The sequence below is a fragment of the Arthrobacter subterraneus genome (assembly GCF_900099735.1).
Classification (GTDB): Bacteria; Actinomycetota; Actinomycetes; order Actinomycetales; family Micrococcaceae; genus Arthrobacter_D; species Arthrobacter_D subterraneus.
On record NZ_FNDT01000008.1, the window covers coordinates 1 to 115,343 of the forward strand.

General features: G+C 63.5%; 91 protein-coding genes, 1 tRNA gene, 2 pseudogenes and 1 riboswitch (1 of these 95 running past the window's edge). Of the genes and pseudogenes, 37 read left to right on the forward strand and 57 right to left on the reverse strand.

What is annotated here, in order from left to right; translation table 11 throughout:
• From BLS52_RS10210 to deoC, 4 genes and pseudogenes are all read right to left on the reverse strand, one after another.
• Nucleotides 1–692: pseudogene (locus BLS52_RS10210) on the reverse strand (leucine zipper domain-containing protein); the annotation flags it as partial.
• Between the two features lie 214 nt (nucleotides 693–906).
• On the reverse strand, nucleotides 907–1,788 hold the full coding sequence (locus BLS52_RS10215) for an aldehyde dehydrogenase family protein (protein ID WP_090586517.1): 882 nt from the start codon (nucleotides 1,786–1,788) through the stop codon (nucleotides 907–909).
• Nucleotides 1,785–3,260 carry an aldehyde dehydrogenase family protein gene (locus tag BLS52_RS10220; protein ID WP_090586520.1) on the reverse strand — a complete coding sequence of 492 codons (1,476 nt, stop codon included), beginning with the start codon at nucleotides 3,258–3,260 and terminating at the stop codon, nucleotides 1,785–1,787. The genes BLS52_RS10215 and BLS52_RS10220 overlap by 4 nt, the downstream gene beginning before the upstream one ends.
• A 10-nt stretch (nucleotides 3,261–3,270) precedes the next feature.
• On the reverse strand, nucleotides 3,271–4,287 hold the full coding sequence (gene deoC, locus BLS52_RS10225; protein ID WP_090586692.1) for a deoxyribose-phosphate aldolase: 1,017 nt from the start codon (nucleotides 4,285–4,287) through the stop codon (nucleotides 3,271–3,273).
• A gap of 335 nt (nucleotides 4,288–4,622) precedes the next feature.
• A riboswitch (cyclic di-GMP riboswitch) is annotated at nucleotides 4,623–4,697 on the forward strand.
• 101 nt (nucleotides 4,698–4,798) lie between these two features.
• Here deoC and BLS52_RS18515 point away from each other — a divergent pair.
• From BLS52_RS18515 to BLS52_RS10240, 4 genes are all read left to right on the forward strand, one after another.
• The gene (locus BLS52_RS18515; RefSeq protein ID WP_175460146.1) at nucleotides 4,799–6,331 is read left to right on the forward strand and encodes an FG-GAP-like repeat-containing protein; all 1,533 of its coding nucleotides are present in this window, start codon (nucleotides 4,799–4,801) and stop codon (nucleotides 6,329–6,331) included.
• Nucleotides 6,332–6,586: 255 nt separating this feature from the next.
• Nucleotides 6,587–7,822, forward strand: a complete 1,236-nt coding sequence (locus tag BLS52_RS10235; RefSeq protein ID WP_090586523.1) for a glycosyltransferase family 2 protein — start codon at nucleotides 6,587–6,589, stop codon at nucleotides 7,820–7,822.
• A gap of 4 nt (nucleotides 7,823–7,826) precedes the next feature.
• The gene (locus BLS52_RS18520) at nucleotides 7,827–8,003 is read left to right on the forward strand and encodes a hypothetical protein (RefSeq protein WP_175460147.1); all 177 of its coding nucleotides are present in this window, start codon (nucleotides 7,827–7,829) and stop codon (nucleotides 8,001–8,003) included.
• A 208-nt stretch (nucleotides 8,004–8,211) separates the two neighbouring features.
• Nucleotides 8,212–8,583 (forward strand): Hpt domain-containing protein, encoded by a 372-nt coding sequence (locus BLS52_RS10240; RefSeq protein WP_090586525.1) that lies wholly within the window; start codon nucleotides 8,212–8,214, stop codon nucleotides 8,581–8,583.
• Here the strand turns inward: BLS52_RS10240 and mfd are convergent.
• The gene (gene mfd / locus BLS52_RS10245; RefSeq protein WP_090586528.1) at nucleotides 8,580–12,194 is read right to left on the reverse strand and encodes a transcription-repair coupling factor; all 3,615 of its coding nucleotides are present in this window, start codon (nucleotides 12,192–12,194) and stop codon (nucleotides 8,580–8,582) included. The genes BLS52_RS10240 and mfd overlap by 4 nt on opposite strands.
• A gap of 294 nt (nucleotides 12,195–12,488) precedes the next feature.
• Here mfd and BLS52_RS10250 point away from each other — a divergent pair, with 294 nt between their 5' ends.
• From BLS52_RS10250 to nhaA, 3 genes are all read left to right on the forward strand, one after another.
• Nucleotides 12,489–12,986, forward strand: a complete 498-nt coding sequence (locus BLS52_RS10250; protein WP_090586529.1) for a DUF2505 domain-containing protein — start codon at nucleotides 12,489–12,491, stop codon at nucleotides 12,984–12,986.
• A complete protein-coding gene (locus BLS52_RS10255) occupies nucleotides 12,986–13,207 on the forward strand; it encodes an SCO4848 family membrane protein (protein ID WP_090586532.1) in 222 nt (73 codons plus the stop codon). Before BLS52_RS10250 ends, BLS52_RS10255 begins: the two co-directional genes overlap by 1 nt.
• A 218-nt stretch (nucleotides 13,208–13,425) precedes the next feature.
• A complete protein-coding gene (gene nhaA, locus BLS52_RS10260) occupies nucleotides 13,426–14,769 on the forward strand; it encodes a Na+/H+ antiporter NhaA (protein ID WP_245702810.1) in 1,344 nt (447 codons plus the stop codon).
• A 164-nt stretch (nucleotides 14,770–14,933) separates the two neighbouring features.
• On the opposite strand, the gene sufU is transcribed toward nhaA, so the two are convergent.
• The 10 genes from sufU to BLS52_RS10310 all read right to left on the reverse strand — a co-directional run bounded on the left by sufU (nucleotide 14,934) and on the right by BLS52_RS10310 (nucleotide 26,293).
• Nucleotides 14,934–15,407: a Fe-S cluster assembly sulfur transfer protein SufU gene (gene sufU / locus BLS52_RS10265; RefSeq protein ID WP_090586535.1), complete on the reverse strand. Its 474-nt coding sequence runs from the start codon at nucleotides 15,405–15,407 to the stop codon at nucleotides 14,934–14,936.
• Complete coding sequence (locus BLS52_RS10270) at nucleotides 15,404–16,705, reverse strand: cysteine desulfurase (protein WP_090586538.1); 1,302 nt, start codon at nucleotides 16,703–16,705, stop codon at nucleotides 15,404–15,406. The genes sufU and BLS52_RS10270 overlap by 4 nt, the downstream gene beginning before the upstream one ends.
• Before the next feature lie 125 nt (nucleotides 16,706–16,830).
• Nucleotides 16,831–17,706 (reverse strand): F510_1955 family glycosylhydrolase, encoded by an 876-nt coding sequence (locus tag BLS52_RS10275; RefSeq protein ID WP_245702797.1) that lies wholly within the window; start codon nucleotides 17,704–17,706, stop codon nucleotides 16,831–16,833.
• A gap of 84 nt (nucleotides 17,707–17,790) precedes the next feature.
• Entirely contained in the window at nucleotides 17,791–18,240 is a 450-nt protein-coding gene (locus BLS52_RS10280) for a DUF305 domain-containing protein (protein WP_245702798.1), read from the reverse strand.
• 10 nt (nucleotides 18,241–18,250) lie between these two features.
• The gene (locus tag BLS52_RS10285) at nucleotides 18,251–18,661 is read right to left on the reverse strand and encodes a four-helix bundle copper-binding protein (RefSeq protein ID WP_026545084.1); all 411 of its coding nucleotides are present in this window, start codon (nucleotides 18,659–18,661) and stop codon (nucleotides 18,251–18,253) included.
• Nucleotides 18,662–18,728: 67 nt separating this feature from the next.
• Nucleotides 18,729–19,142 (reverse strand): hypothetical protein, encoded by a 414-nt coding sequence (locus tag BLS52_RS10290; RefSeq protein WP_090586541.1) that lies wholly within the window; start codon nucleotides 19,140–19,142, stop codon nucleotides 18,729–18,731.
• Between the two features lie 245 nt (nucleotides 19,143–19,387).
• A complete protein-coding gene (locus BLS52_RS10295; protein ID WP_090586543.1) occupies nucleotides 19,388–22,084 on the reverse strand; it encodes a helix-turn-helix transcriptional regulator in 2,697 nt (898 codons plus the stop codon).
• A gap of 8 nt (nucleotides 22,085–22,092) precedes the next feature.
• Complete coding sequence (locus BLS52_RS10300; RefSeq protein ID WP_090586545.1) at nucleotides 22,093–24,720, reverse strand: helix-turn-helix transcriptional regulator; 2,628 nt, start codon at nucleotides 24,718–24,720, stop codon at nucleotides 22,093–22,095.
• A 339-nt stretch (nucleotides 24,721–25,059) separates the two neighbouring features.
• Nucleotides 25,060–25,647, reverse strand: a complete 588-nt coding sequence (gene pth, locus BLS52_RS10305) for an aminoacyl-tRNA hydrolase (RefSeq protein WP_245702799.1) — start codon at nucleotides 25,645–25,647, stop codon at nucleotides 25,060–25,062.
• Nucleotides 25,648–25,657: 10 nt separating this feature from the next.
• Nucleotides 25,658–26,293 (reverse strand): 50S ribosomal protein L25/general stress protein Ctc, encoded by a 636-nt coding sequence (locus BLS52_RS10310; RefSeq protein ID WP_090586550.1) that lies wholly within the window; start codon nucleotides 26,291–26,293, stop codon nucleotides 25,658–25,660.
• A gap of 400 nt (nucleotides 26,294–26,693) precedes the next feature.
• Between BLS52_RS10310 and BLS52_RS10315 the strand changes: the two genes are divergently transcribed.
• From BLS52_RS10315 to BLS52_RS10330, 4 genes are all read left to right on the forward strand, one after another.
• On the forward strand, nucleotides 26,694–27,203 hold the full coding sequence (locus BLS52_RS10315) for a hypothetical protein (RefSeq protein ID WP_139186252.1): 510 nt from the start codon (nucleotides 26,694–26,696) through the stop codon (nucleotides 27,201–27,203).
• 42 nt (nucleotides 27,204–27,245) lie between these two features.
• Nucleotides 27,246–28,703 carry a hypothetical protein gene (locus BLS52_RS10320; protein ID WP_090586554.1) on the forward strand — a complete coding sequence of 486 codons (1,458 nt, stop codon included), beginning with the start codon at nucleotides 27,246–27,248 and terminating at the stop codon, nucleotides 28,701–28,703.
• A 310-nt stretch (nucleotides 28,704–29,013) separates the two neighbouring features.
• Nucleotides 29,014–29,589, forward strand: a complete 576-nt coding sequence (locus BLS52_RS10325) for an arsenate reductase/protein-tyrosine-phosphatase family protein (protein WP_090586557.1) — start codon at nucleotides 29,014–29,016, stop codon at nucleotides 29,587–29,589.
• Entirely contained in the window at nucleotides 29,586–30,041 is a 456-nt protein-coding gene (locus BLS52_RS10330; RefSeq protein ID WP_090586558.1) for a VanZ family protein, read from the forward strand. The genes BLS52_RS10325 and BLS52_RS10330 overlap by 4 nt, the downstream gene beginning before the upstream one ends.
• Nucleotides 30,042–30,096: 55 nt before the next feature.
• Here BLS52_RS10330 and BLS52_RS10335 read toward each other — a convergent pair whose 3' ends face one another.
• From BLS52_RS10335 to BLS52_RS10380, 10 genes are all read right to left on the reverse strand, one after another.
• Entirely contained in the window at nucleotides 30,097–31,593 is a 1,497-nt protein-coding gene (locus tag BLS52_RS10335) for a bifunctional UDP-2,4-diacetamido-2,4,6-trideoxy-beta-L-altropyranose hydrolase/GNAT family N-acetyltransferase (protein ID WP_175460148.1), read from the reverse strand.
• A complete protein-coding gene (locus BLS52_RS10340) occupies nucleotides 31,583–32,329 on the reverse strand; it encodes a cytidylyltransferase domain-containing protein (protein WP_090586562.1) in 747 nt (248 codons plus the stop codon). Before BLS52_RS10340 ends, BLS52_RS10335 begins: the two co-directional genes overlap by 11 nt.
• Entirely contained in the window at nucleotides 32,326–33,453 is a 1,128-nt protein-coding gene (locus BLS52_RS10345) for a DegT/DnrJ/EryC1/StrS family aminotransferase (RefSeq protein ID WP_090586564.1), read from the reverse strand. Before BLS52_RS10345 ends, BLS52_RS10340 begins: the two co-directional genes overlap by 4 nt.
• Nucleotides 33,454–34,440, reverse strand: a complete 987-nt coding sequence (gene pseB / locus BLS52_RS10350; RefSeq protein ID WP_090586567.1) for a UDP-N-acetylglucosamine 4,6-dehydratase (inverting) — start codon at nucleotides 34,438–34,440, stop codon at nucleotides 33,454–33,456.
• Nucleotides 34,441–34,652: 212 nt separating this feature from the next.
• Complete coding sequence (gene pseI / locus BLS52_RS10355) at nucleotides 34,653–35,702, reverse strand: pseudaminic acid synthase (RefSeq protein ID WP_090586570.1); 1,050 nt, start codon at nucleotides 35,700–35,702, stop codon at nucleotides 34,653–34,655.
• An 80-nt stretch (nucleotides 35,703–35,782) separates the two neighbouring features.
• The gene (locus BLS52_RS10360; RefSeq protein ID WP_217636744.1) at nucleotides 35,783–37,030 is read right to left on the reverse strand and encodes a hypothetical protein; all 1,248 of its coding nucleotides are present in this window, start codon (nucleotides 37,028–37,030) and stop codon (nucleotides 35,783–35,785) included.
• 25 nt (nucleotides 37,031–37,055) lie between these two features.
• The gene (locus tag BLS52_RS10365) at nucleotides 37,056–38,258 is read right to left on the reverse strand and encodes a glycosyltransferase WbsX family protein (protein WP_090586574.1); all 1,203 of its coding nucleotides are present in this window, start codon (nucleotides 38,256–38,258) and stop codon (nucleotides 37,056–37,058) included.
• The gene (locus tag BLS52_RS19125) at nucleotides 38,258–39,112 is read right to left on the reverse strand and encodes a glycosyltransferase family 2 protein (protein WP_175460149.1); all 855 of its coding nucleotides are present in this window, start codon (nucleotides 39,110–39,112) and stop codon (nucleotides 38,258–38,260) included. Before BLS52_RS19125 ends, BLS52_RS10365 begins: the two co-directional genes overlap by 1 nt.
• Before the next feature lie 171 nt (nucleotides 39,113–39,283).
• Nucleotides 39,284–40,072: a glycosyltransferase gene (locus BLS52_RS19130; RefSeq protein ID WP_090586579.1), complete on the reverse strand. Its 789-nt coding sequence runs from the start codon at nucleotides 40,070–40,072 to the stop codon at nucleotides 39,284–39,286.
• Nucleotides 40,065–41,486, reverse strand: a complete 1,422-nt coding sequence (locus BLS52_RS10380) for a lipopolysaccharide biosynthesis protein (protein ID WP_090586581.1) — start codon at nucleotides 41,484–41,486, stop codon at nucleotides 40,065–40,067. The genes BLS52_RS19130 and BLS52_RS10380 overlap by 8 nt, the downstream gene beginning before the upstream one ends.
• Before the next feature lie 385 nt (nucleotides 41,487–41,871).
• On the opposite strand from BLS52_RS10380, the gene BLS52_RS10385 reads away from it, so the two are divergent.
• The 4 genes from BLS52_RS10385 to BLS52_RS10400 all read left to right on the forward strand — a co-directional run bounded on the left by BLS52_RS10385 (nucleotide 41,872) and on the right by BLS52_RS10400 (nucleotide 47,645).
• Nucleotides 41,872–43,335, forward strand: a complete 1,464-nt coding sequence (locus tag BLS52_RS10385; RefSeq protein WP_090586583.1) for a tyrosine-protein kinase domain-containing protein — start codon at nucleotides 41,872–41,874, stop codon at nucleotides 43,333–43,335.
• 18 nt (nucleotides 43,336–43,353) lie between these two features.
• The gene (locus tag BLS52_RS10390) at nucleotides 43,354–44,844 is read left to right on the forward strand and encodes a sugar transferase (protein ID WP_090586585.1); all 1,491 of its coding nucleotides are present in this window, start codon (nucleotides 43,354–43,356) and stop codon (nucleotides 44,842–44,844) included.
• 37 nt (nucleotides 44,845–44,881) lie between these two features.
• Nucleotides 44,882–46,780: a DUF4012 domain-containing protein gene (locus tag BLS52_RS18820; RefSeq protein ID WP_245702801.1), complete on the forward strand. Its 1,899-nt coding sequence runs from the start codon at nucleotides 44,882–44,884 to the stop codon at nucleotides 46,778–46,780.
• A 250-nt stretch (nucleotides 46,781–47,030) separates the two neighbouring features.
• Nucleotides 47,031–47,645, forward strand: coding sequence for an LPXTG cell wall anchor domain-containing protein (locus tag BLS52_RS10400; RefSeq protein WP_090586588.1), 615 nt, complete (start codon nucleotides 47,031–47,033; stop codon nucleotides 47,643–47,645).
• 139 nt (nucleotides 47,646–47,784) lie between these two features.
• Here the strand turns inward: BLS52_RS10400 and BLS52_RS10405 are convergent, their stop codons facing one another.
• The 4 genes from BLS52_RS10405 to rfbA all read right to left on the reverse strand — a co-directional run bounded on the left by BLS52_RS10405 (nucleotide 47,785) and on the right by rfbA (nucleotide 51,320).
• Complete coding sequence (locus BLS52_RS10405; protein ID WP_090586589.1) at nucleotides 47,785–48,765, reverse strand: ribose-phosphate diphosphokinase; 981 nt, start codon at nucleotides 48,763–48,765, stop codon at nucleotides 47,785–47,787.
• The gene (glmU, locus tag BLS52_RS10410; protein WP_245702811.1) at nucleotides 48,762–50,171 is read right to left on the reverse strand and encodes a bifunctional UDP-N-acetylglucosamine diphosphorylase/glucosamine-1-phosphate N-acetyltransferase GlmU; all 1,410 of its coding nucleotides are present in this window, start codon (nucleotides 50,169–50,171) and stop codon (nucleotides 48,762–48,764) included. Before glmU ends, BLS52_RS10405 begins: the two co-directional genes overlap by 4 nt.
• A gap of 126 nt (nucleotides 50,172–50,297) precedes the next feature.
• Nucleotides 50,298–50,369: transfer RNA gene (locus tag BLS52_RS10415), tRNA-Gln, on the reverse strand.
• Between the two features lie 87 nt (nucleotides 50,370–50,456).
• Nucleotides 50,457–51,320 (reverse strand): glucose-1-phosphate thymidylyltransferase RfbA, encoded by an 864-nt coding sequence (gene rfbA / locus BLS52_RS10420; protein ID WP_090586594.1) that lies wholly within the window; start codon nucleotides 51,318–51,320, stop codon nucleotides 50,457–50,459.
• A 69-nt stretch (nucleotides 51,321–51,389) separates the two neighbouring features.
• Between rfbA and rfbB the strand changes: the two genes are divergently transcribed.
• Both rfbB and BLS52_RS10430 read left to right on the forward strand, forming a co-directional pair.
• Nucleotides 51,390–52,388, forward strand: coding sequence for a dTDP-glucose 4,6-dehydratase (gene rfbB, locus BLS52_RS10425; RefSeq protein ID WP_090586596.1), 999 nt, complete (start codon nucleotides 51,390–51,392; stop codon nucleotides 52,386–52,388).
• 12 nt (nucleotides 52,389–52,400) lie between these two features.
• Nucleotides 52,401–53,810, forward strand: a complete 1,410-nt coding sequence (locus BLS52_RS10430) for a sugar nucleotide-binding protein (RefSeq protein WP_245702802.1) — start codon at nucleotides 52,401–52,403, stop codon at nucleotides 53,808–53,810.
• Nucleotides 53,811–53,869: 59 nt separating this feature from the next.
• Here BLS52_RS10430 and BLS52_RS10435 read toward each other — a convergent pair whose 3' ends face one another.
• Nucleotides 53,870–54,382, reverse strand: coding sequence for an Hpt domain-containing protein (locus BLS52_RS10435; RefSeq protein ID WP_090586600.1), 513 nt, complete (start codon nucleotides 54,380–54,382; stop codon nucleotides 53,870–53,872).
• Between the two features lie 611 nt (nucleotides 54,383–54,993).
• Here BLS52_RS10435 and BLS52_RS10440 point away from each other — a divergent pair.
• Together BLS52_RS10440 and BLS52_RS10445 are read left to right on the forward strand one after the other, a co-directional pair.
• Nucleotides 54,994–56,388 (forward strand): hemolysin family protein, encoded by a 1,395-nt coding sequence (locus BLS52_RS10440; RefSeq protein ID WP_090586601.1) that lies wholly within the window; start codon nucleotides 54,994–54,996, stop codon nucleotides 56,386–56,388.
• Entirely contained in the window at nucleotides 56,381–57,406 is a 1,026-nt protein-coding gene (locus BLS52_RS10445) for a CNNM domain-containing protein (RefSeq protein ID WP_090586603.1), read from the forward strand. Before BLS52_RS10440 ends, BLS52_RS10445 begins: the two co-directional genes overlap by 8 nt.
• 116 nt (nucleotides 57,407–57,522) lie before the next feature.
• Here the strand turns inward: BLS52_RS10445 and BLS52_RS10450 are convergent, their stop codons facing one another.
• The 7 genes from BLS52_RS10450 to BLS52_RS10475 form a co-directional block, all read right to left on the reverse strand.
• Nucleotides 57,523–58,872, reverse strand: a complete 1,350-nt coding sequence (locus BLS52_RS10450) for a type II toxin-antitoxin system HipA family toxin (RefSeq protein ID WP_090586605.1) — start codon at nucleotides 58,870–58,872, stop codon at nucleotides 57,523–57,525.
• Nucleotides 58,869–59,150 carry a helix-turn-helix domain-containing protein gene (locus BLS52_RS10455; protein WP_026545022.1) on the reverse strand — a complete coding sequence of 94 codons (282 nt, stop codon included), beginning with the start codon at nucleotides 59,148–59,150 and terminating at the stop codon, nucleotides 58,869–58,871. Before BLS52_RS10455 ends, BLS52_RS10450 begins: the two co-directional genes overlap by 4 nt.
• Nucleotides 59,151–59,271: 121 nt before the next feature.
• On the reverse strand, nucleotides 59,272–61,095 hold the full coding sequence (locus BLS52_RS10460) for an ABC-F family ATP-binding cassette domain-containing protein (protein ID WP_090586608.1): 1,824 nt from the start codon (nucleotides 61,093–61,095) through the stop codon (nucleotides 59,272–59,274).
• Nucleotides 61,096–61,139: 44 nt separating this feature from the next.
• Nucleotides 61,140–62,090, reverse strand: a complete 951-nt coding sequence (locus BLS52_RS10465; protein ID WP_245702803.1) for a 4-(cytidine 5'-diphospho)-2-C-methyl-D-erythritol kinase — start codon at nucleotides 62,088–62,090, stop codon at nucleotides 61,140–61,142.
• A gap of 75 nt (nucleotides 62,091–62,165) precedes the next feature.
• Nucleotides 62,166–62,288, reverse strand: a complete 123-nt coding sequence (locus BLS52_RS18985) for a hypothetical protein (protein WP_281241706.1) — start codon at nucleotides 62,286–62,288, stop codon at nucleotides 62,166–62,168.
• Nucleotides 62,289–62,457: 169 nt separating this feature from the next.
• Nucleotides 62,458–63,153 (reverse strand): hypothetical protein, encoded by a 696-nt coding sequence (locus BLS52_RS10470; protein WP_139186255.1) that lies wholly within the window; start codon nucleotides 63,151–63,153, stop codon nucleotides 62,458–62,460.
• 125 nt (nucleotides 63,154–63,278) lie between these two features.
• Nucleotides 63,279–63,731 (reverse strand): hypothetical protein, encoded by a 453-nt coding sequence (locus tag BLS52_RS10475; RefSeq protein ID WP_090586611.1) that lies wholly within the window; start codon nucleotides 63,729–63,731, stop codon nucleotides 63,279–63,281.
• A 296-nt stretch (nucleotides 63,732–64,027) separates the two neighbouring features.
• On the opposite strand from BLS52_RS10475, the gene BLS52_RS10480 reads away from it, so the two are divergent.
• Complete coding sequence (locus tag BLS52_RS10480) at nucleotides 64,028–64,960, forward strand: SRPBCC family protein (RefSeq protein ID WP_090586614.1); 933 nt, start codon at nucleotides 64,028–64,030, stop codon at nucleotides 64,958–64,960.
• Between the two features lie 189 nt (nucleotides 64,961–65,149).
• Here BLS52_RS10480 and rsmA read toward each other — a convergent pair whose 3' ends face one another.
• The 3 genes from rsmA to BLS52_RS10495 form a co-directional block, all read right to left on the reverse strand.
• On the reverse strand, nucleotides 65,150–66,028 hold the full coding sequence (gene rsmA, locus BLS52_RS10485) for a 16S rRNA (adenine(1518)-N(6)/adenine(1519)-N(6))-dimethyltransferase RsmA (protein ID WP_090586615.1): 879 nt from the start codon (nucleotides 66,026–66,028) through the stop codon (nucleotides 65,150–65,152).
• Between the two features lie 228 nt (nucleotides 66,029–66,256).
• Complete coding sequence (locus tag BLS52_RS18990; RefSeq protein ID WP_026545027.1) at nucleotides 66,257–67,477, reverse strand: resuscitation-promoting factor; 1,221 nt, start codon at nucleotides 67,475–67,477, stop codon at nucleotides 66,257–66,259.
• A 317-nt stretch (nucleotides 67,478–67,794) separates the two neighbouring features.
• Nucleotides 67,795–69,408 carry a peptide chain release factor 3 gene (locus BLS52_RS10495; RefSeq protein WP_090586617.1) on the reverse strand — a complete coding sequence of 538 codons (1,614 nt, stop codon included), beginning with the start codon at nucleotides 69,406–69,408 and terminating at the stop codon, nucleotides 67,795–67,797.
• 226 nt (nucleotides 69,409–69,634) lie between these two features.
• Between BLS52_RS10495 and BLS52_RS10500 the strand changes: the two genes are divergently transcribed.
• The gene (locus tag BLS52_RS10500) at nucleotides 69,635–71,146 is read left to right on the forward strand and encodes a SulP family inorganic anion transporter (RefSeq protein WP_175460150.1); all 1,512 of its coding nucleotides are present in this window, start codon (nucleotides 69,635–69,637) and stop codon (nucleotides 71,144–71,146) included.
• Between the two features lie 23 nt (nucleotides 71,147–71,169).
• Here BLS52_RS10500 and BLS52_RS10505 read toward each other — a convergent pair whose 3' ends face one another.
• The gene (locus BLS52_RS10505) at nucleotides 71,170–72,105 is read right to left on the reverse strand and encodes a TatD family hydrolase (RefSeq protein WP_090586619.1); all 936 of its coding nucleotides are present in this window, start codon (nucleotides 72,103–72,105) and stop codon (nucleotides 71,170–71,172) included.
• A 175-nt stretch (nucleotides 72,106–72,280) separates the two neighbouring features.
• On the opposite strand from BLS52_RS10505, the gene BLS52_RS10510 reads away from it, so the two are divergent.
• Genes BLS52_RS10510 through BLS52_RS10520 form a run of 3 tightly spaced genes read left to right on the forward strand, consistent with a single transcriptional unit; the run spans nucleotide 72,281 to nucleotide 77,404 of the window.
• Nucleotides 72,281–73,324 carry an AAA family ATPase gene (locus tag BLS52_RS10510; protein ID WP_090586621.1) on the forward strand — a complete coding sequence of 348 codons (1,044 nt, stop codon included), beginning with the start codon at nucleotides 72,281–72,283 and terminating at the stop codon, nucleotides 73,322–73,324.
• A 4-nt stretch (nucleotides 73,325–73,328) separates the two neighbouring features.
• Entirely contained in the window at nucleotides 73,329–75,038 is a 1,710-nt protein-coding gene (locus BLS52_RS10515; RefSeq protein ID WP_217636745.1) for a DUF58 domain-containing protein, read from the forward strand.
• Nucleotides 75,035–77,404, forward strand: a complete 2,370-nt coding sequence (locus BLS52_RS10520) for a transglutaminase TgpA family protein (RefSeq protein WP_090586622.1) — start codon at nucleotides 75,035–75,037, stop codon at nucleotides 77,402–77,404. The genes BLS52_RS10515 and BLS52_RS10520 overlap by 4 nt, the downstream gene beginning before the upstream one ends.
• A 167-nt stretch (nucleotides 77,405–77,571) precedes the next feature.
• Here BLS52_RS10520 and BLS52_RS10525 read toward each other — a convergent pair whose 3' ends face one another.
• Both BLS52_RS10525 and rsmI read right to left on the reverse strand, forming a co-directional pair.
• The gene (locus BLS52_RS10525; RefSeq protein WP_090586625.1) at nucleotides 77,572–79,053 is read right to left on the reverse strand and encodes an NAD-dependent succinate-semialdehyde dehydrogenase; all 1,482 of its coding nucleotides are present in this window, start codon (nucleotides 79,051–79,053) and stop codon (nucleotides 77,572–77,574) included.
• Between the two features lie 120 nt (nucleotides 79,054–79,173).
• On the reverse strand, nucleotides 79,174–79,998 hold the full coding sequence (gene rsmI / locus BLS52_RS10530) for a 16S rRNA (cytidine(1402)-2'-O)-methyltransferase (protein WP_281241708.1): 825 nt from the start codon (nucleotides 79,996–79,998) through the stop codon (nucleotides 79,174–79,176).
• A 280-nt stretch (nucleotides 79,999–80,278) separates the two neighbouring features.
• On the opposite strand from rsmI, the gene BLS52_RS10535 reads away from it, so the two are divergent.
• Both BLS52_RS10535 and BLS52_RS10540 read left to right on the forward strand, forming a co-directional pair.
• Nucleotides 80,279–81,904, forward strand: coding sequence for a dolichyl-phosphate-mannose--protein mannosyltransferase (locus tag BLS52_RS10535; protein ID WP_425425035.1), 1,626 nt, complete (start codon nucleotides 80,279–80,281; stop codon nucleotides 81,902–81,904).
• 125 nt (nucleotides 81,905–82,029) lie between these two features.
• Complete coding sequence (locus BLS52_RS10540) at nucleotides 82,030–83,820, forward strand: AMP-dependent synthetase/ligase (RefSeq protein WP_090586631.1); 1,791 nt, start codon at nucleotides 82,030–82,032, stop codon at nucleotides 83,818–83,820.
• Between the two features lie 230 nt (nucleotides 83,821–84,050).
• Here the strand turns inward: BLS52_RS10540 and BLS52_RS10545 are convergent, their stop codons facing one another.
• Entirely contained in the window at nucleotides 84,051–85,613 is a 1,563-nt protein-coding gene (locus BLS52_RS10545; protein WP_245702804.1) for a lipoprotein intramolecular transacylase Lit, read from the reverse strand.
• A gap of 347 nt (nucleotides 85,614–85,960) precedes the next feature.
• Here BLS52_RS10545 and BLS52_RS10555 point away from each other — a divergent pair, with 347 nt between their 5' ends.
• Nucleotides 85,961–87,091, forward strand: a complete 1,131-nt coding sequence (locus BLS52_RS10555; protein WP_090586636.1) for a DUF222 domain-containing protein — start codon at nucleotides 85,961–85,963, stop codon at nucleotides 87,089–87,091.
• A gap of 9 nt (nucleotides 87,092–87,100) precedes the next feature.
• Here the strand turns inward: BLS52_RS10555 and BLS52_RS10560 are convergent.
• A protein-coding gene (locus tag BLS52_RS10560; protein ID WP_090586637.1) for an IS3 family transposase occupies nucleotides 87,101–88,284 on the reverse strand; the annotation gives its coding sequence in 2 pieces (ribosomal slippage) (nucleotides 87,101–88,020 and nucleotides 88,020–88,284; 1,185 coding nt in all).
• Between the two features lie 457 nt (nucleotides 88,285–88,741).
• Here BLS52_RS10560 and BLS52_RS18835 point away from each other — a divergent pair.
• Nucleotides 88,742–88,984, forward strand: coding sequence for an HNH endonuclease signature motif containing protein (locus tag BLS52_RS18835; RefSeq protein WP_084033420.1), 243 nt, complete (start codon nucleotides 88,742–88,744; stop codon nucleotides 88,982–88,984).
• Nucleotides 88,985–89,136: 152 nt separating this feature from the next.
• Here BLS52_RS18835 and BLS52_RS10570 read toward each other — a convergent pair whose 3' ends face one another.
• Nucleotides 89,137–90,129: a stage II sporulation protein M gene (locus tag BLS52_RS10570; RefSeq protein WP_026544234.1), complete on the reverse strand. Its 993-nt coding sequence runs from the start codon at nucleotides 90,127–90,129 to the stop codon at nucleotides 89,137–89,139.
• 73 nt (nucleotides 90,130–90,202) lie between these two features.
• Here BLS52_RS10570 and BLS52_RS10575 point away from each other — a divergent pair, with 73 nt between their 5' ends.
• On the forward strand, nucleotides 90,203–91,006 hold the full coding sequence (locus tag BLS52_RS10575; protein ID WP_026544235.1) for an RDD family protein: 804 nt from the start codon (nucleotides 90,203–90,205) through the stop codon (nucleotides 91,004–91,006).
• 208 nt (nucleotides 91,007–91,214) lie between these two features.
• Here the strand turns inward: BLS52_RS10575 and BLS52_RS10580 are convergent, their stop codons facing one another.
• From BLS52_RS10580 to BLS52_RS10600, 5 genes are all read right to left on the reverse strand, one after another.
• The gene (locus BLS52_RS10580) at nucleotides 91,215–92,324 is read right to left on the reverse strand and encodes a hypothetical protein (protein WP_090586640.1); all 1,110 of its coding nucleotides are present in this window, start codon (nucleotides 92,322–92,324) and stop codon (nucleotides 91,215–91,217) included.
• A gap of 106 nt (nucleotides 92,325–92,430) precedes the next feature.
• Entirely contained in the window at nucleotides 92,431–94,161 is a 1,731-nt protein-coding gene (locus tag BLS52_RS10585) for an FAD-dependent oxidoreductase (protein WP_090586641.1), read from the reverse strand.
• 24 nt (nucleotides 94,162–94,185) lie between these two features.
• Nucleotides 94,186–94,449: a UBP-type zinc finger domain-containing protein gene (locus tag BLS52_RS10590; RefSeq protein WP_090586644.1), complete on the reverse strand. Its 264-nt coding sequence runs from the start codon at nucleotides 94,447–94,449 to the stop codon at nucleotides 94,186–94,188.
• Nucleotides 94,450–94,539: 90 nt separating this feature from the next.
• A complete protein-coding gene (locus BLS52_RS10595) occupies nucleotides 94,540–95,112 on the reverse strand; it encodes an HdeD family acid-resistance protein (RefSeq protein ID WP_090586645.1) in 573 nt (190 codons plus the stop codon).
• Nucleotides 95,113–95,292: 180 nt separating this feature from the next.
• Nucleotides 95,293–96,915 carry a PucR family transcriptional regulator gene (locus tag BLS52_RS10600; protein ID WP_090586648.1) on the reverse strand — a complete coding sequence of 541 codons (1,623 nt, stop codon included), beginning with the start codon at nucleotides 96,913–96,915 and terminating at the stop codon, nucleotides 95,293–95,295.
• A gap of 315 nt (nucleotides 96,916–97,230) precedes the next feature.
• Between BLS52_RS10600 and dnaK the strand changes: the two are divergent.
• The 6 genes and pseudogenes from dnaK to trxA all read left to right on the forward strand — a co-directional run bounded on the left by dnaK (nucleotide 97,231) and on the right by trxA (nucleotide 103,984).
• A pseudogene (dnaK, locus tag BLS52_RS10605) lies at nucleotides 97,231–99,130 on the forward strand (molecular chaperone DnaK).
• Between the two features lie 8 nt (nucleotides 99,131–99,138).
• Nucleotides 99,139–99,681: a nucleotide exchange factor GrpE gene (locus tag BLS52_RS10610; protein ID WP_090586650.1), complete on the forward strand. Its 543-nt coding sequence runs from the start codon at nucleotides 99,139–99,141 to the stop codon at nucleotides 99,679–99,681.
• Nucleotides 99,674–100,615 (forward strand): DnaJ C-terminal domain-containing protein, encoded by a 942-nt coding sequence (locus BLS52_RS10615; protein ID WP_090586652.1) that lies wholly within the window; start codon nucleotides 99,674–99,676, stop codon nucleotides 100,613–100,615. Before BLS52_RS10610 ends, BLS52_RS10615 begins: the two co-directional genes overlap by 8 nt.
• The gene (locus BLS52_RS10620) at nucleotides 100,612–100,926 is read left to right on the forward strand and encodes a chaperone modulator CbpM (RefSeq protein WP_090586653.1); all 315 of its coding nucleotides are present in this window, start codon (nucleotides 100,612–100,614) and stop codon (nucleotides 100,924–100,926) included. Before BLS52_RS10615 ends, BLS52_RS10620 begins: the two co-directional genes overlap by 4 nt.
• Nucleotides 100,923–103,559, forward strand: coding sequence for an ATP-dependent chaperone ClpB (gene clpB / locus BLS52_RS10625; protein ID WP_090586656.1), 2,637 nt, complete (start codon nucleotides 100,923–100,925; stop codon nucleotides 103,557–103,559). The genes BLS52_RS10620 and clpB overlap by 4 nt, the downstream gene beginning before the upstream one ends.
• Nucleotides 103,556–103,984, forward strand: a complete 429-nt coding sequence (gene trxA, locus BLS52_RS10630; RefSeq protein WP_090586658.1) for a thioredoxin — start codon at nucleotides 103,556–103,558, stop codon at nucleotides 103,982–103,984. The genes clpB and trxA overlap by 4 nt, the downstream gene beginning before the upstream one ends.
• A gap of 86 nt (nucleotides 103,985–104,070) precedes the next feature.
• On the opposite strand, the gene BLS52_RS10635 is transcribed toward trxA, so the two are convergent.
• From BLS52_RS10635 to BLS52_RS10650, 3 genes are all read right to left on the reverse strand, one after another.
• On the reverse strand, nucleotides 104,071–105,354 hold the full coding sequence (locus BLS52_RS10635; protein WP_090586662.1) for a L,D-transpeptidase: 1,284 nt from the start codon (nucleotides 105,352–105,354) through the stop codon (nucleotides 104,071–104,073).
• Between the two features lie 113 nt (nucleotides 105,355–105,467).
• Nucleotides 105,468–106,946 carry an adenosylhomocysteinase gene (gene ahcY, locus BLS52_RS10640; protein WP_090586664.1) on the reverse strand — a complete coding sequence of 493 codons (1,479 nt, stop codon included), beginning with the start codon at nucleotides 106,944–106,946 and terminating at the stop codon, nucleotides 105,468–105,470.
• Between the two features lie 447 nt (nucleotides 106,947–107,393).
• Complete coding sequence (locus tag BLS52_RS10650) at nucleotides 107,394–107,774, reverse strand: DUF3499 domain-containing protein (RefSeq protein ID WP_084033395.1); 381 nt, start codon at nucleotides 107,772–107,774, stop codon at nucleotides 107,394–107,396.
• A gap of 261 nt (nucleotides 107,775–108,035) precedes the next feature.
• Between BLS52_RS10650 and BLS52_RS10655 the strand changes: the two genes are divergently transcribed.
• Entirely contained in the window at nucleotides 108,036–108,524 is a 489-nt protein-coding gene (locus tag BLS52_RS10655) for a metallopeptidase family protein (protein ID WP_084033397.1), read from the forward strand.
• Nucleotides 108,525–108,628: 104 nt separating this feature from the next.
• Here BLS52_RS10655 and BLS52_RS10660 read toward each other — a convergent pair whose 3' ends face one another.
• From BLS52_RS10660 to BLS52_RS18995, 3 genes are read right to left on the reverse strand one after another with little or no spacing between them, the layout of a single operon-like run.
• The gene (locus BLS52_RS10660) at nucleotides 108,629–110,281 is read right to left on the reverse strand and encodes a DUF5719 family protein (protein WP_090586666.1); all 1,653 of its coding nucleotides are present in this window, start codon (nucleotides 110,279–110,281) and stop codon (nucleotides 108,629–108,631) included.
• 1 nt (nucleotide 110,282) lies between these two features.
• Nucleotides 110,283–113,972, reverse strand: a complete 3,690-nt coding sequence (locus BLS52_RS10665) for a glycosyltransferase family 2 protein (protein ID WP_425425037.1) — start codon at nucleotides 113,970–113,972, stop codon at nucleotides 110,283–110,285.
• Nucleotides 113,969–114,517 carry a WhiB family transcriptional regulator gene (locus BLS52_RS18995; protein WP_051470464.1) on the reverse strand — a complete coding sequence of 183 codons (549 nt, stop codon included), beginning with the start codon at nucleotides 114,515–114,517 and terminating at the stop codon, nucleotides 113,969–113,971. The genes BLS52_RS10665 and BLS52_RS18995 overlap by 4 nt, the downstream gene beginning before the upstream one ends.
• Before the next feature lie 265 nt (nucleotides 114,518–114,782).
• Here BLS52_RS18995 and BLS52_RS10675 point away from each other — a divergent pair, with 265 nt between their 5' ends.
• Nucleotides 114,783–115,343 carry the 5' portion of a TIGR03089 family protein gene (locus tag BLS52_RS10675; protein ID WP_026544241.1) on the forward strand. The gene runs 165 nt beyond the window's last position, so only the first 561 of its 726 coding nucleotides appear in the window; its start codon is at nucleotides 114,783–114,785; the stop codon falls past the right edge of the window.

Below are 115,343 nucleotides of genomic sequence, written 5' to 3' on the forward strand. Positions count from 1 at the left end.
TTGCCGTTATCGGTCAGGACTCGCTGGACGGTGATCCCGCGAGACTCGAACCAGGTGTTGGCGCGGTTCCAGAACGCGGCCACGGTTTCCTTCTTCTCATCGGTGAGGATCTCGGAGTAGGCAAAGCGTGAGTAATCGTCGACGGCGTTGTGAATGAAGTGATACCCGGGGCGGCGGTTGCGCTGCGTGCCAACCTTGTTGCGGCGCCCGGCGGCCCTGCCGAGGGCTTTGTGCCCTCCGCCGTCGGGGATCCTCCCGAGCTATTTGATATCCACGTGCACGTCCTCCCCGGGCGCGGTATGTTCGTAGCGGCGGATGACCCGTCCGGTGGCACGGTCCAGCCAGGACAGTCTCGCCAGACCGTACCGGGCCAGGACCCGGTGCACGGTTGAGGGGTGGATCCCGAGGTGATAGTCGATCCTGGCCGGTCCCCAGCGCCGGTTGACCCGGATCGCGATGATCCCCCGCTCCGTCCGCGCCGCCGTCCCGCGCGGACAGCGGTGCGGACGGCTGGAGGCATCGTTCATGCCGGCGGGCCCGAGTAGACGGTACCGGGAGGACCAGCGTGCAGCGGTCGTGGCAGAGACCTGGAAACGCTCCGCAGCCCGGCGCAGCGGCCAACCATCATCGACAACACACTGGGCCAGTAACAACCTCCCGCGAGGTGTCAGTAGGGCGTTAGGGTGGGACATTGAAGACCTCCTGGTTAGTGGATGCTCTAGACAAGCCCCACTTCACCCGGAGGTCTTCTTCATGTCACCAAACCACGCCGACCGTCACTAACCTCTGTGGTCAATACATCTAGCTCACCACGAATGCCCACCGGGTTGCAGATCTCGGTGGGCTCACGCGTGAACTGCCCAGTGAGTACGTCGGCTCAGTGGGCAGTCCCGCGGAGATGAGGACCTACAGCAGACCCTTCGTGTGCCAGACCGTCTTGGTCTCGGTGAAGAACGTGATGCGTTCCAGGGAGGGGGCGCCGGCGTCGGGCCCTGGTTCCGGCGGGAGCACCCGCTTCAGGGTGTCCGCGGCGGCGATCTGCAGGTCCACCCACTCCAGCTCCCCCGCACCGAGGAGGTCCAGGGCGTTGACGTCGGCGTGAGCGGCAAGCCACGGCGCGATCTCCGCCGGCGATCCGCTCAGCACATTTACGACGCCGGCCGGCACGTCGCTGGTCGCGAACACCTCACCGAGGCTCAACGCCGCCAGCGGCGCTTTCTCGGACGGAATCACGACGACGGTGTTCCCGCTCACGAGGACCGGCGCCACCGCGCGGACAAAGCCGAGCAGCGAACCCGGCACGCCAGCGCTCTGCGGCGCGATCACAGCGACCACACCGGTGGGCTCGGGCACGGACAGGTTGAAGAACGGACCCGACACGGCGTTGCCGTTCCCGGCGACCTGCACGTACTTGTCCGCCCAGCCGGCGTACCAGACCCACAGGTCGATCGCCTCGTCCACCTGGGCCTGCGCCGCGGACGCCGAGACGCCCTCGAACGCGGCGATTTCCTCGGCGAACTGCGCGCGGCGGCCGTCCAGGATCTCCGCGATCCGGTACAGCACCTGCCCGCGGTTGTACCCGGTGGTCCCGGACCAGCCGCTGACGGCGGCGCGGGCAGCCACGACGGCGTCGCGGGCGTCCTTCCGGGAGGCCTTCGCGGCGTTGACTGAACTCACCGAAAAGCTCCCCTTTGTGGTTGCCACCTCGTACACACGCCCGGATTCGCTCCGGATGAACTTGCCGCCGACATACAGCTTGTAGGTCTTCGGAACAGCGAGCCGGCTCATCGTGCATCTCCCTTGAAAGCAGACGACCCCGCAAAAGCAGACGGCGCCAGGTACGCGTGCAGGCCCTGCTTGCCGCCCTCGCGGCCGTAGCCGGATTCCTTGTACCCGCCGAACGGCGAGGCCGGATCGAATTTGTTGAACGTGTTGGCCCAGACGACGCCGGCGCGCAGCTTGTCCGCGACAGCCAGGATGCGGCTGCCCTTGTCCGTCCAGATCCCTGCGGACAGGCCGTACGGGGTGTTGTTGGCCTTGGCGATCGCCTCGGCCGGGGTGCGGAACGTCAGCACGGACAGCACCGGCCCGAAAATCTCGTCCCTCGCGATCCGGGAACTGGTGGACACGTTGGTGAAGATGGTCGGCGGGAACCAGAACCCCTCCGACGGCAGGTTGCACGCAGGACTCCACCGCTCGGCGCCCTCCTGCTCACCGATGTCGGACAGCTCACGCATCCGGCCCAGCTGGGACGCGGAGTTGATCGCACCGACGTCGGTGTTCTTATCCAGCGGGTCACCCACGCGCAGGGTGGACAGGCGCGCCTTCAGCCGCTCCACGACGTCGTCATGGATCGATTCCTGCACCAGCAGACGGGAACCCGCGCAGCAGACCTGGCCCTGGTTGAAGAAGATGCCGTTGACGATCCCCTCGACGGCCTGGTCAATCGGCGCGTCGTCAAACACGATGTTCGCGCCCTTCCCGCCGAGTTCGAGGGTGAGCTTCTTGGAGGTGCCCGCGGTGGAGCGCGCAATCTGCCGGCCCACCGCCGTCGAGCCGGTGAACGCCACCTTGTTCACATCCGGGTGGTTCACCAGCGCTGAGCCGGTGGCGCCGGCACCGGTAACGATATTGACGACGCCGGCAGGCAGGTCCGCCTGCTGCAGAATCTCCGCGAAGAGCAGCGCGGTCAGCGGCGTAGTCTCGGCGGGCTTCAGCACCACGGTGTTGCCGGCGGCCAGCGCCGGCGCGATCTTCCACGCCAGCATCAGCAGCGGGAAGTTCCACGGGATCACCTGCGCGGCGACGCCGAGCGAACGGGGGTTCGGTCCGAGGCCGGCGTACTCCAGCTTGTCCGCCCAGCCTGCGTAGTAGAAGAACCAGGCGGCGACCAGCGGAATGTCGACGTCGCGGCTTTCCTTGATCGGCTTGCCGTTGTCGAGGCTCTCGGCGACGGCCAGTTCACGGGCACGCTCCTGCACCAGGCGGGCGATGCGGAAGAGGTACTTGCCCCGGTCCGCACCGGACATACGCGACCACGTCTTGTCGTAGGCACGGCGCGCGGCGACGACGGCGGCGTCGACGTCCTGCTCGCTGGCACAGGACACGGTGGCGATGTGCTTCTCTGTGGCCGGCGAGATGGTGGTGAAGGACTCCCCGTTTCCGGGCACGAACTCGCCGTTGATGAAGAGGCCGTACTCGTCTCGGAGGTTGAGGATCGCTGCCGACTCGGGCGCGGGGGCGTAATCGAGGAATGTCATGGCAGGTCCTTCAGTCGATCGTGACGTAGGCCGGGCCGGAGTAGCGGCCGCTGGTGAGCTTCTGGCGCTGCAGGAGAACGTCGTTGAGAAGGCTTGAGGCGCCGAAGCGGAACAGGTCCGGCTGCAGCCATTCCTCCCCCACAGTTTCAGCGACCGTGACCAGGTACTTGATGGCGTCCTTGGAAGCACGGATGCCGCCCGCGGGCTTGACGCCGATCTTCTCGCCGGTAAGGCGGTGCCAGTCGCGGACGACCTCGAGCATCGAAAGCGTCACCGGCAGCGTGGCAGCAGGTGTCACTTTGCCCGTGGAGGTCTTGATGAAGTCACCGCCGGCGAGAATGCCCAACCAGGAGGCGCGGCGCACGTTGTCATACGTGTTCAGCTCCCCGGTTTCGAGGATGACCTTAAGGTGCGCGTAGGTGCCGTCCGGGCGTTTGCACGCTTCCTTGACAGCGACAATCTCGTCAAACACCTGGCCGTATCTGCCCGAGAGAAACGCGCCGCGGTCAATGACCATGTCGATTTCGTCAGCCCCGGCGGCAACGGCATCCGAGGTGTCGGACAGCTTCACCGATCGGGACGCACGCCCGCTCGGGAACGCGGTGGCAACAGCGGCGACGTTGATGCGGCCGGTGGCGCCGTCGTCGTGCGCGGAACCCAGCGCTTCCACAGCGTGCGGCACCATGTCGCCGTACACACAGACCGCGGCGACGCGCGGCGTGGACATGTCATCGGGATCCGGCACCAGCGCCTTGGCCACCAGGGACTTCACCTTGCCGGGCGTGTCAGCGCCCTCAAGCGTGGTGAGGTCGGTGAGCCGGATGATGGTGTCCAGCGCCCAGGCCTTGGAGGTGGTCTTGATCGAGCGGGTTCCCAGGGCTGCGGCGCGGGCTTCCAGGCCCACGGCGTCGACGCCCGGAATGCCCTCGAGATAGCGGCGCAGGCTGCGCTCGGTGAGATCTCCACCGATCACCTCCAGGGCCCTCGACGCCGGTGCAACGGTGGTTCCGGCGCGCGTGGTTTCCATGGTCACATGTTCTCCATACTTCTACTCGCTGCCATGCACGGAACGGTTCCCGCCGCACCCTTTGTCGGTGATTAGCCAGGGTATCGATAGCGCCGGGACAGGTGGTCGACCCGCATGGACGCTACGACTTTACCACCGGGTAACTGCGGTCCCAGCGGCTCAACCGGTGCCGAATCCCGACGGTGCTTCCTGCAACCGGTTAGTTCCCGCCTTGGAAGAAGCTGTGCAAGTTTTGCGTGATCCCTGCGTTTTATTGGCTCCATCCCCTGAGAGTCGTCTTCGATAATCAAAAAGCCGCTGATCCTCATCAGCGGCAAAGCGAATGGGCAACAGCTCATCGATAAAGGCAAACCCGGTGCGAACCGGGGTCGCAAAGCCACGGGACCCTCGAGGTCAGCCGGGCTACCGAACAGTAGAGGTCCCATACATGCTTGACGTACTCCGTCCCTTCAGGCGAGTCCCATCCCAGCCTGCACGGCTCCCGCATCGGATACTCAAGCCCCTGACTCTGTTGACGGTCTCCAGCTTGCTCATGCTGCCGGCCATCACCCCGGTGCAGGCAACGGAAACCGCCCCTATGGTTACTGATCCCGGCCCCGCAGGGAGCTTTTCCTGGGAAGGGTACAACTGGCAGAAACGGTTCTGGGGTGGCGCGCCCCAGTTCAACGGCTCGTACAGCGCAACCAATGTGAGTGATCCCGACGCCAACGGACACGTCACCCTGACCCTCACGAACCCGACCGGGACAGCCCCGGTGGGGGCGGAATTCCAGTCCACCCGTGAAGGGTTTGGATACGGCACCTACAGCACGACAGTCGAGAAGAATCTGGCCCTGCAGCAGAAGGAAGTGGTCTGGGGCTGCCTGTTCACCTATGACCCTGCCGCTACTCCGGGTTACAACGAGATCGACCTCTGTGAGGCATCAGCCTGGGGCGGCGGGGCTGCCTACGGCGAGTCCTGGCCTGTCACCCAGGGCCACGGCTACTGGTTCGACGCAACCAAACCCCCGGGCCAGGGCAACAACACCATCACTTTCGGGATCACCAACGACTCCGTCCTGACACACCGGATGGTCTGGGAACCACGGAAGATCACCTTCGAGACCTTCGCCGGCGAGGGATACTCCGGACGGTTGCTCAAACGAACGGTACTGGAAGGATCAACAGTGCCGGTTCCCGCAAAAGAAGCCATCCACTTCAATCTCTGGGTAACAGGAGGCGGAGGAGGCAAACCTACCGCCGTCAAACCCGAAAAGGTCGTGATCCGCGACTTCTCATTCACACCGGCATCCAGCACTGCGCCCCTGAGAACAGACAATAACGCGGATGTCCTGGCCCGGGACACGTCCGGCGCCTTCTGGCGCTATTCAGGCGATGGAACCGGCGGCTGGCTTGGTCGAACCCAGATTGGCACCGGCTGGCAGGGTTACACGAGCATCCTCACTCCCGGTGACTTCGACGGCAGCGGCCATCCGGATGTCCTGGCCCGCGATTCGTCCGGCGCCCTCTGGCTCTACCCGGGCAACGACACCAAAGAACTGGACTCCCGCGTGCAGGTTGGCTCCGGCTGGAACGGTTTCACAGACCTGACTGCGCCCGGCGACTTCAACGGTGACGGCAACGTCGATGTGATGGCACGCGACAAGTCCGGCGCCCTCTGGCTCTACCCGGGCAACGGCAACGGCCGCTGGAAACCACGGGTGAAAATCGGATCGGGATGGCAGGGCTTCAGCGCCATCTTCGGGCCCGGCGACTTCAACGGCGACAGCAACGTCGACGTAATGGCACGCGACAAGTACGGTGCCCTCTGGCTCTACCCCGGCAACGGCAACGGCCGTTGGAAACCACGGGTGAAAATCGGGTCCGGATGGCAGGGCTTTGACATCATCTTCGGGCCCGGCGACTTCAACGGCGACAGCAACGTCGACGTAATGGCACGCGACAAGTCCGGCGCCCTCTGGCTCTACCCCGGGAACGGCACCGGCCGCTGGCTCTCACCGGTCAACGTCGGCACCGGCTGGCACATCATGAACAGCATTTCCTGACGCGTAACCCAAAGCGGCCGGCCGCTACCCATAGTGGCCGGCCGCCGGGCAGGCGGCAAAACGCTCCAGCGAGTAGTGTCGCCTGGCTGCCGAGTAACTACTCGCGTACCTCCCCGGTCGGCTCTGAGTAGAATCACGCGGACTTCTCGACCATTTCTCCTCACCCCTGCGAAAAGACGAGTATGCGATACTCGTGCTTTGTAATCAAATGCTGACTTACGCTCCTAAACATCACTTGGACTTTAGGGGCAACAAATGTATTCATTACATTCGGGTTTAAGTTTAATTTCGGGGTGTTCCGAATCTCTGGTTTCAGTCGGGACAGCTGACGTTATCTCGTCGAAACTTGCCCAACCACGGCGACAAGCAAAACACGTGGGTTCCCTGGCCGTCGAAGTTCCCAAGGCGGCGAGAATCATTGCTTTGATTCCGGCACACAATGAGGAAGAAATGATCCTCGGGTCGGTCCAGGGTCTTCTGAAGCAATCCCGTTGCCCCACGCAGGTTGTCGTCATAGCGGACAACTGCACCGACCGGACAGTGGCCGTCCTGCAAGAGGCAGCATTGAAAAGCGTCTCGGTGTTCGAGACCACGGGGAACCAGGATAAGAAGGCCGGCGCGCTCAACCAATATCTCTCGCTTCTACTTCCGACCCTGGCGGACGACGACGTCGTACTCGTTCAGGACGCCGACTCGATTCTCGCCAGCGATTTTGTAGCGAACGCTTTTCGGCATCTCGATAAGGACCGTCGGCTGGGGGCCGTCGGTGGCACCTTCAGGGCGGTACAGCCCGGGCCGCAGGCAAGCATCCGCGAGCGATTCCTCGTTCACCTGCAGGATAACGAGTACGCCCGGTATGCCCGGGATGTGCGGCGCAGGCGAGGCAAGTGCCTGGTGGTCACGGGCACGGCATCCATGTTCAGAGCCAGCACCCTGCGGCGGATCGAGCACGCCCGTACTACCGGGCAGCTCCCGGCCGGCGACGGCTCAGGCGGCATCTACGACACCACCGTCCTGACCGAGGATAACGAACTGAGCTTCGCGATCCTCACGGTGGGAATGAAGATCCTTGCCCCGGCGGATTGCCTGCTGGTCACTGACGCGATGACATCGTGGAAGGACTTGTGGGCGCAACGGCTCCGGTGGAAGCGCGGCGCAATCGAGAATTGCTTCCAATACGGACTCAACCGCGTTACTGCGGGTTACTGGGGAAGGCAATTACTAAGCGTCACCGGAATATCCATCACCATTTTGTACGTTGGTTCATTGGCGTGGAGTTTCATGGTGCTTGGTGGAGTGAACATCCATGGGTTTTGGCTGGCGCTGACCGGAGTGTTCCTTCTGGAGCGCTTCGTGACGCTGAAAGACAAGCACCTGGGACAGCGATTCATAGCAGTCACCATGTATGAATTGCCGTATGACTTTTTCCTTCAAATAGTTCAGGCACGGGCATATATCGATGTCCTGTGCAAAACCGAGAGAAAGTGGTAAAACAATGTATAACGATCCTACTTCAGCAGCAGCTGCCGGACTTGGTTCCGGTGCACTTGCCTACACGGGGGCAGGCGACATCTTCTGGTTCGGGCTTGCCGGGTTCGCCCTCATGGCGGCGGGGATGGCGGTCGCACGCATAATGCCTCGACGGGAAGCAGAGGCCGGCAGCTCCGAATAACAAAACCCGCGCCGCCAGCGGCGCAGGCAACGCTCACAGGGAGCGAGTCCTACGGGACCCACGAACTGGGGACCGGTATCGGGAGGGTCCAAGTGATGATTGCCCACCCTCCAGCAACGATGCCGGTCCCCTTTCCATCCCCATCGCGGACAGTTGCAGTGTCCGCCCCTCAGATCCGGTGTGCTGCATACCTGACGGAGAAGTTGCCATGGCGACGAAAAAACGCATCCCGCTCGTGGACCACCATGTCCTGCATGATCTTGAAGACGATCTTCAGGATCCCATGTCAGCGCGGGACTTCGCCCGGGACTTCGTCAGGGCGTGGGATGACAAATACCACCGCCTTGAGACCGCCGTCTGCGTGCACGATCAACCGGCGGCTCTGGACGCGGTACTCAGCGTCAAGATAACCGCTGTCATGGTGGGCGCGCCGCGCCTGGCGAAGTCCGCCATAGAGCTGGAACGCAGAATCCGAAAAGGCGACATGCGCTCCTCGGAAGAAGCCCTTGAGAACATCCATACCTGCGGTGACGAGACCATGCAGGAACTGATGACCACCTACCTCAACCGCGAAACTTAGGCCGCAAACACAGCGTCGATCACGTTCTGCGCCCACTCGAGGATCGCCGCGTCAGCCAGGTCCCGGCCACCCACCGACGACGTCTTCGGCTTCGGGATCAGCGCCGCGTTCATTGCCGGCTTCACCGACGCACCCGGGTACATCCGCTTCAGCCGCATTTCCTTGGACTCGGGCAGGTTTGCCGGCGCGAACTTGATGAAGTTGCCCTGCAGCGCGACGTCGGTCAGCCCCACGGCACGCGCCTGCACCCGGAACCGCGCGACGGCGACAAGGTTCACAACCGGCGCCGGCAGGTCACCGTAACGGTCCTTGAGTTCATCAACCACTTCGTCGATCGCGGCGTCGGTCACACAGGAGGCAAGCTTCCGGTACGCCTCCAGGCGCAGCCGCTCCCCCGGCACGTAGTCATGCGGCAGGTGCGCATTGACGGGCAGCTCGATCTTCATCTCGGCTGACTTCTCCTCGGCCTCCCCGCGGTAGTTCGCCACTGCCTCGCCGACCAGCCGGATATACAGGTCAAAGCCCACGCCAGCGATGTGCCCGGACTGCTCCCCGCCCAGCAGGTTGCCGGCACCGCGGATCTCGAGGTCTTTGAGGGCCAACTGCATGCCGGCGCCGAGCTCGTTGTGCGACGCCACCGCCTTCAGCCGCTCCAGCGCCACCTCGCCCAACGGCTTCTCCGATGGGTACAGGAAGTATGCGTACGCCCGCTCACGGCCGCGGCCCACCCGACCGCGCAGCTGGTGCAGCTGCGAGAGCCCATAGTTGTCCGCCCGATCCACGATCAGCGTGTTGGCGTTGGAGATGTCCAGGCCGGTCTCGATGATCGTGGTGCACACCAGGACATCGAACTTCTTCTCCCAGAAGTCCACGATGATCTGCTCCAGCTTGGATTCGCTCATCTGGCCGTGCGCGACGGCGACGCGTGCCTCCGGAATCAGCTGCTGCAGGTGCGAAGCCGTGCGGTCGATCGAGGACACCCGGTTGTGCACGAAGAACACCTGGCCCTCGCGCATCAATTCACGCCGGATCGCCGCGGATGTCTGCTTGTCCGTGTACGGGCCGACGTAGGTCAACACCGGGTGCCGTTCCTCCGGCGGCGTTGCCAGGGTGGACGTCTCGCGGATCCCGGTCAGCGACATCTCCAGCGTCCGCGGGATCGGGGTGGCACTCATCGCCAGCACATCCACGTTGGTCCGCATCTTCTTCAGCGCTTCCTTGTGCTCGACACCGAAGCGCTGCTCCTCATCCACGATCACCAGACCAAGATCCTTGAACTGCACCTCGTTGGAGAGCAGCCGGTGCGTGCCGATCACCACATCGACCGACCCGTTCTTCAGACCCTCCACCGTCTCCTTGGACTCCTTGGTGGTCTGGAACCGGGAGAGCGCACGGATACGCACCGGGAAGCCGGAGAACCGCTCGGAAAAAGTCTCGAAGTGCTGCTGCACCAGCAGGGTGGTGGGCACCAGCACGGCCACCTGCTTCCCGTCCTGCACAGCTTTGAACGCCGCCCGCACGGCGATCTCGGTCTTGCCGTAACCAACATCGCCGGAGACCAGCCGGTCCATCGGGATTTCCCGCTCCATGTCGGCTTTGACCTCGTTGATGGTGGTCAGCTGATCCGGAGTCTCGATATACGGGAAAGCTTCCTCAAGCTCGCGCTGCCACGGCGTGTCCGGCGCAAACGCATGCCCGCGCGAGGCCATCCGCGCCGAGTACAGCCGGATCAGCTCCCCGGCAATCTCCTTGACGGCCTTGCGGGCCTGGGTCTTGGTCCGCGCCCAGTCGGAGCCGCCCATCTTCGACAGCGCGGGCGTATCACCGCCGACGTAGCGGGTCACCTGGTCCAGCTGGTCGGTCGGCACAAACAGTCGGTCCCCGGGGGCGCCGCGCTTGGACGGCGCGTACTCGAGCACCAGGTACTCACGGATGGTCTTGGTGGGCCCCGCGCCGGTGGACCGCTGGATCAGCTCCACAAAACGGGCCACACCATGCTGCTCATGCACCACGAAGTCGCCCTCGCGCAGCTGCAGCGGATCAACGGCGTTGCGCCGCTTGGACGGCATCTTCCGCATGTCGCGGGTCCCCGAGGCAGAAGTGCGCCCCAGCAGGTCCGCCTCCGTCAGCAGCCCGAGCTTGAGCCCGTCGAGCACAAACCCGCGGCCTGCGGACGCGGTGGTGATCTCGATGATTCCCGGCTGCGGCGGTCCGTCGAGGGATTCCACGCGCGACGCCGGAATGTCAGCATCGTGAAACAGCTCAGCCAGGCGCTGGGCAGGCCCCGGGCCTTCGGTTGCGACGACCACGCGCCACTGGTCGCGCACGCGGCCGCCGATGAACTCCATCATCTCCGCGACGTCACCCTGGTAGCCGCGCGGTTCACGCGCCGCGACGGTGAAACTGTCGACGTCGGTGAGCAGGTCATCGGACCCGAAGGACGTGATCGACCACCAGGCCACATCGTTCGCCAGCGCGGAGGAGCGCGTATCCGTCAGCGACCGGAAGCTCGCCGCCTCCAGGTCGGCACCCAACTGGCCGCTCAGATCAACGGGCGCTGCCCCGCCGTCGGACGCTGTGGCCCACGCGGCCTGGAGGAACTCCTCGTTGGTCGCTTCCAGGTCATGCGCGCGTGTGCGCACCTTTTCAGGCTCGACGACGACGGCAATCGACCCGGCGGGCAGCTCGCCGACAAACGGCACCATGGCGTCGACCAGCACCGGCGCCAGCGACTCCATGCCCTCAACGGCAATGCCGCCGGCGATCTTCTCGAGCATTCCGGCTGCGGCGGGCAGCTGCGGCCGGAGGTGGGCGGCCCGGGACATGACCGACGGCGTGATCAGCAGCTCCCGGCACGGCGGCGCATAGAGCTCGGTGGGCGCGCCGCGGTCCCCGTCGACGGGCAGCGAGCGCTGGTCGGCGACGGCGAACCAGCGCATCTGGTCCACCTCGTCGCCGAAGAACTCGATGCGCAGCGGGTGGTCCTCAGTGGGCGGGAAGACGTCGATGATGCCGCCGCGCACCGAGAACTCGCCGCGGTGGGACACCATGTCCACGCGGGAGTAGGCGGCGTCGGCGAGCGCGCGGACCACGTCGTCGAACCCGCGTTCCTCGCCCACCTTCAGGGCCACGGGCTCCAGCTGTCCGAGGCCGGCGACCAGCGGCTGCACCACGGCACGCACCGGCGCGGTGATCACGCGGATCGGATCGGCACCCGGGTGGGCCAGCCGCCGCAGCACCGACAGCCGCCGGCCGACGGTGTCGGAACGCGGCGAGAGCCGCTCGTGCGGCAGCGTCTCCCAGCTGGGAAACTCTTCAATGGACGACGCCGGCAGGTAGCTTCGCAGGGCAGCCGCCAGGTCCTCAGCCTCCCGCCCGGTGGCGGTGACGGCCACGACAACCGGAGTGCCGCCGTCGTCGTCGTGTGCCTCGGCGAGGCCGTCCACCATTTCCGCGAGTAGCGCGGCGCGAAGCCCGGTGGGGGCGCCGATCTGCAGGTCGGTGCTGCGTCCGGAACCGGAGCGGGACGCGTTGGCGCGTACCCGGGCGAAGGAGGGGTCCTCCTGCAGGGCGGCGCGGAGACCGTTGAGGGTGGGTCCGGTGGGGGCCATGGCGATCCTTCAGGGTCGTGGGCAGCACAAGAAGACAACACGAAAGCCCGAAATTCTCAAAGAATCCCGGGAGTCGGCGTTAACACTACCGCGCAGCATGGCAAGGACCGGATAAACAGGAGGATCCGCCCCCGCCGGGCGCGAGCCGGGGCCGCTGCCACACCCCGTTGAGTTGGCAGGACACGCCGCTTTGCCGCTCCCATAAGGGGTGTGTCCTGACAACTCAACGCAAGGTCGAAGCCAGCACTCACATAGGATGTACGGGACTCAAGACCAACAACCCCCGGAGGATTCGTGGCACTCAGCGCCTCAACCACCCTGCCCTACGACGTTGCAACGGTGACCGATGTCTTCACCGATGAAGCGTTCCTCAAGCACACCAGCGAGCACGTCGGCGGGGAACTGAAGTCCCTGACGGTCGACGGCGATACCTCCGCCGCCTTCACCCTCACCGCGGTGCGTACCCTCCCCACCACCCGCCTGCCGGATTTCGCCCGCAAGTTCGTCGGCGACAGCCTGACCGTCACCCAGGTCGAGAACTGGAGCGCGCCGCTGGCGGACGGCTCCCGTGAGGCGAAGGTGTCCATGAGCGTTGCGGGCGCGCCGGTGAATGTCGACGCCGTCCAGCGGCTCATCGCCGAAGGCACCTCCACCCGGGTGGATGTCGAGGGCAACGTGACCTCCTCCATCCCGTTCATGGGCGCGAAGATCGCCGCCGCTGCGGAGCCGTACATCGGCAAGGCCCTCAATATTCAGGCGGCCGAGGCGAAGAACTGGCTGGAGAGCCGCTGATGGAGCTTCCCCTTCCCCTGTCCATTGTCCTGATTGTCTCGGGCCTGTGGTCCCTGATTGTGTGGCCGCCGTTCCTGCGGCGGGTCTTCAAGGACCCGCGGTCGCGGGACCTGCACGGCGCTGCCACCCGTTTCCTCAAGGTCCACTTCATGCTGGTGAGCACCTCGATGATCCTGGGAGCCGCCACCCTGGTGATCGGATTCCGCACTCTCGCTGCCTGACTAAACACGCGGCCGCCTCAGCAGCACCCTGGCTGCCTGAGTACTCGCCGCCTAAGCAGCACCCTCGCCGTCTGAGTAAGCGCTGCCTGACTAAGCGCTGCCTGAGTAACATGCGTCACTCCGACCAGACTCCCCTGCTAGGGTTTTAGCAATTGGTGCGCCGGGAAGTCTGGTCGGCAGTAATTTTTCGTGCCCCGAAGGAGTAGCCCGTGTCAGAATTGCAGCCGAACCAGCCCAAACGCGCGTTCAGCCGTTCCAGTTGGCTGGAGTATCAGCGGCTCAGCGAGATCCTCCGCAAGGAGACGGTCGGCGGCATCCTGCTGATCATCTCGGCCGCCTTGGCTCTGATCTGGGCCAATTCGCCATTCGCCGACAGCTACTTCGCGCTCCGCGACTTCGAGTTCGGCTACGAGCCGTGGCACCTCAAGCTTTCCGTGGGCCGCTGGGCGGCGGACGGTCTACTGGCGATCTTCTTCTTCCTGGTCGGACTGGAGCTCAAACGGGAATTCGTTGCCGGTGACCTGCGTAGCCCCTCCCGGGCAATCGTTCCGGTAGCCGCGGCCGCGGGCGGCGTCATCGTCCCGGCGCTGATCTACGTCCTGGTCAACCTGAACTCCCCCGAGACCCTGCGGGGCTGGGCCATCCCCACCGCCACGGACATCGCGTTTGCGGTGGCGGTCCTCGCGGTCATCAGCTCCCATCTGCCCAGTGCGCTCCGGATCTTCCTGCTGACGCTGGCCGTGGTGGATGACCTCATTGCCATCGCAATCATCGCCTTCTTCTATACGGAAGAGGTGGAGTTCACCTTCCTGCTCCTGACCCTGGTGCCGCTGGCTCTCTTCGCTTTCCTCGCGCAGAAGAACCCCAAGTTCTTCGGCAAGAAGACCCCGGCCGCCTGGTTCATCCTCCTGCCGATCGGGTTCATCGCCTGGGCTTTGATGCACGCATCGGGCGTCCACGCCACAGTGGCCGGCGTGCTGCTCGGCTTCATGGTTCCGGTACTACGCATCGGCAAGGGCGGAAAGTCTGTCATGCCGAAGCCGAACAAGCCGGGGCTGGCGGAAACCTTCGAGCACCGGTTCCGTCCGCTGTCGGCCGGCGTTGCTGTCCCCGTCTTCGCGTTTTTCTCGGCCGGTGTGGCCATCGGCGGGGTGGAAGGATTTGTCTCAGCCTTCAGCGACCCGGTGACCCTCGGCATTGTGCTCGGCCTGGTGCTGGGCAAGCCCATCGGCATCCTGCTGACCACGTGGGTTGTCACCAAGACCACCAAGGCCACTATGGATCCGGACCTGCGCTGGGTGGACCTGCTCGGCGTCGGGCTTCTGGCCGGCGTGGGCTTCACCGTGTCGCTGCTGGTCAATGACCTGAGCTTCACCCAGGGTTCCCCGGAAAATGACCATGCGAAGGTCGCCATCCTGGCCGCGTCCCTAACGGCCGCGATGCTGGCCACCGTAATTCTGCGCTCCCGCAACAAGCATTACCGACGGGTCGAGGAAGCCGAGAAGGTGGACGCCAACCAGGACGGCATCCCGGACCTCTTCGAGGACGGGAACCGCCGCTAACCGCGCCGAACGTCCCACTGAAACGCAGGTTTCAGTGGGAAACGGCCGTCCCTTCCCACCGAACAAGCCGATTCAGTGGGATCGACGGGACATGCACGCGTCAACCGAGTGGGATCGACGGGACATGCGCGCGTCAACCGAGTGGGATCGACGGGACATGCAGCTCAGGAGTTCGCCGCGAGGACCGCTTCTTCAAGGGCTACCCAGGCGAGCATGGCGCACTTCACGCGTGCCGGGAAGCGGGACACCCCGGCAAACGCGGCCGCATCGCCGAGGATTTCCTCGTCAGGGACAATCGTCCCGCGTGAGCGCATGAGTTCGCGGAACCGGTCCAGCTGCTCCATCATCTCGTCCCGGGTGCCCCCGCTGACGAGTTCGGTGAGGACGGACGCCGATGCCATGGAGATGGCGCAGCCCGCGCCCTGCCAGACCACCCGTTCAATCCGGGATTCGGCGAGCCACACCCGCAGGGTGATCTCATCCCCGCAGATGGGATTGAGCTGGTGTGATTCCCCTGTGGCGGAAGAGGCCGCCACGGAAGAAGCGTCCGACGACGGCTCCAACGGCCCCTGCCCCACCCGCCGTTTGGCATGGTCGAGGATGATGTCCTGGTACAGGCTCTCGAGGTCGCTGCTCATGCCGACGCTCCGAAGAACGAGCGGACATCGGCCACGGCCGCGAGGAACGCGTCCACCTCGTCCGTGGTGTTGTACAAGTAGGTGCTGGCCCGGGTTGAGGCCGTCAGCCCGAGCCGCCGGTGCAGCGGCTGCGCGCAGTGGTGGCCCACCCGCACGGCAATCCCGCGGGAGTCGAGGAACTGGCCCACGTCATGGGAGTGAACGCCGTCCACGTCGAACGCGGCCAGCCCGATCCGCGGCTGCCCGGCACGCGGACCAAGCACCCGGACCCCGTCAATCTGCTCGAGGCCCACAACCAGCCGCTCCCCCAGCAGCCGCTCCCATTCCTCGATCCGGTCCATGCCGGTCTCCACGAGGTAGTTCACGGCCGAGCCCAGGGCCACCGCCTGCGAGATCCGCTGGGTGCCGGCCTCGAAACGGGCCGGCGGCGGCAGGTACTCGGCGCGCTCCATGGTGACGGTGGTGATCATCGACCCGCCGGTGAGGAACGGTGGCATGGCGTGCAGGTGCTTCGACTTCCCGTACAGCGCCCCGATCCCGGTGGGGCCCAGCATCTTGTGCCCGGAGAACGCCATGAAGTCCACGTCGAGTGCGGCAACATCGACAGGCAGGTGCGGCACCGACTGGCAGGCGTCCAGGACGGTGAGCGCGCCGACACCGCGTGCCAGGGACACCAGCTCCTCCACCGGGTTGATGGTGCCGAGCACGTTGGACGCATGCGTGAACGCGAGCAACCGGGTGCTGCCGTCAATCACGGAGGCGGCCTCCTCCAGGCGGAGGGCGCCGTCGTCGTCCACTGGAATAAACCGCAGGGAGGCGCCGGTGCGCGCAGCGAGTTCCTGCCAGGGGATCAGGTTGGCGTGGTGTTCCATTTCGGTGACCACAATGGAATCGCCCGGGCCCAGCGCATACGGGCGGGCGTCGGCGCCGCCCAACCCCAAAGAGGCGTTCGACAGGCTGTAGGCCACCAGGTTGAGGGCCTCCGTGGCGTTGGAGGTGAAGACGATCTCCTCCGGCGAGGCGCCGATGAAGGAGGCGACGGTGGTGCGCGCGGCCTCGTAGGCGTCGGTCGCCTCAACCGCGAGGGTGTGCGCGCCGCGGTGCACGGCGGCGTTGCGCTGCTCGTAGTACTCCTGCTCGGCCTCGAGCACGCTCACCGGGTTCTGGGAGGTGGCTCCGGAGTCGAGGTAGATCAGCGGCCGGCCGTTCATCTCGGAGGAGAGCAGCGGGAAGTCGTTGCGGATGCGGCTCACTTCGTCGTTCGAGAGCGGGTGTGATGGTGCAGACAGGATGGGCATGAAACTCCCTCGACAGCGAATGTGCGCTATTCAGTCTACTGCCGCCGTGCGGCGCTGAACCGTCAGGAGTCGCAGCAGGAACAGGCAAGGCGGATCAGCCCCGGGAAGCCCGGTGCTGCGAGTACTCACTGGTGGCTTGACCTGATGTTCGTGAACGTGCGGCCGTTGTCATTGGACACCTGCACGCTGTCCGCGGTTGCCACCCAGATCCGGAGCGTGGAGTCGTCGAGCACCTGGGCGTCGATGGCCGCGGCTTCGCCGGGCACGGTTCCCTGCTCGGTCCAGGTGAGGCCGGCGTCCTCGCTGGTGAAGATCCGCCCGTCCGGCGTGATCCCTGCGGCTTGGCCCTCGGACAGGGCGGTGAGCATCAGCAGTGGGGCGTCCGGCACGGCGGACCAGGTGGCGCCGTCGTCGGTGGAGCGCTGCAGGCCGTCCTCGGTCGTGGCGAGGACCGTGTTGTCCCGGGACGCGCCGGCCAGATGGTAGGGCTGGAAGTCCGCCGTCGCGGGCTCCCACTCCGTGCCGTCGGCGCTCACGAGCAGTTCGCCCTCAAACCCGACCACTGCCGATGCGCTCGCGGCGAGCGCATGGAAGTCCGATTCGCCCTGCCGTGACAGGGGCTCCCACGTCTTGCCCCCGTCGGTGGAGCGGATCAGCCCCACCGGGTCCGGCAGGTCAGAGCCCGGACCCGGATGTCCGGAAGCGTAGAAGTCGCCGTTGGCCGCCTGCGTGAACCCCATCAGGTCGATCGTCGGCCCAATCTGAACGACCGGCGACGCCGACACATCAAACAGTCCGTCATGGGTGGCCAGGAGCACCCGGTTGGTGCCCGGGTCCACACTCATGCCGTGGATGTGGCCGGCGGGGTAGCTGTGCCCGTCGGCGGAGTGTTCGCTCGGCGCCTCCTGCGGCACGGCCGCGGAACAGGAAGCAAGAAAAAGCACGACGACGGCGGCGCCGGCTGATCGCGTTACCCGCCAGGGGCGGGACAGTGGAAGCACGGAGAACCCTTCAGTGTCGGATGCGTCGGAAGCGGTGAACGCCAGGGACCGCGGTTCAGCACCGCGGCCCCTGACATTTTCTCACTACTCGGATTCGTACCGCTCAAGGATGGATTTCATCTGGGCTATTTCCTTCTGCTGGGTGTCCACGATCTCTGTGCACAGCTCCTCGATTTCCGGGTCGGTGATGTCCGACTCCTGACAAACCAGGATGGCCCGGGAGTGGTGCGGAATCATCGACTTCAGAAACTGCTCGTTCCCGACGAACGTCTCGGTCCGTCCCAGCGCGAAGACGCCAACAAACAGCAACGCGAAGCCGGCCAGCATGGCGATGTTCGCTTTCCTGTTCTGGAACATCGCCCACATTCCGATGACCATGACCACAGCCATTCCGGACACCATGAGCAACGCCATCCAGAAGTTGCTCAGGTTGTAATAGAAGTGGTCGACGGTGCGGACCATTGACATCGACAGCGTCCACATCACCGCGAGGCTGACCAGGAGGATGATGCCGAATTTTACGTACATCCGCATGGCGCCTCCTCTAGTTCAGTGTCGCGAGCAGTTCCTCGCAGGCCTTCTCGCAGCGGCGGCAGGCCTCGGCGCAGACCTTGCAGTGCTCGTGCATTTCGGCATGGCCTCCGCACTCGTCGCCGCAGGCCTTGCAGGCAGTGCGGCACGCTTCGAGGACCGCACGCGTGAGGTTGGCGTCATACCCCGTGTGGCGGGAGAGGACGTTGCCGGTGGTGGCGCAGATGTCCGCGCAGTCCAGGTTGGTCCGGATGCACTTGGTCAGCTCAGCGACCATATCCTCGCTGAGGCAGGCGTCGGCGCAGGCCGTACAGGTCTGCGCGCACTCAAAGCACGCCTCGATGCATTCGGCGAGCTTCGCACGGTCCACTCCGCCGAGATCCTTGGGGTAGGTGTCAAGCATGGCTGCTACATGGTGGGTCATTTCATTCTCCTCATCCAGTGTCGGTTGATACGTGGCGGGCGCGCGGAAAAAGCGCGCAGGAGAGAATTTATGTCCGGCAGATGGACAGGGCCGTCAGCGACGGCGTGAGATGGTCGCGTTTTTCCAGTGCGGGCGTGAACGCCCCGGGAGGCGGCTCACCGTCGTCGGGCGCTGTCAGCAACGCTTCCACCGCCGGGAGGAAGGCAGCCGGTTCAGCGGGCAGTGCCCGCTGTTGGACGACGACGGCGTTCGGCGAATCGGACTGCTGGTAGCAGCATGCCTTCGCCGACGGCGATCCAGCAGGGACGGGCATGTCCATGGCAACCCGAGCATCGTTGGCCGTCGGTGCGCCGTGGTGCTCCATCTGGAGGCAGAGCGCTGCGGCGGCAGAGGTGGTGAAGGCGACCAGGAGCGAGAAGCAGAGCACCGCACGCAGGATGGTGCAGACAACGGGCGCTGCGCCGGCCTGCGCCTTCCTCACGAGTAATTCACCCCCACACGTTCCGGTTACGTACTTCCACCATAACGAACCGTAAGTAAGCTGACTAGTTCACTGGGTGGCGGACCCGAGGGGTGGCGGACCCGAGGGGTGACGGAGCCGACGACGGCTGGGGACGAGCCTTAGTCTGGGGAAGGCTTCGACGTCGCCGGCTCCACTGATAACTCTAGGAAAGCTACCTACCCATTACCTGAGTAGTAGGTACCCGACTTTAGGGTAAAAAGTACTCACCCGGTACTCGCTGAATCGGCCCCCGGAAGCTCCTCGCGCCGGGTGATTCCGAGCTTGGCGAAGATCCGGTAGAGGTGCCCCTCGACGGTGCGGACCGAGACGCCCTGCGCGTCCGCAATCTCCCGGTTGGAGTAGCCCTTGCCGGCGAGTTTGGCGATGTCCCGCTCGCGCTGCGTGAGCTTGGCGGTGGAACGCACCGCCTCGAACTGCGGGCTTTGCAGACCTTCGAGCTGCCCGATGATGGTGTTGAGCTTCTGCTGCACCGTCCGCGACTTGTGCTCCTCGCCACGCTGGGAGAGGTACCGCACGGCCTTGCCCAGACACTCGGCGGCGATGAGCAAATACCCGCAGGACTGGGCAAGCTCGGCGGCGTCCATCAGCGCGGCGGGGTCCTTCCGGACCGCGGCGTCGGCCATCGCCGTCAGCACAGCCCCTTCCGGTCCCTCGAACGTCCGTGCCAGCCGCGCCAGCGGTTCGAAGCAGCGCTCGTCTCCCAGCCGCCCGGCAAGTTCAAGCGCGACGACGGCAAGCACAGTCATGCTGTCTGCCTCCGCCTTCCTGGCCAGCACATGCAATTCCTCGATGCTCCGGGCGGCGCCCTGGAACAGGGCGTTGGCAGCGACAACGTGCACCTTGCCGAGGAGCCGTGCCTGCATGGTCCCCAGGCTGGCACACCCTTCGAATTCGGTGGCGTACCCTCGGGCACGGGTGGTGTCCCCCACCATGGTGCAGGAGAACGCCGCAAGGCCCAGCGCCATGGGCATCAGCTGGTTGGAGTCGGACTCCCGCAGGCCCTCGACCCCGAGGATCAACGAGGTGCGCGCGCTGGACATGAGGCCTTTCCGCAGCGCGATGAGCCCCTCGGACAGTTCGGTGATGCCGGTGAAGGAGGTGGGCCCGCTCGGCTTCGAGCGGACCAGTGTGTCGAGGAGCTCCTCGATCTCATCCCACAGGCCGGCATGCGCCAGGGAGGTGAAGTGGCGGGTGAGCACAAACTCCGTGTGCCCTACGAACTGGTTCCCGTGGGTCGCGATGATCTGCAGCGCCTCGCCGCTGGCGCGGGTCCCTTCGAGCGCCCGGCCGGTGGATCCAAGTGCCTCTCCGAGCAGGCTGAGGCCGGCAAGCCGGACCTCGTCCGTGCAGTACCGGTCGGCGAGGACGTCGCGCAGGATGCCCTCCGCCTCACGGAACCTGCCCTCGTAGTTGAGGGCAAAGCCCTCCATGATCCGGTACCCGTTGCGGGACACGGCCAGGCCCAGTTTGATCTGCGGATCGTCGGGGGAATCCGCTGCCGCGGCGATGCGCTCGGCGATGTGTTCCCAGCGGACGACGTCGGCCCTGATCTGATTGGGGGCATCCTCGCCGCGGACCCGCAGCGCGATGGACAGCAGTGACGCTTCCTTGGCCAGGGTGAAGCCGGTGCACTGGTCCAGCACTTCATCGACAATCTCGCGGGCGTAGGCAAAGTGCCCCCGCGTCATCTGGGCACGCGCAATCTCCACGAGGGCATTGCCGCGCAGCTCCGGGGTGTGGACGGCGCGTGAGGCACGCAGCGCAAAGTCGGCGTCGTGCAGCCGGTTGGCCACCACCGCCGCCCGCAGCAGCGTCTTGTCATCCGGCGGGAGCCCGCAGTCAAGCCCCCAGGCCACAAAGCGGAGGAAGCCGTCAGCGGTGCTCGATTCCTGGTCGAAGACGTCCAGGACCTTCCGTCGGATGGTGAGGCTGCGCCCGGCGGGGACATCCTGCCGGATCACTTCCCCGTACAGCGGATGGCTGAGGGTGACCAGGCGCTCCCGGCCATCGGCGATCGAGATCAGCCCGTCCTCATGCAGCTCCGAGACACCCAGCCGGTCGGTGCAGTGCACCAGTGCGTCGAAGGGCATGGGTTCCGCGAGCGCCAGGGTCTCCAGCACCGACATCTGCGCCGGCGTCCTGCGGCGGAAGCGGGCCTTGATGAGGTCGATGAGGCTGACATCGAGCGGCGGCGCCGGACCCACCAAACGCCAGACCTTGTTCCGCACGCCGAGGTAGCCGGATCGTTTCGCCTGCCGCAGGAGGGCCAGCAGGAACATGGGATTGCCGCCGGACATCTTCGCCAGGGTGGCGCTGACGCTTGCCAGGACGTCGCCCCCCAGTTCCCGCCGGCAGAGCTCGTGCACCTCCAGGTCGGTCAGTGGCCGGACGTCGTACCGGCGCAGCAGTCCGTCCTGCTGCATGGCGCTGAATTCCGAGGTCGGGCCGGGTTTGTCGCGTGCCAACGCCAGGAGCCGGGCGCGCCTGCCGGCCACCAGCTGCGACAGCAGCACACTGGTGCTGTCGTCGAGTTCGTGGGAATCATCCACCAGGAACAGCGGCATCTTCTTGCTGCCGTTCGAACTGGAATCGAGGTGGGACATGAGGCTGCGGTACACCGCAATGGAGGAGCCGACGTCGTTGATTGACAGTGAGTGCAGATAGGGCGAGAGCGCTCCAAAAGGGACCTTACGCAGTGAGGGGCTGGCGGAGACGGGCAACAGGGAAACAGTGCCGTCCAGGTGCTTCGCCACCGTCCGGGCGAGCGCGGTTTTCCCGACGCCCGCCTCGCCGATGAGGATGGCGCCCAGATACTGGGAGCCGCTGAGCGCAGAAACGACCTCCTCGACAAGGTCATCACGCCCAACCAGATCCTGCCCGCTGTCGATGTGTTCCCCCATGGTCCGCCTTACTCCAGGAGGAGAGCCAGCTGGCTACGCGAAGACACCCCGAGTTTCGAGTAGAGCCGATAGATATGACCTTCGATGGTCCGTACTGAAACGCACATGACCTGAGCTATATCACGGTTGGTGTGGCCTTGGGCAGCCAGGACCGCGATGCTACGCTCCCGGTCGGTGAGGGATTCCAGTGCGCCGCGCCGCCCTGTGACCCCGGGCGCTCCGACTCCGCGCAGCACCCTGTCCGCTTCCGTGACGGCCACCTCTTCGCCGCTTTCCTGGGCCAGGTGGGCTGCGAGCCGGGCAGCGTCGGCGGCCAGCCGGTGGTTCCCGAGTTCCAGAGCCTTTTGGGATGCGAGCAGCAGTTGGTGCGTGTCCTTGGAGGCGATGCCCTTCCCGTACAGGGCGCAGACCTCGGCGAACGGCCCCTGCGAGGCGAGGGCGGAGGAGAACAGCCGGTCCGCCGCGGACTCCAGCCCCAACTGCACCGCCTGGCACAGGAACAGCAGTTCGTGGCCGATGTTCCCCAGTGCGTGGTCTTCGTCCGCGAGCTCCAGCATCCGCTCGGCCACCTCCACCGGAGCCTTGGTGGCAAGCATGGCGAGCGTGGCGAAGTATTCGGTGGCCCTGGTGTTGTGCCAGGACATGCGGTTGTGGCGGTGGTCGGTCCGTCCCAGGTGCTCCTGGGCTGCCCGGGCTTCGCCCACCAGGGCGTAGGCGTAGGCGGTGGTTGCCTCGGCGATGGGGAGGGTCTGCTGCCGGTCGCGCACCCGGATCTGGCTGAGCGCGGGGAGCAGCTTGTCCAGCGCCTCCGTTCCACGTCCCGCGTAGGCCAGCAGGCACCCTTCTGCGAATTCCGACGCCGAGCCGTCATAGGCGCTTTCCTTGCCGTGGTTGGCAGGTGAGGCAGCCATCTCGATGCACTCGTTCCACCGGCCGGACAGGACCATCAGTTTGAAAATCCGGGCCATGGCGGCCTCCTGCAGGAGCGTGTCTCCGCCGCTGTCCACCAGACGTGACAGCATCGAGGAAGCAAGCCGGACGCCGTCGTCCTGCCGTCCTGTCATGGCGAGCGCCTCCGCCACCCAGCCCAGCAGCCCGTGGTTCTGCAGCTCGCTTGACCGGTCCAGCAGGAAGTCGCTGTACTCCTCCAACAGCTCGGCGTAGCGGCCGTTGTGAACGGCGAGTTCCGCGGCCAGCATGTCAGTCTGGTTCACGAGGGCTTCAATGTCCGGGGCGCCGGTTTCCACGCTCAGCCTGCGGCGGATCTCCGCAAGGAGCGGCTCGGCTTCGGCGTGCCGGGAGGGGTTCCTCATCAGCAACCGGCACTGGAGGAGGCCTACCTCGACCCAGTCGTGGAGTTGCGGTGCAGCGTGGGTTTTCAGGAACTGGTCAAGGACCATCAGGCCCCCGGAGGTGTCGCCGTCCACTCCCAGGGCGTGGGCCTCCTCGATGACCGCCTGCGGTATGGCGGAGTAGTTGGGGATGGCGTGGATGAAACGCAGCGCCGACTCACCCTCGCGCAACCGGTTGGCAAGCCGGGCGGCATCGATCAGGGTCTCGGCGTCGAGCTCTGCGCCGATCTCCAGGCACCAGGCGGCGTAGGACATCCGCGTGATCGCCGGCATGCTGGCGCCCCTGGTCTCGGTGGCGATGGCCCGCATCAGCTCCCGGCCGCGCCCCAGCGGCACCTGTGACCGGACCACTTCGCTCACCAGTCCGTTGGCCACCCGGACGTTGGGACTGTCGCCGTGCTCCACGTCAATGGCTTTCCGCTCCTGCAGCGAGTCCAGGGCCGACGACGGCACAAACCGGAGCAGCAGGTCCAGCGGTGCAACACCCACCACTGAAATGAGCTCCAGCGCCTCACGTTCCTCGGCGGGCATGCGGCGCAGGCGGACCATGATCCAGTCGGTCATGGAGCGCCGTGTCTTGGGCACCGAGAGGGGCTTGGCCACCCACACGCCGTCGCGTTCCAGCATCTCGCCGGAGTCCACCTGCTCGCGGGTCAGCGCCTGCAGGAAGAGCGGGTTGCCGCCGGTGGTGTGCCACATGCTCGCGGCAGCCGCCCGGGACACCGGTGCGTCGAGGGCTGCGGAGAGCAGCCTGGTGGTGGCGGCGAGGTTCAGCGGTTCAAGGTCGATCCGGCGCAGCACACCGTCCTTCCAGAGGTCGCAGAATTCCTCCGGCGACGCGTCGATGGACTGGCAGATGGCGATGAGCTTCACCGCGCCCACCCGGACGAGGTGAGCGAGGGCCATCGCCGAGGAGGAGTCGAGTTCCTCGAGGTTGTCGGCGAGGATCAGGGTTTGCCGGCCGTCCTCGCGCCGGGCATAGAGTTCCTGCAGTCCGCGCAGCAGCATCAGGGGGTTGCCCACAATCGCGTCGTCGAGATCGCTGAGCACAAAGCTGAGGGCCCCGTAGGGCATCTTTGATGCAATTGCCGAGCCGCGGACGTAGACAAGCTCAAAGGAATCATCCACCTCGCGGGCAATCCGCTGGGCCAGCGCGGTCTTTCCCACCCCCGACTGTCCGGTGATGATCACGCCGCGCCACGCGCTGTCCAGCAGTGCGTTGCGTGCCTCTGCCAGCTCCGGGTCCCGGCCTACCAGGGGCCACTCACCGTGGACGTTCAGCATCGCTGCACCCCGGCTCTTCGAAACTTCCCATCCGGTGGCCGTACGTCATCGCCCTGCGGTGCTGACAGTGGCCTGTCAGCACCGAGCGTCAAAAAATCATCCATCGAGTCCGCCCCAACACGTCATGCGCTAGGCCAATAGACTACGCCCGGACGGGCCGGGTTGCACCCATTGTTTCCTTGATTAATCAATGAAATGGAGGAATCGGAGGCGGGCACAAAAAAGGGACCGACGTTGGGATGGGGGTGGCCCAGTCTCAGAGGCCGCCCAACGTCGGCCCCCGCTTTTGGGGCCATCAGGCCATGCAGTCCTGTAAGGAACTGCGTGAACAGTTTACCGCTACTTACCCGCAGAATGAAACTTCTGCTGGGCGGTCAGCAAACCGTCCAGGACAACGCTTTCGACGGCGTCGGCCGCCTCCTCCAACAGGATGGGGAGGTCTTTCTTCTCGGTGGAGCTGAAGTCCTTCAGCACGTAGTCGGCGGCTTCCTGCCGGCCAGGCGGGCGTCCGACGCCCACGCGCACCCGCAGGTACTCCTTGGTGCCGAGCGCCTTGCTGATGTCGCGGAGGCCGTTGTGGCCGCCCTCTCCCCCGCCGATCTTCACCTTGATGGTGTTGAAGGGTATGTCGATCTCGTCATGCACCGCCACCACGTGGTCCGGCTCGATCCCGTAGAACTTCGCCAGCTGGGACACGGGCCCGCCGGTGAGGTTCATGTAGGTGAGCGGCTTGGTGAGGATGAGCTTCGGCCCGCCGATTCCCAGCCTGCCGTCAAGTACGACGGCGCGTGCCTTGGAGGTGCCGAACCTGCCACCCAGCCGCGCACCGAGCACGTCGAGGACCATCTGGCCCACATTGTGCCGGTTGCCGGCATAGCCGGGCCCGGGATTCCCGAGCCCGGCTATCAGCCAGGTGTTGTCTGACACCGGTGGAGTCTTAGGACTCTTGAACCACATCGCCGGTAGCTTCTTCAGCGGTGGCTTCGCCGCCGTCGGAGTCAACGCCGGTCTCGGTGGCGGTCTCGCCCAGGTCCTCGACAACCGGCGAGGAAACGTTGATGATCAGCGTCTCGGCTTCGGTCAGGAGGGTGACGCCCTTGGGGAGGCGGATGTCCGAGGCGTAGACGTGGTCGCCCACGCCGTGGCCGTCAAGGTTGACGGTGAGGGACTCGGGCAGGTGGGTTGCCTCGGCCTCAACCGACACGGTGGTCTGCTCCAGGTTGGTGACGACGCCCGGCTTGGGCTCGCCCTCAACGTGGATGTTGACCTCGACGGTGACCTTCTCGCCGCGGCGGACGGTCAGCAGGTCGATGTGCTCGACGATCTGCTTGAGGGGGTTGCGCTGGACGTCCTTGGCGAGGGCGAGGTGGTTTTCGCCGTCGACGTCGACGCTGAGGAGGGCGTTGGCGTGGCGGACTGCCAGCGTGGTTGCCTTGGCGGGCAGCAGCACGTGGATGGGATCGGCGCCGTGGCCGTAGATGACGGCGGGGATCTTGTTGGCGCGGCGTGCCTGGCGGGCAGCGCCCTTACCGAAATCGGTGCGCAGTTCTGCGGCGATCTTCTGCTCGGACATGATGTCTCCTGAGTGTTTGTGGTCTTCTGGGCGTACCGTGCGATGAAGTGACGAAAGCCCAGGACCATCCCGGCGCAAACATGTGCGCGTTGTCAGGAAAGCCGCCAGCCACCGTCGATCACGGAGCAAGTTCTGGAGTTCACCAGACTGCTCCCTCGCCTAGGCATCGAGGATCCATGTTACAGCATGGGCGGTGGGCTGGCGTGTGCGCGACATCCCGGAACTTTGAGCACATTTCGAAATTGAGCACTGTCCAGTGGCGTTACTCGATTGACGAGGCGAAGAAAAAGCGATCGAGAACGCGAATATGGCGGCATCAAATCCCTAGGCGTCACGACGAACGTGGCCAGCGTATTTGCCAATCTGCTGAGTTCCACCTTTGGCAGTGAACTGAAATAGCATGGCAGTCCCGCAAATGATGCTGTCGCTGCCCTCACTTCGAGGTTCGCCCTACCCGCTACTTTCCAGACTTGCCGCATGCAAGGACTGGACGTTGCTGCGGCATGGCGGCCATGAGCCGTCCACGGTGGGCGTCCGGTATACACCGAACGGCATTGCACTCGGGGCCGCGTACGCGGTCCTGAGGGACGTTCTCGACGTGCGCGTCCTGATGCTCACCGTCCCGCGGGATGGGCGCCTGGCGATGCAGTATTTCAAGCACGACAACAGGGCAACCGTGACCGGCATGGGGCTGGCTGGCGACACATGGCACTCTGTGTCGGTGGGGATGCTCGGGGCAGCTCCCAGCTACGGTGAACGATGTCAAACGGATCACCCATACGTTGAGCGCGGGGCTCAGTCGAAGTTCGGGAAAGCCACAGCCATCGGGCTCCGCGCCACACTGAACGGCGCGAAGTTCGGGAATTTCGTCACCCGCCGCAACCTGCTACTCCTGCCGACGCTGGTGTAACCGGCGCGGGGTTGTTGCGGAGTCACCGTGTATCTTTTATGGGTGGGGGATGACAAGAAACTGAGCCAGCCGGGAGCGCAGCCGCTGATCTTCCTGCTCTACACGGCAGGTGTCACCGCTCTAGCCATCCCGGCCATGGCATCCGTGGCAGACACGGCTCTCTGGGACGATGACGTGATTGCCATGGGCAACGCGCTGATCATCATCCCCTCCCTCATGCTGATCCACTCTGTCAGCGGACGCCTCCACAGCCTCACATGGTCAATCTACTGGGTGTGGTCCCTGCTGTTTTTGGGTCTCGCCCCGGCATACCAATTAGGGGCGGGGAGATTCCCATGGGGTGCCCGCCCGTCCGACGACGAGGTCGGCACCGCGCAGCAGATCATCCTCGCAATGCATGTCGTCGTTGTCGTCGCCTACGCCATCCGCGTATGGTCCCGGCGTCAGCCGACCGACGGCGACAAAGCCGATGCGACAGACAGAGGGTTACGGGAGAGCACCCGTTTACGCAAGCTGATGCTCTTCCTGATTTTCGCTCACGTCGCCGTGGCGGTGATGTTCACGGTGCTGATGGGAACCGCAATGTTCTCGGGCCGGTTCGCATTTCAGGCGCAGCTCGGCGCTCGCGGTGGCATCCCAGGGTTCGGAACCATGTACTTTTTCTCAAACGCCGGCGCCATGGCAATCCCAGCGATGGCGATCGTGCTGAAGAAGAAGGGACTGGATCTCCCAGGAGCTGCGATCTTCCTGTCTATCGTGATGTCGTTCGTGGTGACAAACCCGCTGATCGGATCACGGTTCCTCACCGGCAGCTTCCTCGTAGCGGTCGTCGCTGCGGCATTCTCGGCCAACGTTCGACGCTTCATCCCCGGTGGGCTGGTCCTCGCGTTCGTGACGATCTTCCCCACCTTGGATATCCTGCGCGGTGACGGGACAGGTGCGGCACGTGTCGAGCTGTCCGGCCCGGCGAAGAGCCTGCTGACGTTCGACTTCGATGCCTTCGAAATGCTCACCCGGCAAGTCATGATGGACGGCGATATCGGCGCAGGGCTGCCCGGCCGGGTAGAACTCCTGATAGCACCGTTCTTCCGGTGGATTCCGGTGCTGAGCCAGATGGTGCAAGGCGATGCGTCCGGACCTGTTGTGGCGAGGTCCACGGGAATGAGTTATACGAATGTGTCCATGCCGCTGTGGGGGGAAGCGAACCTGATCGGGTCGTGGGTGGGATTGGTGATCGCGTTTACCGCTCTGGGGATACTGCTGGGAAGCACACACTCACTCATACATAGCCGCTCAATATTCGGTGCACTGATCGAATTCCCTGTTGCCGCCCTCCTCTTCATCATCCTTCGAGGGTCGCTCTACGAAGTCCTCGGCTACCTGCTACTCGTCGTCGGCATGGCATGGTTCCTTGCACGGGCGGAGCGACTAGACAGAGCGGAACCGGTCGAAGTGGAGCCCAAGTACCACATAGTCGCTCCGCGCACACGACGGAACTGACAACACCTGAACAGACGAAAGTCGCCTCAACCGGGGCGGTTTTTTCGTGCCCAGGCACCAGAAGATGAAACCGGTTACGCTAGCTCGCTAAACAACTAGGCAGGTATACCTGATCCGCGCCTGTTCAGCAGCAGACGCCGATCATTGGCCCGCACGGCCACCAGGTCTTGGAAGACATAATGGCCACACAGACGTAGGAGAGCGTGCGCATAAGCCACCGCCAGCTGGCGCAAGCCAGCCCGCGGGACCGGTACGCTTCAGGTAGACCCGTCCTTCGCGCCGCCCAGCGTAGTCTCCAGGAATAGAGGCCATGACCACCGATACGCCGTTCCGCATCCTTGCCGTGTGTACGGGCAACATCTGCCGCTCCCCCATGGTTGAGCGGCTGCTCCGGAGTTCCTTCGACGCGCTGGCACCGGGTGAGTTTGAGGTTTCAAGTGCCGGCACGGGCGCCCTGGTGGGCCGCGAGATCGATCCGCAGGTGGCCGGCTTCGTACGCGTCTTCAACGGCGACACCAACAATTTCGCCGCCCGACAGGTCGAGGAGCGCATCCTCGACGGCAAAGACGTTGTCCTGACCCTCACCCGCGACCACCGCGGTCAAATCATCGAACTGATGCCGTCCTTGCTGCGGAGGACCTTCACGCTGCGCGAGTTCGCGCGGCTCATCACACCGCTCGACGGCGACCCATCCCTCAGCGGACCTATGCGCTGGCGTGCCATCCTCCCGAAGGTGGTGCGCGCCCGTACCGTCCATCCGGCCGATCCCTCCGGTGACGACGTGGTGGATCCCTTCCGCCGCGACGATTCCGTCTATCAGCAGATGGTCCGCGAGCTGGTGCCGGCCGTGGATGCGCTGGTGGACTGGGAACGTAAGCACCGGTGACGGCCGGGCCTTCAGGAACAGTACGACGACGGCGCTTCCTCGCCGCGCTGCTGGCCGGTTACCTGTTGGTGCTGTCGCTGATTGCGTTCTGGCCGTCGCCCGTCGATGAGGGTGCGTCGGGTTTCATCGCCCGCTTTCTGGGGTTCCTTCACCGGAACGGCGTGCCGGGCTGGTTCGACTACAACCTGATCGAGTCGGGCGCTAATGTACTGCTCTTCATCCCGTTCGGCGTTCTCGTCGCCGCGTACCTGCCGTTGCGGCATGCATGGTTGGCGTTGCCGGCAGGTGTGGTTGCGTCCCTCTGCATTGAGCTCGGTCAGGAGCAGTTCCGGCCCGAGCGCTTCGCGACTCCACGGGACGTCTTGGCCAACGCGCTGGGTGCGGCGGTCGGCACCGTGGCTGTATATGCATGGGCGCACCGGCACAGCGAGGAAGACACAGAACGCCGTTGAATCCTGTTCTTCCCAGAACTGAACTGTCGTGTAACGGAGACTTCGTATATCTGAGTTACAAAAACTTGCCTGAGGTACGCCAACCGGGATTAGCCTGAAAATCCACGAGCATCTCGTAACCAGCCCTCTGGAAAACGTTTTGTGACGCGACGTTCACCGCACGGAAGTCAGCCCGGAGGGTAATCCCTTCCCCTACTTCTTTGAGCAGCCACTGTTCACTTGCGTGGAGCACGGGAACCGCTAAACCCTGCCCACGCCTCTCCGGCGCTAGTGTGATTGAAACTTCCCACTCACGGAAAGCGATTTCGTCGAAGCGAATGGTCCCAGCGAGTCCCTCGGGATCCTCGACGAGCAGAAGGTGGCGCGAAGAGTCGGCAAGGCTCCTCTCCAGCCAGTCAACATGAGCGTCCCAGCCAATCTCGCCACTGGTTCTGGACATCTCGACAGCCAATGGATCGGTTCTCCAGGCGTACAGGTGGCTGGCATCGCCAGCACGCGCCGAACGTACCTGCACAGCATCCACCTTCTTCGCATGGACGAGTCGTCGCCATTCGCCGACGATCCTGTCTGCGCCACCTCCGTCGACGAGCGTTTGCCCTGCTTTCATTGATTCCGCTCGTTGCACACGCGACGATGCAAAACTCCTGAGCGCAGGTACAGCGCGGTTGAGGACCTCCTCGTGGCGCGCTCCTTCTGATATGTCGCCAAGAGGGAGTCCGATGCCCCGTTCTGAAGAGAATCGGAAGTACTCGGCTTGATTGTCGATGATCTGCAGCGTAGCCATAGGGACACCAAGGTATGCAAGTTCCCAAAGCGCGGTACCCGACGCACATATCACTAAGTCCATCTGAGCGAAAGTACGCGCGATATCCGGCGCACGGTCCAACGAGAACCACCGGACATGATTGAACCGCAGAATTAGCTCTGGCGGTATTGTGACGCCGAGGAGGTAACACTCAGACTCCACGCCGGTCTTCGCCCACAATTCAGCCAGTTCGTGGGTCAGATCAGCAGAATCAGTTCCTCCCAGGGCGACCATCACGCGCCGAACCCTCGGAGCAACTTCGCCGCGCCCGCGGTGTTTGAGCACCTCCTGCCTGAGGGGAAGGTACTCAACTCCCCGGAGGTGGGAGCGTGAACCCGCCGGCTCACGATATTTGCGTTCAGACCCGGGCGAGACGTCTATGACGATGTCCGCGCTGCGTCGCCCGAATGTCCCGTCCTCTATGGAGGAAAGGAGGACCCCCGTTTTATTGAGGGATTCCCTGAGGTTGTTCATCTCCGAATAGCTATCGATGTGCACCACATCTGCCCCCCACTGCGCGGCGAACTGACTCAACTCGGGCACGGTGAGAGGAATGCTGTTGATCTCACTTACTCCGGCAGCGGAGAGAATCCGAGCCGCGATCGCAGTATTGATATCGCCGACCACGGCAGTCTCACCTCCAGCGGCGTTAACTGCCTCTATGAGTGCAGAGACGCGGGCAACGTGACCTACTCCCTCGGTCTTGCTTGAATCACACCTGAATAGGACCCTCATCCTAGCCTTCATCGAGTTGCTTCTGGCGGACAAGCGCATTCAGTTGGCTGATATGCGGCTGGGTGAGTAGCACATTCGCCACCTGCTCCCAGGCTGGAGGTACGTTTCCCAGGAATCGAACCAGTTCGGCTATCGCCTGGGCGTCTTCGACCGTATCGAGAGTAACCCGAAAATGGGACAGATCCGGCTCCGTCGATAGCCCCAACCTGCGGTAGGAGCTACCCTCCGCGTAGAGCGCAGACGTGACATGCGTGCGGTGGTATCCCTTAGCTGTTTCTCCGATCGAACGGAGGGCCGCGGTAGAAGCCAGTTCCACGTCGAGTCCTCTCGGGAAGCTTCTGGAGAGAGTCGTCGAGACGTACTCCAAAGAAGAATTGGATCGCCACAACTGCGCTACCTGGGATATCAGGACCGGATCAAGGAGGGGACAGTCGGAGGTGAGCCGGACCACGGCATCCGCCTTCGTGGCTTCGGCCGCTCCTATGAAGCGCTCGAGGACATCGTCCTCGCTCCCCCTATAGACTCCGACTCCTGAGCGTTCAGCTATTTCCGCAACCTCGTCATCAGCGGCGGCAACCGTTGTCGCTACGAGGACTTCATCGACGCCGTACGCTGATTTTGCTGCTCGTATGCACCATTCGAGAACGCTTCGATCAGCGAGTTGGTGAAGAACCTTCCTGGGAAACCTCGTAGAGCCGGTTCGGGCTTGGATGACAGCGACGACATGTAGCTGATCACCGGTGGTCATTCGCCTACGACCTCAAGCACGGTTTCAATCACCCTGTCCACTTCGGGATCCGTCAGTCCGGGGAAGAGCGGCAGGGAGATCTCCTCCGAGTAGTACCGTTCGGCGTTGGGGCACATGCCCCTTTGATAGCCCAAGTCCTCGAACACGGGATGCCAGTAAGCCGGAATATAGTTCACCTGCACTCCGATTCCCCGTTCGCGCATTCGCTCGAAGATAGTCCGGCGCCGCGCCGCGGGAACACGTAGTGGATAAAGATGCCAAGCTGGATCAGCTCCCGCACTGACTACGGGTACCCGGAGATTTTCCTTTCCCCGAAACGCGTCACTGTAGCGAGAATGAATAGATGTGCGACGTTCCTTGAACGACTGGAGCCTTAGCAACTGGCTCAGACCGAGGGCACAGAGTACGTCCGGCAGTCTGTAGTTCAAGCCGAATGCGTGAACTTCCTGGTGCCATGGTCCTTCATCCGGATAACGCAGGAGGTCCCTCTCACGCACCAAGCCCTGCCCTTTGAAACGGCGAGCGGCAAGCGCGATTACGTCATCAGAAGTAATCACAGCACCGCCTTCTGCGGAAGTCATGTTCTTCGTAGGGAAAAAGGAGAAGGTTGTCACATCCGCCAGCTCCCCAACAGTGTGACCATCGAGCTGAGAACCGATCGAGTGAGCGGCGTCCTCCAGGAGAAGGGCTCCGTGACGGTGCGCCAGCGTCTTAAAAGCCTGCGCATCGATCGGCAGTCCTGCATAATCGACGGCAGCTATGGCCCTGGTTCGGGAATTCATCAGAGCGCCTGCCGCGTTGAGATCTAGCAATCCAGTGTCATAATCAACGTCCGCGAAAAGAATCTTTGCGCCGTTGATTGCGGCAGCTGCAGCCGTTGCAACGAACGTCAGTGGAGTGGTGACGACTTCAGTGCCTGCGCCTGCTCCGATAGCTTGGTACGCCACATGCAAGGCAGCAGTACCGGAGGTAACTGTTACCGCATGCTTGGCATTTGCCGCCTGAGCGAGGGCTGCCTCGAACTCGTCGACAAGCGGACCGGTAGTGAGCCAATCGCTACGCAGCGCATTTTCTACGGCATCGACATCTTCGTCACTGATTGATTGACGCCCGTACGGCAGCACCTAGAGGCCCTCCGCCTTGATCATTTCCCGGATTTCCTCAACAGAAAGGAACGTCTCATTGTTCCCCGAGTGGTAGCTCCAGCCGTCGGCGACGGTGGCAGTACTTGTATGCCTTTCATAGCCCCAACCCGAGATACTCGGTTCAACTATGAATCGGTCACCTGCGTCCACAGTCCGCCTTGAGTCATCCGCTGCAATCATCTCCTCGTGCAGCTTCTCTCCTGGACGCACTCCTATCTCATGTGTTGCTGCACCGGGTGCAACAGCTTCAGCCAATTCAGGAATACGTATTGAAGGAATTTTCGGCACATAAAGTTCGCCACCTTGCATCCGATCGAAGGACGAAAGGACGAAGTGAACAGCCTGCTCCAAGGTGATCCAAAATCTGGTCATCCGCTTATCGGTGATCCCCAGGGACTGACCTTCATCTGCCATCTTTTTCCAGATGGGAAGAATAGAACCTCGCGACCCCATGACATTTCCGTACCGCACGACCGAGAATCTTGTCGGATAAGCAGCGGCGTAATGATTACCCGAGATGAAAAGCCGATCCGCGCACAGCTTCGTAGCACCGTATAAATTGACTGGCGACGAAGCTTTGTCCGTCGACAGAGCGACTACCTTCTTGACGCCGGCATCGATAGCCGCGTCAATCACGTTCTGCGATCCAAGAACGTTGGTCCTAACGAACTCGTACGGATTATATTCCGCAGTATCGACCTGCTTCAGAGCAGCAGCATGGATCACATAGTCCACCCCGTGAAAGGCTCGATCCAAACGCTGCTTGTCTCGGATATCACCGATGAACCACCGCAACCGCGGGTCGTTTGAGAACCGGTTTCGTACTTCTAGCTGCTTGAGTTCGTCCCGGCTGAAGACGACTAGCCGTCGTACTTCGTATTCATCCAGAAGGACCTTGATCAAGGCCTTGCCGAGGGAACCGGTCCCACCCGTGATAAGAACCGACGAACCGGTTAATAGACTCATTATTGAAGTTCCCCTTTATATCTGCGGCACGGCGTTTGCATCCCAAATGAGAGTATCAGCCGTGCTGATCCGGCTGCAGTGCCGCCCGCAAAGCTGCCGGAAATTACGTTTTGTACCGCGCCGTGCAAGCGATGTAGCGCCGTGTGTCTCTGCCAAGAGGAACCTGACCGACGCGTCACTGACTCCTTGCATAAGAGCGCGCCGGCCTCTTCTTAGAGGACTTCCCAGGTCAAAGGAGTGCCAGCCTTCAAGGGCTGGGGGAAGGTACGCCCGATCACCTGGGCTAAGTGCTTTGGCTCCAGTCCTCCCGCGGGCCTGATCGACCTCACGTTCTTGCTCGATATCTGGTCGCCCTCATTGACGTCTTCGACAACATAGAGGGATCGCTTCAAACGACGGCTCTCCGTTTCCCCACTCGTAAGAGTGGGCGTCGGAGACCCTAGTGCCTGCCATGCGGCATTCGTCTCAGTGACCAACGCGCGCAGTTCCGCTGGTTCCAGTGAGAACTCAGAGTCGACGCCGCCATCTTGGCGGTTCAAGGTCACGTGCTTTTCGATCACCGTTGCGCCGAGGGCGACGGCGGCGACAGAAACGCCAATGCCCATGGTGTGATCAGACAGGCCGACTTGCACGCCTAGAGCGTCCCTCAATACCGGGATGGTTCGGAGATTGGCTTCGCTGGGCGACGCTGGATACGACGACGTACATGCTAGGACAACTATTTGATCGTTACCCACCGCTCGAATGACACTGATCGCTTCCGCTATCTCCACGAAGCTGGAAGCTCCATTCGACAAAATGATGGGTTTACCAGTCGCTGCGACGCGCTCCAGCAATGCTTTGTCGCCGATTTCCAGAGACGCGATTTTGTACAGCGGCGCATCCAGCTCTTCGAGGAGATCTACGGCCGCCTCATCGAAGGGGCTGGAGAAGGGGATAAGGCCTCTAGAACGCGCGCGTCGAAAAATCTCCTGATGCCAGCCCCATGGCGTCTGAGCCTGCTCGTACAAGTCATATAGCGACCGCTCTCCCCACAACGCGTGATTCGCGGAAATTTTGAATCGCTCTCCATCGTTTTGGATAGTCATGGAGTCTGGAGTATAGGTTTGAAGCTTTATCGCTGTCGCCCCCGAGTCAGCCGCAGCGTCGACAATCTGCAGTGCTCGATCGAGGCTCCCGTTATGATTACCGGACATCTCAGCAATGACAAAAGGAGGAGATTTTTGTTCGATCAGGATTGTGTCAACAGGAATAGCCTTCATACAATTTCTCTCCGTGATTGCGTATGGGGCGTGGGCCCCTCCAGGATTTTTATTACTTTTTGCAGGTTGCGACAGAGGAATCAGCCGATATGAGCTCCACGACGGTCCATGAGCGCGGAAATGGCGTCTGCCAGACGAGCCTTTGCGTCTTGGCCGGTGTAGGTGACAATCGTCGAGCGTAGAATCTTCAGTTTGCGAAGACGGCCGAAGAGAACCTCCATCTGTCCCCCGGCAATCAGCTCCTCGGCTAGCGGTTCAGATGCCCGGCGAATCTCTTCCACGTCACAGGCGAGTGCCCGGTCTTCATCCGCAATCACGAACACTGGTACCCCGAGAAAAATCGCGTCAACTGCCGCGGACGAGGACACCACCACGACCACGTCTCGGTCTGTAAGGTCCTCCTTCAACGACAGGCCAAGAGGAGACGCAGAGGACGAGGCGTTCTGGACACCAGCCCATCCTGGACCCATAGCCTTTACTCCCCAGCTGGGGTGCACGCGCAGGCGAATCACCCAACCCCGCTCAAGCCCTCTCTCTATGAGGGCATTCAATCTCTGCTCTTCGAGTCCGGTCAAAGCTTCGCCCGAGTGGCAAATTACCAGTCTATCCACGCGGCCACTCCAACGATCTTCGAACTCAACATCGCTGCGTCCAATCTCATGAACTGGAACTTCCGGAGCAAGACGCTTCAGCCAGTTCCTTTGACACTCCCCCCAGACCAACACGGAATCGGCCAATATCGGCATGTACGTTGTAGCAACCGGTGAACCATGCACAAGAGTGACTATCGGAATTCCGGCTCGCTTGGCCCAGTAGACGATGGGCCGGCCATAGCCAGCGCGGTCAAAATCGACGATCACCAGCTTCACCTTCGCTGGGACTAGCATTGCTTCTCGGGCCGCCATGTATCGAAGCGTCTGGGCAAAAAAAAGGTACTCGGCCCAGAATCTGTTCCCATCCCCGGGGGGCATTGAACCTAGTGCTCTTCGCACCACGATTGAGCGCCAGATTCCGCTAATCGATGAAGCGCCCGCAATGGATCTGAGCCCAAGTCCTGGGAAGTGATCTTGGGACTCTACAGTCGGGTCTTTCACGGAATGGTCTGCGAGTATCTGCAGAGGAAATCGCTTGAGCGCGGAAGATACGCTTGCACACAGCCGGGCGCCGTGGGCGACCGGATTCGAAACTACGAACCACACCGCACCGTCTCGGGTATCTGGTCGTCTTTTCGGCGTGACAATACCGATCGCGATCAGTAAAAATCCCAGGAGCGCCCGGACACGGCTCGGCACCAGAATCTTATGATCACCGGTAGACAGGGAATCCAAGATTTCCTCTGCCAAGGCGGCGCGGCTATACGCGTTCATTGCGATAGGACTGCAACCGGTTGCGGACTTTCCGCCCAGTGCCTATGAGGGTTGCCGCCGCAATTGTGAGCATGGACCGGATCCAACCAACAGACAATCCGAGACGAGCCGGCTGTGCCTCTTGCAGAGCGCCCGTCGGGACTTCCGCCTTTGATGCCAGCAAGTACTGGTTGCCAAAACTCGCGTCAGGTTCCAGGTAGGCACCCTCGGCCCACTCGTTCCAGGCGTTGACGAAGACCACGCCTTGGCTTGTCCGCTTTGCTTCTTCAGCGCGAGCCCACGCCAGCCATCTCTGGTACGCGGCTGGCGATGACCCAAAGAAAATAGTCGAGTTCTGACGACGGCGGGCGGAGTTATCCCAACCAGGAATTACCCCTCGGTATCGCGTGAAATCAGGATTCCTGCGGCGCTGAAAGCGACGCGAGAGCCTTGAATAGGACAGTATTCGACCTCTGAATGACGGGTCCATACCCGCCAGGGGAGCCAGGTGTGCCGCTCCGAAGGTTCCGCTGCCCACCGGCGGGAATTCACTAACTGCATCGAATCCGTAGACACGTGGATCTATGTCTGGCGTCGTTTCGGCAGCTACGAGCCGTAGGGGACCAACGCCGTGCTCGGCTGCGAGATTCCGCCAAACGCGTGCGTAGTCCCGAGCGTCTGGAAGATGATCCACCCGATGTACAAGCAAGAGGGCGGCACCATCAACCCGGAGGTATCTTCGATCCCTTAGCAGGGGAAGGAAGTCTTTGAAGATGGACTCTGCAGTTGAATCCCCGTAGTCCTGTGCGATCAGAACCTCATGGTCTTTTCCGTCCCATCTTCGGGACCAGTTTTCATTGGCCCAAGAAATACAAAAAGGATGCTCCGGACCATTTTTCAAATACGCATCTAAGGGGCGTTCCAGTAGTCTCTTGCCCGCAAACCAGTAAAAGTAGAAACAGAACGCATCAATATCGTGAAGCCGCGCCATCTCAGCCTGCTTATGGATAGGCGATTCATGGACTAGGTCGTAGTATCCTAAATCAGTAGGCATACGGGGTTGATCATGCTGATCGAAAAGCTTTTCCGCCTTTCTCACATTGGTCCACTCCGTGAACCCTTGCCCCCACCACTCATTATTTTCGGGAATCTCGTGAAATTGAGGAAGGTAAAAGGCGACAGTTAAAACGTCATTCTTAAGGGCTTCCATCAGCTATCTAATCCCTTCGGATTTCCTTCAACACGTGGATTAGCTTGAACAGGCCTTCCCACAAGGTCGCCGGCGCGCCGAAGGCTAGGGGTCAGGCCTCCAATCCTCGGGCTTAGCAGCATTGGATATAGCCTGTAGAACTTCCAAGCAGAAATGGCTTCATGAACTATTGGCCTCCATTTCAGTGACTTGGTATCACGCTTCCATTCGTGCACCCATTGTTGATCCACCGAAAGAATCACCTTGAAATCTTGTTCCCATGCCGAAAGACAAAGCGACGAATCTTCGTGATACAGGAAGAACCTCTCATCCCAACCGCCGAGGGTTCGGAACGCTGCAGTTTCACCCGCAATAACCGCACCAGTCAGCCATACCGCGTATGAAGTCGTCTGCATTGAAGGGACATACCGGCGAAGATCCGCCCCAGGGAGATTAATGCCACGGTGTGCAAACTTGTCGACCAGATAGGGCAACCCTCGTGCGTTTGGCTGGAGAGAGTTATCTCTATTTACCAACTGTGGCGCTACAAGTGCATTATCCCTCGAACATAGGTGAGCGAGCGCAGGAAGGTCTGCGGGACGAATTACAACGTCAGGATTAACAAAGGCCGTGTGTCTGCTGCGGACCTCCCTAAGACCTCTATTGTTTGCCTTCGAGAACCCGACATTGGCGTCGAGCGAAATTACCTCAGCACCCAGATCCTCAGCGATTTGGCCGCTTCCGTCTCGGGAACCATTGTCGACGACCACCCAGCGGATGCCGGCGAGGTCGACTCCGCTCCAACAGCGCTCCAACGTCGCACGGCTGTTGTATGTGACGGTGATTACCGTCCAACCCTCTTCAGGATGTGTCAAATCTTTGCTCCCCCACGATTCGTTGCTGCCGCGCCCAGAAGCAATCCGAATCCCCTCAGCGCAGGAACGGTCCTTCTGAGCATCTCTGCGCCAACTATACGAAGGAGGTTCAAGGAAAACCTATCTCGGGCGAACGCCTCGACGATTTGACGGCTGCTCTCTGAGACCATTTCACTCCGCACAAGGGACCGGGCCATATTCACTCTCCAAGCCCATCGATGCTGTGAGAGGTAGACGAGCGCCCCCCCCAGTGTTCGAAGCTCCCGCCTTGCTGCGGAGGCGCGAAAACCTCTTGATGAGAGAGTCCTTCCCTTCTTCCCCGATCACGTTCGAACCGTGCTGGTGATAGTCCTGAAGCACATCATCGATGAACGTCAGACGGTCGGCTGACCTCGCGCACACTCCTAACCAATGGTCATGGAATGCTTGGTCGGTAGGAGCGGGAAACGGAAGTGCCGCTCGCACTAGTCGCGGTGAAAGCAACGAAAAACTACCCGTAACTCGGTTGTTGATGAACATTGCCGCCAACGACGCATTGGATCTACTCGTTGTGCCCAATGCCGCCCGGCTGGCACCATCGATCGAGACGACCCTGGCCTGAGAACAGACGAGGTCATAATCTCTCAGGCCAGGCACCATTCGTTCGAGTTTCTCTGGATACCAATGGTCATCCTGATCAGCCAGTGCTATCCATTGGTATTCAGACCCAACTTCCGCCAGCAATCGCTCAAAGTTTCGATAGTGTCCTACTCGCTCTTGATACTGGCGTACGGTGAACCGGACATCTTCGCCGATAAAGTCCTGCAGACGGGACCTGAGATCCTCATCGAGACCGTCTATGCCGATGATTGCAAGCCAGTTATTCACGGTCTGCCGTTGAATTGATCGCAATTGCTCAACCAATAGGTCCCAAGAAGGCCTATAGACAGCAATACATATCACGCCCGACGCTTCAACCATGTCTCTCCAGTTCCGTATTCCTTAGTATCGCGCGGTTATAGAAGCCAGCGGACAATGCGATGACTCCGATGGAAATCCAAAGTGTCCAGGAATCGACTGTAAAAAGCAGCGCCGATACGAGGAACGCCCCTGAGAAAAGACTGTTGGGAATCAGCGGTGAGAGCGATGGTGCCCCCAAGCCGGTTGCTCGTCGGAGAATCGATGCGGAGAGTATCTGCAAACAGTTATATAGCGGTAGGACAAGAGCGATGCATTCCAGGGGCAGCATCAAACTCGTCGTTAGCCAGACGACCGTCCCAGTGGCAAACAGAGCGGCGAGTGGTGTAGTAAGAGCAAGCATTGTGGTGTTACCTGTTAAGAAGACAAGGTGTATATTCGCCAAGTAATATACGGCAAGTATCCCTCCAGACGCGCCTATCACGGCGATTCGATGCACCACGTCATCACCTGCGAGCGCGCCAGCGATGAGAGGAGCAAGTACCCCGACTGACGCTGAAAATATTGCGGCCAAAAAAACGATCGCCCCGGACACTACCCATGACGTGCGAGAAAGTAGACCTATCCTCTCTGAAGGTTCTGCCTTATAGATCAGAGGAGCCCACGCGTTGTTGAGAGCACCAAGTATCACCACTATTCCATTTGCGAGCAGCAAACCGATCTGGAGTTGCCCCGCCGGGACTGGACCGCGCATAACGGCAACGATCAGAACCAAGGAAGTCACCATTGCAGATGGTGCTATCTGATGGGGAAGGGTCGGAAGACCGAACTTGATCGCTGCGATCTGGTCGCTTAGACACCAGACAACCGATCCCTTCCGCAGGCACTCGAGAATTGCGACTGCAGCGACAAGCGTCTGCACCACTGCTAACGCGAACACATAGGTGACGGGACTGGATGAAACTAGGAGCACCGCTGAAAGACCGGTAAGGGGTCCGCCCAACGAGGCGACAACGCTGAACATCACGAACTTCTTTACTGCTTGGTCAGCTCTGAGCAACGCCAGACAACCGGTCAATGAGGCAAAAGCGGCGGAACTTATGCACGCCCCGACAAAAAGGGCCGGGGTGTAAGTGGGGATGACCTCGTAACCAGAAAGAACAACTATGAGAGCCGCGACGGCTGCAAGGAAGAAGGAGAAAACGCTGTTTGTAATCACCAGTGCGGCAGCGCCAGGACGCCCGGAGTTACTTATCAGCGCATGCCTAGTTATAGCCGCCGACATGCCGAACCCCAGAAGTACTCCGCCCACTTGATAGAGAGTGATCGTCATAGCTATTAGCCCATAATTTTCCGGACTGAACACTCTCGTTACCAGCGGCGTGATAAACAAGGTGGAGAGAACGGGGGCTGCGCTGGCCAAGGCATAGACTGAACCGCTGCCGATTAACGCAGAACGTTCAGAAGAGGATGCCATGTTTCTTTCATTAGGAGTCACTGGCTGCCCCTTGCGTTGACGGAACCGAAGACACAGCTTTATGTCGCTAGGTTAGCGTAGTAGCCGCGGGGGCAGCTCTAAAAGTCTGCTGTCTCGTTTTCAAATACAGCCCTCAGAAAGTATGGACCCCTTCCCCGCCTTACGAGAGGTCGGCTGTCCCACATCGGATACCATGAGTTGATGCGACCGACGCGCCGCAATTCACTAGGGGGGGTAGTGGCATGCTGTCAACAGATACAGCTTCTTATCCTTGGCTCCGTGAGCGGTTATTTGGGCTTGCTGCCCCTGAACTGAATCCGCCCCTGCTCTGGCGACATGGCCGCAGTAGAAGGCACTGTCAATGTATTAGGAAGGGCCTCAACCGTTGAAGCTAACTGATTGCCTCCGCGCCCTCCGCCGCAGTTGGCTGCTCATTCTGGCTTGTGCCCTCGTGGGACTGCTCCTGGCTGCTGCCGTCTCGCTTTTGCGAACACCAGCCTATACATCTCAGACCACGCTTTTTGCGGCGACGCAAAACACGGGAACAGTTGCCGAACTGCAGATCGGCAACTCGTTCACACAGGCGCGTGTCCAGTCATACGCAGAAACAGCGAGCACTCCTCTAGTCCTTCAACCGGTCATAGATAGCTTGGGTTTGGAGCTCAGCGCGTCGGAGCTTGCCGGCAGAATCAAGGCCTCTGCGGACTTAGACACGGTCCTATTAAGTATTACCGCTGAAGACGCATCTCCCGTTCAGGCGGCAGCTATCGCGCAGTCAGTGGCAAACAGCCTGATTGAGGCCATAAATACTCTCGAAACAACCACCGAGGGCGAGGACTCGCCCGTAAAGCTGACTGTAGTGACTCCTGCAGTTGCCCCTTCACAGCCGTCGTCGCCAAAGACACAACTGAACCTCGTCCTGGGACTGCTTAGCGGTTTGATAGCGGGCGGTGTGTTAGCCGTTCTGCGGGCCACCTTGGATGTCCGGGTACGAGGCGAGTCGGACGTAAGGAAAGCAAGCGCCGCGCCGATCCTTGGAGCAATTAGTTTCGATAACGATGCAACCAAAAAGCCGCTCTTGACCCAAACCTCTGCACAGAGCCCTCGCGCCGAGTCATTCCGGCAAATTCGAACAAATTTACAGTTCGCCCACGTGAGCCACGCATCAAAGGCTGTCCTTGTCACCTCTTCTTTGCCAGGAGAGGGTAAGAGCACGACCGCTACAAATCTCGCCATCGCAATGGCACAGGCCGGCCAGTCGGTTGTCCTGGTCGACGCCGACCTGAGACGACCCCGCGTCGATGAGTACCTTGGCCTTGAACGCAACGCCGGATTAACGACCGCGTTGATCGGGAGGGCAGATGTGAAAGACCTTTTGCAACCCTGGGGAGAAGATGAGTTGTATGTGCTGACATCTGGCCAGATTCCCCCGAATCCGAGCGAACTGCTCGGCTCCGAAGCAATGAAACAACTCATCACTCAGCTAGAACAAACTTTTGACGCGATCATAATTGATGCTCCTCCGCTCCTTCCTGTAACGGATGCGGCTGTGCTTGCCCAACAGGTAGGTGGGGTGGTGCTCGTGATCGGCTCTTCGAAAGTGAAAATCCCGGACCTGCAGAAGTCGCTAAGCTCGCTCGAGCTGGTTGAGGCAGATCTACTCGGTGTAGTGCTTAATTTGCTTCCCACTAAGGGTCCAGATGCTTACGCGTACAATTCCTACTCCTATGACGCTGCACCGCTTAGAACGGCAGGTGGAGCGAGCCACATGAGGAGCGTCAGGCCCCGATCTGAGCAGCATGAGTTCGATGAACAGGTCCTTCGTCCGCGAGCCGATCAGCGGAGATGAAAAACAACCCCATTTTCCATGATTCTGAAGTCGGATAAAGTGTCGAGGCAAAGCCCTGTTTCCGGCGAGGACAAGAATCCATGGGCGGCTAAATTCACCCGTCGCATCGCCGTCGCGGACGCGCTTGTGGTTCTGTGGGCGACTACTGGGGCCTTCATCCTTAGATTTGGTGCTCCTGAGGACGAGGTCTGGACCAGCACCGCTACCCAACCATACTTGCTGATCTCAATCGGATTATCGCTTCTTTGGTGGTTCATGCTCTCCCTTTTCGGGAGCAGAGACTCTTGGATTCTGGGCCATGGGACAGAAGAGTATAAAAGAATAATCAGCGCATCATTCTGGTTATTTGGCCTCGTTGCGATCCTGTCGTACTCGCTTCAATTTGATACCGCCCGCGGATACGTTGGGCTGGCTCTGCCCGCAGGTACGCTCGGATTGTTACTGGCAAGGTTCCTGTTGCGGAAGCTTCTGCACATAGAACGGCAGCGTGGGGCGAGCAGCCTTCGCGTACTCATTGTCGGCGAAACCCACAGCGCCGAGCATCTCGCGCGGTCTTTAATCCGCCAACCCCTCGCCGGATACCTCCCCGTCGCAACGTATTTGCCGGGGACCACTCCAGGCACAACCGTAGCCGATGATTTGGGACTGCCAACGATCGGACGCGGCATTACTGTGAGCGCCATCGTCAAGGCGATCGAAGAGTTGCAGCCAGACGCAGTCGCAATGTCCAGCGGAGTGGAGTTGAGTCCCAGCACAATCCGCGCGCTGGGCTGGGCGCTCGCCGATCTGAACGTTCGTATGATCATGGCGCCCGCCCTCACCGATATTGCTGGCCCCCGGATTCACACCCAACCAGTCGCGGGCTTGCCCCTGATCCATGTCTCGACACCTAACCTTGAAAGGGGCCAGCGGTTCATTAAACGGTTGTTCGACCTCGTAGGTGCGAGTCTTTTGGTGGTTGCTCTTACACCAGTCTTCCTCACAGTGGCTCTTTTGGTGCGGAGTGGCGATCACGGACCGGTGTTCTATCGCCAGGAACGTGTCGGAATAGGAGGCCGTCATTTTCAGATGCTCAAGTTCCGTTCCATGGTTGTCGGTGCTGATCAACAGCTCGAGCAAATGAGAGGAACCGAAGAAAATGACGGCAACCAGGTACTTTTCAAGCTACGGCAAGATCCTCGTGTGACCAGGGTAGGCGGCTTCCTCCGACGTTACAGCCTTGATGAGCTGCCTCAGCTACTGAATGTGCTAGGCGGCTCTATGAGTCTCGTTGGGCCACGTCCGCCGCTCGCCACGGAAGTTGAAAGATATGACGAACATGTACACCGGAGGCTGCTAGTCAGGCCGGGCATGACGGGTTTATGGCAGGTAAGTGGGCGGTCCTTGCTTTCCTGGGAGGACACAGTGCGATTAGACCTCTATTACGTTGAGAATTGGTCCTTGTTCGGTGATTTGGCAATCCTGCTCCGAACGTTCAAGGCAGTTTTCAGTCGACATGGCGCCTTCTAATGGCTGCCCTCCTATCCTCCTTCAGAAGGCTGTACCAATGACGCAATCCGCCAGCGAAACCACCGTCGAGCCCTCGGACGCACAGCGCATGGCACACAGGAAGCGCACGAAGCTCGGGGCCAGGGTGAAACGAAGAATCGCCGGACGCATCATCGTCGCGGCCGCCGTTCTCCTATTAGTTGCGTGTGGCTACGCTGCGTGGCTGATGTTCAGAGCCGACCAGATCAAGACGAGCCTCGAGTCGGCTCTGGTGCTTCTTCCGACCATTCAGGAGCAGCTCATGTCTGGTGAAGGAGAAGCCGCCCGCCAAACACTGACTGAGTTACAAAAGCACACTTCCGTTGCCCGTGTCGCAGCCACTGACCCCGTTTGGAGAGGCGCATCGTTGGTGCCAGTCGCCGGAGGAAACTTCTCTGCGGTAACAGAGGTCGCTGTGTCCGCTGACGACATAGTAAACCTCGCCATCGGGCCGCTCGTCGGCGGCGCAAGTTCCGTCGACTGGAGTGGGCTTATGCCCACCGAGGGGAAAATCGATTTGGCAGCTCTCCAGCAATCCTCCGCCAGCCTTTCCTCTGCCAGGAATACGGTTCAGCTCTCCTATGACCGGCTTTCGGCCGTTGACACATCAGAGCTGCTGCCCGAAGTGTCGCAGCCATTGGAGCAAGTCACCGCTGCTCTAGATACTGCAAGTGATGCATTGGACGGAGCGTCTGCAGCCGCGGAGGTGCTCCCGCCGATGCTCGGTGCGGAAGGGCCAAGAAACCACCTGCTACTGATTCAGAACAGTGCCGAAGTGCGTGCAACAGGTGGCATACCCGGCGCCTTGGCGGTTATACACACCGATGATGGAGAAATCGAACTAACAGCGCAGGGCAGCGCCTCCGAATTGGGACGATTTGATCCAACAGTCGTCGTTGACCCCGCCCAGATCGAGATCTACAGCACCCGCATGGGAAGGTTTATGCAGAGCGTCAACCTTACGCCGGACTTCCCGACCGCGGCTCAAACCGCTGCGAAAATGTGGGAGCAGCACCACAAGGGCCCCGCTATTGACGGGGTCCTTGCTCTGGATCCACTCGCGCTGGCGAATATCCTCAAGGCCACCGGGCCGGTCGAACTGAGGTTTCAGGAACCGGAGGTAGGCGATCTTGTTGCTTCCTCTGGTCTCCCCACTTCTCTCACAGCAGAGAATGTGGTCCCCACCTTGCTTTCCGACGTTTACGCGGCAATCGAAGAACCGAGCTTGCAGGACGCCTACTTCGCTGCCGTTGCAGCCCAGGTGTTCGAGGCGCTCACTTCTGGCGACGGGGAAAGTGCCGGGCTGGTCCAGTCTCTGATTAAGAGCGCTGATGAAGGACGCCTTTACGCATGGTCGGCACACTCGAATGAGCAGGCAATCATCGCCTCAACGGGTATGGCCGGCAAGGTCACCGGGGCTGAGGCAGGGGGCGCTACATTCGGTGCGTACTTCAACGACGGCACCGGCGCGAAGATGGACTTCTACGTGCGACGAACCGTTCAACTGAAACGAAGCTGCACCGAGGACGGTTATCTTCAGTACACCCTGATGATCACCCTTACTAATACGGCGCCACTCGATGCAGCGGAATTACTTCCTGATTACGTCACCGGTGGTGGTGATTTTGGGGTTCCTCCCGGCACGGTTCAAACGAATGTTGTCGGATATGGACCGGACCAATCGCAGCTACAGACGGCCCGCGTCAACGGTGAACCGGCCCCTATCGGCTCGTACCGCCACGGAGACCGTCCCGTAGCGGTAGTCACGACGAGGTTGCCCCCGGCTCAATCAGCAACGGTGGAAGTGGACTTCAGCAATGTCGTGCAAACCTCGGACCCTGTATTGGACGTGACGCCCACGATCCAGCCGATTGACGATGTAGTTCTCCCGCTTCAAGGAGGCGCGGCCTGCAGCTAGAACGGCTCAAACATTAACTTTCAGTTACATGACGAATCCCATGACAACTTCATTCCTATTAGATGACGTTATGGGGTAACGTCAGGTGCGGAAACCCTGCGGAAGACCTGCGCATTCGGTGAGCGAACTGTCGCTGACTGTCGGTAGAGTCTTGTTTAAGGGTAGTCGGGGCTGGGGGTACATACGTCTTCAGGGTCGAGCACCAATGGCAAATTGTCGCAAACACCTTTATGTTTATCGGGGAGTCTCAATGGAAAAAATTATCGCCGCCGTTGCTATCGCAGGCGCTCTCACCTTCGTCGGAGCGGGAGCAGCCCAGGCTGAGCGTTACCCAAGTGCGCCAGTTCAGGGCACTGTATCTGATGGAACCGTCGCTCCGGGTGAAACGGTTGTCTTCAGCAGCAATGAAGGCCTCTTCATTCCGGGTGAAATCATCGACATCACCGTCGACTTCGTTGCTGGCGAGCCTGCTGCTTCCGGCACCGCTGGTGGAGCTGGCCGTGCCGGCGCAGCGCTCGGTGGTCCGATCCTTCCCATGGCAATCGTCCTCACCGACACGGTGACCGCGGATGCTGAGGGTAACTTCTCCTGGTCGTTTACACCCCAGGAAGAAGGCACCTACACTCTTACGGCCACCGGCCGTGAATCCGGTGCAACCGTAACCGCAACTGTCGCAGTCGATGCGCCCGAGGCACCCGTTGGCGGGGGCACCACCGGCTCCACAAGTGGAACCACAGGCGGCGGCCTCGCTAACACTGGTATCGATTCGGCGATGCTCCTCTGGGGCGCAGCCGGCATCGGCGCACTCGGCCTGGGTGCAGGAAGCATCTTCGTTGCACGTCGCCGCGCGGGCGCCGAAGCGTAACTGACAAAGCATCAAAGAAGAACCCGGTGAGAGCCTCGCTCTAGCCGGGTTCTTCTTTGCGCTCTCATAACTAACTCTCGAGGCACGAAATGGGCCAGTCAGCTTAGTGCTGACCGGCCCATACTCATCACTCTTAGGTTTACGTATTGCCGTCGAACAGGCTGGTCACCGAGCCGTCGTCGAACACCTCGCGGATCGCACGTGCGATCAACGGTGCAATCGACAGGACGGTCAGTTGCGGGAAACGCTTCTCCGGGCCGATCGGCAGTGTGTTGGTGACGACCACCTCGCGTGCTCCGGACTCTGCCAGGCGGCGTGCTGCGGGGTCGGAGAACACCGCGTGGGTCGCCGCAATGATGACGTCCTTGGCACCGGCGTTCTTCAGCACTGCAACAGCGCCAGAGATGGTGCCACCAGTGTCAATCATGTCGTCGATGAGCACGCAGGTGCGGCCCTCGATCTGGCCGACCACAGTCTTTGACACTGCCTGGTTCGGCACGGTCAGGTCGCGGCTCTTGTGCACGAATGCGAGCGGCGCTCCCCCGAGCCGCTCCGCCCACTGCTCAGCTACGCGCACCCGGCCGGTGTCCGGAGAAACGACCGTGACGCTGTCCGCGTCGACACGGGTGCGGATGTAGTCAGCCAGCAGCGGGATAGCCATCAGGTGATCGACAGGGCCGTCGAAGAAACCCTGAATCTGTGCAGTATGCAGATCAACCGACATCAACCGGTCAGCACCAGCGGTCCGGTAGAGGTCAGCGACCAGTCGGGCAGAGATGGGCTCCCGGCCACGGCCCTTCTTGTCCTGGCGTGCGTAGGGGTAGAACGGAGATACGACCGTGATGCGCTTAGCCGACGCACGCTTCAGCGAGTCAACCATGATCAACTGCTCCATCAACCAGTTGTTCAGCGGCGCAGGGTGGGCCTGAATCACGAAGACGTCAGTACCGCGGACGCTTTCCCCGGAGCGGACATAGATCTCCCCGTTCGCGAAGTCGTACGCCGAGATGGGCAGGAGTTCGGTGTCCAGAACCCGCGCGATCTCCTCAGCCAGTTCGGGGTGTGCCCTGCCGGAGGCGAGGACAAGTTTCTTTTCCCCGCGTGCCGTGATCTCGCTCATGAAGGATCGCTTTCTTCCGTTGATGTGGTTGAGGAGGAAGCTTTGGCTGCCGAGGTAGCGGCTGCTGTGCCGGCACGGTTGGTTTCTACCCAGCCGTCGAGGTTGCGCTGCGCGGCACTGACGATGGACAGCGCACCGGCAGGAACGTCCTTGCGGACAATTGCGCCTGCGCCTGTATACGCGCCGTCGCCGATCGAGACTGGTGCCACGAACACAGTGTTGGAACCAGTCCGGACATCACTGCCGATGACAGTGCGGTGCTTGTTTACGCCGTCGTAGTTCGCTGTGATATTTCCGCAGCCAATGTTCGTGTTTTCGCCGATTTCCGCATCGCCGGCATAACCGAGGTGGGAGAGCTTGGAACCGCGGCCGATGGTGACATTCTTGGTCTCGTAGAAGGCACCGATTTTGCCGGACTCCCCCAGTACCGTCCCCGGACGGAGGTAGGTAAAGGGACCCACGGATGCCCCTGCGCCGATGCGTGCGCCACTGCCGTGCGTGCGGACGACTTTTGCGCCTTCTTCAATGACCACGTCGGTGAGCGTGCAATCGGGGCCGACAACAGCGTCGCGCGAGACCTGCGTTGCGCCGTACAGCTGTGTTCCCGGGAGGATGGTGACGTCCTCATCAAGCTGGACGTCGACGTCGATCCAGGTGCTGTTGGTATCGACAATGGTCACGCCGGCCCGCATCCAGCGCTCAAGGGTGCGCCGGTTCAGTTCCGCGCCGAGGGCGGCCAGCTGCACGCGATCATTTGCACCCTCAACCTGCCAGCGGTCCGCTGAGATCACCGCGGCTACACGACCACCGGCGTTCCTCGCAATGGACGGAACGTCTGTCAGGTACATCTCGCCCTGTGCATTGTTCGAATCAACCCTGGTGAGGCTCTTGCGGAGTACCGCGGCGTCGAACGCATAGATGCCGGAGTTGATTTCCGTGATTGTGCGCTGCTCCTCGGTGGCATCCTTGTGTTCCACGATGCCGGTCACCGTGCCGTCGTCGGCACGGACAATACGTCCGTATCCGGTGGCGTCATCGAGGACCGCTGTGAGGATGGTGACCGCATTGCTGTCCCGCTCGTGAGTGCGCACGAGATCCTGCAGCGTTGCGGTGCTGAGAAGTGGAACGTCGCCGTAGGTAACTACGACAGTTCCTTCGACAGCCGAGCGCGCATCGAGAGCCTCAAGAGCGACCTGAACGGCGCGGCCGGTACCCGGGAGGTCATCCTGATCCACGATGAGCGCGCCAGCGTCGAGCTCGGCGATATGCGCTGCAACGAGATCCCTCTCGTGGCGGACCACCACAGCAAGTTTCTGCGGTGCCAGGCCACGGGCGGCCGCGAGCGCATGGCCCACCATGGAGGTGCCGCCGAGGCGATGGAGGATTTTTGGGGTCCGGGACTTCATTCGGGTCCCGGCTCCGGCTGCCAGAACTATCACTGCTGCAGGCACGGTATCTGCCTGGTTGGACTGGTCCTCGTGGCTCACGAAGGGGCCGCTCCTTGCCTGTCTCTGACGCCTGCTGGCCTGCCGTTCCGCCCATAGGATTCGAACCTATACTCCACAGCTCCAAAGGCTGGGGTGCTGCCGTTACACCAGGGCGGACCGCGTGGGATTTCCGGGAAACCCGATCAGCGCACGCGACTACCTAGTTTGCCATGTTCATGAGCCATCCTGCGACTTCACTGATTACTACCCACCCACCAAGTTCAGCAGATAGGAGCCATACCCGCTCTTAGATAAAGGCTGCGCCGTAGCCCTGAGCTCGTCATCCGTGATGAATCCCTGACGCCACGCGATTTCCTCCGGCGCCCCGATTTTCGTCCCCTGACGGGCCTCGATTGTCCGGATGTAATTTGATGCGTCGTTGAGAGAATCGAAGGTACCGGTGTCCAACCAAGCTGTGCCTCGAGGGAGGATAGAAACCTGAAGGTCGCCGCTCTCCATATAGATCCTGTTGATGTCTGTAATCTCAAGTTCTCCCCTGGGAGAGGGCTTCAGATCACGAGCTATCTCAACGACCCTCGAATCGTAAAAGTAGAGACCCGGGACCGCGAAGTTACTGCGGGGTTGTGCGGGCTTCTCCTCTAAGGAAATAGCGCGATTTTGAGAGTCGAACTCGACCACTCCGTAGTCGCTCGGGTTGGAAACCTGGTAGGCGAAGACTGCCCCGCCCTGAATCTCCCTCAGTTCGCCAAGCTGCGTTCCAAGACCCGGACCATGAAATATGTTATCTCCCAAGACCAGCGCGGCGTTTCCACCGTCCAAGTGTTCCTCGCCGATGACGAACGCCTGCGCGAGACCGTCCGGCGAAGGTTGCGTTTTATACGACAGGTTGATTCCGAGCTGGGAGCCATCCCCGAGCAGCCTCTGGAACTGGTCCTGGTCAGCCGGCGTCGTGATAATGAGGATGTCCCTTATCCCCGCTAGCATCAGGGTCGACAACGGATAGTAGATCATCGGCTTGTCATACACCGGGACCAACTGCTTGCTTATCCCATGGGTGATGGGATGGAGCCGTGAGCCGGTACCGCCGGCAAGAATGATTCCCCTCATTACCCCTGTATATAGGGGAACCTAGAAAACAGGCAATCCGTGTAGTCGACAGCCGGTAATGTGCAGGGTGTGAGAAATCTTCTTGTAACCGGGGGCGCCGGATTCATCGGATCCAACTTCGTGCAATTCGTGCTGGAAACAACGGATTGCAGCGTGACCGTTCTGGACAAGCTAACCTACGCCGGAAACAAGGCTTCCCTGGCGGGTCTGGACCCCAACAGATGTCGGCTGGTCGTGGGTGATATCGCTGATGCTGATGCGGTGCACCCTCTGGTCGGTGAAGCGGATGCCGTGGTCCATTATGCGGCTGAGTCCCATAATGACAATTCTCTCCACGACCCGAAGCCGTTCATTGACACGAATATTCTCGGGACGTACACGCTGCTGGAAGCCGTCAGGAAATACGGGAAGCGCTACCACCACATCAGTACAGACGAGGTGTATGGGGATCTAGAGCTCGACGATCCCGAGAGATTCACTGAAGCTACCCCCTATAACCCGTCAAGCCCCTACTCCTCGACCAAGGCCGCCTCAGATCTTTTGGTCCGCGCTTGGGTCCGATCCTTTGGCGTCCAGGCAACCATCAGCAATTGTTCCAACAATTACGGCCCCTACCAACACGTCGAAAAGTTCATCCCGCGTCAAATCACGAACGTCCTCGATGGCATCCGCCCGAAGCTGTATGGGGCGGGCGCGAACGTAAGGGACTGGATCCATGCCAACGATCACTCGGATGCTGTATGGACTATCTTGCAAAAGGGCACGATCGGGGAAACGTACTTGATCGGCGCTGACGGGGAAAAGTCGAACAAGGAAGTGGTTGAACTGATCCTGTCATTGATGGGCCAGCCATCCGACGCTTATGACCAGGTGGTCGACCGAGTGGGCCACGACCTCCGCTATGCCATCGACTCATCGAAACTTCGCACTGAACTGGCATGGTCGCCTAGATACTCGGACTTCGAGCATGGAATCTCGGAGACAATCCGCTGGTACGAGGAAAATGAGCCATGGTGGCGCCCGCAGAAGGCTGCCGCTGAGCAAAGATACGTGGAGTTGGGTCAGTAGCAGAATATGCGTATGTCACAGGCGCTCACAGCCTCCGAAACTACGATCCCTGGCCTCACTGTATTCGAACTGCCAGTTCACGGGGACAGTCGCGGCTGGTTCAAAGAGAATTGGCAGCGAGAGAAAATGATCGCCGCTGGTCTGCCTGATTTTGGTCCGGTCCAGAACAATATTTCGTTCAACGCAACGGCGGGAACTACGCGCGGGATCCACGCAGAACCGTGGGACAAGTTCATCTCTGTAGCGACGGGACGGATCTTTGGAGCGTGGGTAGATCTGCGGCGTGGTCCCAACTTCGGAAGGGTGTTCACCACCGAGTTAGACGCTTCACGGGCCATCTTCGTGCCACGCGGAGTGGGAAACGCATTTCAAACGCTCGAAGACCACACTGCTTACACGTATCTTGTGAACGACCACTGGTCCGCGGACGCTCAAAAGCAGTATGCGTTCCTCAATCTGGCAGATGAAACTACAAACATTTCATGGCCTATCCCCCTAACTCGCGCTGAGCTATCGGAAAAGGACAGGGAACACCCTCGCCTTGCTGATGTCGCTCCAATCGAAGCCAAGAAAATGCTTATTCTTGGCGCGGGCGGTCAGCTAGGCGAAGCGTTGACCAATGCGTTGGCCGACTCTTCGACCGTGGAGCTTGCAACGCGGGCTCAGCTGGACATATCCCGGATCGAGTCCATCGACGCATTCGACTGGTCGAAGTTCTCCACGATTATCAATGCTGCCGCCTATACCGCCGTCGATGCGGCCGAGACCCGGGAAGGGCGTGCGGATGCTTGGGCAGCCAACGTTTCGGGGGTAGCCGCTCTGGCGCGCGTAGCCACTGAACACAGGATTACTTTGGTGCATGTCTCCAGCGACTATGTATTCGACGGTTCTCGCGAAGTTCATGAGGAATGCGAACCGTTCACTCCCCTCGGCGTGTACGGACAGACTAAGGCGGCCGGTGATGCTGTTGTAGCAACTGTTCCCAAGCACTACATAGTCCGAACCAGTTGGGTAGTAGGAGTGGGCGCCAACTTCATCCGTACGATGGTGCAGTTGGCTGAAAAGGGTATAAGCCCTTCCGTCGTGAATGATCAGGTTGGCCGGCTAACATTCGCGGAAGATTTAGCTGCAGCCATCCTCCACCTTCTTCAGTCGAATGCTTCTTTTGGAACCTATAACGTCACCAACTCTGGGGAACCGCAGTCATGGGCAGACATAGCGTCCAAGGTTTTTGAAATGTGCGGACGGAATCCCGGCGACGTCAGCGGTATCAGTACTCTGGACTACTTCGCCGGGAAACCGACTTCGGCCCCGCGACCACTCAACAGCACGCTCGACCTGTCGAAAATCGCCTCGAGCGGTTTCATGGCGCCAGATATGGCGCTACGGCTGAACGAATATGTGAGCGCGCTTCGGTCATAAACGTCGTCCGATTGCCTACCTTCGCAGGCCGAGCTCAATAGCTGATCGCGCCCAGCCGCTCAGCCCAGTTTGGGCTCCCACGTCGCGGAAGAAGCCAAACCGGCGAGCAGACTGTCTGCTCGGCGAAGCCAGTCGTTGGGTTCGTGGCCGGTTCCGGTGGTTGGGGGCTTCTGCCGTCGATCAACGGAGTGGTCCGGATCGAACCGAGGCAGGAACCGGCGTCGTAATTCCTCCATGGTGGCCTGGCCACAAAGCTCCAGGTCATCCAACAGCAGCGCTGCGCCCCTGGTGTCCCCTGCAAGCAGATGCCGCTCAATATCGCTGGCACGCTGGGCAAGGCGCAAGGCGCCGATCATGCGGGCCGACGTCCTGACACTCAACACCGCATCCATCGCCTTCGGCCTATTACCGGCGCTGATGGCGGTAGACAGCCGTAAAAAGCGGCCGTCCCACATCTCCAGGTAGTTCAGCAGGAATCGGAGGGTGACGTCGGGTTCCTCCAGGTCCGCCTGCAGGTCAGTGAAGATACGCTCGGAAACCATCGGCAGCTCGTTGGAATCATCCGTCGACATAAGCCCTCCCTCCTCTGTGGGGCCGCCGTATCAGCTTCGCGATATGGCTCTGGACGGCACCGGGTTCGGCGGCCGTTCAGCCAACGTTAGCGCCCGGAATTGTCCAATCTGCCTGATATTCCGATTCCTGCCGGAAAGCTCAGCGAGGCCTGCCGATAAGCAGCGTGGAAGCTGCGGACCGCTTCCCTTCTAGAGGGTGACGCGTGGTGGGAAGGCACGCAGCCAAGCTGTACCGCAGCTCAAATCGACTGCTGTCCTGTGCCCACGGGCCGGGAAAAAATGCGGCATCAGTCGGTTCGCACCAGGTCGGCGGGCTGCGCGGTAATCCTGGCTTTGACCCTGCCCCAGAACCGGGCCGCTGCAGCCCTTCGATGGTTCCGAAATGGTGAATGGCGAGCATGGCGATCGCCATCAGCGCGCCCGGAATAGGCTTCGAGGTGCTAATCGGCCACTGCCCCGGCACCTCCGCGGCAGGTGCGATCCGTTGTCCTGCTTCTGCTTCAGCGCGTCCGCTCGGGAGCCCTGCTTGGCCGTTAGGCTGGTCAGATGGACTTGGCGTGCAAGCTGAACCCTGACCGCACGGCCTACCATCCACGTGGGGGTGCCGGCCGGTGTTGATCGCCACGCTGACCCTGCTCATGGGCGTTGTTGTGATCCTCGCGATCATCGCCGCGAACGGGTACTTCGTCGCCCAGGAATTCGCCTACATGTCCGTGGACCGCTCCCGCCTGCGGGCACAGGCGGCCCAGGGGGATGAGACCGCCAAACGGGCGCTGGCGGTGACGGAAAAAACCTCCTTCATGCTCTCCGGCGCACAGCTGGGCATCACCGTCACCGGGCTGCTGGTCGGGTTCGTGGCCGAGCCGCTGGTCGGCGAGAGCCTCGGCGTGCTGCTGGGCGGCGTCGGCGTTCCTTCCGCGGTCAGCGTCACGGTCGGCACCGTCGCAGCGCTCGCCGTCTCCACTGTGGTGCAGATGATCTTCGGCGAGCTCTATCCAAAGAACCTCGCCATCGCCAACCCCGAACCCCTTGCCCGGGGCTTGGCACGTTCCACTCGGATCTACCTCGCCGTGTTCGGCTGGCTGATCACCGTCTTTGACCGTGCCGCCAATGCCCTCCTGCGGGTGCTGCGGATTGAACCCGTGCACGACGTCGACAGCAGCGCCACCGCACGGGACCTGGAGCACATCGTCGCGGACTCACGCCAGAGCGGCGACCTGCCGGAAGAACTGTCGGTCATGATCGACCGCATCCTGGACTTCCCGCAACGCGAAGTGGAACATGCAATGATTCCCCGGCCCCAGGTAGACACCGTGGCGCCCGGCATGCTGATCGGCGACGTGCGCTCACTGATGGCCGAAGCCCACACCCGCTACCCGGTGATCGATGAGCGGGACGAGCCTGTCGGCGTCGTCCAGCTTGTTGACGTCCTCGGTGCCGACGACGGCGACACTGTCGCCACCATCATGAGGCCCCCTACCGTGCTCCCCACGCTGATGTCCCTCCCCAAGGCCCTGGATCAGATGACGCAGGCACGGAACGAGCTGGCGTGCGTCATCGACGAATACGGCGGATTCACCGGGATCATCACCCTGGAGGACCTGGCCGAAGAGGTTGCCGGAGAGATGACAGACGAGCACGACGCCGACCTGCCGGAGCCGGTGCTGCCTGACAGCGACGGCCAGTGGCGCATCGCAGGCGATGTGCACCTTGATGAGGCCGAGCGCTTCATCGGTCATGGGCTTCCCCGGGGCAACTACGAGACGGTAGCCGGCCTGCTCATCGGCCACCACGGCGGACTGCCGGCGGTCGGAGACACCGTGCGGATTCCACTGCCGCAGGATCCGGCCGAACTCGTCCTGGACAAGCCGGTCTCACGGCTGCTTGAAGCGGAGGTTCTTGAGGTGGAAAGACGGGTACCGAAAACCGTCCGCCTGGCATTGCACGAGTCCCCGGACGGCACGGACACCACCGCCAACCGGGAAGCCAGGAGGAACGATGGATAACCCGTGGATCGTCCTAACCGTAACGATCGGGCTCATCGCGCTCAGCGCCTTTTTTGTGGTCATCGAGTTCGCGCTCCTGGGTGCCCGCCGTCACCGCCTCGAGGAGATGGCCGCCACCAGCCGCGGAGCGCGTGCCGCGCTGAAGGGCGTGAACGAACTGACCGTCATGCTCGCGGGTGCCCAGCTTGGCATCACGGCCTGCACTTTCGCACTCGGCGCGGTCACCAAACCGGCAGTCGATGCCTGGCTCACCCCGTTCTTTGCCGGCTGGGGACTGCCGTACTGGGTCGCGGATAGCGGCTCGTTTGTCCTCTCGCTGCTGGCGGTGACGTTCCTGCACCTCGTCGTCGGAGAGATGGCACCCAAGTCCTGGGCCATTGCCCACCCCGAGACGTCTGCTGTCCTGGTGGGTCGACCAGCCCGCGGGTTTGTCTGGATCTTCCGGCCGCTGCTCGACTGGACAAACGAAATCGCGAATCGCCTGGTGAAGGCGTCGGGCGTGAAACCGACGGACCGGGCCGGGGTCGGCGGACAGGATGTCGATACCATCCGTCACCTGGTGGAGCATTCCGCCAACCTCGGAGCGCTGGACGCGTCAATCCGGACCCCCATTTCGGGTGCGCTGGATCTGGAGACGCTCCCCGTCAAATCCCTTCTGCCGAAGGACGGAAAGGTACCCGCCGCGGTACCGGCCGACGCCACCGCCGCGGATATCCAGGCTGCCGCGGCCCGCTCCGGTCACATGCGGATTCTGGTCGAGTCCGACTACGCTACCGAGGCTCCCGGGGTGGTGCACGTCAGGGATACCCTCCTTGAAGCCCGGGACCGGCCGGCATGGGATCTGGCGCGCCCGGCATTCACCCTCTCGCCTGATGTGCCGGTGCACGAGGCTCTGGCCCGCATGCGCCGGTCCGGTGAGCAGCTGGCTGTCGTGATGGACGGCTCCCGGTTTGTCGGCGTGGTCACGGTGAACGACGCCCTGCGCAAGGTCCTTCCGGCAACCGAAGCCCTGCCGTGACTGACGCCGCTGTGCCTGCAGGAGGTGCAGCGCTCGCACCGACTCCCCCACTACTCCGTGGACTGGTCTTTCCGGCTCCCGGCATTCCGCTGTCCGCCGCACCCTCACGGAACTGCTCAACTATGGGGCTTACGCCGGTGGTGACCCTCAACCGTGCGGCCGCGCCTGGTGTGGGATTTCACCCAGGATTCATCTGAGCCCGGGGCCTTCCCCGACAGATCGATTATTGCCTGACTGTCTGCCCGCAACTCTTGTGCCCTGCGGAGGTTCTCTCCCTCGAAAGCCGGACTCATTGATTCGAGCGCATCGGCCTGCACACCTGAGGTAAGCGCATCATCGCGCCAGTAGGAAACCGCCTCTACGACTGCACGAATGCGGTGGACCGCCTGGGCTTGGGTGAGCCGAAAATCCGTAGCCCGGTGCACGAGCAACCTGATATCACGGTCATATGGGTCGTCCTCCGGCGTCAGCGGTGTGGCAGGGCTGGCGTGACGGGACGGGTTAACGTCGAAGGACGGCGCCAGCCGCCAGCCTTGACCGCCGTGAAGCAGTCCGTGATTGCGCATATGGTCGTCAATGTTATTGACCAGGACAATCAGCGCCGCCCGCATGAACAATTCCGAGGCATCAGCAGAGGGCTTACCCGAGATGGCCGCGACCCGGCCGGCGAGTGTCGCGTAATCGAGCGGCTCGCGCTCTGTGATTCCGAAGGCACTCCGAAAGCTCATGTACGGAATCCTCCGTTCCCCCGCCCGGTCAAACCTCTGGGTAAGGAATACCGACTGATCCTGTCCGAGAGACACCGTTCGAGACGGCTGCACCTGAATGCCCGCCCGTCGCTGCAGCTTGATGGTTGTGAGTTCCCAGGCGGATACGTTGTAGGTGTCAGAAGTTTGCGGGAATTTCGCCAGGTGCATCACATTGGCCTCATCCCGCACCCAGGCTTTGGGCTGCGCCCCACCGGGGGACGATCCAACGCCGATCAGGTTGTGCACCTCTTCAGTGACCTCACCATTGGCCGCGAAGTGCTGTGCGGCGGCCACCAGTCTTGAGAGATCATGGACAGTGGCGCGACCATGCTCTGAGGACAGGAACTCTTCGCCCTTGCGGAACCGGACGGCACCTTGCCGCGTCTCGTCCGGCACATGAAGGAGAAGATCGATTTCCGTCGGTGGCTTGTACCTTTCACCGCGCATTTTGGCCTTCCGACGCAGATCTGCATCGATGAGGCGCCTGCCCCAACTATCCGGTGCGGCGTCGTCGAACGCCTGAAAGATGGTGCGGTGCGAGGGAGGAGTTTGCGGACCGCGCTGCAACGGCAGGTCGGGGGATATCTGAAAAGACCGATCACTGGATAACCACTGATCAAGGTAGGTGAAAGTCAGGGCAGGGTTCTGGAAGCCGGGGTGTACGTCGATGCTGAATGCACCGACGTGTTGGTCACCGATCCACACCTCATATGTCATGAGTTGCGACTCCTGGCACGCTGCCTGCCAAGCAGGTGGGCACGCATTCGTCCCAGATCAGTGTTCAATGGATCAGTGGCACCGGTGATGCGCTCGGTCAGATTAAGCACCTGTGCGACAGCGAGGAAGGTCCCGAGGCGTACACCGCTGTCACCACGTTCGATGCGTCGCAGTGCGGGCAACGAAACATTCGCGCGCTCCGCGGTCAATTCCTGGCTCAACCCCAGCATGATGCGCCACTGACGCAGATGCTCACCGAGTTGCTCAGCAGTTTCCATTACCCACTCTCCCTATCTGCTAACAGTACTCCTACGTTGCATTAGGTTCGATAAGGCAACGCGAAAGTCGCATAGCCATACGAAATGGTGCAACGGCGGCCGCAGTCAGCGCACAAACGCGTTATTCCCCCAGCACCTCCGCCGCCGCCAGCCACTGCTCCTCAAGGGACTCCTGCTCCGTCTGGAGCTCCCGCAGCTTCGCATCGAGATCGCTCATCTTCTCGAAGTCGACCGACGCCTTGCTGCCGGCCTCACTCATCTGCTGGTTGATCTTCTCGATCTGCGAACTCGTCTTGGTCATCTGCCGCTCAATGCGCGTCAGGTCCTTCTTCGCCTGGCGGGCCTCCTCCGGTGACGGGCCATCCTGCCCGGCAGCCGCCGTCGTACCGTTTGAACTCTCCGCCGCCAGCGGCTTGGCCCCCATTCCTTCACTGGACGCGGCCCCGCGTCGCAGCTGCAGGTACTGGTCCACGCCGCCAGGCAGGTCGCGGATCTTCCCGTCGCCCAGCAGGGCCAGCTGGGTATCAGTCACGCGCTCCAGCAAGTACCGGTCATGCGAGACCACCACCAGCGTGCCCGGCCATCCGTCCAGCACGTCCTCCACCGCGGCGAGGGTATCCGTGTCCAGGTCATTGGTCGGCTCATCGAGCATCAGCACATTCGGCTCGCCCACCAGCAGGCGCAGCAGCTGCAGGCGCCGCCGCTCACCACCGGAGAGGTCACCGACCGGGGTCCACTGCCGCTGGTTGGTGAACCCGAGCTGTTCCACGAGCTGGCTCGCCGACACTTCCTTCCCGCCGACGGACACCACCCGCTTCTCCTGCTCGATGACCTCGGTGACGCGCAGGTGATTGACATCGTCAAGCTCGCGCACGTCCTGCGAGAGGATGGCGGTCTGCACGGTCTTGCCGCGCTTCACCCGGCCCGACGACGGCGACACCTCACCGTTCAGCAGCCGCAGCAGGGTGGTCTTGCCCGCACCGTTGACGCCGACAATCCCAAGGCGCTGTCCCGGCGCGAGCCGCAGCGTGACCCCCTTGAACAGCGGCTTGTCCCCCAGCTCCAGCGACACGTTCTCAAGGTCCAGGACGTCCTTGCCGAGCCGGGCGGTGGCGAGCTTGCTCAGCGCAAGCGAATCCCGCGGCTCCGGCACATCCGCGATCAGCGCATTGGCGGCCTCTATGCGGAACTTCGGCTTGGAAGTGCGGGCCGGAGCGCCGCGGCGCAGCCACGCAAGTTCCTTCTTCACCAGCTGCTGGCGCTTGCCCTCGACAACGGCGGCCATGCGGTCACGCTCGGCGCGGGCCAGGACGTAGGCGGCGTATCCGCCGTCGAATCCGTCCACAATGCCGTCATGGACCTCCCAGGTGCGGGTGGAGATTTCGTCGAGGAACCAGCGGTCGTGGGTGACCACCAGCAGGCCGCCCTCGGTGGGGCGCCACCGCTGCTTCAGGTGTTCCGCGAGCCAGGCGACCCCCTCGACGTCGAGGTGGTTGGTGGGCTCGTCCAGCATGATGACGTCGTCGTTCCCGATGAGGAGCTTCGCCAGCGCTACCCGGCGCTTCTGCCCGCCGGAGAGGGAGTCCACGCGGGCGTGCCAGTCCACCTCGGCCACCAGCCCACCCATGACGTCACGGATCTTGGGGTTGGAGGCCCACTCGTGGTCGGCCTGGTCACCGACGATCGCGGCGCCGACGTCGAGATGGCCCTCGAGCACGTCGCTCTGGTCCAGGTAACCGACGGTGACGTCGCGGCGTTTCGTGACGCGGCCGTCGTCGGGCGTTCCGCGCTGGGCGAGCAGTCGCATCAGGGTGGATTTGCCGTCACCGTTGCGGCCGACCATACCGATCCGGTCGCCCTCTTCTATTCCGAGGGTGACGCCGTCCAGGACGGTGCGGGTGGCAAAAGTGATGCTGATGTTTTCAGCACCGAGCAGGTGGGCCAAGGGAAATACTGCTTTCGTTATGGGTGATCTTCGGTGAAGCGGCGTTACGCGAAGTAGTCGCTGACAATCCTTGCACCATGGGCGGGCCCGTGCACCAGTTCGGTGGAGAGCCCGGCGGTGGCGAGCAGCGCATCGACGGTGGCGGCGTGCTCCTCGGATTCGGCGAGGAACGCAACGGTGGGGCCGGAACCGGACACGATCCCGGCAAGCGCGCCGGCGTCCCTGCCCGCGTGGAGGATGTCCTTGAGCTCGGGCGCAAGTTCCAGTGCGGCGGCCTGCAGGTCGTTGTGGAGCAGGTCGGCCAGTGCGTGAGCGTCCCCGGAGCGCATGGCGGTGAGGATCTGCGGGTCGATCTCGGGGATCTCCGGCGGTACGTCGCCGTTGGCGAGCCGCAGGTCATCCAGCGTCCGGTACACCGCCGGCGTGGACAACCCAAAGTTGCTCGGTACCAGGACCCAGTGCAGCGGCGTCTTGGAGATGGCTGGGGTGAGCTGCTCCCCCACTCCGACCCCGACGGCGGTGCCCCCGATGAGCGCGAAGGGCACGTCGGCGCCGAGATCGACGGCGATCTTCGCGAGTTCGTCGCGGGAGAAGCCGCTGTTCCAGAGGGCGTCGCAGGCCAGGAGGGCTGCGGCGGCGTCGGCCGATCCGCCGCCCATGCCGCCGGCGATCGGGACGCGCTTGGTGATGTTCAGGTGTACGCCGGTGGAGTTCTCGCTGAGTTCGGCGAGGAGTGCCGCGGCACGGGCGGCAAGGTTACTGGCGTCGAGCGGGATTTCCTCCATGGGGAGGTTGAGGCTGCCCTGGCCGTCCACCGTGACGGTGATGGCGCCGTCGTCGGTGGCTGTAGCGGTGATCTCCTCATACAGGGAGACGGCGAGGTAAACGCTGGCGACGCTGTGGTAGCCATCTTCGCGGGGGGTTCCGACGCGCAGGGAGACGTTGATTTTGCCCGGCGCCTTCACACGGACGGCGCGGGGGCCTGTTGTGCGCATCCCTGCCGTTCTCCCAGCCACCATGATCTCCAACTTAGATCACCTCAGGGCTGAGGAGAAACTCTCCTACTGAGGTCAGGAGCGTGGGTCCTCGGCCGTAGCTTCGGCGGGCTGCAGGCGCTGGGCGCTGGCACGGCGGTCGAGGATGACTTTGGCGGCCGCGGCGAGAAACAGAACCGGGGCGGTCAGAATGGCCATGCCAATTAAAAGGTCGATGAGTTCCACGGCGATTGCACCAAGCTTTCGTTCTTAAGGACGCCCCATCCTTGATAAACGTAAACGGTTCAGGGCGGGTTCCCAAATCCCTGCGTGGTGTGGCGTGGGGTGAACGTTGCGGTGGCGCTGGTTCTATTACCGCTTTGTGCGTTTATGGGGCGACCACTTCGACACTGGCCCAGCGGCGGGTCGCGTCGATCTCCGGTCCGCCGGCCAGGCCGTCGGGAGTTGCCGTCATGACGCCGTAGGAGCCCGGGGCAATGCCCGGAGAGAGGGTAATGGTGAAGCTGTAGTCTCCGGACAGGCTGGCGTACGCGGACTGGTCGCCGATGATCGAGTAATCCGTGTTGGCGGGTCCGAAGAACACCTGGATCCGCTGACCCGGCTGGTAGCCGCCTCCGGTGATCGTGAACGAGGTTCCGGCCTGCACGGTGATTCCAACCGCTCCCCACTCGGGGGACGGGGTCACCACATTGCTGCTCGGGGCGCCCGGGTTCGGTTCGCCGTGCGGCGGCGGGACGAACGGGCCGGGGGCGGGCTCACCGTGCGGCGGCGGCACAAAGGGATCGTCCGGCCCGGCGGGCAGCGGCTCGAGCGTCGGAGCGGGCGTCTCCGTGGGCTCCACGGTCGGTTCGGGCGTCTCTACAGGTTCTTCGGTCTCTTCAGGCTCTTTCGTTGCTGTCTCCTCCGGCGTCGCCTCTTCGGGAGTGGGGCTGGGCGACGGGGATGCAGGCTCGGAAGCCGCCGTCGTACTCTCAGCATTACCTTCCGGAGGCGCACCTGCGCAGCCGGCAAGCAGGAGAGATGACACTGCAGCGAGGACGAAGACTGATGACAGCTTTGGCACTGGGGATACTTTCGAGACGTAGCGAGACCGGTGCCTTTGAGGTTACCGGCTGCAACGGTTGCCCAACAGCACGGGATGGTTACGTGAGCCAACTGTTACCGGGTGGCTGATTACCTACTGGCTGATTACTCACCGGCTGAGGTGAGGCGGAGCCGGACCATGCTCGCGCTGCCCGGCTCCGGGCTGTCGACACGCAACTGGATCCGGTAGCCCTCGGAAGTGGCGACGGCCGAGCACACGCTGCTGACGCCCACCTCGTCGTCTCCGCGCTGACAGTCGCCGTCCAGTTCAAAGTCCCAGCCGAGCGTGTCCGTGAGCCGCTGAAGGTCCGTGGCTTCCAGCACCCGGTCCGCCTGCCAGGTGCGGCTCAGAGTGGGGCACGGTTTGGTGTTGAAGCAGACGAACTGCTCCCGCTCGACGTGTTCCGAGACCACGAGCCAGCCTTCGGGGACCTCAATCCGGTCGGCAATCGAGCCCGCCTGTTGGGCGACGCCATCATGGTAGGTCTTGACGAAAAAGAACGCGCCGGTCCAGGCGAGAGCCATGCCGATCAGGAGGCCGATGGCCCGTATCCTCATAAATCCCTCCGTGATGCGCGGAAGTTTCTCTTCGGTGAGCGGCCACTCTCGGCGGCGCGGGTGCGAATGTTCGTAAGCCTACTGACGATGGTGCAGGCGATAGAAGTGTCCACGGCTGCTCAGCCGGTAATGAGACCAAAACGTTGTTTCGGGTGGTGACTCCCGTCGCCGTCGTTCCTGGCCCTTCGTGGCCATCGTTCTTGTGCTCGGCCATGGTCAGATGTACGGTCGATTGGGTATGGTAAGCATACTGATGAATTCTTGTTCATCCGATGTTCCTATCCAAAGGAGACGCTGTGAGCACGAGGATCGAAAAGCAGATCATGGTCAACGTTCCAGTGAGCGTGGCCTACAACCAATGGACACAGTTCGAAGAATTCCCCCACTTCATGAGCGGGGTCAAGCAGGTGGAACAGCTCAGCGACGATCGCCTGCACTGGATTGCCGAGATCGGCGGGGTCAAGCGTGAGTGGGAGGCGAAGATCCTGGCGCAGGAGCCTGACCGCCGCGTTGCCTGGGCAGCCACCGAGGGCGCAACCAACGCCGGAGCCGTGTCCTTTGAGGACGTAGGCGGCGGCCAGACCTCCATCCGCCTTGAGCTTGAGTACGAGCCCGAGGGCATGATCGAGAAGATCGGCGACAAGCTGCACGTTGTCGAGAAGGAAGCCGAGGGCGACCTCAAGCGCTTCAAGGAGTTCATCGAGGACGAGGGCTACGCCACCGGCGCCTGGCGCGGATCGGTAGCGGGCGGCACCGTCGGAACGCCCACCGTCGCCGACGCCGCCGCGTCACGCGGTGATGACGGCAAGGTGGGCATCTCGGGCAAGGCCGCTGCGGCCGGAATCGGTGTTGCTGCCGCTGCCGCTGCGGGTGTTGCCGCAGCGTCGGGCAACAAGCAGAACACTTCGGATGCTGACGTGACCACCACCGATGTTCCGGTCACACCGGCCGTTCCCGTCGAGGACACCACTCCCCCGGATGTCACCCCGGTGGCTGGCGTCTCGGGTGCTGCGGGTGTTTCCGGTACTGGCGCCGCGGGCGTTTCCGGCACCACTTCGGATACTCCGGGCGAGCGTCCGCTCGGCGAGCCTTTCGACCAGACCAACGGACTGGCCGATGTCGACGGGGAGTCCGACGGCCTTGCCGGCAGCGACGAGCACAGCGCGGCCGAGCGTGAAGAGGACCAGACCGGCGGCTTCATGCCACCGACCCGCCAGGGCGGCCTCTAAGCGGTCATCTCAGTCACGGCGGCTTCCTTCGGGAGGCCGCCGTGCTGTGTTTAAAGAGTGCAGCGAACCGGATCCTGCAGGTTCCGGCCGGGCTGCCAGCAACGAAAGGCTTGCTGACGCGCCTCGGTGCCGCCGCCGTCGTCGTTCCGGCTGAGAAGCTGCAGGATTGTGCGCGCGGGAAGCGCCGGTCTAGGCCAGCGGAAGCTGCTTCGCCTCGGCGATGCGGGCATAGGCGTGGATGTCGAGCACCTCACCGCGAGCTGAGGGGTCCACGCCGGCCCGGGTCAGCGCCTGCTCGGCGAGCACCCCGTTGCCGGCCCAGCCGGCCAGCGCCGCGCGGAGCGTTTTGCGCCGCTGCGCGAATGCGGCGTCGATGACCGCGAACACCTCTTCCCGGGACGCCGTGGTCTGCGGCTGATCATGCCGCTCGAACGCCACCAGACCGGAGGCGATCTTCGGCGCAGGCCAGAAAACGTTCATGCCGATCACGCCGGCCTTCCGCATCCGCCCGTACCACTGGGCTTTCACGGACGGCACGCCGTACACCTTGGAGCCCGGAGGTGCCGCGAGGCGGTCCGCAACCTCATCCTGCACCATCACGAGCCCGTGGCGCAGCGACGGGAAATGCGCCAGCAGATGCAGCACCACGGGGACGGCCACGTTGTACGGGAGGTTGGCCACCAGCGCGGTGGGCTCGGCGGGGAGCTCGGTGACGCGCATCGCGTCACCCTGCACCACGTCGCAGGACGCGGCACGTTCCGGGCGCCACTGCGCGATGGTCTGCGGCAGGCGTTCAGCCAGCACCGGGTCGATTTCGACGGCCACCACGCGCTCCGCGGCGTCCAGCAGCCCGAGGGTCAGCGAACCGAGGCCCGGACCCACCTCCAGGACAGTCTCCGCAGGATCAACGTTCGCGGCAGCCACGATCCGGCGGATGGTGTTGCCGTCAATGACGAAGTTCTGGCCCAGCGTCTTGGTGGGACGGATGCCCAGCTCCTCGGCCAGCCGGCGGATCTCGGTCGCGCCGAGCAGGGCCTGGGGTGGGGAGGGGCGTGCCTTGTCGTTCACCTAGCCATCGTAGCGGGGCGGGCCTACCGACAGCCCCACAGGTGGACTCCGGCGAGCGGAATCGTTCCGGTCTGCTCCGTTTTCGGTGCCGGCCGCCGTCGTCGTCGGTGTTCTGGTGCGCTGCAGCTGGTCGCGGAAGCGATCAAAGGTGAGCAGATCGGGACGCGAACCCGGTTCGACAGCAGCGCCCCCGCCGGTGGATACCGGCAGGGGCGCTGCGAAGGATGTCTAGCGGAGGCCGAGCTTCGAGGAACAGGACGGCCAGTGGCCCCAGCCGCCGTTCTGCTTCAGCACCTCGGCGGTGGCGATCTGCTCTTCGCGGGATGCCTGGTGCGGCAGCGGTGCGTACTTGCCGCCTCCGGCGCCGAGCCAGCTGGACTGGCTGAACTGCAGGCCGCCGTAATAACCATTGCCGGTGTTGATGGACCAGTTGCCGCCGGACTCGCACTCGGCGAGGGCGTCCCAGGCGCTGCCGCCGGACACGGCCGCCGCAGGACTGTGGTTGGGGGTTTCGATCTCTACCGGAGGCTCGCCCGCGGCTGCGGCTTCCACCTTTTCCTCTTCCTCGGGCTCAGGCTCGGGCTCCTCCTCGCGGGTGCCGACGGCGATGATCTCGTCGACGGGCTCGCGGGTGACCTTGTCGCTGACCTTTTCGCGGCCGGTTTCCTTGCCGTCGATGACGGTCACGGTGAAGACGCGGGTGCGCTCGCCTGCGACGCCGGCCTGGACCACTTCGCGTTCCCCGATGAGCAGCTCGTCGGTTTCCTTCTCGGTGGAGGAGAAGTCGATCTTTTCGGTCTCGGTGACCTTCTTGTCGGACTCCACGCGGGTGACCTTGAGGCCCATCCCGGTGATGAGGGAGCTGTTGACCGGAACTGACACGCGGTCTTCGTCCCCGAGGGTGACCTTCGCTTCGGCGAGGAGGTCACTCACGGTGTTGACGGTGGTTTCGATGCGGTGGTCCTTGCCGTCCACGGCGAGGGTGACCGTCTTCGGCGTCGAAATGCTGAGGGTGGAGCTGAGGGTGACAAGCCGGGTCTCAGCCGGTGCGGAGATGTCCGAGTCGCTGGCGACACCGAGCTCGTCCACCAGTTCACCCACGGTCTCACCGGTGGTGTGGACGACGGTTTCGGCTCCGTTGAGCTGCACCTCGATGGCGGTGGCCTTGTTGACCTGGATGGCGGCGCCGTCTTCCACGGCGCTTGCGAGGGCCGGGTACACGTCGTCGTTCTCGGTGACGGTGACGTTGGCGGTCCGCAGGACGTCAGCAACGGTGCCGCCGAAGGTCTGGACGGTCTGGGCCTCGCCGTCGACCACTACCTGCACGCTCTTGCCGTTGCCCACAAAGGCCACGAGGCCCGCGACCAGGCTGAGCATGACCATCGCCTGCCCGGCGAGTACTGCCCAGCTCCTGGCGTCCCGCTTTACGTTCTTTGCCCGCTTTGCCACAAAATCCCACATCCCGCGTCGTATCCGGGCACGGGGAGAGGGCGCTCTTTGACATGCTGCCCCGAAAAACGGCGCAGCAGAGAGTGCACTGGCAAATGTACGACGGCGGTGGGCACTCCGGGTCTCCCCTGACGGACACGTACCATACCTGAACATGCCTCAGGCAGGCGCGGCTCATCGCCAGCGGTAACGCAAAGAGAAACCCGTCCGCAGCGGACGGCATCAGTCCGAAAGCCTTCCCCGACCCCGGCTAATATCAGCCCACCGTAACCGAACTGTGATAAGAGGGCAAGCTGGGTCCGGTCAGCGGATGCCACTCAACCGGCGCCGATGACCTCCAGCGAGACCTGCGGGTTCGCCTCCGTGAAGTGCCCCAGCTTCCACCGGTCACCGAAGACCGCGATGTGTTCGCCGTCGGACCTCCGCAGGATCTCCCCGCCCCGGAACGTCTCCGGAAGGGTGCTGGCAGGTGCCGTGGTGGTGACGCGCCGGGCGAGGGTGTAGGACAGGCTCTCCAGCGACACCGGCGCATTGAACTCGGTCCGCATGCGCTGCTCCGCCACTTCAAACTGAAGCTGCCCCACGGCCGCGAGCACCGGCGACTGGTCCCCACGCAGCTCCGAGCGCAGCACCTGGATGACGCCCTCATGATCGAGCTGTTCAATCCCCCGACGGAACTGCTTGTACCGGCCGGGATCCTTGGCCCGCACCGCAACAAACAGCTCGGGCGAGAAGTGCGGAATCTCCGGGAAGGTGACCGCCTCCTCCTGATAGAGGCTGTCCCCGACGCGCAGGCTGGTGGCATTCACCAGCCCGACGACGTCGCCCGGCCACGCCTGCTCCAGCGCCTCCCGCTCGCGCCCCAGAACCCGGTGGGCATACTTGGTGGCGAAGGGCCTGCCCGTCCGGGCATTGGTGATCACCATGCCCCGCTCAAACACTCCGGAACAGATCCGCAGGTACGCAATGTGGTCCCGGTGTGCAGTGTTCTGGCCGGCCTGGACCTTGAAGACGAAGCCGGAGAAGTCCGCTTCCACCGGACGGCGGACCCCGTTCGCCGCGACCCGTGGAGACGGCGGCGGCCCCACTTCCACGAGCATGTCCACCAGCTGGCGCACGCCGAAATTGCGGGCGGCCGCGGCGAACAGGACGGGCGTCTGCCGCGCCGCGGTGAACTCGGCGGCGTCGAATTCACCGTTCGAGGACCGCACCAGGCCCAGCTCTTCATGTGCGGCATCCCAGACTGCCGAGCTGTCCGGACGGAGATCCGCCTGTTCAACCACGGTCTCGATCGCCGGCAGCGCCCCACCGCCCACGGATTCCAGGGCAAGCGACACGTCGGCACGCACATCGAGCAGCCCCTCGAAGTGCCCGGCGGTCCCCACCGGCCAGGTCAGCGGAACCGGCACCATTTCGGTCCGCTCACCGATCTGGTCGATCAGCTCCAGAGCGTCCAGGCCGGGCCGGTCCCACTTGTTGATCACCGTCACGATGGGCAGCCCGCGCTGCTTGCACACCTCCAGCAGCTTCACGGTCTGCGGCTCGAAGCCCTTGGCCGCATCAATGAGCATCACCGCGCAGTCCACGGCGGCCAGGACCCGGTAGGTGTCTTCGGAGAAATCGGCGTGCCCGGGGGTGTCCACCAGGTTCAGCACCGTGCCGCGGTATTCAAGCTGCAGCGCCGCCGAGCTGATGGAGATGCCGCGCTCGCGCTCCATGCCCATCCAGTCGGAGACCGTGCCGTGGCGGCTGGACTTGCCGTGGGTGACGCCGGCGTCGGTGATGGCGCTCGCGTACAGGGCCAACGCTTCGGTCAGCGTGGACTTGCCCGCATCGGGGTGCGAGATCACAGCGAACGTGCGCCTCCTCAGCGCCTGCTCGGCGATCGTGGAGGTGCGTACCGCCTCAGCGGGAGTGGTGGGGCTCGTCATGGATTCCTTCTTCCGTCTTTCAGGACTCCAGCAGGCCCTAATGCTTGTGGGTATGAACCCGAGCGGCTTCAGTTCGCCGAACTATCTTAGAGTTAGGGGTCGGCATTCGCGGCGCAAGCGCGCCGTAAGCCCCTCGTACATTGGCGTACAGCCTATCGCCCTTACCGGAGAACCCCGGAAAGAGGCGGCCCACGCCCGCTTCACCCTCCTCCAGGAAGACCCCCGCATGCCCACGTCCAGCACGTCCCTGACACCACTCGAACGCCAGTCGGTTCTGAGGACCCTCAAGAATCCCCGGCTGCTCAAGGTCGAGGTCCTGGCCGGGCTGGTGGTCGCCCTGGCCCTGATTCCCGAAGCCATTGCGTTCTCCATCATTGCGGGCGTTGACCCGCGCCTGGGCCTGTTTGCCTCCTTCACCATGGCGGTATCCATAGCGTTCCTCGGCGGCCGGCCCGCCATGATCTCCGCGGCCACCGGCGCTATAGCCCTGGTGATCGCGCCGCTGGTGGCCAGCCACGGCGTGGACTACTTCATTGCCGCGGTGATCCTGGGCGGCATTTTCCAGGTGGTGCTGGGCCTGCTCGGTGTGGCGAAACTCATGCGCTTCATCCCCCGCTCGGTGATGGTGGGCTTTGTCAACGCACTGGCCATCCTCATCTTCATGTCGCAGGTCCCTGAACTCATCAACGTCCCGTGGCTGGTCTACCCCATGGTTGCCGTGGGACTGGTGATCGTCTTCGGCCTGCCGCGGCTGACCAAGGCCGTCCCGGCCCCGCTGGTTGCGATCGTGGCCCTCACCCTCTTCGCGGTACTTGCCGGAATCCAGGTGCCCGACGTCGGTGACAAGGGTGAACTGCCGGACAGCCTCCCCAGCCTTTTCTTCCCCAACGTTCCCCTGAACCTTGAGACCCTCGAGATCATCGCCCCGTTTGCCCTGGGCCTGGCTGTGGTGGGCCTCCTCGAATCTCTGATGACCGCCAAGCTGGTCGATGACATCACCGACACCCGCTCGCAGAAAACCCGTGAGAGCTGGGGCCAGGGAGCGGCCAACATCATCACCGGCTTCTTCGGCGGCATGGGCGGCTGCGCGATGATCGGCCAGACCATGATCAATGTGAAGGCCTCCGGCGCCCGCACCCGCATCTCCACGTTCCTCGCCGGTGTGTTCCTGCTGATCCTCGTGGTGTCCCTGGGGGACGTGGTGGCGATCATCCCGATGGCCGCGCTCGTGGCCGTCATGATCTTCGTGTCCATTGCCACCTTCGACTGGCACAGCATCCAGCCCGCCACCCTCAAGCGGATGCCCAAGAGTGAAACAGCGGTGATGGTGAGCACCGTCGTCGTGGTGGTGTGGACGCACAACCTGGCTATCGGCGTCGGCGTCGGCGTGCTGGTGGCCATGGTGGCCTTCGCCCGCCGGGTGGCCCACTTCGTCACCGTGGAGCGCACCGTGCTGGAACTCAACGGTGAAGAGGTTGCCACCTACGTGGTGGACGGCGAGCTGTTCTTCGCATCCTCGAACGACCTCTATACGCAGTTCGAGTACGCCACCGACCCGGACAGGGTGATCATCGACATGCACGCTTCCCACCTGTGGGATGCCTCCACCATCGCGGCGCTGGATGCGATCACCGAGAAGTACCACCACCACGGCAAGGACGTCGAGGTCATCGGCCTCAATGACGCCTCCGTGCTGATGCGCGAACGCCTGGCCGGGAAGCTCGGCGCCGGCCACTAACGGCGGGCGCTACTCTCCGCGCGCTACTCCCAGTCGCCGTACGCGCGGCGGGTGTTCGCGTTGATGGTCCGGCAGAGCTCCTCAAGGTCGGTGCCCAGGTGTTCGGCCATGAACCGGACCGTGTACGGCACGGTGTAGCTGGCATTGGGCTGCCCCCGGAACGGGTGCGGGGTGAGGAACGGGGCGTCGGTCTCGGTGAGCACCAGGGACGGGTCAGCGATGTCCAGCGCCTCGCGCAGATCCCGGGCGTTCTTGAACGTGACCGTCCCGGAAAAGGACATGAACCAGCCGTTCTCATTGCAGATCCGCGCCAGTTCGGCATCCCCGGAGAAGCAGTGGAACACCACCCGCGCCGGAGGTTCCTCCGAGCGCAGGACCTTCACGACGTCGTCGTGCGCGTCCCGGTCATGGATCTGCAGCGCGAGATCCAGCCGGCGGGCAATGTCCAGGTGGCGGCGGAAGGAGTACTCCTGCCGTTCGCGGCCGTCCTCAGCCGTGCGGAAGTAGTCCAGGCCGGTCTCGCCGATGGCCCGGATGCGCGGATGCTGCGCGAGCTCCTCGATCTCGGCGAGCGCGTCCTCCAGCGTGCCGGCGGCGGCAAGCAGCGGCGCTTCATTCGGGTGGATGGCGACGGCGCCGAGCAGCCGGCGGTCGCGCTCAACCGCCTCGACCGTGAAGCGGGAGGATTCCAGGTCCGTGCCCACCTGCACCGCGAAGCCGACGCCCACAGCCTCCGCAGCATCCATCGCGTCAGCGGCGCTGACGGCAACCTGCCCGTCGCGGAAGTCCAGGTGGGTGTGGTTGTCCATGACCGGGTACGGCAGCGGCTCCGGTGCCGGCGGGTAGTCCAGTTTCCGGCTGCGGCCGCCGGCCTCGGGGGCACGGGAGCGGCCGGTCGGTGAGTCTTCCGCCGCGGTCTCTTCCGGGCGGTACTGAACAGGGATGGAACTGGTGCACATAGTCCAACCCTAGACTTTCCTTGCAGCCCGCAGCCCCTGCTTACCCATCTGTGGAACTTTCCGCCACGAACCCCAGTTGTCCTAGTAATCTGTAAAGACTTAGTTGCCGTTGCACAGGTGCCGGCCCACGCTGTTGTGGACCTTCGCTCCCGGGTGACGTTTCCGGAAGGTATCCATGGACGCGCACAACCAGTACGCCACCCCAAACGGCAGCACGGCGCCCAGTCCGGTTCCCGTCCGCGCACCCATGACCGCGGAGACTTTCCGGGACACCAGCGCCCGCATCCTCACCTCCATCAACACCGTGATTGACGGAAAGCCCGACGCCGCCCGGCTGGCTTTGACGGTGCTGCTCGCCGAGGGGCACCTGCTGCTGGAGGACGTGCCGGGGGTCGGCAAGACCATGCTCGCCAAGACCCTTGCCCGGACGATCGACTGCAGCGTCAACCGGATCCAGTTCACCCCCGACCTGCTGCCCTCGGACGTGACGGGCGTGTCCATCTACAACCAGGATTCCCACCGGTTCGAGTTCCGGCGCGGCCCGGTGTTCGCGAACATCGTGATCGGCGATGAGATCAACCGGGCGTCCGCGAAGACACAGTCCGCCCTGCTCGAGTGCATGGAAGAGCATCAGGTCACGGTGGACGGCTCAACCCACCGCCTCGCCGAACCGTTCATGGTCATCGCCACCCAGAACCCCATCGAGATGGAGGGCACCTACCCGCTGCCCGAAGCGCAGCGCGACCGCTTCATGGCCCGCATCTCCATGGGCTACCCGGACATCAGCTCCGAGATGGAGATGCTCGAGACCCACCAGTCAGTGTCACCGCTGCGCACCGTGCAGCCGGTTGCCGGTGTCGAGGACGTGGCCGCCATGATCCGCCAGGTCCGGCAGGTGTACGTCTCCCCGGCGGTGAAGGAATACACGGTCGGGATTGGGCATGCCACCCGCAACCACCCGCAGCTCCGGCTCGGTGCCAGCCCGCGCGGCCTGCTCCAGCTGCTGCGTGCGGCGAAGGCCGGGGCGGCCCTGGAGGGGCGGGATTTTGTCCTGCCCGACGACGTCAGTGCGGTAGCCGAGGCCGTGCTGGCGCACCGGCTCATCCTGGACCGGAAGGCTGCCAGCTCCGGTGAGACGCCGTCGTCGATCATTGCCGGCATCCTCGCCCGGGTGCCGGTGGCACGCGACGCGGCGAGCGCCTCCTCCCGAAACGGCTGACGCCATGGCACTGGCTGAGCGGCTGCCGCGGTTCCTGACACTTCGGGGCTGGGGCCTGGCCGCTGCCGGGATCCTGTCGCTGCTGGGCGCCCAGTTCCTCGGCCGCCGCGACCTGCTGTACCTGGGGATCCTGCTGGTCCTCCTGCCGCTGGTATCCGTGCTGGTGCTGCGTCTGGTCAAACCGCGCTTCACCGTGCACCGGACCTTCGCGCCGCAGAGCATGGAGACCGGGTCCACCACCACGGTGACGCTGTCCGTCGCGTCCGACAGCCCGCTGGGCGGCTCGGTGGTAATGCGCGAGCTGCTGCCGCACCGCTTCGGCGACGCACCCGAGTTCCATTTTCCGGCCGCCCACCCCACTCCCAGCGGGGTGAGCCTGTATGAGTACCGGCTGCGCTCCACGGCGCGGGGAGTGTACGACGTCGGCCCCGTCACCGCCGGCTTCACCGACCCCTTTGGCCTGGGCATCTCCCGGCACACCCTCGGCGGGACCGACCGGCTGGTCGTCACGCCCAGCCCCCTGGACCTGCCGTCCTCTCCCCTGACCGGTGTCCGCGGAACCGAGGGACACGCGGTGACCCGGCGGAACGCGAACCCCAGCGACGACGACGTCATGACCCGCGAATACCGCCACGGAGACCCGATGCGGCGGGTCCACTGGGCTGCGACCGCCCGGCACAACGAGCTGATGGTCCGGCAGGAGGAATCCGTGACCATGCCCGAGGCCACCCTGATCCTGGATCAGCGGCAGACCAGTTACGGGTCCGGTTTCCTCTCCGCCTTCGGTGACCCGGACGACGACGGCGGCATGCTCTCCTCCCCCACGTTCGAATGGGCAGTGGTCGGTGCGGTGTCCATTGCCGCGCACCTGCTCGAACGCAACTACTCGCTTCGGTTCCTCGATGAAACGGGAGCCCCCGCTTTGCGGCGTTCGGTTTCCGCGCCATGGCCGGAGGACGAGGAATTTTCGGGGCAGGTGGGGCTGCACGGAATCTCACAGGGACTGGCTGCCCTGGAACTCGTCCCCGATCCCAGCAAGCGGCCCACTGCCTCGCGGAAGCGCCCGTCTGCACCTGTTCCGCCTGTCCGGTCCTCGTCCGCTTCTTCCGTCCGGTCCTCAGCGGGTGGATCCGCGTCCGGTGGGTCTCATCTTGTCCAGCGCAACGGCCATGGTTACGGTGGGCTGCCATTCGGTGACCCGATGCTGGACAAACTCGCAGGGCTGAAGAACCGCGGGCCGCTGATCGCGCTGCTTGGCGCCATCAGCGAGGCGGAGGCCCGGGATCTGGGTCCGGCGTCCGAGTACGGGTCACAGTCGTTCGCCATCCTGGTCAGCGAACGGCCGCGGGACCTGCACGGCGTGATGGATATCCTTCGCGGTGCCGGGTGGCATGTAGTGGCGGTGAACCCGAATGCGTCAGTGGCCGCGGCCTGGGCGCACTTCGACCCCGCACCGGTGGGTGCAACCTCCTCGACCGCGAAAACCACTCTCGCCCCCGGCACGGTGGGGTCAGGTGCGGCCGGTTCTGCTGGCTCTGTCGCGTCCGGCCGCTCTGTTGGTTTTGCCGGTGCTGCCGGTACTACCGGTTCTGCCGGTTCTGCCGGTTCTGTTGCGTCCGGCCGCTCTGCCGGTTCTGCGGGTTCCGGTGCATCCGGCCGCTCTACCGATTCTCCCGGCGCCTCCGGTTCCGTTATTTCAGGAGGCCGGACATGACCGCGACCCTCTCCCGTCCCGCTGAGGGCGGGCAGGCCCAACGCCTCCTGCCCAACCGGCCCGCAGCTCCGCGCAGGAACTACAACCACCTCCTGGTCACGGCCGCCTCGTTCGCGGCGGTCATGCTCACCTCGGTGAGCCTGTCCGGCGTGATCTTCGGCTGGACCTGGTTCATGCCGGTGCTGGTCACGGTGGGAACGGTGCTGTTCTTCATGGCCCTGACGCGGCTGTCGCGGCTGCCATCGTACTGTGTTCCGCTGGTGGGGCTCCTGGCGCTGGCCGGATCGTTGATCTGGCAGTTCTTCCCCTCCCAGAGCACCCTGGGAATCTTTCCGGGGGACGGCTTCACCGGTCGGCTCACCATCCTGCTCGGCCGTGCCGAGAACACCGTCATCTCACAGGTGGCACCGGTGCTGCCGACAGCCGGGCTGTTCCTGGTGGTCTGCGCGGGCATCGGCCTGATCGCCATCCTGGTGGACACACTCGCCACCACGCTGCGGATGCCGGCCACCAGCGGACTGGCGCTGCTGGCAGTGCTGGTGGTTCCCGCCGTCGTACGCATTAATAGTGTGGGTGTGCCGTCCTTCATTGCCGCCGTGGCGGGGTTCCTGATCCTGCTGGGCTGTGCCCACTGGCGTGAGGCACGGCAGGATTCCGACTCGTCGAGTGAGTTATCCGGAGCCCATCTGTCGCGGGGAATGACCATCGGCGTGCTGGCGCTGGCCATCGCCGTCGTGCTTCCGCTGGGGATTCCCGGCTTCAATTCGGGAGTTTTCCCGCAGGGAGCGCGGGTGAACCTGTGGGGAACGGCAACCGGGCTCAATCCGGTGGTGACGCTCGGGAATGACCTGCGCAATCCCAACGGATTCGGCAGGATCGAGTATGCAACCACGGCCACGGAGCCGCTGTACCTGCGTTCGGTCACCCTGGAGGATTTCAGCGGGCAGCGGTGGGAACCGGACCAGCGGCTCGGGCAGCGGGTGGCCGGCGTGGACGAGATGTTTTCCGACGGCCAGCCCGGCGGTGAGACCACCTTCACGCGGATTACCACGGACAGCTTCACAAGCCCCTGGCTGCTTTCACCGTACGCGCCGTTGTCCATCAGGGGGCTGCGCGGGCAGTGGGCATATGACCCGGGGAACCTCAGCATCCTGGCGATCGACGGCGGTTCCACGGCCGAGCAGGACTACCTGGTGGAAAGCATTGAACCCGTGCTGACCAAGGAGCGTCTGGAACGCATTCCGCCGGTCAATCCCGAGTCTGTGGAGGAAAAGTTCCTTGCCCTTCCCAGCTCGCTGCCCTCCGTCATCAGCAACACCACCGCGGAGGTTGTGGAGGGGATCTCCAACCCCTATGACCAGGCCATCGCGATCCAGAGCTTCCTCCGCGGGCCGTCCTTTGTGTACTCAGTGGACGCGCCCGTGGACGGCGGCTATGACGGAAATAGCCTGGACGTGATGGCGCGGTTCCTCGAATCGCGGTCCGGGTACTGCGTGCACTATGCCGGGACCATGGCGGTGATGGCCCGCCTGGCCGGGATCCCGAGCCGGGTTGCGGTGGGCTACTCCCCCGGATCACCCACCGGTACGCAGTTCCTCGGCCCGGACGGTACGGAGTTCACGGAGTTTTCGGTGAACTCCAAGGACGCACACGCCTGGCCGGAACTGTACTTCGAGGGTCTCGGCTGGGTGCAGTTCGAACCGACGCCGTCACGCGGTGTGGTCCCGGACTATGCCATCACCACCCTGTCCCCGGCCAACCCGTCGGTCAACAGCGACAACCTGAACCCGAGTACCGCAGAGGTGCCGGAATCCACCGCCGCACCGTTCCCGGACGCCGACGAGGAACAGGCCGCCAAGGCTGAGCGGGACAGTGCGGAACGGAGTTCCACCCTCGGCGGGATCCTCGGGCTCCTGCTCGTGCTGCTCGCCCTGACGCCGCTGGCGTTGCGGCAAATGCGGACTGAGCGCCGTCGTCGTTCTGTCACCGGCAACACCAGGGGCGTGGGCGCCGCGACGGTGGCGTGGGCTGAAACCGTGGAGCTGGCTGCGGATTACCGGATGCCGCCGTTGCCCACCGACACACCGCGGACATTTGAGCAGCGGCTGCGTGCCCGGCTGGATGACTCGGCGGCCGCTGCGCTGTCACGGTTGCGGCGTGCCTACGAGGAAGAGGAATACGCCGAGTTTGCCGGCGCGGATGCCCGTCCGACAAACAGTTGGGACGACGTCGAGTCCGTCACCCGCGCGCTGTCCCAATCCGCGTCGGTCCCTGCGCGGGTCCGTGCACGCTTCTGGCCGCAATCGCTGTGGCAGCCGTTCGGGGCGCAGCGCAGTGAGGACGTAGCGGGTTCGTCCCGTACCTGACAGCTGCGGGCCGGTTCCCCCACCCCCGTTGATTACAGCCGCGGGCCGGTTCCCCCACCTTCTGGGCGCCCTACCGGCGTGTCGCATGGGACACGCCGTCGTGATAGGCGTTGTTCAGCCGGAAGGTGGGGAATCCGGGCCGGGCGACAATGACCGTTGAGCCTGGTTTAGCCGGCCGACGGGTCCGCGATGCCCACGTACTGCGTGTACAGGTATTCCTCGATGCCCTCGTAGCCGCCTTCACGTCCGAGGCCCGACTGCTTCACCCCGCCGAACGGCGCCGCCGCATTGGAGATGACGCCCGCGTTGAGGCCGAGCATGCCGGTGTCCAGCCGCTCGCCCATCCGCAGCCCACGGTTCAGGTCGCGGGTGAAGACGTACGCCACGAGTCCGTACTCGGTGTTGTTGGCGAGCCGGACGGCGTCGTCCTCCGAGGAGAAGGTGACGATCGGGGCCACCGGACCGAAGATCTCCTCCTGCAGGATCCGCGACTTCGCGGCAACGTCCGTCAGAACGGTCGCCGGGTAGAAGTAGCCGGGACCGTCCACGGGGGAACCGCCGGTAAGGACCTGAGCGCCGTCGTCGACCGCGTCCTGCACCAGGGAGTGAACGCTGTCGCGGCTCTTGCCGTCGATCAGCGGGCCCAGCTTCGAGGAGTCCTCGGTGCCGCGACCGGGGGTGACGTCCTTCATGCGGGCGGCGAGCTTGTCGGCGAACGCGGCGGCGACGGACTCGTGCACAATGAACCGGTTGGCGGCCGTGCAGGCCTCGCCCATGTTGCGGAGTTTGGCGGCCATGGCGCCGTCAACGGCCTTGTCGAGGTCGGCGTCCTCGAAGACCAGGAACGGTGCGTTGCCGCCGAGCTCCATCGAGGTGCGCAGGACGTTTTCGGAGGCGTCGGCCAGCAGGCGCCGACCCACCGGCGTCGAACCAGTGAAGGAGAGCTTGCGGAGCCGGCTGTCCTTGATGAGGGGTCCGGTGACGTCTCCGGCGCTGGTGGTGCTCACGATGTTGAGGACGCCCTTGGGCAGGCCTGCCTCCTCGAGGACCTTGGCGAACAGCAGCGAGGTCAGCGGGGTCAAGTTCGCGGGCTTCAGCACCATGGTGCAGCCGGCGGCAACAGCGGGTGCTATCTTGCGGGTAGCCATTGCCAGCGGGAAATTCCACGGGGTGATGAGCAGGCAGGGGCCAACGGGCTTCTTGTTGACCAGGATGCGCGACTTGCCGTCCGGAGCTGTGGAGTAGCGGCCGGACATGCGGACGGCTTCCTCGGAGAACCAGCGGAGGAACTCGGCGCCGTAGATGACCTCACCGCGGGCTTCGGCGAGCGGCTTGCCCATTTCCATGGTCATGAGGAGCGCGAAGTCGTCGGCGCGTTCGGTGACCATTTCGAAGGCGCGGCGCAGGATCTCCCCACGCTCCCGCGGTGCGGTGCGGGCCCACTCATCCTGGGCGGCGACGGCGGCGTCCAGTGCTGCCTTGCCGTCTTCGGGGCTGGCGTCGGCGATGGTGAGCAGTGTTTTGCCGGTGGCGGGATCCTCGACGTCGAAGGTCTTGCCGTTGGCGGCATCGCGCCACTCTCCGCCGATCAGCAGACCGGTGGGAACCGAGGACAGAAGTTCTTGTTCGCGCTGGGCGGTGATAGTCATCCGGGAGCCTTTACGATCGACAATGGTGTGTTCGAGCTCTCACGCTAGCCCTGCGCCGCTCGCCCCGTCCATACAAACCTGCACGACGACGACGGCGATCCACTGTCAGAGTGCACAGTCTTACGTCCGCGCGGCCACCACCGCCGCGTACAGCTCCCGCTTGCTGACCCGCGAGTCTTCAGCCACGGCCGCGACCGCCTCCTTGAGCCGGAGCCCCTGGCTCATCAGCTGGTTGACCGCTGCCACGTGGTCTTCGGGTGCAGTTGGCGCGTCGGCCGGTGCACCGCCCACGACGACGGCGATCTCCCCCCGGACCAGGTTGCCTTCCACCCACTCAAGCAGGTGCTGCAGCGGCCCGCGGATCACTTCCTCGTACCGTTTGGTCAGTTCACGGGTGACGCACGCGGGCCGTTCCGGGCCGAATTCGGAGTGCAGTGCACGGATCATGGCTTCGAGCCGATGCGGCGCTTCGAAGAACACCATGGTGCGGCGTTCGGTGCGCAGCTCGGCGAGCCGGGCCGCGCGTTCGCCGGCTTTACGGGGCAGGAAACCCTCGAAACAGAACCGGTCGGTGGGCAGGCCGGACAGGGCGAGCGCAGTAAGGACTGCCGAGGGTCCGGGGGCAACGGTGACCGTGATTCCGCGGGCTGCGGCGGCCTCGACGAGGCGGAAACCCGGGTCGGAGACCGACGGCATGCCGGCGTCGGTCACCAGGAGCAGGGTGGCTCCGGCGGCAACGAGGTCAAGGAGCTCGGGGGTGCGGGCGGCCTCGTTGTGTTCGTGGTAGCTGAGGGTTCGTCCCGCCGGTGTCACGTCGAGGGAACGGATGAGCCGTTGCAGGCGCCGGGTGTCTTCGGCGGCGATGATGTCGGCGGTCTCGAGGAGCGACACCAGCCGGAAGGTTGCGTCGCCCATGTTGCCGATCGGGGTGGCCGCGAGCACGATACTGCCGTTCCCCCTCGTGAGCGACTCCGGGAGGAGGGGCTCGGGAGCGTCCTGGACGTCGTGGCCGTCAGGATCGTCCGTCGCGTCAGGGGTCTCGACGGCGGCGGGCACTTCAGAGGCGTCCGGGTCCTCGGGAGTGTCCGGGGCGTCATGGTTGTCCTGATCCCCGGGCACTCCCGTGCCGTCCGCGGGGAGGGTGCCGCCGTCGTCGTCGTTATGTTCCGTCACCCGCTCAGCCTACTGTCCAGGAACTGTCAGGGCCGCTGGGTACGATGATCCGGTGAGCCAAACCACCACCGCCGCCGCCCTCCCTGAGGGATCCGGGCGGCAGTGGGTCCTCCCCGCGCGCACGGCGTTTTCCGAGCGGGTGCTGCGCCGGCGGCTGCTCGGTGAGGAGCTCCGGTTCGGGCTGTGGGGGTGGCTGCTGCCGGTGCTGGTGGCGGGAATCGGCGGGGTGCTGCGGTTCGTCCGGCTGGGTGAGCCCGACTCCCTGGTGTTCGACGAAACCTATTACGTCAAGGACGCCTATTCCTTCCTGCAGTCGGGGTATGAGCGGGAATGGCCGGAGGAGGCGGACACGTCCTTCAACGCCGGAAATCCCGGGATCCTCCTGGAGACGCCTGACTATGTGGTGCACCCGCCGGTCGGGAAGTGGATGATTGCGTTCGGGATGCTGCTGTTCGGTCCCTCAAATCCGTTCGGGTGGCGGTTTACGGCCGCGGTGGTCGGGACGCTGTCCATTCTCATCCTGGCCCTGGTGGCGCAGCGGCTGTTCGGATCGGTGGTGCTCGGCGGGGTTGCCGGGCTGCTGCTTGCGGTTGACGGTCATCATCTGGTGCATTCCCGGACGTCCCTGTTGGACGTCTTCCTCATGTTCTGGATACTGGTTGCCTTTGCGCTGCTGGTGCTGGACCGTGACTGGGCACGACGGCGGTTGGCCACCCTGATGGCCGGGCTCGCCCGTGAACGCGGGCAGCCCACCCGCGAAGAGCTGCTGTACGGGCCGTGGCTGGGTCTCCGTCCGTGGCGGATTGCGGCGGGCGTGGCGCTGGGTCTGGCGCTGGGAACCAAGTGGTCCGCGCTGCCCTATATTGCGGTGTTCGGGCTGATGACCGTGCTCTGGGACATGGCGGCCAGGCGCACGGTGGGAGTCCGGCGCTGGGTAGCGGGCGCCGTCGTCCGGGATGGGCTGCAGGCGTTTGTGTCGATCGTGCCCGTGGCTCTGCTCACCTACGTGGCGTCGTGGACGGGCTGGTTCCTCTCCACGGATGCGTACAACCGGCAGTGGGCCGCCCAGAATCCCGATCCGCTCTGGGACTGGGTTCCCGCTCCCCTGCGCTCGCTGGCCGAGTACCACCGCAGCGCCTATTCGTTCCACGAAGGGCTCAGCTCCGAGCACCCGTACGAGGCCACGGCGTGGTCCTGGCTGGTGATGGGCAGGCCGACGTCCTTCCACTACCAGTCGGACGGGCTGACCTGTAACGCCGCCGACTGCTCCCAGGCCGTCAGCGTGGTGGGCAACCCGCTGATCTGGTGGGCCGCCGCGCTGTCGCTGCTGGTGGTGCTGCTGTTCTGGGCCGGCCGGCGCGACTGGCGGGCAGGCGCCATCCTCGCCGGTGTTGCAGCCGGGTATCTGCCGTGGTTCCTGTTTCCGGACCGCACCATGTTCTTCTTTTACGCCATCGTGTTTGAGCCGTTCCTCATCCTCTCGCTGGTCTACGTGCTGGGCCTGATATTGGGCCGTGCCGGGGACCCTCCGTGGCGGCGGCGAAACGGTATTCTGCTCGTGGGGGGATTCGTTGTGCTGGCGGTATTGGTATCTGCGTTCTTCCTGCCCATCTGGACAGCTGAAACCATTCCCTACAACCAGTGGCGTCTGCGAATGTGGATGCCAAGCTGGATCTGACCGAAGCACCATCGCCACCGTGTCACCGTCATTGAGCCGCCGCCGCAGTGTTACCGCCGCAGCGTCGTTCTTCCAGTGTCGTTCTTCCAGTGTCACCGCCATCGAGGGAAAGCGAGCCACATCCCATGCGTGAATCCTCCACCGAGCTCCTGGTCGATCTGCCGGCCGGATCCAACGTCACCGACCTGCTCCTCGCGCAGCACAAGCACGCACCCAACGCACCCCTGTATGCGGTGAAGAAGGACGGCACCTGGACAGACATCAGCGCGGACACCTTCCTCACGCAGGTGCGTGCGCTGGCCGGGGGCCTCCTGGCACGCGGGATCAAGCCGGGCGATTCCGTTGCGGTCATGTCGAAGACCCGTTACGAGTGGACCCTGGCCGACCTCGCCATCTGGTTTGCCGGAGCCGTCACCGTCCCCATCTACGAGACCTCCTCGGCACACCAGGTGAGCTGGATCCTTGAGGACTCTGCCGCCGTCGTCGTGCTCGTGGAGAACGAGGAGAAGGCGGCCGTGGTCCGGCAGGCTGCGCCGGATGCGCAGGTGGTGCTGATGAATGACGACGACGGCGATGCCTCCTTCGCCTCACTGGCGACTGACGGGAAGAGCATCAGCGATGAGCAGCTTGAGGCCGCCCGGACCAGCCGTACGCTGGCCGATGTGGCGTCGCTGGTGTACACGTCGGGCACCACGGGGCGGCCCAAGGGGTGCGAGATCACGCACGGCAACTTTGCGCTGTTTGCCGTGAACACCATCGAGTTCCTGCCGGAGCTGCTCAAGCAGGAGAACGCGCGTACCCTGATGTTCCTGCCGCTGGCCCATGTGCTGGCCCGTGCCGTGCAGCTGGTGTGCCTGACGGGCGGGGTGAAGCTGGGCCACACGTCGAACGCCCTCGAACTGCTCGACGATCTCGCCGCCTACAAGCCGACCTTCCTGCTGGTGGTTCCACGGATTTTCGAGAAGATCTACAGCACCGCTTCGCAGAAGGCGGAGGCTGCCGGGAAGGGCAAGATCTTCCGTGCGGCCGATGCCACGGCGGTGGCCTACTCAAAGGCTCTGGACAACGCGGCCCGGGGCGGGAGCGGGCCGTCGCTGCTGTTGCGGGCTCGCCACGCGCTGTTCGACAAGGTGCTGTACCCGAAGCTGCGGGCTGTCTTCGGTGGCGAGGTTGTGCATACGGTGTCGGGTGCGTCGCCGCTCAGCGAACACCTCGCGCACTTCTTCCGGGGTGCCGGAATCAATGTCTTGGAAGGCTACGGGCTGACGGAGAGCACTGCGCCGTGTACGGCGAACACCGTTGCGCTGACGCGGGTGGGTTCAGTGGGCATTCCGATGCCGGGCACCACCATCCGCATCGATGACGAGGGCGAGATCCAGGTCAAGGGCGTCGGCGTCTTCAAGGGTTATCACAACAATGATGCGGCCAACGCGGAGTCGTTCACCGAGGACCGGTTCTTCCGGACCGGTGATCTCGGCACTCTCGACGAGGACGGCTTCCTGCGGATCACGGGCCGAAAGAAGGATCTGCTGGTGACGGCGGGCGGCAAGAACGTGGCGCCCGCGCCGCTTGAGGAAAAGCTGCGGGAGCACCCGCTGGTGGCGCACGCCTTGGTGGTCGGCGACAACCGGCCGTTCATCGCTGCCCTGGTGACTCTCGATCCCGAGGCGGTGGAGAGCTGGGCTGCCGCTAACGGGCACAGCACTCCGGTGTCGGAGGTTGCGTTGCGTGCGGAACTCCAGACGGCGGTCGAGGCGGCAAACCAGCTGGTGTCGCGGGCCGAGCAGATCCGGAAGTTCGACATTCTGGACGCCGAGTTCACCCTCGAGTCCGGCTACCTCACGCCCACGCTGAAACTGAAGAAGTCAACTGTGCTGGCCGATTACGGGACGGCGGTCGAGAAGCTTTACTCCTGAGGTTCAGGCGCTGTTGGTGGGGGCGTGCTCCGGTGAGGCGCTCGGGTGAGGCGCTCGGTCGGTGCGTGCCGTCGTCGTTCCTGAGGCGCTGCGCGGCTCACACTCCGCTGTTGGCGGCGACGCGTGATTCAGGCGACGCGCGCTTCGGGCGAGGCGCTCAATAGTGAGTGTGCCGTCGTCGTCGTTCGCTAGACCGTGCCGTCGTCGTCGTTCCTGAGTCGCTGCGCGGCTCACACTCCGCTGTTGGCGCGGCGGGCTTCGTAGGCGCGGGCGGACTTTTCGCGTCGTGCCTTGGTGGGCCAGGTGAGCACGAGCGTCAGCACCGAACCGATCAGCACGATGGCTCCCACTGCTGCGGCGGCGTCGATCCAGAACTGTGCGGGGAAGAGTCGGATGAGCGTGTCGTCGAGGCGGAAGGTCCAGGTGCCGTCGGCGAAGAACAGTGCGTGGACCTGGGTGAAGAACGTTTCCCAGGCGAGGATTCCCGCGACTGCCAGCGCTATTGCAAGGACGAGCGTTGCCGTAGCGCCGGCGAACAGTGCCCTCCGGATGCCGCCGGGGTACTTGCGCGCGAGATAGATGCATGCGGCCACCGCGAGGAGTGCCAGGACAGTCGCGACGACGAACCCGGTTGCGAGAACGCCCTTCACATCAGCCATGTGGCCTACCTCGCTGTCGAGGAAGAGCTGATCGCCGTCCACATTGACCAGGTCACCGAGGTAGCGTGCGGGTGCCCAGTTCAGGATGTAATCCATCGTGTAGGAGCCGTAGGTCATGCGGTCCTCGGTGCTGAACCCGTAGCTGTCAGCCGGGAAGCCAGGACGGTGGTATTCGACCCAGAGGAACAGGGGTGTGGTGACGGCCCGGACGGCGGCGGCGAGCAGGATCACCGGGAAGAACACCGCGACCATGACCTGCAGGACCCGTGGGAGGACCGGTTTCGCTGCGGCTGCCTCGTCGCGTTGGTTGGCGCGACGGCTGACGTCCTCTTCCGGAGGCCTGATGGAGAGGCTCGACGTGTCCGGATTGGGGTCGTCGGCCGGGGTGGTGCGGTTGCGGGTTGCTTTTGCTTTGGTCGCGGCGGATGCGGTTGCGCCGGCTGCGATTCCCGCGGCTGCGGCTGCCCCGGTTCCAGCTCCGGTTCCGGTTTCAGTTCCAATTCCATTTCCGCGCGACGGTGCCTCGTCCGGGGCGGAAGTGCCGGCCAACTCATCATTGTCGGGAGTCGCAGCAATCTGGCTCGTTGCCGGCGAGGTCGGGTCCGCGGTGGTTGATGCACCTGCAGTGGTCGCAGCGATGTGGCTCGTTGCCGGCTGCGGGTCGGTGGTGACGTGGTCCGTTGGACCGGTGTCGGCCCTTGTCCCGGCGGGTTCTGGACGGTCCGCCGGCTGGTCAACGCGGGTGGAGGCGGGATTGTCCGCGTCGGGCGAGGTAACTGTTGCGTCGTCGTCGTTCCTGGTGGGATCACCTGATGCGGTGGGTGCCCCATCATCCAGCGGTTCCTGGGGATTACGGCCGGCAGCATCCGAGGGATTGCTGCTACGCCATGAAGTGGGTGCCGCAGGTGATGAATTGGCTTCCGGCGTCGTTTCGCCGGGAGCCTCTTCCGCCGACGTGGATCCGCCGGGCGAACTGTACGCCGAGACGTCAGGGAGGGTGCTTGCCTTCCGCATGGGGAAGCTGCTCTCGCGCATCCGGGTAGGACGGACTCCGGTATCGTCCGAGCGCAGTGCTGCACGTCGTTCACCGCCTGCGGGCACACCCTGATTTTCGTTTTCAGCTTTGTCAGCCACGACTGTCTCCTTGCATGGATCTCCTATCTAAGACAGTACCCGGGTGGGCGGAGCTGGCTGCCGTCGGCCACGCCGCTGTGCCCCTCCGCTGCATCGTCTCTCTGTCGCTCTGCACCGTCTCCTTGTGGCTCTGCAGCGTCTCTATAAGCGTCTCTATAAGCGTCTCTATATGGGCGCAGAACCTCCGCGCGAAGATGCAAGACGGCACTCGGTGAGCGGATCCCCTGTCGCTTTGAGCATTACGTACGCCCTATCGAGGTTGAACCTCTGTTCTGTTCGCTGTGGGCATAATCCACCGACGTTTCGGACCTGCCGGTTTTGTCAGAGGCAGGTGATGGAGTGGGGTTATGAGGTTTTCCGAGGGGTTCGCGTTCGGCGCCGATGGCGCTGGTCCTTCCGGCGCGCGCCATTCAGGAGCTTCCTCCTCCGGCAGCTCGCATCCAGGGGCCTCCCCCTATGACGGCTCACGGAGCGAGCCGGACTGGACGCAGATTCCGTTTAGCGGTGCGTTTGCCGGTCAAATGTGGGAAGGCAGCGAAGAGCTGGAGCCTGCCGGGCCGTGGGGTATGGTCGAGCTTCCGCCGACCAGCGCATTGCAGTCATTGTCCGACGCCACGGACACCCTGGAACGGTTGAACGAGCTGCAGTGCTGGGCCGAAGCGCAGAAGGCCCGGCTCGTGGACCGGATCCGCGAGCTCTATGAAGCTGAAATTGCGCTCTCCGATGAGGCGAACTCTCAAGCCGACAAGGCCGAGACCCAAACCAAAACGCGGACCCAGACACTGACCGAGCGTGATGCCTTCATTGTTTCACTGGCCGCGGAGGAGATCAGCGCCCTGCTGCGGCTGCCGTCGCGGTCTGCCAAGACGTTCGTTGAGCAGAGCCGGCTCCTTGTGCATCATCACCGTCAAACCCTTACCAGCCTGGAATCGGGACGGCTGTCCTGGCGGCATGCCACCACGGTGGTGGAGGAATGCGTCGGTGTTCCCGCTGGCTCGGTAGCCCGGTTCGAAGAAGAACTCGTCGAAACAGCCGAGCAGTCCACCGTTCCCAAACTCACCCGCCACGCCCGCGGCCTCCGCGAACTGCTCCACCCCGACGCCGCACCCATCCGCACAACCCGTGCCACCGCAGACCGCCGGATACTCCTCGAACCCGCCCCCGACGGCATGGCCTGGCTCAGCGCCTACCTACCAGCCGAACAAGCCTGCGGAATCTACAACAGGCTCGACGCCGGAGCCCGCGGCCTCCAGACACCCGATGAACCCCGCACCCTCACCCAACTCCGCGCCGACGTACTCACCGACCTCCTCACCCACACCTGCAACGGGAACATCGACACCGGAACCGGATACCGCGGCATCCACGCCACCGTCCACATCACCGTCCCCGCACTCACCCTCCTCAACCAACTCCCCGGCGCCGAAGATAGCGCCGGCGCTCTGAGCTGCTGCGGTGATTTCGGACAGCGGATTTGATGGTTTTCTCTACGCTGCCATGGCTGGCTGTTGGTAACTGTAGTGGACTTCGTTGGGGCGTCGGTAATCGAGTGCTGAGTGCCGGCGGTGGCTGTTGTAGAAGCCCTCGATATAGCCGATGACGTCCCGTTTCGCTTGTGATTTAGTCGCGTAGACCGTGCGGTAAACCCGCTCGTTTTTCAACGCTGCGAAGAACGATTCGGCAAGGCTGTTGTCCCAGCACACCCCCGTGCGGCCCATCGAGGAGCGCATACCCAGCTTGGTGACGAGAGCCCGGAAAGCCGTTGAGGTGTAGACGCTGCCGCGGTCCGAATGCCAGATCGCGCCCGGCTCGATGTGGGTGGTCTGGGCAGCGTTCTGCAGGGCATCGGCGACCAGTTCGGTGCGCATGTGATCGGCGATGGACCAGCCCACGACTTTCTTCGAGTAGCAGTCGATGACCGTGGCCAGATAGATGAATCCCTGCCACGTATGGATGTAGGTGATGTCTCCGACGAACTTCACCCCGGGCCGGTCCGCCGTGAAGTCACGTCTGACCAGATCCGGGACCGGTGTTGCCGCCTCCTTGTCGGCCTGCGTGGTGACCCGGAACGGACGCGGCTGGCACGGCATCAGGTCCTCGGAGCGCATGATGCTGCGCACCAGCTCCGGTGAGCACTGTGTGCCCTCAGCGGCGAGGTCGGCGTGGATCCGCCGGTACCCGTACGTGCCGTCGGCTTCGTCGAAGAAGTGCCGGATCCGGGCCGCTAACGCCTGCCTGCGGGCGGCGGTGGCGGAGAGTGGCCGGGAGAGCCAGTCATAGAACCCGGAAGCAGACACGGCCATCCACCGGCACATCTTCCACACCGGGTTGGTGTTGCCAGGAGCGTGTTTTTGGGAATCGATGAACTCGTACTTCGCCACTACCGTGGCTCCCGCGCAAAGTACGAGGCGGCTTTTTTTAGGAACGCGGCCTCAGCCCGTAGCTCCTGGTTTTCGCGCTCCAGTTCCTTCAACCGGGCACGCTCTGAGACCGTCAATTCGGTCTCGGTCCCGCCGTGGGACTCCCGGAATTTCATCACCCACCGGCGCAGGGTCTCCGGCCCCACCCCGTAGGCCTTGGCAACGTCAACAATAGGCTTGGACGTCTCGATGACTTCCCGGGCCAGTTCGTCCTTGAACTCCTGGCTGAACCGGCGACGTGATGCAGACATACTGCAGATCTCACTTTCAGTAGACACCTCAGTTTAAGAGGTCCCACTGTCCGAAATCCCTAGGCCGCCCACTCACCCACAAAAGAGGGCCGGAGCAGCCCCAGCGGAACCAGGTTCCCCCATTCCCGGGGCAGCCGCTCCAGCCAGCTCCGGCTCTCCAGCCAGCTCCGATTCTCCAGCCAGCTCCGATTCTCCAAACGGCCCCGATGACGCGGCCGGGAGCGGCGGCACCAGCTACCCGGCCTCACCGGGACCTCGCGGCTATCCTCCCGCGCAGGAGCCCCGCAGCTACCCGGTCCTGGAGGGCTACGGGCCTATCGACCCCGACACCGCAGCCCGCCTCGCCGCCCATGCACCCTCATTCACCCGCATCCTCACCCACCCCCACACCGGAGCCGCACTCTCGATCGGCCGGGCCACCTACCGGCCACCGAAACACCTCCAGGACTGGGTCCGCATCCGCGACAAAACCTGCCGACACCCTGGCTGCAACCGGGCAGCGGTCGCAACTGAAATCGACCACACCATTCCCTGGCACCACGGCGGACGCACAGACCACGACAATCTTGCCTGCCTCTGCGCCAAACACCACCGGCTCAAAACCATCGGGCTCTGGGACTACATGCAACCCGAACCCGGCACCATCACCGCCACCTCACCAGCCGGAAAAACCTACACCACCCAACCCCCACCCTTCTAAGACGGAGAGAGGATAAATGGTGGGAGAAATCCCCCAGCCGGCCCAACCAAACGCCAGGCGGTGCTTCGCCGGAAGTCGGAGATTACTTTGCACTGGGCGCGGCTAGCCCAACGCCCCGGGCTGAACAGCGCCCACAAGACCAGAACCCAGAATCAGGCCGTCAACACCGAAGCCCCACGATCCTCATCACCCAGATCGCCCGTGTATCCCGCCCGGAAAGCTCTGCCACCGAGAACCAGCGTGTAGACCCAGTAGAGGGCAAAAACAGTGAAGCCGATCCCAATCCGCAGCCACACCGGAAGCGGACTCGGCGTGACAAAGCCCTCCACCAGGCCCGATACAAACAGCACCAGCACCAATCCCAGCGCAACCGTGATGAGCGACCGACCCTCCTCGGCAAGCGCCTGCGAGCGGGTTCGGGCTCCAGGTGAAACCCACGCCCAAAAGATCCGCAGTCCCGCCGCCGTCGCAATAAAAATCGCGGTGAGCTCCATGAATCCGTGCGGAAGGATGTACGTGAAGAACACATCAAGTTTGTCGTAGGACGCCATCATTCCCGCAGCGATCCCCACACCCTGCGCATTCTGGTACAGAACAAACGGCCCCCATAGCCCGGTGATCCCGAAAGCCACCGCCTGCACCGCAATCCACGCGTTGTTGGTCCACACCAGTCCGGCAAATGAGGCAGCCGGATTCTCGGAGTAGTAGTCCACGAAGTCCTCTTCGACGTACCGCCGAATCTCCTCGTCACTGCCAAGCGCGGCAATCACGCCGGGCGTATTCACCACCCACGCCCCATACAGCCAGCTGACGGCAAGAAAAACCACTCCCACAGCCACCGTGAGCCACCGAACCCGGTAGAAGGCAGCCGGCAACGAGATTACAAAAAACCGCGCAACATCTTCGAGAAAATTTGATCGGGCACCAGTGAACCTGGTCCGCGCACGGGACAACCGCATGGAAAGTTCGTTGGACAGGGCGCTTTCCGGAGCCATCGATCGAATCATCGACAGATGGGTGGATGTGCGCTGGTACAGATCAAGCAGCTCGTCCGCCTCGCTGCCGCGCAGCCGCCGCTGCCGGGTCAGTATGTCCAGCCGGTTCCAGTCTGCGCGGTTTACTTCCTCGAAGGCGTCCAGATCCACCCGGCCAGCTTATCCCCCGGCAACCACACTCAAACGGCAGCTAAGCTGATTTCATCCAAGGGGAGGACATCCAATGAGCTCGGTCATCACCGGCGAAGCCGTCGTTCTCGAGCTGCGCCCGGCCTCGTTCGGCGCACGCGCCGTGAGCCTGATGATCGATGTTCTTGCGCAGTTCCTGGTGATCATCGGCGTCATTGTGACAGTCGGCAACACCTTCGGCGGCGCCTTCGACCCGGCACTCACCCAGGCCCTCGTCCTGGTCCTCGTGGTGCTGGTCCTCGTGGTCATCCCCGTCACCGTGGAAACGGTCACGAGGGGCAAATCCCTCGGCCGGCTTGTCATGGGACTGCGCATAGTGCGCGACGACGGCGGTTCCATCCGCTTCCGGCACGCCTTCATCCGCGGCATGCTTGCGGTCCTGGAAATCTACCTGCTGGTCGGCTCGCTCGCTTTCCTCGTGGCTGTGTTCAACGAGCGGTCAAAGCGGCTCGGCGACCTCCTCGCAGGCACTTACTCGATGCACGAGCGTGTCGTCGTCAAACAACGGACGCGAGCAGTGCTGCCGCCGTCGCTCCATGCATGGATTGCAACCGCCGACGTCGTACAGCTGCCGGACCCGCTGGCACGCAGGATCTCGCAGTTCATCGGCCAAGCGAACCGGCTCACGCCTTCCGCTCGCGGTGCCCTCGCCACCGAACTGGCAAACGAAGCGTCAGCATTCGTGTTTCCGGCCCCGCCCGCCGGAACCCTGCCGGAGGATTTCCTCAACGCCGTGGTCTCGGCACGCCGCGACCGCGACTACGCCAGACTCACCAGGCAGCGTGAACGCACGTCCCGCACCGCTGAACAGCTGCACCGTCTGCCCTTCAGCAACTGACTGAGACGCTGAACAAGAAGCGGAAAACTTGTCCGAACGCGGAACAAGATGGCTGGTCGCTGGAGAACTGGATGCGGTCTTCCCCGATCCAGTAGATGAGCTCGCCGAGGACCTGAACGAAGTACCGCGGCCGGATGTGCATGAAGGGGATCGCGAGCCTTCGCGCGGGCCATAACAGTGGTTGTACGCGCCTTCCGGCAGGACCGGATTAGTCACCTACGTAGATCGACTGCCGACGATGACGTTCACGTTGACCGTATGCCGCTCGAAGGATGTCGTCCTTAGACTCGAATCCCGAGCCCAACGCTCCTCCGATGAGCGCCGCCGATGTTGTCATCCAGGCCACTTCCGCAAAGTCCCAGACAGTCACGGGGTGCTGCAGAGTCAGCGTCAATAAGGCGTGGTCGATAGTGAACGCCGCGGCCAGCAGCACAGCCACGAACAGCAGGACATAGCTGATCACGACGCCGATTACCAATGACCACACTGTAGAAGTGTTGTACAAGGAAGCCTTGTATCGTTCGAGTGGATCGTTGCGCCTGGGGCTTTCCCACAGATCGTGCTGGGTGATGATCCAGAACACCATCGAACCGATCGAAAGGACCATCAATAGCGTCAGTCTCGGCGCGCCCAGCAGGTCTGCGAGTTGCCAGATAGTGTCCGTGACGAGCCCAAAGGCGCCCGTGGCGATCGCGGCAGCCATTGCGCTTCTCAATCCGAAGACCAGCCGCCAAGGACGGTTCGCCCGCAGCATGCCCGCCAGCAACCGTCCCCGGCCGAGGCGGGTTGCTGAGACATAGCGGAACCCAATCGGCCCGTCGACAAGAACAGCGGTCTCAATGCGCCTGGATTCGTGCAGCGAGGGCGGGCCGAACTCCCCGGAGTCACCCTCAGGATCGAAGTGGCGGTGCATCGCCCACCCGAGATCGGCAACGGCGGAGCGCACCCTGCGGTCCATGTTAACTGCACCCAGAGCAGGCAAGGAAACCAGGGAGATCGGCTCCACAAGTGCAACTTCCGCGACCACCGTCCGACCCTCGAAACGAATCGGAAGATCCGTCAGGCAGACCATGACATCCCATGCACGGCGAACCCGGTGCTTTGCCAAGGAGTCCAACATTGGCGTTAGCCCATTGCCGGCCGTAAAGTCCTGGTACTCGATCACCACGGACCAGTCGTGGCGCTCATCGGCTAGGTTGAGCAGATGGCCCACTTCGCGTCCGTTACGCTCGGCAAACTCGGCGGTGACCTCCGGCTCTGCCAGCACCCCCAATTTGCGGTCACTGGAAGTTCGCACATCACCTGAACTGTCTGGCACGCCCGGCCTCCTACGGTTCAGTGTCTAGGGCTGATGACCAGCAGACTCGGTGTCGCCGTCGCCCTGAACCTGGCGTCGGTCTCCGTCCTGCCATATTCGCTGTCCTTCATCGAAGCGCAACGGACGGTCCAGTCCGGAGAAGGCGTAGGTGCTCGTGGATCATTGCCACCGCTGTTGAGCCTTCACCGGCCGCGGCCGTTACGCGTTTCACCGATCCATGCCGGACATCGCCGGCCGCGAACATGCCGGGCACGCTGGTTTCCAGGGGCAGCCGTCGACGCCCAAGGTGGCTGAAGTCGGGAGGAAGGTCTTTGAGGTCAGCCCCGGTGAGAACAAAGCCGTGGTCATCCAGGGAGACGGTATCCTGCAGCCATTCTGTGTGCGGCTTGGCTCCGATGAAAATGAAGAGGTACCGCGAGGGGAGGAACCGTTGTTCGCCCGTGGCTTTCAGATCAACGACGATACGTTCGAGAGTGTCGGAACCAACTAGGCCCACGATGTTGGCCCCCAGCAGTACCTCTATGCTGTGGTGCTCTTCGATTCGATCCGCGAGATACCCCGACATGTCAGCCCGGAGGTCTTCCCCGCGCACCACCAGTCGCACATGTGTGCCCATACCAGCCAGGAAAAGGGCAGCCTGGCCCGCGGAGTTGCCACCACCGACGACGGCCACTGGCTGCGTTCCACAGAGCCTGGCCTCATGGACAGTCGCGGCGTAGAAGACGCTGATTCCCTCGTATTCGTCCATTCCCGGCACTGGCAGGCGGCGGTAGCGGACCCCGGTGGCGAGCAGCGCGGCACGTGATGAAGCGGGGCCGCTGCCGTCGAACTCGGCGCGGAACTGACCGTCCCGCAGTGCAATGGAGCTTGCCCCGCAGGCGACGTTGACCTGGACTTTGAACTTTCGGGCCTGAATGATCGCCCTTTCAGTGAGCTCGCCACCCGAGATTCCGGAGGGAAAGCCGAGAAAGTTCTCGATCCGTGGTGATGTGCCGGCTTGCCCACCTATCGCACGGCCCTCCTTCAGGACCACCGACAGGCCATCGGAGGCCGCGTACACAGCTGCAGCGAGGCCGGCCGGACCGGCCCCGATGACCATGAGGTCGTACGAGGCTGAATGTTCTTTCACCACCCGCAGGCCCAAGGCAAGGGCCAGCTCCGCGTTCGACGGGTTTTTGAGGACCCGCGAAGCATTCAGCACCACTGCGGGCAGGTGACTCGCGAGGATCCCTGCCCGGTCCAGGATCGCCTGTGCCTGCTCGTCATCCTCCAGATCGACCAGTCGGTGGGGCAGGCGGTTGGCAGCTGCAAAATCCAACAGCCGAAGCGTGTCACGGCTGAAACGGGACCCAACGATGCGGATGCCCGCGCTTGTGCTGATCAGGAGGATCCGGCGCTGAAGATATGCCCGCAGGATGGTCTCACCCACCGCGGCGTCCGTCAGAACCACACGGCGTAGATCGTCCCCGCTGATCTGGAGCACCTCTCCTGCCTCGGCGACCACTGTGCTGACAAAGGCTGGCTGCCCCTCGACCAGGCCCAGCTCCCCAAGGAAGCGTCCGGGTCCGTGAACTTCGAGGATCCGTGTCCCACTGTCCGGCTCAGCTTGCTGCCTTTCGCCGGGGACGTGTAGCCCCTCCACCACCAGTACCTTGCCCTGCAAAACGACGAAGAAATCAGCGTCGGTGCTTCCCTCGTGTATGAGGACTTCTCCAGCAGGGGTAGCCCGCCTGGTGCCGGCGCGGGCCAACAATTCGATTTGGGCCTGGCCGAGCCGTGGATAAGCGCCGGAGATATCCGGCGTTTCGATCAGAGTCGGGTCGGTAACAGGTCCCATTATCTGGTTGCACCCCGCCGTTTCCTAGACGAATGCCTCATGGGGGTAGCACCAGCGCCAGTCTTCGCCGGGCTCCAGGGAACGAACGATTGGATGCAACTCGGTGGCGTGAGCCCGGGCGTGCCGCAAGGGTGAGGAATCACAACACCCCACGTGGCCGCAGGTGAGACACAAACGCAGATGAACCCACGGGGTGCCCAGGGACAGGCATTCCTCGCAGCCTTGCGGTGTGCGCACCCGAACCGGACGAATCTGCACCAGATGCGGGTCATGAATCGTGGGAATCATCTTCGCTCCTCTCTCTGTCCGGCCGTGCGGGTGCAGGCGGCGGGGATAGGGCCGTCATGCATATCGAAGGCCTAACCCTTTGCAGGGCTACTAGCCCATCGAGAGCCGTGTAGTAGGGCCTTCGCCCAGTCGGTGCAGTCCGGATCCGGAAGCGATCAGAAGTATTCCGAAGACAACTGCGAAGCACGAGAGCAGGCCCAAGAGACCCAGGATGCCTGCGCCGGGAAGAATAACCAGGAAGAGGCCGAAAACGATGGTGACGATACCTGTGATCAGCCAGAGCCACCATTGTCCGCCGGTCTTCTTAACCTCAAAGGCCAGTGCTATCTGGGAGACACCGAGAATGACCGCCCACAAGCCGATGACGAGCGTCAGCGAAAGGGCGGTGATGCCCGGCCAGACGAAGGCGGCGAGACCCGCGAGTACGGAGATGACGCCGCTCACTAATTGCCAGACGGACCGGCGTTCCTTGCGCCTGACGTAATGCACCATGTTTGTAACTCCATCAACGATGGCGTAAATACCGAAGAGGATCACCAGTGCGAGTACGGAGACGTCGGGCCAGAAGACAACTAAAATGCCGAACAGAACGGCCGCGCTGCCCCGGATAATCAACGCAGTTCCTGGTCCCTTTAACAATTGTTGTGCGCGTGCGTCAGACATTGCCAGACCTCTTGTTTCGCTGCCTGTCCCGGCCGATTGGATCGAACATGTATCGCTTCGAGTCTCCTCCGTAGCCCTCGTGCCCGCATGGCCCCTGGGCGACTAAAAGCCGCCTGAATTTGAATCCCCCAGGTCAACTCACGACCAGCTGGTGCACGTTCCGCTTCTCACAGGAGTCGTTCAATCTTTGAGGGCGTATCGCAGGCGCCAGGCGCGCGTGGCCACGTGGAGGTTAAGGCGGGTCTCGGGGTCACCAAGTTCAAAACCGGTGATCTGACGGATGCACTTCAGCCGGTATCGAAGCGTGCTGCGGTGGATGGCAAGGCTGTAAGCCGTATCGTCGTAGTTGCCGCCATGATCCAGGTACTGCGCCAAGGTGTGCACCAGCTCAGATCCTCGGCGGGCATCGTTGCTCTGCAGTGCACCCAGCCACTCCTCGACGTAGCTGGAAAGGTCAGTTTCGCTGCCAGGCATGCCAAGGATGCGGTAAATTCCCAGCTGGTCGTATCGGGTCAGACCGTAGGGCTCGACGGAATGTACCCGGACCTGCAATGCACGCAGGGCTTCTGCAAAAGAACGCGGGAGCTGTGCGACATCGCGGCTCGGACCTCCGATTCCCACAGCTCCGGTGGCGCTGCGTAGCGTCCTTGCCGCAACGGTAAAGAGCTCTGCATCGAGTGGCTCTCCCGTAACCACAGCAAGTGTGATGTCCGAACGCCGTGAAACGAGCGCGGGGGCGTGGAGCTCGCGAAGCGTCCTGCGGAGGGCGACTACCACGGAATCGCCCGTTCTTGGCGGTTGCCACTGAGCGGCGATGACATGCTGCGGACCCGTGATGTCGTAGCCCAGTGCACCGGCCCGCACGGCGGCGGTCTCTTCATCCATTCCGGACACCAGTTCATCCACCAGATCGCGCCCCAGTTTCAATTCCAGCTGGGCCATGCTGCGGCGGTGTGACAACTCGACCTGCAAGAGCCGCGTTCCATACTGCAAGGCGAAGACGTCATTGGCCGTGTAGGGCACACCGTTCTCGAGCAAGCATATTGCCCCAAGCACGTCCCTGTCCGCCAGAACCAGCGCTACGAGCCTTCGGGGTTCCTGGACTGGCAAACCGGAGGCGAGCCAGAGTTGCGCCGTCCGCGACCTGTCGGCCGCGCTGGGCCGGGGGTAGGGGCGCCCGGGTTTTGTCCCGGCAGTCGCACTGATATTGCCGAACCCGTCCTCGATACAGACTGGGCGGCCCGTCACCACTGACAGCACTTCCGCCAGGAGAGAGTTCCGCGACGTCATCTGTCCGAGGGTGGCTGTAAGGGTGCTATCCAGGGTGTTCTGGATGGACGTTCGGGTTTCGAGCTGCATTACCGTTGCCGCGAGGATACGCAATCGATTTGCAATGTCACTGGCACTGGCGCTGGAGAGCAGGTGGGCGTGCTCCTGCAGGTCTGGTTCTGCCGTTTGCTCAGCTGCATTGGACACCGTGGTTTGAACCGTTGCGCGGAGCTTGATCATCTGGGCGGGAGTTGGAACCGTGCCGGCATACAGGACAAGGCATCCGTTCAGTTCTCCACTGTCACCAAAAATAGAGAGCGCATATCGCCACGCCGGACGTGTGCCCGGGAGTGGGGCATCCCTGCGTTCGAGTGAGCTGACATCATCGTCCCAGACTGTCGGCGCCCGGTTCGGGCTCGGAACCAGATGGCCGTCCACCACAAGATAGGAAGCTGCTACATGGCAGAATCCCAGTGCAGAAACAGAGTGTACGGCCTTGCCGACGATTTCCCCGGCCCCTAGTTGATCGAACATTCAGTTGACCTGCAGTCTCTGTGTGCGGCTAAGGACTCGTGGCGAGATGTGTGGAGCGGATCCCGGAATCACTCCGGCGTCTTCGACATTACCCCTGTGGCACCTATTCTGGAAGGTCAGTTTCCCGGAGCAGATTTGGACCCGGGAGGTCATGCCGCAGTGTCCCTCTACGGGGCAGACTCGACCTTATAAGGCCACATGACAGAGCCCTTCGAGCCTCGTGGCCCGGCAGGACAGGGCGTCCAATCATGCGGTGGAATCTCGGGTGGACATCGCCATAGAACGGGGTCGCGCCCACTAGGACCGGAGCGAGTCATGGCCAAAGCAGTAGGAATTGATCTCGGAACAACCAACTCAGTGATCGCCGTCTGGGAGGGGGGGGGAAGCCCGCGTTATACCCAACGCAGAAGGAGCCCGGACCACGCCCTCGGTTGTGGCGTACACAGACAGCGGGGAACGGCTGGTTGGGCAACTGGCCCGCCGGCAGTCGATTCTGAACCCGAAGGGAACTTTCACGTCTGCCAAGCGGTTTATCGGCCGACACTATGACGAGATCACGGATGAAGCCAAGGCCGTCAGTTTCGACGTCGTGCCGGACGACAACGGGCTGGCGCGCTTCGATGTCCACGGCAAGAACGTTGCCCCGGAAGAGGTCAGTGCGCTCGTTCTGCGCAAGTTGGTGGACGACGCCGCGAAGCAGTTGGGCGAAAAGGTGACCGAGGCTGTCATCACGGTCCCCGCTTACTTCAACGACGCACAGCGCACCGCGACCAAGGACGCCGGCAAGATTGCCGGCCTTGAAGTCCTGCGCATCATCAACGAGCCGACCGCGGCAGCCTTGGCCTACGGCATCGACAAACGCCAGCATGAGACGGTGCTGGTGTTCGACCTGGGCGGCGGAACCTTTGATGTAAGCCTGCTGGACGTGGGGGACGGAGTTGTGGAGGTCCGCTCCACCGCGGGGGACACGCACCTTGGCGGAGACGATTTCGATCGCCGACTGGTCGATTACCTGGCCGACGAATTCCAGAAACAGGAGGGCATCGACCTGCGGTCGGACGCCCAGGCGCTGCAACGGCTGTTCGAGGCGGCCGAGAAAGCGAAGGTCGAACTGAGTTCTGTGACCCAGGCACAAGTTAACCTTCCCTTCGTCACTGCCGACGCCACTGGGCCCAAGCATCTGACGACCACCGTTCGGCGCTCCGTTTTTGAGGAGATCACCCATGACCTGGTGGAACGCGCAATGGAACCGGTCAAGCAGGCGATGACGGACGCCAAGGTTACAGCCAACGACATCGATGAGGTAATTTTGGTCGGCGGCTCTACCCGCATTCCTGCCGTACAGAACCTCGTCCGGCGCCTGACCGGTGGCAAAGATCCAAACATGAGTGTCAATCCGGACGAGGTCGTAGCTATCGGTGCGGCGATCCAGGCCGGCGTGCTCAAGGGAGAGGTCTCGGACGTCCTGCTCCTGGACGTTGTGCCACTTTCTTTGGGCGTCGAGACGCGCGGTGGTGTGATGACAAAGATCATCGAGCGCAACACGACCATCCCCGCAAGGCGCAGCGAGGTGTTTTCCACAGCTGACGATAACCAGCCCGCCGTGGACGTGGTGGTCTTGCAGGGGGAGCGGGAACTGGCTGCGGATAACCGGGTGCTGGGCCGGTTCCAGCTGACCGATATCCGGCCGGCGCCGCGGGGAGAACCGCAGATCGAGGTCACGTTCGACGTCGACGCCAACGGCATTCTGAACGTCACCGCCCGTGACAAGGACACGGGCAAGGAACAGGGCATCACTATCAGTGAAGGCTCCAACCTCGACGCCAAAGAAGTGGAGCGCATGATTGCCGAGGCCGATTCCCACAGAAGCGAGGACCTGCAGAACCGGGAGCGGATCGATACGCTCAATGAACTCGATGCCGCCGCCTACCGCGTTGAGCGGGCCGTGAATGAGCTTGGCGACGCGGTCCCGATGCACGACAAGGCCCGGGCGGAGCTGCTGGTAGGGCAGGCGCGCGACGCCGTCAGCAACCAGGCCGATGTGGGCACCGCGAGGGAGCTGATTTCCGAGCTTCAGCAGCTACAGTCCGCGCTAAGTGCCTCGGCTGCCTCTGCGGCCAATGCAGGGGTAGGCCAGGGATCCTCACCTCAGCCCGGCGCGTCCACCGCTGCAGAGGACGATGACATCGTCGATGCAGAATTCGACCGTGGCTAGGAACGGCCATGAACGACCAGGCGGGACCGGCCGGACAGGCCCATCCAGGAGGTGACGAGCCTGAAGCCGCCGCACCCAATACGCGGGAAACGGAAGCGACGGCAGACGCGGATGCGCTGGCCAAAATGGAGGATCTGTGGCGCCGTGCGCTCGCTGATGCGGACAACGTTCGAAAGCGCGCCGTCCGGGACGGGGCACAGCTGAGGGCGCAGGAGCGTGCGGCGGTCTCTTTGGCGTGGCTGCCCATCCTGGACAATCTTGAACTGGCCCTGGCTCACGCCCTGTCTGACGGGGACCCGCTCGCTGACGGCGTGGCTGCCATCCGGTCCCAGGCCATAGACACCCTGGCCCGCCTGGGCTTCCCGCGGATCGACGCCGAGAACGTCCCGTTTGACCCCCGGATCCACGAGGTTGTCAGTGTCTCGGAAACGGACGAGGTTCCCCCCGGGACCGTGCTGGCTGTGCTCCGCCCGGGCTATGGTGGTCCGGACAGTACGCTCAGGCCGGCCTCTGTCGTTGTAAGCCGGGCGGTGAGCGCTGACCGTGGCTAAGGATCACTACTCAGTTCTCGGCGTGCCCCGTACCGCGAAGCCCGATGACATCCAGCGTGCCTACCGCAAACTGGCCAGAAAATACCATCCGGACGTGAACCGGGAGCCGGATGCCGCTGATAAGTTCAAGGAAATCGGCGAGGCCTACGATGTCCTGTCTGATCCGGAAGACAGGGCGCGCTACGACCGTTTCGGCGCCGATTTCCGGCAGTACGCCGGCAGCGGCGCGGGCCCGGAGGGTGGCGGGACGCGGTGGGGTTCCACCGGCCCGCGCCCCGACCCCCGCCCGGGACGCGGCGGGTACGGCAATGTCAACGTTAATATGGGCGGTGACGTCGATTGGGAGGACCTGCTCGGAGGCTGGATCAGGCAGCAGGCAGCGGGCCCGGCGCAGGGAGCGGACCACGAAGCCGAGCTTCGGCTGACCCTCGAAGAAGCGATTCGCGGCGGACGGCGCACCGTCCGCCTGGCCCAGCCGGACGGTGATACGCGGAATTATGAAGTGGATGTGCCCCCCGGTGTGCTGGACGGCCAGCGCATCCGCCTCACAGGGGAGGGCGCGGCAGGCCGTGAAGGAGGTCCGCCGGGAGATCTCTTCCTGACCGTACGGATCCAACCGGATGCCAGATACCGGCTTGAGGGCCGGGACATTCACTTCGACCTTCCCGTCACGCCGTCGGAGGCCGCTCTGGGAGCCAAGATCAAGGTCAACGCGCCTGCGGGACCGGTCACCATCACCGTTCCCGAGGGGTCTTCCAGCGGGCGCAGACTTCGGCTTCGAGGCCAGGGCATGCCCGACCCGAGGGGCCAGCCGGGGAATCTTTACGCGGAGATCCGCGTCATGGTGCCTCCGCGGCTGAGCAGCAAGGTACGCAAGCTATACGAGCAGCTTGCTGCCGTATCCGACTTTCACCCGAGGGAGGGGCTTCTATGAGCCGAGACTATCCGCTCGCCTATCCGTGGCGCCTGAATCTCGAGGCGGTGGCACGCAGCAGCGGCGTCCACCCCGAGGTCGTGATGCGATTCGTTGACCTGGATCTGATCAGGCCGCTGGGCGATGCCTCGGGCGGACCGTGGTTCAGCCCTCGGGCCCCGGAGCTCATAGCTCGTGTCATGAGACTTCATTCGGAGCTGTCGCTGAACTATGCGGCAATCCCGCTGGTACTCGATCTGTTGGTTCGGGTCGACTCGCTTGAACGACGATTGGTTGAAATCACGCAGGTCGAAGGGACTGCTTCACAATGAACATGGAGAGTTTGACGCAAAAATCGCAGGAGGCCTTGGCGGAGGCTCAACGAATAGCACAACGCAACGGGCACACTGAAACCGACGGCGAACACCTGCTGGCGGCCCTGCTCGAGCAGGAGGGGGGACTGGTTCCGCGGCTGATCGTGGCCATGCAGGTTGACGTGAACGAGCTGAAGACGGCGGTCGAGGCAGAGCTGAGGCGCAAGCCGAAGGTCACAGGACCGGGGGCAGCGCCGGGCCAGGTATACGTAAGCCGCAGGCTGGGCACACTCCTCGATGCGGCTGAACGGGAAGCCAAACGGCTTAAGGACGAGTACGTCTCGGTGGAACACCTGCTGGTGGCGCTGGCGGAGGAAGGCCGCTCCACGGCGGCCGGCAGGGTGCTGGCCGAGCACGGCATCACCCGCGAAGCGTTCCTCTCGGTCCTGACACAGATCAGGGGAAACCAGCGCGTCACGTCTGCGACACCGGAACAGACGTACGAAGCGCTGGAGAAATATGGCCGCGATCTGGTGGCGGACGCCCGCACCGGAAAACTGGATCCGGTCATCGGCCGCGACGCCGAGATCCGGCGGGTCGTGCAGATCCTTTCCCGCAAGACCAAGAACAACCCGGTACTGATCGGGGAGCCAGGCGTCGGCAAGACCGCCATTGTGGAGGGACTGGCCCAACGGATCGTCCGCCAGGACGTGCCCGAAGGGCTGAAGGACAAGACCATCTTCTCGCTCGACCTGAGCGCCCTCGTGGCAGGTGCCAAGTACCGCGGCGAGTTCGAGGAGCGGCTGAAGGCGGTCCTCGCCGAAGTCCTGGCAGCGGAGGGAAGGATCCTGCTCTTCGTCGACGAGCTGCACACCGTCGTCGGGGCAGGAGCGAGCGAGGGGTCGATGGACGCCGGGAACATGCTCAAGCCGATGCTCGCCCGCGGGGAACTCCACATGATCGGGGCGACCACGCTCGACGAATACCGCAAACACATTGAATCGGACGCGGCACTGGAACGCCGCTTCCAGCCAGTACTGGTTGAGGAACCCGACGTCGAGGACGCCATTTCCATTCTTCGCGGGCTCCGGGAGCGGCTTGAAGTCTTCCACGGCGTACGCATCCAGGACAGTGCCCTGGTGGCTGCGGCCACCCTATCCCACCGGTACATCACTGACCGGTTCCTCCCGGACAAGGCGATTGACCTGGTGGATGAGGCCTGCGCCCGGCTCCGGACCGAGATCGATTCGATGCCGGCGGAACTGGATGAGCTCACCCGAAAGGTCACGCGGCTCGAAATAGAAGAGGCCGCACTCTCCAAGGAGTCCGACCCGGCCAGCAAGACCCGGCTCGAGGAGCTGAGGCGTGAATTGGCGGACCTACGCGGCGAGGCCGACGCGAAGCGGGCCCAATGGGAAGCCGAACGCCAGGCGATCCACAAGCTGCAGGACATCCGCAGTGAACTGGAGCGGGTGCGGCAGGAGGCTGAAGAAGCAGAGCGGAACTACGACCTCAACCGGGCAGCGGAGCTACGCTACGGCAAACTTGCCGACCTCGAACGGCGCCTGGCCGCCGAGGAGGAACGGCTGACCGCGAAACAGGGGGAGAAACGCCTGCTCCGCGAGGTAGTGACGGAGGACGAGATCGCCGACATCGTCGCGGCCTGGACAGGCATACCGGTGGCCCGGCTGAAGCAGGGCGAACGCGAGAAAGTCCTGCATTTGGACGAGATCCTGCGCGCCCGCGTGATCGGCCAGGAAGAAGCAATCAGTGCGGTCACGGATGCCATCATCCGCGCCCGCTCCGGCATCCGCGACCCGCGCCGGCCCATAGGATCGTTCATTTTCCTGGGACCGACCGGCGTCGGCAAAACCGAACTCGCCAAGGCTCTTGCCGCGGCCCTTTTCGACAGTGAAAACGCCATGATCCGGCTGGACATGAGCGAGTACCAGGAGCGTCACACCGTGAGCCGACTCTTGGGTGCCCCTCCGGGCTACATCGGCTACGACGAAGGAGGCCAGCTCACCGAGGCGGTACGCCGGAAGCCCTACTCGGTGGTGCTGTTCGATGAAGTGGAGAAAGCCCACCCGGACATTTTCAACACCCTTTTGCAGGTCCTCGACGACGGACGGATTACGAACTCGCAGGGCCGCACCGTCGATTTCCGGAATACGGTCATCATCATGACCTCCAATATCGGCTCGCAGTATCTTCTGGAGGGTTCCGCCGAGGGCGGAACGATCACCGAGCAGGCACGGAGCCTAGTGATGGGCGAGCTCCGGGCACATTTCCGCCCCGAGTTCCTCAACCGCGTAGACGATACGGTCCTGTTCGCACCCCTGGGGCTGCCGCAGATCGAACGCATTGTGGACCTGCAGTTCGAACAGCTGCGGCAGCGTCTGGCCGAGCAGCAGGTCGAACTGCGCCTGACCGAGGAGGCGCGCCTGCTGATTGCCGAACGTGGCTTCGATCCGATCTACGGAGCCCGACCCCTGCGCCGCTTTATCTCCCGTGTAGTGGAAACGGAGGTGGGCCGGGCCCTCCTGCGCGGCAGCATCGCCGAGGGGGGAGTCGTGACGGTGACAGCAGCAGACGGTGAACTCTTGGTGGACTACACCACCAGGGAAATGGAAGAGGCCGGAACCGCATGAACAAGGCAATCATCAAGTGTCCCCACTGCGGCAAATCCAACCGCGTTCCGGCTGTCGACGAGGGCCGGCCACGCTGCGGGAGTTGCCACCGGGAGCTTCCCTGGGTGGTTGAAGCGGGCGACGACGACTTCGGCGAAATCGCCGAACGGTCCGGCGTTCCGGTACTGGTGGACTTTTGGGCGGTGTGGTGCGGACCCTGCCGGGTGGTGAGCCCCGCACTGGACCAGCTGGCCCACGAACGTGCGGGTCAGATCAAACTAGTAAAGGTTGATGTCGACCGCTCACCGCAGCTCTCCGTCAGATTCGCCATTCAGGCGGTGCCCACGTTGATGGTTATCATTGGCGGCGAAATCGTCGCGAGGCAGGCCGGCGCGGCGCCTGCACCCGTGCTGAGGTCTTGGCTGGAAGGTGCACTCACTAAGTAACGCAGGGACTGCGGTCGACTGCGCGATCTTTCCCGCCGCCGACATATCCGCGCGCTCGAACGGAAACCCCCGGGCAAAAATGTTGTTTACGCCCCCTGCGACGTCCACTCGGACCAGGACAGGTTCCAGTCACCGAAGCCGTCCCAGACCTGTACCGGACCGGTATCCGTATTGCGGATCTCTAGCATGTCGCCCGGACCGAAGACGTCGTAGAAATACTTGGCGCCCTCCGGACTCATCCCCACACAGCCGTGCGAGACGTTCGCAATGCCCAGCACCGACTGCGCCGCCGGAAGCGCCTCATGCACAAAGGCACCGCCGTTCGAGATCCGGCTCGCAAAGTTCACTTCAGTCGGCGGATAGTACGCGGGATCCTCGGGCTTGAGACCGATCGATTCGGCAGTGAACTTGGTCCGCTCATACTGCTCCATCACGGTGTAGAGCCCGTAGAAGGAAGGCCATTCCTCGGTGCCGAGCGTCACCGGGAAGGTCCGTTCCAGCTTGCCGTCAATGAAAACCTTCATCTCCTTGGTGGCATTGTCCACCACGGCGAGACGGGTGTTGTGGGTCTTGAACGAGTAGGTGTCGTTGAAATTACCGATCATCCCGTTACCGAAATCCACCCCGAAGAGCTGCATATCGACCGTGATGGTGCTGTGCGGAGCCCAATACTCCTGGGCGCGGTAACGCACCTCGGTATCATTCAGCCAGTAGAAGGCGCCCTCCTGGCCGGAAGTGCTGGTGATGGTGATGGCCTTCTCGACGGCATCCTTGTTGGTGACCGGCTCGCTAAAGGTGATCTCGATGGCCTGGCCGGTACCGACCGTGGAGCCGGGCGCCGGATACATCCATGCGTTCGCCTCATTTTCGGGTTGCACCGTGGTGAAGGTTTGCTCCTGCCGATGCTCACCGCCCGCGGAATCAACCAGCACAAAACTGAACGAGTACTCGGTGGCGAAGGCCAGCGGCCCATCGGCCTTCCACGAGGACGCGTCCCCGGAAAGCGTCCCGGCAACCGGCTCCCCGCCGAGCACTGGAACGAGCGACACGTCCTTGATGGCCGCCTCTTCCGCACGGATTTCCGGCAGCGTGGCAGGATTCACGTTCGCCGCACCATCCGTGGGAGTCACTCCGAAGGTGAACTCCTCGGCGGCAGGCTCCTCGGACTCCTCGGCTTCCGGTTCCTGGGAGGCAGTCGCAGACGGGGACGACGACGGTGCTGCCGCCGGCTCATTGCCGAAATTCGCCCAGCTCGGCGCGGTGATGGCACCCACGATCCCGCCGCCGACAACCAACAAGCCGGCCACGATGAGGGCAGCAATCTTCAAGCCCCGACGCTGTGGCTGATCCTCTTCGGAGACGTTCGACATGCGCTATACCTTGCCTGCTAGTTGCTGTCCAGATGCAATTTTACGCCCGATTCCCCCGCGGGCCGGCGTTGGACACGTATGTACGGCCGCTCGGAAACCGAGCGTCATGATGCCTAGTAGCGGTAGTGGTCAGGCTTGTACGGCCCGGCCACATCGACGTCCAGGTACTCGGCCTGGCTCTTGGACAGCTCGGTCAGCTCGACTCCCAGCGCGTCGAGGTGCAGCCGCGCAACCTTCTCATCCAGGATCTTGGGCAGCACGTACACCTGCCGGTCATATTCCGGCGAACCGTCTTCACGGGTCTGACCGTGCTTGGTGAACAGCTCAATCTGCGCGATCGTCTGGTTGGCGAAAGAGTTGCTCATGACAAAGGACGGATGCCCGGTAGCGTTGCCGAGGTTGAGCAGACGGCCTTCCGACAGCATGATGATGCTGCGCTGCCGCTCCGTACCCTGGTCAAAGACCCATTCGTGGACCTGCGGCTTGATCTCAACCTTCACCACGCCCGGCGTCCGCGCGAGACCGGCGATGTCGATCTCATTGTCGAAGTGGCCGATGTTCCCGACAATCGCCTGGTGCTTCATGGCCTGCATGTGGTGCGCCATGATGACGTCCTTGTTGCCCGTGGTGGTGATGAAGATGTCACCCTGCGCGAGCACCGACTCAAGATTGGCCACCTGGTAGCCGTCCATGACGGCCTGCAGCGCACAGATGGGATCAATCTCGGTCACGATCACCCGGGCACCCTGCCCGCGGAGCGCTTCTGCCGCGCCCTTGCCCACATCGCCATACCCACAGACGACGGCGACCTTGCCGCCGATGAGAACGTCGGTTGCGCGGTTCAGCCCATCCGGCAGGGAGTGGCGGATGCCGTACTTGTTGTCGAATTTGGACTTGGTCACGGAGTCGTTGACGTTGATGGCCGGGAAGAGAAGCTTGCCCTGCTCAGCCAGCTGGTACAGGCGGTGGACTCCCGTGGTGGTCTCCTCGGTGACGCCCTGGATCGACGCAGCGATGCGGGTCCAGCGCTGCGGATCCTCAGCGAGCGACGCACGCAGCACATCAAGGACAACCGTGTATTCGTGGGAGTAATCGACATCGTCCTCGGTGGGTGCCGCAGGCACCGCGCCGGCAGCTTCGAACTCAGCACCCTTGTGGACCAGCATGGTGGCGTCGCCGCCGTCGTCGAGAATCATGTTCGGCTCGCCGTTCGGCCACTGCAGGATCTGCGAGGTGGCCCACCAGTACTCCTCCAGCGACTCATTCTTCCAAGCGAAAACAGGCACACCGGCGGGCTCCTCCACCGTTCCCTGCCCGACGACGACTGCGGCAGCAGCCTCATCCTGCGTCGAGAAGATGTTGCAGGAGGCCCAGCGAACCTCGGCACCCAGAGCCGTCAGCGTTTCGATGAGGACCGCAGTCTGGACCGTCATATGCAGCGACCCGGCAATACGGGCTCCCGCGAGCGGCTGGCTTTCGCCGAACTCGCGCCGCAATGCCATGAGGCCCGGCATCTCGTGCTCGGCAAGCCGGATCTGGTGCCGGCCTGCCTCGGCAAGGGAGAGGTCGGCAACCTTGAAGTCAAGCGTCATGATGATGGGGATTCCTCTGCAGTGGAAGCGGGCGTCGGAGTAGCAGCGGAAGTACTTTCCGCTGTCCTGAGTTCGGGGCGGAGCAGCACAGGGATTGACTCGTCAATCGGATATTCCACAAAGTTCCCTGCAGCATCCGGTCCGGCGGACCGAAGTACGTCGCCGTGCTGCTCGAGAGCGGACCCGGTCACGGGGCACCGAAGGATGGCCAACAGGTCAGATGAGATATTGGGCAACGGGATGCAGCCTTTCGAGGATTCCGGGTCCGGCATACGTGCCGGCTCGGACAGCTGGTACACGTGGTTCGGTAACACAAGGGTATCGCGCACGGCATCTTCACCGGGAATCCCTTGGATTACGGGACACAAGACCGGGGGACAACAACGGCGCAGCGGCGGACTGTGTGCCTCCGGCGGGCACAAACCAACGCGCCCAGTCCCGGGGCGCCTACCGGTCGCGCAACACTCGAAGGTGGCCGCGACGTGCCCCAGCTTCTCCAGGCGGCGGTGTCAGCGGTGACTTCGACCCGGGAGGGGCCGGTTCGGGCGCGCTGCGGTCAACCGCTGCTTCCCGTACCGCGTTGGCCAGAGCCAGCAGGTCATCCGGGTTGGGCTCGGGCGGCCCTGAGGGCAGAGCCAACCGGAGTACTTCCCAGCCACGTGGAACCGTCAGCTTTTCGGCATGCGGTGCGCACAGGTCGTAGGAGTGCGGCTCCGCGTAGGTGGCAAGCGGGCCGAGAACCGCAGTGGAATCCGCGTACACGTACGTCAGCGTTGCAACAGCAGCACGCTGGCACGCTGAACGTGAACATTGCCGGATCGATCCCACGACTGATCAGCCTACCGTGTCCCCACCCCTCCGGCGTGTCCGACGCTCCGACGCCCGGAATGCAGCCCAGGTGCAACGCCGTCGAAATTGCGACCCAAGCGCAACGCCACCGAAATTGCGACACAAGCGCAACGCCGTCGAAATTGCGACCCAAGCGCAACGCCACCGGAATCGCGGCTCAGGTGCAACGCCACCGGAATCGCGACCCAAGCGCAACGCGACTGTAATGCAGCCGGAACCGGATCGGACTAGAGTTTCAGCATGCGGGATAGCTCTTTTTCCATTCGTCTGGCTGTACCGGACGGGCCAACCGGCCGGAAGTCCCGATACGCCGGCCGGCGCCGGGACCGTCACGGCAGAGGCCTTCGCGGCGAACTCATTCCCTCGCACCTGCCGGGCTCCCGATCCCGTGCGGAACGGTTCGAGGACTGGGTCATGGAATCCGCCCAACGGCTGGAACGGCTGTGGGGTGACCGGATCCAGGATGTGCAGATCATCGTCCAGGAAATCCCCGCCGGTCTGGAACAGATGGCACCCGAGACCGTCCGCGGACTGCTGGGAACCTCCACGCCTGCCGCCGGAAAGCAGCCCGCCACCATCACCGTGTACCGGCATCCCATCGAAATGACGGCCAGAGGGTACATTCCGGCCAACGAACTGGTCCACGACGTGATCGTTGAGCAGATGGCGGAACTTCTCGGCATGGCACCCGAAGCGGTGGACCCCGCCTACGGCAGGTCCCGGGCCTGAAGGAGCCAGGCGGAAACACCAGGCAGGATGCACCCCGGGCCGAAACACCAGGCAGGATGCACCCCGGGCCGAAACACCGGGCTGAAAATGCCTGCTAACCCAGCCTAAAAGCCGATATTCACTGCCACGCTCTGCTGGCCTGCACTGCCGGCCGGAATGGGAGCTACCGAGATTCCCGGTGTATCGCCGTCGAGCGTTGCAATCTGCGCGCCATACGCCGGATCGCCCGACACTCCGATCAGCGCCGCTACCGTCCCTTTGCCAAGATCAGCGGCAGGCACCGTGACCGTGGTGCCGCCGGCGACGTCGAACACCAGTTCTTCACCCAGCGCACCCTCTGCGGTGACCGGCGTCAACCGGACCTCCGCCCGGCCGGTGGGTGCGGTAAAGACGAAGTCTGCGTCGGCACCGGTCGGCAGGACTGACACGTGCTGGCTTCCCAGTCGCACGGCAGACGGAACCTGGGCCAGGTCCAGCGGCTCCTCCGGCTCGGCTCCTCGGGAAACCCGGGCTGAGGCGGAAATCAGCACATCGGAACTCAGAACGGCCGTGTAGTTACCCTCCGGCAGGGAGTCCAGCGGTATGGCAGTGACCGAACCGGCGGCCGCTGTCACCACTCCCCCGTCCGGCAGTTCCACCTCACCGTTCGGACCGAACACACGCACATCGAGCACAGCGTCGGTTCCGCCGGGCACCGCAACCTGCAGCGACGGAGCGGCACCCGCATAGCCGTCCTGCGAGACAATCGGATCCGTGACGTCCGACGCCTGGATCTGGATGCCGGGCACCACCTGCGACGACGCGCTCGACGCCGACGCCTGGATCAGGCCCACCCCTCCCGGAGTCAGACCACGCAGCACACTCTGCTGGATGAAGCCGCTGACCCTCCCGCCGTTGCTCTGGACACGGACGGCAAGGTTCTCCTGGTTCGCGGCAAGGCCGGCAACCACAATCGACTCGGACTCATTCGGAGCGATCAGGATCCCCCGACCGCCAGGGGCATCAATCACACCCTCCGACCCGTACAGCTCAAGATCCACCGTCGCCGGCGATTCGGACGGGTTATGCAGATTCAGCACCGCCGTTGCACCGACCGTGGTAACAGCTCCGACCAGCCAGAAATCGTTCGACGGAACCTGACACGCTGCCACAGCCAGCCCCGCGAGGTCGCCGTCCGTTGCGGTGTACGTGAATCCGGCGCCTGCAGTGGCCCGCTGTTCGCCGAGCGCCTGCGCACGCAGGACGGATGCCGATTCAACGGCCTGCCCGGACGCAACGCCCGCCACCCGATTGGTCAGCCCGTCCGCGTTGCTGACCTGCGGGTTTTCCTGCTCGGCCTCGGGCACCTGCTCGGCAATCACCGCCAGTGGGTCCCCTCCCCCGAGCGGTGCGACAGCTGATCCCGGAACGGTACCGCCCAGGTCGCTGAGCGTCATGGCGCTGACCCGGTTGCGGGCTGTCTCGGACACCGGACTGAACTCCGGGTCGCCGCCCTCCACCGTGCCCTCCAGCAGCCTCAGCGGCTCCGGACACACCGCCGAATACTCCCCGGCAGGGACCGCCGCCGTGGGTACGGGAAACTGCTCAGCCGCACCGTCAAGATCCTGCACAATACTCGCCCCGGCAAGGGCTGCGGTTGCGGATAGCAGGACGACGCCGGTAGCTACTCCCACAGCACCGCGCACCCAGGTGCCGCTCCGCTTGGCAGGCAGTTTGGCAGGCACAGCCTTCTGAAGGACCTTCTTCGTGGCACTCATGTCAGTTCCCGGTCCTTCCGCTGCTCAGCGCCGACTCACGGACCGGATCGGCAGGGCCGGAAGCGGGTTCGGAAGTACCCGCCGATGAAGCACTCGCCGAGGCTTCAGAGCCAACACCCGTTGACGCTTCAGCACTCCCCGGGACCGGCGCACGGCGGCCGTTGGCCCCGGCAGCGTTGGGAACAGCGGCGCTGGACCCGGCAGCGTTGGGAACAGCGGCGCTGGAGCCGGAAGCGTTGGGAACGGAAGCGTTGGAAGCGGGACGGTTGGAATCGGAGCCGTTGGACCCGGCGGTTGTAGACGCGGCCGCCCCACGCCGCCCGCTGGAGCCGGAGGCGTTAGACCCGGACCCAACCGCAGCACGGCTGCGGGACTGCGGAACGTGCACAAAACGCGGCCGTGCCGGGATGGGGACCGCCAGCAGCACAGTCAGACCGAACACAATGGCCTGCGCAATACCTGCCCAGGGTTCCCAGGCCGTCACGTACCGGACCTCAAGATTGCCGCCCTCCGCAGGCAGCGAGTACGCCTGGTTCCAGCCGGTGGAGGCGGGTTCAAGACGCTGTCCGTTGAGAGTCGCTTCCCAGCCGGGCGCAGAGCGTTCGGACAGTACCAGCGACCTGCCGTCCGGACCTGCCGGGATTTCCACCGCAGCGGTGGTGGCACCCGAATCGAGCACGCTCAGCGTCGCACCGGACTCGTCCACGATGCGAAGACGGCCCACCTGCGCTTCGGCCGCCGAGTCACCCGATGCTGACATCTCAACCCGCCACAGCCACCCGGCCTCGGTAGCACCCACCGAAACGAGGCCCGGAACGGAGTCGATCTGACTTGCAAGCACCTCGGCCGCAGAGTCTGACTGCTGCAGGACCACAAAACCGACCCCGAGCCGCTGCAGTTCCTCGCGCGGGTCAACGCCGTTACCTGCCACCAGGGTGGCGACGGTCCGGCGGACGTCAGCGGTCGCGTCGTCGTCCGTTCGCAGCTGCGCGTCCAGCAGGAGTCCGTGCAGCTGGCGGGCTGCATAGATCTGGGAGAGAGAATCGAGAGTGGTGCCGCCGCCGCGCATGAGGGCGGCACTGACGTTACTGTCGCCGTCGACATTCATCACCAGCGTGGTGCTGCGCTGTCCGCCGGTACCGCGGTCGGCGGCGGTTGCCGGCAGTGTCCGCGGAGCGCTCGGAAGGACGGCCGATTCGGTTCCGAATGCGGTTGCTTCCGCTGCGGGATCCGACCCGCGGAGCTGCGGCACCAGCCACACGGTGAGGCTTGTTGCCGGGCCCAGCGCAAGCACCAGCGCTGCGGCGGTGAGCCAGATCCGGGCACCGCGCGGCGACCGGGCAGTATGCCCCAGCCGGCCGGCCCTGAGCAGCTGGAGCAGCCACTCGCCGCCGATCAGCGCTGCAGCCAGGAGAGCGAGGCAGAGCACCGAAACCCAGGGCCCGGTGAACGGCGTGATCAGGGACGAGGACCCGACGGCCGTCACCACCAGCGAACTGCCCACGCTGCCGAGGATCGCCAGCAGCGCCAGCGCCCACAGCACGCGGGCAGCAGCCCTGCCCTTGCCGGGCAGGAAGAGCGCCGTGACGGCCAGAAGCACCACGGGAAGCCCGATGATCAGCGCCGCAACCAGCGGCCAGGGACCTTCAGACAGCGCGGGCAAGGCAGCAAGAGTGCCCGCGGGATTGAAGGACACCGGGTAGCCGAGCACTTGCTGCCACACCGGCGCGGAATCGAACGGCAGTGGAAGTCCCGGATCTCCGAACACGGCGTGCGGCCGGTCGAGGGTGGACGCGGCAAACGGAATGAACAGCGCCAGCGGCGGCAGCAGCGACCACCAGACGGTCTTGGCACGGCGTCGGGCAACCAGGGTGATGGTCACCACCGCCAGCACAAAGAACAGCAGCAGCGACGGCGCCGAGGCCACAACGACGGCAAGCAGTAGACCGGCAGCGGCCGCCGCGGTCCAGCTCGGAACACCATTGATGCCCGGCTTGAGCATCAGTTGGAGGGAGCGCTGACGTGCAGAGGACTCGACGGCGTCATTGGCCTGCGAACCGGGGCGGCCGGGCGCCTGCCCCACAGCACGGATCAGCGCAAGGGCCACCAGCGGCAGCAGGATGTGTACGAGGAGCGCGCCGAGCCTGCCACTCCCGGTAGCCACCTGCAGGACGGGAAGACTGCCCCAGAAGAAGGCGGCCCACAGCCTGAGCGAGCGGCTGCGCACAAATGCGCTGGAGCCGAACCAGGCACTGAGCCCCGCAAGCGGAGCGGCGCACAGCAGCAGGACGACGACGGCGGCATTGCCGTTCCCGAATCCCAGAACTGAGAGCAGCCACAGTACGTAGCTGAAGGGGTCACCGTGCCCGGCAAAGCCGGACCCGAGGTCGATCCACCAGCGGGAGGCGTTGGACCAGATCTCCGCCGGGTCGGCGGACAGCGGAAGGAGGGACCCGCCGGCCAGTGCCGGCGCACCGACAAAGCGGTGCAGTGCGACCAGTGAAACGCCGAGCAGCACCAGGGCTGCCGCGATGGCGCCCCATCCCGCCCAGATGCGGGACGGACCTTCCAGCGCCGCGAAATCGTCATTGGCATCGCCCGTGGGAACATCGGCTGCGGTGCTCTGGGCAAAGGACTCGTCCTCCAGACCCCGGGCCGAGAACGCCTCCACAACGGATTTACGGTGCGACCATACGTCGCGGCGCTCGGTTCGCAGCGCCCGCACAACCGACCGGGGCAGACGCCTGGTCCGCGCTGCGGACCGGCGCGACCGGTACAGGTCAAACGGCTTCAGGGCCGCCGCGATGCTGGCGGTCAGCTGGGCAACCCCGTACCCGGGATCCTTGGCAAGCAGGCCGAGGACCAGCCTGGCTACGCCGCCGAGGACAGCCCCGACCGCCAGGAACGGCACCTTCCAGAGAGTTGCGTGTTTCAGGCGGAGGTACACCTCGGCGCGGCGGGCGGCCCCGAGGGTGGCCGCATGGTTGTTCCGTGAACCGGCATGGCGCAGAACGGCACCGGGCGCCACCACCACCCGGTGTCCGGCGAGCCGGTTGCGCCAGCAGAAATCGACGTCGTCTCCGGTGCCGGGAAGCGCAGGGTCGAATCCGCCGAGCTTGTCCCACACATCACGGCGGATCAGCATGCCGGCTGAATTCACGGCGAACATGTCGCTGCGGGCGTCGTACTGGCCCTGGTCCAGTTCATCCACGTCGATCAGGGTGAGTCGCTCGGACCAGCGGCTGACGGACAGGCCGACGTCAACGAGCTTCCGCCGGTGCTCCCACTCCACCTGCTTGGCACCGGCAACGGTCACCGAGGGTGCAAGCTCCACCGCGCGAAGAAGTTCCTCAAGCGCGGTGGGTTCAGGAGCGGAATCGTCATGCAGGAGCCAGATCCAATCGTGGATCCCGCTCTCGGGGTCCGGACGGCGGCCGGCCGGGATTTCGGCAAGTGCGGTGCGTACAGCGGCGCCGAATCCGCCTCGGCCTGCCGCACCCACCACGGGTGACCCCACCGGAAGCTGCAGTTGCAGAATTGACGCCGATTCATCTGTTGAACCGGCGTCGACTCCTACATGGAAATCCGGGGGTCGGGTCTGCTGACCGAGTGCCTTGAGAGTGTCAGGGAGAAACTCGGCGCCGTTGTGGGCTACTACAACAGCTGTGACCCTTTGCTGCGGGTGAATCAGACCGCTCGCTTTCGTAACCGGCGGCGCTCGCGCTCTGAAAGGCCGCCCCAGATGCCGAAGCGCTCATCATTTTCCAGCGCGTACTCCAGGCACTGTGACTTGACGTTGCAGGATCCGCAGACCTTCTTGGCGTCTCGCGTGGAGCCGCCCTTCTCCGGGAAGAATGCTTCCGGGTCCGTCTGGGCGCAGAGTGCGTCCGCCTGCCAGCCCAGCTCGCCTTCGTCGTCGAAGTTTGAACCGAAACCTGGAAGACCGATCCAGACGGCCTGCTCAACCCGCTCCGGAGCAGGCTGACGGCGAGGTTCGGCCGTGGGGTCCGCCTCGAGGAAATTCTCGACGCCGGAACCCCCGCTCAGCGCCTCGTGCGCCGCAAGGAAGGCGGTTGCCTCGTCTTCCAGCGGCTGAGTCTGCTGCCTGTACCTCTCCGCGGCGTCAGGATCCGCCGGGTCGACGAACCAGTCCTGTGGAACGCCGCGCGATCCGTAGCGCGCAGACGCCTGGGCCGCGATGGACCTGCGGTCCTCAATGTGCTCTGCCTGCCCCATACCAGCCTCCCGGTGTTGCAGCTTCGGCCAGAAGCTAGTGTGGGAGATGCGCCTCCAGCAAGTCGCTGAGAAACCCCGAAATCCCGTCCGCCGAAGCAAATCCGATGACCTAATTACACGCGTGTAAGTCCCATTCAGTCAAGCGGCGAAGGGAATCTTATAGAGTGACTTTCACGGATCGCGGGTACGCCACGCGCAGCTCTCCTCACAATTGTGCAACTGAACCCGCAGGTCAGCTCGCTTACCACCCGAAAGCAGGTACCCCGTGGCTCCACTTCAATCCATCGCAGAATTGCTCGAGTCTTTCCGCTCCGCCGCCGGCGCGCCACGCCTGATTTGGTACGGACCGGACCACGAGCGGGTGGAACTCTCCGGCAGAGTCCTCGAAAACTGGGTGGCCAAGACGTCCAACATGCTCGTGGAAGAGCTCGACGCCGTCCCCGGCACCGTCGTCGCCGCGGACGTGCCGCCGCATTGGAAGAGCCTCGTCTGGGCACTGGGCGGCTGGCAGGTCGGAGCGGTCACACTGCTCGACGGCGGATCCCCCGCGGATCTCCGGCTCACCATGGAGGCCCGTGAGGAAACTCCCGACCCCGGCCGGGATGAGCTGCGCGTGTTCGTCGCCCCGGGAGCGCTCGACATGCGCTGGCCCGGCATCCTCCCCGACGGCGCAGTGGATTACGCGGCAACGGTGCGCTCCTACGGCGATGTCTATCTGGATGAACCGGCCGATGGGAAGGCCGAACTCGTGCGCACGGGCGGAGCCGGCTACACCTTCACCGACCTGCTGGACTCGGGTCCGGTGGCGGGAGCGGACGCGCCGTCG

Coding starts and splice junctions, on each gene's coding strand:
- BLS52_RS18995 (WP_051470464.1), bottom strand. CDS start 114,517: ATGGGGCAGGCAGAGCACATTGAGGACCGCAGGTCCATCGCGGCCCAG.
- deoC (WP_090586692.1), bottom strand. CDS start 4,287: ATGGAAACCACGCGCGCCGGAACCACCGTTGCACCGGCGTCGAGGGCC.
- BLS52_RS10335 (WP_175460148.1), bottom strand. CDS start 31,593: ATGAAGGCTAGGATGAGGGTCCTATTCAGGTGTGATTCAAGCAAGACC.
- clpB (WP_090586656.1), top strand. CDS start 100,923: ATGAACATGGAGAGTTTGACGCAAAAATCGCAGGAGGCCTTGGCGGAG.
- BLS52_RS10655 (WP_084033397.1), top strand. CDS start 108,036: ATGCGGGATAGCTCTTTTTCCATTCGTCTGGCTGTACCGGACGGGCCA.
- BLS52_RS10510 (WP_090586621.1), top strand. CDS start 72,281: ATGGACGCGCACAACCAGTACGCCACCCCAAACGGCAGCACGGCGCCC.
- BLS52_RS10520 (WP_090586622.1), top strand. CDS start 75,035: ATGACCGCGACCCTCTCCCGTCCCGCTGAGGGCGGGCAGGCCCAACGC.
- BLS52_RS10380 (WP_090586581.1), bottom strand. CDS start 41,486: ATGGCATCCTCTTCTGAACGTTCTGCGTTAATCGGCAGCGGTTCAGTC.
- trxA (WP_090586658.1), top strand. CDS start 103,556: ATGAACAAGGCAATCATCAAGTGTCCCCACTGCGGCAAATCCAACCGC.
- BLS52_RS10310 (WP_090586550.1), bottom strand. CDS start 26,293: ATGTCCGAGCAGAAGATCGCCGCAGAACTGCGCACCGATTTCGGTAAG.
- BLS52_RS10600 (WP_090586648.1), bottom strand. CDS start 96,915: ATGTTCGATCAACTAGGGGCCGGGGAAATCGTCGGCAAGGCCGTACAC.
- mfd (WP_090586528.1), bottom strand. CDS start 12,194: ATGGCCCCCACCGGACCCACCCTCAACGGTCTCCGCGCCGCCCTGCAG.
- BLS52_RS10590 (WP_090586644.1), bottom strand. CDS start 94,449: ATGATTCCCACGATTCATGACCCGCATCTGGTGCAGATTCGTCCGGTT.
- BLS52_RS10445 (WP_090586603.1), top strand. CDS start 56,381: ATGGATAACCCGTGGATCGTCCTAACCGTAACGATCGGGCTCATCGCG.
- BLS52_RS10400 (WP_090586588.1), top strand. CDS start 47,031: ATGGAAAAAATTATCGCCGCCGTTGCTATCGCAGGCGCTCTCACCTTC.
- BLS52_RS10495 (WP_090586617.1), bottom strand. CDS start 69,408: ATGACGAGCCCCACCACTCCCGCTGAGGCGGTACGCACCTCCACGATC.
- BLS52_RS10325 (WP_090586557.1), top strand. CDS start 29,014: ATGACCACCGATACGCCGTTCCGCATCCTTGCCGTGTGTACGGGCAAC.
- BLS52_RS10525 (WP_090586625.1), bottom strand. CDS start 79,053: ATGACTATCACCGCCCAGCGCGAACAAGAACTTCTGTCCTCGGTTCCC.
- BLS52_RS10280 (WP_245702798.1), bottom strand. CDS start 18,240: ATGCGGATGTACGTAAAATTCGGCATCATCCTCCTGGTCAGCCTCGCG.
- BLS52_RS18820 (WP_245702801.1), top strand. CDS start 44,882: ATGACGCAATCCGCCAGCGAAACCACCGTCGAGCCCTCGGACGCACAG.
- BLS52_RS10435 (WP_090586600.1), bottom strand. CDS start 54,382: ATGTCGACGGATGATTCCAACGAGCTGCCGATGGTTTCCGAGCGTATC.
- BLS52_RS10595 (WP_090586645.1), bottom strand. CDS start 95,112: ATGTCTGACGCACGCGCACAACAATTGTTAAAGGGACCAGGAACTGCG.
- BLS52_RS10365 (WP_090586574.1), bottom strand. CDS start 38,258: ATGGAAGCCCTTAAGAATGACGTTTTAACTGTCGCCTTTTACCTTCCT.
- BLS52_RS10390 (WP_090586585.1), top strand. CDS start 43,354: ATGATTCTGAAGTCGGATAAAGTGTCGAGGCAAAGCCCTGTTTCCGGC.
- BLS52_RS10340 (WP_090586562.1), bottom strand. CDS start 32,329: ATGACCACCGGTGATCAGCTACATGTCGTCGCTGTCATCCAAGCCCGA.
- pseB (WP_090586567.1), bottom strand. CDS start 34,440: ATGAGTCTATTAACCGGTTCGTCGGTTCTTATCACGGGTGGGACCGGT.
- BLS52_RS10450 (WP_090586605.1), bottom strand. CDS start 58,872: ATGACATATGAGGTGTGGATCGGTGACCAACACGTCGGTGCATTCAGC.
- BLS52_RS10220 (WP_090586520.1), bottom strand. CDS start 3,260: ATGACATTCCTCGATTACGCCCCCGCGCCCGAGTCGGCAGCGATCCTC.
- BLS52_RS10300 (WP_090586545.1), bottom strand. CDS start 24,720: ATGCTGAACGTCCACGGTGAGTGGCCCCTGGTAGGCCGGGACCCGGAG.
- BLS52_RS10620 (WP_090586653.1), top strand. CDS start 100,612: ATGAGCCGAGACTATCCGCTCGCCTATCCGTGGCGCCTGAATCTCGAG.
- BLS52_RS10270 (WP_090586538.1), bottom strand. CDS start 16,705: ATGCCCATCCTGTCTGCACCATCACACCCGCTCTCGAACGACGAAGTG.
- BLS52_RS10295 (WP_090586543.1), bottom strand. CDS start 22,084: ATGGGGGAACACATCGACAGCGGGCAGGATCTGGTTGGGCGTGATGAC.
- BLS52_RS10240 (WP_090586525.1), top strand. CDS start 8,212: ATGGCGACGAAAAAACGCATCCCGCTCGTGGACCACCATGTCCTGCAT.
- BLS52_RS10455 (WP_026545022.1), bottom strand. CDS start 59,150: ATGGAAACTGCTGAGCAACTCGGTGAGCATCTGCGTCAGTGGCGCATC.
- rfbA (WP_090586594.1), bottom strand. CDS start 51,320: ATGAGGGGAATCATTCTTGCCGGCGGTACCGGCTCACGGCTCCATCCC.
- BLS52_RS10465 (WP_245702803.1), bottom strand. CDS start 62,090: ATGCGCACAACAGGCCCCCGCGCCGTCCGTGTGAAGGCGCCGGGCAAA.
- BLS52_RS10285 (WP_026545084.1), bottom strand. CDS start 18,661: ATGACCCACCATGTAGCAGCCATGCTTGACACCTACCCCAAGGATCTC.
- BLS52_RS18520 (WP_175460147.1), top strand. CDS start 7,827: ATGTATAACGATCCTACTTCAGCAGCAGCTGCCGGACTTGGTTCCGGT.
- BLS52_RS10575 (WP_026544235.1), top strand. CDS start 90,203: ATGAGCTCGGTCATCACCGGCGAAGCCGTCGTTCTCGAGCTGCGCCCG.
- BLS52_RS10430 (WP_245702802.1), top strand. CDS start 52,401: ATGTCACAGGCGCTCACAGCCTCCGAAACTACGATCCCTGGCCTCACT.
- BLS52_RS10505 (WP_090586619.1), bottom strand. CDS start 72,105: ATGTGCACCAGTTCCATCCCTGTTCAGTACCGCCCGGAAGAGACCGCG.
- BLS52_RS10500 (WP_175460150.1), top strand. CDS start 69,635: ATGCCCACGTCCAGCACGTCCCTGACACCACTCGAACGCCAGTCGGTT.
- glmU (WP_245702811.1), bottom strand. CDS start 50,171: ATGAAGTCCCGGACCCCAAAAATCCTCCATCGCCTCGGCGGCACCTCC.
- BLS52_RS19130 (WP_090586579.1), bottom strand. CDS start 40,072: ATGGTTGAAGCGTCGGGCGTGATATGTATTGCTGTCTATAGGCCTTCT.
- BLS52_RS10315 (WP_139186252.1), top strand. CDS start 26,694: ATGGCAGTCCCGCAAATGATGCTGTCGCTGCCCTCACTTCGAGGTTCG.
- BLS52_RS10405 (WP_090586589.1), bottom strand. CDS start 48,765: ATGAGCGAGATCACGGCACGCGGGGAAAAGAAACTTGTCCTCGCCTCC.
- BLS52_RS10255 (WP_090586532.1), top strand. CDS start 12,986: ATGGAGCTTCCCCTTCCCCTGTCCATTGTCCTGATTGTCTCGGGCCTG.
- BLS52_RS10555 (WP_090586636.1), top strand. CDS start 85,961: ATGAGGTTTTCCGAGGGGTTCGCGTTCGGCGCCGATGGCGCTGGTCCT.
- BLS52_RS10635 (WP_090586662.1), bottom strand. CDS start 105,354: ATGTCGAACGTCTCCGAAGAGGATCAGCCACAGCGTCGGGGCTTGAAG.
- BLS52_RS18985 (WP_281241706.1), bottom strand. CDS start 62,288: ATGGCCATTCTGACCGCCCCGGTTCTGTTTCTCGCCGCGGCCGCCAAA.
- BLS52_RS10540 (WP_090586631.1), top strand. CDS start 82,030: ATGCGTGAATCCTCCACCGAGCTCCTGGTCGATCTGCCGGCCGGATCC.
- BLS52_RS10610 (WP_090586650.1), top strand. CDS start 99,139: ATGAACGACCAGGCGGGACCGGCCGGACAGGCCCATCCAGGAGGTGAC.
- sufU (WP_090586535.1), bottom strand. CDS start 15,407: ATGAGCAGCGACCTCGAGAGCCTGTACCAGGACATCATCCTCGACCAT.
- BLS52_RS10585 (WP_090586641.1), bottom strand. CDS start 94,161: ATGGGACCTGTTACCGACCCGACTCTGATCGAAACGCCGGATATCTCC.
- BLS52_RS10235 (WP_090586523.1), top strand. CDS start 6,587: ATGTATTCATTACATTCGGGTTTAAGTTTAATTTCGGGGTGTTCCGAA.
- BLS52_RS10215 (WP_090586517.1), bottom strand. CDS start 1,788: ATGAGCCGGCTCGCTGTTCCGAAGACCTACAAGCTGTATGTCGGCGGC.
- pseI (WP_090586570.1), bottom strand. CDS start 35,702: ATGAAGGCTATTCCTGTTGACACAATCCTGATCGAACAAAAATCTCCT.
- BLS52_RS10475 (WP_090586611.1), bottom strand. CDS start 63,731: ATGAGGATACGGGCCATCGGCCTCCTGATCGGCATGGCTCTCGCCTGG.
- ahcY (WP_090586664.1), bottom strand. CDS start 106,946: ATGACGCTTGACTTCAAGGTTGCCGACCTCTCCCTTGCCGAGGCAGGC.
- BLS52_RS10515 (WP_217636745.1), top strand. CDS start 73,329: ATGGCACTGGCTGAGCGGCTGCCGCGGTTCCTGACACTTCGGGGCTGG.
- BLS52_RS10660 (WP_090586666.1), bottom strand. CDS start 110,281: ATGAGTGCCACGAAGAAGGTCCTTCAGAAGGCTGTGCCTGCCAAACTG.